Origin of the sequence: Vibrio sp. B172a (assembly GCF_030248355.1) — a bacterium.
Taxonomy (GTDB): domain Bacteria; phylum Pseudomonadota; class Gammaproteobacteria; order Enterobacterales; family Vibrionaceae; genus Vibrio; species Vibrio owensii.
Window position 1 is genome coordinate 115,343 of sequence record NZ_JAHGAC010000003.1, and the last position, 115,343, is coordinate 230,685.

Here is a 115,343-nt window from a genome sequence, read left to right on the forward strand (position 1 = left end):
TACGAAGCAGACGTGAACCCAGCAGTAGAAACAGAATTCACTCAAATCTAATCGTTTCTAACGGAATTAAAAAAGGCGCTCAATGAGCGCCTTTTTTGTGTCTTGAATCTCTGTGTTGAATAAGGAGCGCTACATAAGCTGTTCTGCAACGCCGCTTAAAGTGATTAACTCAGAATAATCAGAATAGTACCAGCTAGGGTCATCAAGATATTAGCAATTGCGTACGTACCTGCGTAGCCAAGTGCTGGAATCGTCGACTTCGCGTATTCGTTCACTACGTCCATAGCTGGTGCACATGTACGAGCACCGATGATGGCACCAAAGAGTAGTGCACGGTTCATCTTAAGCACGTAAGCGCCAACTAGGTACGCAAGAACGACAGGCACAACGCTGACGATAAACGCCAAACCGATGATCTGCGGGCCCACTTGAGTTAAGTGTTCGAACATCTTGCCACCGGCGCTTAAGCCGATGCCGACCATAAAGAACATCAAACCTAAGTCTTTGACCATGTTCAATGCCCCTTGCGGTACATAACCGAAAGTAGGGTGGTTCGCTCGTAGGAAGCCCAATGTGATGCCTGAAAGCAATAGGCCAACGGCGTTGCCTAGGCTGAACGACACCTGACCAAACGTCATTGTCACCAAACCAAACATAATGCCTAGAATAAAGAAGCTACAGAACGCAAGTAAGTCTGCCATTTGGCTGTGGATCGAGATGAAACCGATTTTTTCAGCAAGACCATGAACACGGCTTTTCTCACCACTTACTTGGAGCACGTCACCTTTGGCTAGAACGATGTCTAAATCCATAGGCATTTCAATTTGAGCGCGCACTACGCGGTTCAAGAAACAGCCGAATTCAGATAGGTTCAAATCAGACAAGCGCTTACCTGCAATCGCATCACTTTTAACCACGATCTCTTCTTCGACAATTCGAAGGTCAAGTAGGTTGCGATCGAATACTTCTTTACCGTTCCGGAAACTCGGGTCAAGACGTGCGTGGCTGTCTGGGAAGCCTACTAGTGCGATTTCGTCACCTTCTTGCAGGATAGCGTCACCATCTGGGTGGGCAAGAATACCGTTACGACGAATACGTTCGATGTAACAACCTGTCTGGCGATAAATGCCCAATTCTCGAAGGTTTTTACCATCTGTCCAATCAATCAGCTCAGGACCAACGCGGTATGCACGGATGATTGGCAAGTAAACCTTACGTTGACTAGAGTTGCCTAGGCCACGTTCTTGCGCAATTTGCTGAGCTGAATCCGATAGGTTCTGTTTTTGCAGTTTTGGCAGCAGTTTGGCGAACATAATCATACTGATCAAACCCACCAGATAAGCCATCGCATAACCAACCGATAGATTTTCTAATACTAAAGAGAAATCCATATTACGTGGAATGGTTGCAAGGCCAGAGTTGAGCGCATCTTGTGCACCTACCAGAACAGGCGTCGCAGTAAGGGCACCTGCCATCATACCGGCAGACAAACCAAAATCGAGGCCCATATAGTGGCTGCAGAAATAGGTGAGACCTACCGCAGAAACGAGTACGGTCATACTCAAAATAAAGTAATGCTTACCGTCTCGGAAAAATATGCCGAAGAAGTTTGGGCCCGCTTCAATACCCACACAGTAGATAAACAGCATAAAGCCGATGGTTAGTGCTTCTGCATTAAAAGAAAAGCCAAGATGGCCCATTACGAGAGACGTAATGAGAACGCCAATGGAATTACCTAACTGCAGCTTTCCAAAGCGAATTTTACCAATGGCAAGACCAATTGCTAATACGACGAAGATTAGAAGAATGGGGTTTTGTTCAAGAAGGTGTACGACGTCTATGTTCACAGCGTGGCTCGGTAAGGTGTGTGCCAAATAAAAATTAAGAATTTCGAATTGTAACTAAATATAGCAAAAAGATAAGTGAAATTTTTTAGGTTTTACTATTACTTGACGTAGGGGAGTAACAATTTGAATACATAATAAAAAAGCCGCTAATAGCGGCTTTTAAAAAATCAGTTATTCGAATTACTCGTCGAATAGACCTAGGTGCTCTTTTGCGTAAGCTTCAAAGTCATCACAACCACCGATGTGCGTTTGGTCGATGAAGATTTGAGGAACAGTTTCTACTGGCTTACCAACTGTTTTCTCTAGGTCAGCTTTAGAAATACCTTCAGCATGGATGTCTACGTAACGGTAGTTGAAGTCATCACGTTTTGCTTTAAGTGTCTCTGCGTGCTCTTTTGCGCGAACACAGAATGGGCAAGCTGGGCGACCAAAGATAACTACGAACATAATCTTATTTCTCCTAAAATCTATTCTTGTTGAAAGCACAACTAGACGTCATGTTGGTACATGCTTTCGTTTGTTGGGATAACTATGCCCGATCCAGATACGGAAATAAAGCAGCATTTACCTCTTGGCTCGATAGGTGAAATCTATCGTATAAAAACTAAACACGCACTAAGCTTAAAGCCAAGAAAAGTCACTTTTGGGGATGATTCTTAACCGCAAAATCGCGGCGGTTAAGTATGTGAAGTGACGCATAAAAACACACTTTTTGAAGGGTTAATGGCGGCAAGGTGCACTCGGTCAACTTTTTTTTGCTGAAAGCATAGCACTCTAGTGTGAGTTGTTGTTTGGGGAGGAAGTGTATGTTTCAGTTTATGACTGCGACACGGATTATCTTCGGCGAGGGAGCGCTCCAATCTTCGCTGTCTGTAATCAATCAATTTGGCTATAGCGTTTTACTGGTCACTGGTAAAGATACGCAACGAGCCACACCTATCATTAATTATCTAAAAGCGCAGAACATGCGTTATCAACACGTCGCCATCAATGGTGAACCCAATATCACCATGGTGGAAGAAACAGCCGTGCTTGGGCGCAAGTTTCAACCAGACATGGTCATTGCGATTGGCGGGGGCAGTGTCATTGATATGGGCAAAGCACTTGCCGCGATCATTCCCAACCAAGGTGATGTCTATGATTACGTCGAAGTGGTTGGGCGAAACGTACCTTTAAAAACCAAACCGATTCATTTTATTGCGATTCCTACAACGGCAAGTACTGGCTCTGAGGTAACCAGGAACGCCGTACTTAAATCCGGGCAAGATCAGGTGAAGGTCAGTTTAAGAAGTCCGGAAATGCTCGCTGATGTGGCGATAGTCGATCCAACCTTAACCTATGGCACTGACCAATATACTTCTGGTCGCGGAGCAATGGATGCTTTCACGCATTTGATGGAAGCATACGTATGTGGTGACCCAAACCCTCTCACCGATATGGTGTGTGAAGAAGGACTACGTCGATTAAGTCGTTCGGTCATTGCGGGCTGTAAACAGGATAATCATAAGGCCAGAGCAGACCTTTCTTTTGCGGCACTTTTAGGCGGGATGGCCATCACCAACGCTAAACTTGGTGCGGCGCACGGATTAGCCTCTGCACTAGGTGGCAAGCTCGATGCCCCACACAGTGTTATTACTGCGCGTTTGGCTCCTCATGTTATGCAAGAAAACATCAATGCCGCAAAAAGAGCAGGGCGCAGTGATGTGATAAGCCGTTACAAGCGACTGGCCCAACTCGTCACGGAAAGAACCAATGCCAACGAGCATGATGGCGTACTTTGGGTGAGAATGGTGCTGGATAAGCTTGAGTTACCTCAGCTTGGTAAATTTGGTGTGTGTCAGACGTCGTTTGAGCAAGTCGCCGATGATGCACTAAAGTCAGTTGCCATCAAAGGTAATCCATTACCGCTTACGCAAGATCGTTTGGTGTACATTCTTCGCCAAGTTTGTGATTGCAGTGATGCCTGCATGGGCGAGAGTGAAGGTAGCCAACATGTCAGCTCAGTAGAGGTGTTGGAGTCACGCTCAGATCTTTCGGATGTGAATCAGTAGAAATACGATCAACCAGATGCGAAAAGGGGAGCTATTTAGCTCCCCTTTCTATTTCTTATTACTGACTAAGTCGATTCGTTAGTATTGACTTAGCTTGTCGTAGCGGCTGTCTTTCAGCGCGTCTTTTACTCGCTTCAAGTTCTCACGGAAACCAGTACCACGGCGTAGCGTAAAGCCTGTTGCTAACACATCGATGACCGTCATTTGAACCACACGACTTGCCATTGGCATGTATACGTCTGTGTCTTCAGGTACATCTAGCGTGATAGCCAGTGAACTTGCTTTCTCAAGCGGTGAGTCTTTTGCTGTGATGGCAATAACCGTCGCGCCGTTTTCACGAGCAAGGTTTGCAATCTCAACTTGGCTCTTAGTGCGACCAGTATGAGAAATCAGAACGATAACGTCATTGTCACTACAGTTGATGCAGCTCATGCGTTGCATCACGATATCTTCGAAACAAGTAATTGGAATATTGAAGCGAATAAACTTGTTTTGAGCGTCACGTGCAACAGCAGAAGAAGCACCTAGACCGAAGAATGAGATGCGCTTAGCTTGAGTCAGAAGATCAACCGCACGGTTAACTTGCATCGAATCAAGACTGTTTTTCGCTACGTCCAAACACGCCATTGTCGATTCGAAAATCTTGTGCGTGTATGCATCTGGACCATCGTCTTCTTCGACATTACGGTTTACGTAAGGCGTACCATTGGCAAGGCTTTGCGCAAGGTGAAGTTTAAAATCTGGGAAACCTTTAGTATCCAGACGACGACAGAAACGGTTAACAGTAGGCTCACTCACGTCAGCCATTTTAGCTAACGTTGCAATGCTTGAATGAATTGCAGTTTGTGGAGACGCCATAATTACTTCCGCAACTTTGCGCTCTGACTTACTGAAATTCTCCAGGTTTTTTTGAATTTTTTCTAATGTATTCATAGTGTTCACGAGGGTATAGAGAACAACTCGCTGGCTCTGTTAACGAATGGAAACCCAAGGGGCTTCTCGGTCTAGAGGGGCGTTAACGAAAACCACCAGCGCCATAAATTCAGTATAAACCCGATCCTTTATCTGGCTAAAACAAATACCGTTACTATTTCGTGAGAATTTGACAAGCCTCAAACAAAATGTTGTAAAAACTACAGAATTGAAGGTGGGATCGTTGGTTTGTTGCTCTAGTGGCACAATAATGATGTCTGAGTTACACCAAAAAGAAAGAAATTTTCACTTTGATGTAACTCACATTGGCGCCTAAGAATTGAGAATGTCGTCGACAGTTTCTTCAATCTTAGCCATCAAGCTCGGTGCTTGCTGAGCAATTTCTCTTTGCTCACTCAAAACCGCGCTCAAAATATCATTGGTGGTTAATGGGTTAGCAAGAACTACGCGGAATACAATGGTGTTCATGCGTTGCCATTGGTCTGGATTCAGTCGAGTACGAGAGACAAACGACTTACCAGTTTCACGCTGACGTTTCTGAATAAACTGAGTGAGCTGGTTGATTAACTCATTAAGTTTTTCTTTCTGAACGCCTTGTGCTTTATCTAACGCCGCGCGCATTTTGGTTGGCAGGTAACGGTAGGTTAACAAACAAAGCTCAGGCTCAGACACCAATTCGAAGTCTTCTTGTTGGTTAATCAGATCAGCGAAGTAACGTGCTTTCTCAATACTTTGGTCGATCAGAAGCTCGTAACCTGGGCGACTGATGATGTGCATTGCTGCGTAAACCAACATTGCCATACCAGAACGAGAACCCTCAAGCGTATGACTGCCTAAGTCTTTAGAACCTTTACGCAAGATGTACTGTGCATGATGCTCGATAGACTTCATCGCATCTGGATCTTTAAACAGAACCATGCCTGCGCCCATCGGAATGTAAAGCTGTTTGTGAGCATCGATCGTGACAGAGTCGGCAAGTTCAACGCCACCAAGTAGATGACGATGGTTGTTCGACATCAGTGTCGCGCCGCCCCAAGCCGCATCCACGTGGAAGTGGCAGTTGTGCTCAGCACATACTTCTGCAATTTGAGGTAGTGGGTCAACGCTGCCAGTCTCTGTCGTACCAGCAACACCAACCACAGCGATAGGCTTGATGTTTTGTGATTCGAGCTCGGCGATTTTTGCTTTTAGGTCGTCAACAATGATGCGGTTGTTCGCGTCTGTTTTGACGGCAACTAGGCCCTCTTGACCAAGGCCAAGAACGTCTGCTGCTTTCTTAAGAGAGTAGTGACCTCGTTCAGAAACCAAAATTGCTAAGCCTTCATAGCCATAATGCTTCATGGCTTTGAACAGACCTTCTTTTTCTACACCTTTGAATGCGCCATCAGCCTTCAGTGCTTTATTGCGAGCAACCCAAAGCGCAGTGATGTTAGCGATGGTGCCGCCGGAGCAAAATGCACCCAGAGAGTGTTTCGCGCTGTGCATCCATTTACGGTAGAACTTATCGTCCTGACCGTAGATAAGGCGATGCAACATACCAAGAACTTGACGCTCAAGCGGTGTGAAAGCTTTTGATGTTTCGATTTTCACCAAGTTTTGGTTCAAGGCAATCATGATCTTCGACAGCGGCATTAAGAAATACGGCAGGGCAGAAGTCATGTGACCAATAAAGCTTGGTGCAGAGGTGTGAACCGAGTGAGATACCAAGGTATCTAGCAGGTGCTCGGTATGGTCTGACACGAACTCAGGTTGCTCAGGAATCTGAGCAGAAGAAAAGTCTTTCTCAATTTCACGTAAAGGCTTTTCTTCTGCCACGATGTGTTCACGAAGAAATTGATTCAAGTTCTGCGAAAGACTTTCATCAATTTTAGTCAACGTTGAATCTGGACCTTCAGGGATAGTGAAGATCTTTAACAAGCTCTCGAAGCTAACGTCAGCGGTTTTTTGTTCCTTAACCATAGCAAAGAATCTTTGTAGTTATTTTGGTAATGCGAGCGGCACAATCTAAACCAAAACGGGCGCAAAGTCCCGTTTTAATTATTGAAACCCATATTGCTGAAATGAAATTCAAGGGTGGGATTTATTCACATTTCTGCTTCTCAATCTTAGCAATTGATTGATTATACTTGTTAAGCGCAGAATCGATCTGTTTTGGATGGCTCAATAAGTCAGCAAATGCAGAGCGTAGGTCGTAGTTCTTTGGATGGTTTGCAGATTGACGATCGCTGAAGGTTTTCTTCGCCGCTTCGCCCAGGGCATCGCTGCGTGTCGCCAGTTGCTTCACATCGTGTTGTTCTAGCTTCAACCACGCTTCAACCGGTTGCTCTGTTGCTACTCGGCTTGGATCGTTTTCTAGAAAATAATGTACTGCTTCACGGTTGAGTTCGAAGTGGTGTTTACGGCCTTCTAAGAACCATTGGCTAACTTCTTTTAAGTCAGGGTATTGAGTCACAGTTAGGTCTACGAGGTCTTGATACCACTGTAGGGAAGCATCAATGTAGCCATCGTATTTAGTTGCAAGACATTGCTGATCAGCAGCAAAAGTAAAAGTTGAGCTTGTAGCGAGGAGCGCCGCAACGACAAAGCGTTTCATTATTATTCCTTTTGGTTGTATTCCCTTTGTAACCCCAATAGACATATGCCTTGCCTGTCACTGATTACCGATCCAAGAGTTAAAAATTAAAGGGCTCGATAACAAAGCGGTGAACCAGAAAATTCTCTTCGAATTGAGCATTTTGAGGTTACTTGGGTATTTGAATTTTTGCCGTATTGTAATGGATGTTAATGAATATTCCTGAGATCTAGCTAGCAAGAGACACAAAGAAAAGCATCATAACTGGCACTAATAAGCTCAAGATAAAGCCACTAACAATGGCAACAGGCACACATCGAACACCGCCCGTGGTTTGAATGACAGGCAGCGTAAAGTCCATCGCCGTCGCACCAGCATAGCCAATTGCTGTAGATGGATAACTGCGAATAAGCAGTGGAATGGCAATCAAAGCGACCAATTCACGCATCAGCTCAATTAAAAAAGAAGCGCCGCCAAAGATTGGGCCAAAGGCGTCACCCATCAAAATGCCAGCCAGTGAGTACCAACCAAAACCGGAAGACATTGCCAAAGCTTGATAAAGAGGAAGATCCAAAATCATTGCAGCAATTACGCCGCCAAGCATACACGTTGTAATGATCACTGTCGCAATCGCCATACCTTGCTTGTTGAGTAGAATTTGTCTGAGCGTCAAACCACTATTACGCAGTTGAATGCCGATAAAGAAAAGCAAAAGGAATAAAATCCACTCGCTTGCAGTGTCTACCCAAGACAAGCCAATAGGAAGAATCAAGCCAGCGATTAGACCACCACCCACAACAACGACAAGCTTGATTGACTCTAAGGCCATTGACGAAAGGGGGAGCTTCTTTTGATTCTGATCGGTTTGCAAAGGAAGTAGCTTATCGACCAAAGGTAAAGCGAGTAGGTTGCAGGCTCCCAAGCATACAAAGAAGGTGCCCGCGTATAGAAGGATGGTTTGTAGATTGCTACCTAAATTATCCAGCGCAGCCAAACTCAAGCCCATCAGGGAAAGAATGACGTAAATAAGGTATGACGTCGATTTATTGATCTTCTCCAATACTGACGCGCGAGAAACTGGAATTAAATAACCCACCACGAGTGGGGCGAAGATAAATAGCATCCCTGAGAACATAAAGCCCAATGATTCCTTTCTGGATAAAGAACAACAGAGCCACGAATCAACGTATCAGAATACTATCTGACTCTTATCGTGGCTTGGTTTGAAGCTAGTAAGATTAAAGACCGCTTGCGCTGAGTACTTCTTTAATTTCACTTTGGAAGTCAGTATCACTCATATTACTGAGATCGTACAAGACTTCTGCACCTGTTAAATTAAATTCTACTTCGTGATCTTCAATGCGTTCATCTTGATTGCGAAACATTAATAGATGGTTTGCGATACGAGCAATATCTAAATAGCTTACTTCAGGGCGAGCAGATTCGAACTTCTCATTCGAGGAGACTTCACGGAAATCATTATCAAAGCCCCATTTTTCTAGCACTAATTTACTCGTAGCAGAACAGCGGGTTTGGAATATTTGTAGCGCGATGTCGGCATCAAGGTAATTGCCGCGATCGAGATAGAGGTGGTATTCATTGATTAGGCAGAATAAGCCAATGTCGGCTAACAAGCCAACCAGCAGTGCCTTTTCTTGCTCCAGATGCCCATAGGTCGCCGGCTCATGCTTACGAAACTCTTGAACCACTAACACCATGGTTGCGCCAAGCTCACGTGAAACAGCCGCACTTTTCACCAAGATGCTATTACACTCTTTGGTCAGGTTTACAGAGTGCTTCAACTGTTCAATCGCTTGTGCGGTGACGATATCCCTCACTCGCAGAATCCCAAGGCGTGAAACTGCCGTCGTTAGGTCATTGCATGTAATGTTGCGACGATTAAAGATGACAGAGTTTGCCACGCGAACAACAACTGCAGCCAAACCTGGATCTTCCAGCAAGGCATTTGCTACATCTGCAATGGTCGTGTGTTCTTCAGTGCAAAGTTGTTGGATCTTGAGGACGACATCTGGGATGGGAGGAAGGGAAATTTTACCAGTAGAAATCGATTGTTCTACCAGCTGAGCGAACTCAGATTCGAGTGCCTTTATGAGCTTATCTTTATTATTAGGTAGCCAAAAAAATGATAAATGTTCCATTATGACGCTGTGCTTGAGAGCTTTCGTACAGTGTACCCTCACAGTATGTTAGTTATCAATTAAATACCTAATTCGCTCTCGCAATTGCCGTATTAATCACCATGATGCTTATTTTTTGGCACTTACTGCGTCAAAAAAACATCGGATGAAGATAAGTAACTGTGAAACTAATCACGTATGTTGAATTTGTAGTTTGGCATCTGTGACATAGATCCTAACTTATTTTTCAACGTTAAGTATGATTAAGACAGTTGGTGAGCGCAATTCACAAAAATATCGCCAACATAAAGACAATTTTTAATCGCTATAAGCTGCTGTTCAATCTGGTGACATCGCTAATCGGGGTAATTTATTCCAATTAAAGAGGTCAATGGACATGACAGACCAAGCTTTTTTTAACTATGTAAGCAATTTTAGTGAGTACCAAAAACGTTCAATGTTTGGTGGTATTGGTTTATTCAGCAATGACGCAATGTTCGCGTTGGTAAGTAACGACTGTTGTTATTTACGCGGCGGAAATGGGTTGGATGATGAGTTTACTCAACTAAACTGCGAAAAATATAAGCACGTCAAAAAACAAACGACGGCAACCGTAAACTATTACGACGTAACAGATCTGTTTGATTCAAGCTTTGATGGACTTGACGAACTGTTACAAAAATCAATTGAATGTTCTATTAAGGAACGCAAATACCAAAAGTCTTCCGCCAGTAGACGTTTGCGTGATCTGCCAAATATGCAGTTGACGCTCGAACGCATGGTAAAGAAAGCCGGCATTGATGATGTCGACACATTTTTAGAACTTGGACCGGTAGAAGTATTCAACAAAGTCAGAGTTGCTTACGGCAGTGACGTTGACGTGAAACTTCTATGGAAATTTGCTGGTGCGATCGATGGTATCCACTGGAAATTGATCCAAGAGCCACGCAAAAAGCAATTGCTAGCGATGTGCGAGTAAGGCGCTTTAGTTTCACGATGATTGACTCGTTTAGGATGAAGTTAGCGAGTCATAAAAGGTGAGTGTTGAAAGCGACAAAAGGAAGTTGATGCTTTTAGCCACTTCATTCGAGTTAGTCATTGCTACAAATCAGTTATTAGAAAAGAAAAACCGAGGCAGATGCCTCGGTTTTTTTATTTGTGCTTCTAGGGCTGTTCAATCAAGGGATTGATTAGAACTTGAAGCGAGTCGTGAACATCACTTGGTCACCGTAGAAGTCGTTGATGCGCGCTTCTGCACCTAGAGAGAATAGCTCTGTAGAGTGGAAACGAGCGTAAACAGAACCAATCCAATCGTCATCGTTGTCGATAGATACGTAGCCTGCTTTACCACCCACTTCTAGTTGTGGACCAAGCCATTGGCGTACACCAAGGTTCAGTTCCATACCAACGTCTGTGCTGCTAGAGTTTGATGGTTGTACAACACGCATTAGCATTGCACCTGTTAGGTCAGCCCAGTTGTTTAGTGGAGAGTGGAAGCCAAAACCCGCTGCTGAATCGAAATCGCCATCGAATTCAGAATCGATACGAGCAATTACGTGTGCATTTGGGTGGATTGATTTGCTGAAACCAGCACCGAATGTTACTGGGCTTGCACCAATGCGAGCTTCCATGTAGTCGTAGCTAAAGTTGCTCATTGTTGCTGGAGCGTTGTAGTCGTTCGCAGCTAGAGCTTGGCTAGATGCCAGCAAAAGGGCAGCGGCTAATAGTGTTTTACGCATAACTAACGATAAACCTTGTCTTATAGTTCCATGGATCCAAGTAACCACTTGAACCGTAATCTGATTTGTTCGACATCATAATAAAAACCAAGGGCGACGACCAACAAAAAAGTGTCGATGTTTTGTCAAATGAGTCAATTGTGCCAAGTTAACAGCAAAAAACGCGCCATGTTGGGGTTACGCGGCGCGTTTTTGTGTTTAAAAGATTATTCGCCGAAGCTCGCTCGTCTATCTGCCATGGCGTTAAGAATTGCTTCTGCGTCTAAAATAGAAGTCCAGGATAGAAGGTTATCATCGTTTTCTATCATAAAAGCAGTCAGTTGCGAGACGATAGCTTCTCTTAATTCTTCACCTTTCCAAGGTTTAGCAATGTAGTAATCAAGACTTGCGTGGTTAACTGCTTCTACCGTGTCTTCAAGCTCTGCTTGTCCAGTAAGGAGTACTTTTCGAGCGGATTTAGTGTCACCATTTTGACTGAGCTCGATTAAGAAGCTGATGCCTGTCTGCTCTGGCATGATGTGGTCACACAGAATTAAGGCGAGCTGAATGCCATCTTCCGCCATTTCTTCAATCACTTGTTTGGCTTCCGTTACGGATTCCGCGCCTTCGACCACAAAGTTATCTTCAAATGGGATCAAATCCTGAAGGACACTATCCAAGACTTCTCTTTCATCATCCACACATAAAATCAGATATTTAGTCATGCTTCATCTCCTTCTTGAGTGATAGGTAACCAGACGGTCATACAAGTGAAATGGTTGAGCTCAGATTCCACTTCTATCCAGCCTTTATGGCCCGCCATGATTTGTTGGCAGATAGAAAGTCCGATTCCTAAACCGAAATTACCTTCTTTCTTCGTTGTAAAGTTGAGTTCAAAAATGGCTTTTTGTTGTGATTCTGGAATGCCGCATCCGTTGTCTTTGAATGAGATGACGGCATAAGTTTGACTGCCTTTCTCGACCAATCTCGACTGAATCACCAATTCCCCTTTGTCTGGGAAAGCATCAATCGCGTTGGAAATAAGATTGGTCCACACTTGTTGCAGCGCAATCGGCTGGCAAAGGGTGTTTGGTAGCTCAGCATAGTCGGTCGTGACCTTGTGCATTTTGAGTTTGTTTTCAAAGATCACCAACGTATCTTCTATGCCTTCATGCAGGTCTGCAAAATGCAAACTCTCATCATCAGAGCGGGCGTATCCCTTCAAGCTTTTCACCATATCAGCAATCCGAGCGGCGCACACATTTATCGAACGCAGAGAAGCACCAACTTGGTGATACTGCTCTAGGGTTCCCAAGGCGTGCAAGGATTCGGTTTTTTGACGGTTGAGCTGCGCTATCAAGGTTTGGTCAGATTCGAGCCCGAGATTAACGACTTTCTTAGCGAGCGCTCTGTCGGGTAGGTCGGTGCTTAGTTGTTTCACTCGTTCCCGTAGCTCGGACGTAGAAGCGGGTTTGACGCGTTGGGCTTTCGTCAGTAAGGCAACGCCTTTTTCTTGAATGTCATGGCTAGGGAGTTCTGTGAGCAGATTCTCCAGTGTATGCGTCAGATTTTCCACCCCGCGGAGAATGGCTGCGATAGGGTTGTTTAACTCATGGGCAACGCCGGCGACAAGTTGCCCAAGCATCGCCATTTTCTCTCTCTCAATAAGTTGCTGGTGGGCAGATTCTAGAGACTCCAGAGTTTTTTGTAGCTGTAACTTGGTGTTGATGCTGCGTTGCAATCGTCGGTTGAAATGACGGAGGAGCAGGTTAGTAAAGAGCGGTAATAAGTTTGAATCGCTCTGCATTACTTTGCGGAAAACTTTTCTATCCAGCTTGATCACTTCGGTTTTGGTGAGTGTTAAGGCTGTCGAGAAGGAACTTTCTCCAGTAACAAACGACATGCCGCCGACAATGTTACCTTTCGAATGTCGGACCACTTCGCGCTGCATACCAAGCTCATCGCGTTTGTAGAGTGCTACTTCACCACTGGTAATAAACCACAAGAAACTGTTTGGCTCGCCTTCTACCGTGAGCAAGTGTTCTGGTGAGTAGGTGCGACAAGCCTTGGTATCGTCATTTTGTTCAAAGAAATGTTGCAGAGCACTGATGACTTGCTCTGCCAGTTCTCCGTCGGAAAGGGCGTGATAGTCGTTTAGGAAACCAGCTTGATAATTACTCATCTGACTTTCGATGTGTGCACGAAGCAACTTGTGCTGATCGAGAATTTGGCTGTAGCTGAGTAAGTCTTCTCTGTCGTAACGCAGAATAAATTGGGTGAGCTCTTTCTGTGCTGTATTGAAAAGAACCTTGTCAGGGAGTGGCTTAGTTAAGCAATGGTCGAGTCTACCTTCGTTAACGGCGGTTAAAATGGCTTCAATATCCGAAGAGCAACTGATCAGTATTTTGCGCGCTTGTTCAGTATGAGGCTTGCGATCCAAGCCAATGAGGAAATCGACGCCGTTAAAATGTGCGTGATGACTGGCAATAACGAGTGCCACTTTTTGCTCTCTTTCTTCGAGATATTCGAGAGCGCTCTGTGCTTCTTCTATCGATTCCACAGAGAGAATATCAAACTTACTTGAGAAGGCTGACAACTCCAATCGAAACTGTTCGGCACTGATTGGATTGTTGTCGAGGCACAATACAGCGTAACGGTTCACAGCGGTTTGAGCTCCGGTTAAAACTTGGCACTAACAACATATCAATTAAATGTAAGAATGGGTGGGAGCTGGGTATTATTCTCGATTAATGAACTAAAATAACCATCAATAGTCTGATATATCTCAATGTTTTATCCGCTTTGGGTTTGGGTTAGACTGAGCACAAATACTCAATAAGTGACGTTATGGAAAATCTAAAAAAAATCGGTGCCATTGGTGGCGCTATTTCTCTTGCGCTATGTTGGCCGCTAGCGGTTGGTCAGATTGGTCAAACTATCATTGAAGATGGCATCGCCAACATGAACGATGAAATGGTCAAAGCTGAAATCGTGGAATATGACCGCGGTTACCTGTCTTCAGTTGTTCTGACACGTTACACCGTTGTCGACCCAGAAATCAAAGCGCAGCTTGAGCGCGATGGTCTTCCGACGGCATTTGATGTAACCAGTGACGTGACTCATGGTTTAACAAGCCTAAGTGCTGACTCTAAATTGGTGGATGCGGACTTCTTGCCGCTGACGATGCACAGCAAAACCCAGTTGAATGGCAACACCGATTTTACGTTGGACCTTGCTAGCTGGAATTACCAGAATGATGCTCAAGGTATGCACCTTTCTTCAAGCCCTGCTCAAGTGAAAGGTAATGTAACGGTACTGGGTGATTTGAACTACCAAGTGTCGATTCCTTCGGTACAAATTGATTTCGAAAATGGCGAAGAGATTCACCTAACAGAGCTAAAAGGTGAAGGTAAAGGTAAGCAAGCAAAAGGTTACTGGCTAGGTGAGCAGTCTTTCTCACTACAAAAGCTAGATATCGTTGATGCGCAACTTGCTCCTATGTTCCTGATTGAGAACGCAAGCTACAGCGGCAATACCTCTCTGAACGAAGCGGGCGATAAGCTGAGCACGAAACTTGTGTTAGATGCGAAGCAAATGCGTTTAACTGATGGCACAGACGTTGATAACTTTAAGTTGGATTTTGCTATTGGCGATGTAGACAGCAAATCCTTTGATGAAATCATGTCAATTTACCAAAGCTCGCCAATGCTGGATGAGCAAGAAGTTCAAAAACTATTGCCACATATTGATACGTTGTTTAGCAAAGGCTTCAGCCTATCTGTGAATGAGTTGTCTTTGGCATTTGGTGAAGGCAAGTTCCGCAACGAATGGCAATTGTCTGTGCCTCAAGGTACTGACCACATCACTCAAGACCCAATGAAGTTGATGACGGCGACAAATGGTTCTCTAAACACTTACTTCTCGGATGAACTCGTGGATCTTTACCCATTCATTCAAGAAAGTGTGGATGAGCTGATGGTGATGGAGCTTATCCAGAAAAAAGACAAAGGTTATGAACTAAAAGCGCAAATTTCTGATGGGAAATTGAAGTTCGAAAACGGACAAGAGTTTCCTTTAATCGCACTGCTTATGCCAGCCTTGATGCAATAGAGAAGTTTACAAAGTAAGTTTTTAGCTTTTTCAGTTTAAAAAGAGGTCGTAAGACCTCTTTTGTTGTTTTTATCCCTGCAAAAACGTGATATTAATTTCGTAATCTTTACTTAGCAGGAGCAATGAGCATCATGGAACAAAATACGGACAACGTATTTAACTTCAGTGCAGGGCCAGCAGGTCTGCCAAAAGCAGTCATGCAGCAAGCACAAAAGGAGCTAATCAACTGGCAAGGTCTTGGTACTTCAGTGATGGAAATCAGTCACCGAAGCAAAGAGTTCATCAAGGTTGCAGAAGAAGCAGAGCAAGACCTTCGTGATCTTCTGAACATCCCAGACAACTACAAAGTACTGTTTTGCCAAGGTGGTGCTCGTGCTCAATTTGCCGCTGTTCCACTTAACCTTTTAGGCGATGCGGAAACTGCGACTTATATTGATGGCGGTTACTGGGCAGAAAGCGCAGTAGCAGAAGCGAAAAAGTACTGTGAACCAGACGTCTTCAATGCAAAGACTGTCATCGACGGCAAAGCAGCTGTATTGCCAGCGGCAGAATGGAAAATTTCTCCTGACGCGGCTTACGTGCATTTCTGCCCGAACGAAACCATTGATGGTATCGAAATCAACGATATGCCAGTGACGGACAAACCAATCGTTGCTGATATGTCTTCAACCATTCTTTCTCGTGAAATCGATGTCTCGAAATACGGCGTGATTTACGCGGGTGCGCAGAAGAATATCGGTCCTTCAGGTATCGCTATTGCGATCGTTCGTGATGATCTGCTTGGTCTAGCGAAAGAAGTACTACCAAGCATTTTGGATTACAAAGTGTTGGCAGAGAAAGAGTCAATGTTCAACACGCCGCCGACGTTTGCTTGGTACCTGTCTGGCCTCGTATTCAAGTGGCTGAAAGCGCAAGGCGGCGTAAAAGTGATTGAACAGGTAAACCGTGACAAAGCTGCACTGCTTTACGATTACATTGACCAATCAGACTTCTACCGCAATGGTGTGCATTCTGCGAACCGTTCTCTAATGAACGTACCATTCCAACTTGCTAAGCCTGAGCTAGACGGAACGTTCTTAGAATTAGCAGACGCGAAAGGTCTGAAAGCGCTAAAAGGTCACCGCGCGGTTGGCGGTATGCGTGCTTCTATCTACAACGCAATGCCACTAGAAGGTGTACAGGCCCTTGTCGACTTTATGCGAGAGTTCGAGCAAGAATACGCTTAATCGCGACCTGTGATACAATCCTTCAAAGCGTCGCATTAGCGGCGCTTTTTACTTTCTGCAGAATCGCTATTTTCTAATGGAAGCACACGCACATTTCCAAATGGCGATTTTGAACAACCATCCGCTGTTCGCTATCTTTGTAACATCATCAATTTTCGAGAAATCTAGTGAGAAACCTCTGTCTGACATTTCTGCTTTGCTTATCTTCCTTTGCAAATGCACAAGAGATCCAAGTGTGGAGCGGTATTGAGTACTCTACCGTTGCTGAGATCCAAGAGCGTTTTGAGGCAGAGACGGGCAACAAGCTAGCGATTCGTGAGTTTGACGTAAACAACATTCGCTCAGAGCTGTTATTAGCGAAGCAGACAGGGATTACGGTACCTGATGTGATTTGGGTGCCTTCAGATTTTCTAGGGCTACACGATTATTTCGATTTGGCTAAAATCCCTTCTAGCTGGATTGATGAAAAGAGTATTGAGCCAAAAGCGCTAGAGCTGGTCTCGGTTGACGGAGCCATTTATGGTGTGCCTCTTGGATTGGGCAATCACCTTGTGTTGTACGTGAACACAAAGCTAACCAAAGATCTTGAACCGACGTGGGAAGAGTTGCTTGAAGAAGCTGAGCAGGGAAGAACGACGCTCGCGATGCAATATCCGAATATGTATTTTTTGATGTCGTTTGTCCCAATGTTTTCTGACCATCGCTCGAAACCGGTCACAGACATTGACGTTGGTGCTTTAGCTGCTGCGCTGAAGTTCTATGGTGAGCTTCCTGTCGTGGGCGTTTTAAAAGGCGAGTACGGCCAAGATCAGGCACGACAGCAGTTTATCGATGGTGAAGTGGCGTACTTAATTGATGGTGACTGGGCGTTAGGGGAGCTTAAACAACACTTTTCAAAAGAGCTGAAAATCAGCGGCTTGCCGACTTACAACAACCATCACATGCATTCGTTAAGTGGTGGCAAAGTGCTGGCGTTTAATGCTGAAGCAATGGCAAACCCAGACAAGCGCCAAGCCATGCGAACCCTAGCGACGATTGTACAGAAACCTGAATTCATCGAAGACGTTATCATCAACCAGAATCTGATTTCGACCAACCGCTCAATCAATCGTAAATGGTATGACGCAGACAGCACTTACTACAGCGATCTCTATACTCAGTTGAACCCAGCTTATGTTATGCCGAGTACTGTCGAAATGGCGGTGACATGGGAAGCGTTGATTCGTGGCTACAAACGCTTCCGTGCAGGCATGCCTGCTGAATCCGCAGCAGAGTTTGTGGTGGATTTCATCCAAAAACACTCTCAGCATATCCATAAACGTAGGAAGTCATCATGATAAGTTTACGTAACATCCTAACTTTGATTGTGGTGCTAGGCTCTTTGCTTCCTGCTTATTGGGTCGGGACTAGTATGATCGAAAAACACCAAGAAGATCTGCTGGTGGAGAAAGAGATCAAGCTTGTTAATACCAATCAAGGTATCAAGAAAACAGTGACGGAAGATCTGACGTTCGTCGCGAACTTAACACGTTGGTACTCCAAAGACCGTTTGTTGGTTCAAGGCATGGATAACGTGCTGTATTCAAGCATCATCTGGCAGATGATCGAAACGTTTGAAGAATTGGCCGTTAACGTCAGTACCACTTACATCATCGACAAAAACTGGCAGCCAATGTACGAAAGCAATGGCTCCGTTTACCATTTAGAAACCAGCAAACTGCTTAACAAAATACGCGCCGCTAGTGATGTTTATAAGCAGGGTAAAATGTTCCACACCACCTACTTTGATGAAGGGTTAGTTTTGGATGGGGGACAAAGTGGTATTGCTTTCGTTAGTCCGCTTTTGCCGTATACGCTGTTGCCTGGATCAGAGTACGAGCCGCAAGGTTATTTGGTGGTGCTGGTTTCGTATCAAGATTTGATTCGTATCTCTCAACCTTTTCTCTATGCGCAAGAGAGCGTGAACTTCCACTACGGTGACATCAACAAGTTAAAGACGGATAACTCTCGCCATGTGAGTGAGATAGAGGTGAACAACAGTAACTTTGTAGAGCCGCTTGAAGTCACTATGGTGCACACTGTCTCTGATGCTGTGCGTAACCAAGACCTTATGCGCTCGAAGCAACAGCTACTCAATATTATCATCGCGACGCTCATCGTGACTCTGTGCTTTGCGATTGTGGCAAGCCGTTGGTTGACTCAACCTATCAGGAAGATGGAGCGGGTGGTACGTAGCTTTAAAAACAACAAGCGTCCGGATCTTCAACCCAAGCAGTTCCAGTTTAAAGAGTTTAGGCAATTGATGAGATTGCTCGACTCGTTGTGGCTTCAATTGACCAACCACATGGATGAATTGGAGATAAGAAACCAAGCACTGCGAAAGGCAAATCTGCAAGTCCAAGAAACCAACGCACAGTTAGCGAATTTTAACCAAGAGCTAGAGCATCGCGTTGATGAACAAACAGCAGAGTTACGTGCGAACTTGACCCGAGAAGAGGCGCACCAAGCTAAATTGATGACCTTGATTAACTTCACCACCAGCCATGCAGGTGTGGGGTATCACGCGATTCCGGAAGTGATTAATTCAGGTTTGATCAAGCTATTCCCTGATTCAGACATGCGCTTTAGCTTTGAGAAACCGGATTGTGAACGCGTCAAAACGATGCGCTCATCAACGGGTTCTGAGTTGGGTTACTTCGACTACGGCACTTATTCGATGAACGAAGAGGAAGGCATCCTTCTAGAGCTATTCAAGAAGCAGCTCTACTCTTGGCTTGAATTGGAAGAGTTCGCTCGTCGAGATAAATTATCCAAAAGCTTTAACCGAAAAGCGTTTGATGAAGACTATGAGTATGCGCGCCAGTCTGTTGCTCAGGGGCGTTGGCGTAGGATGTCGATTCTTATCATTGATATTAACGGATTGAAGACGTTGAATGATACCTACGGGCACGATCGTGGTGATCTGTTGATTGCCAAATCCACTCAACTGATTAAGACGGTACTTCAAGGTAAGCACACCCTGTATCGAATTGGTGGCGATGAGTTTGCGGTGATTGCACAAGATATGAATGCCGCAGCATTAGATGAATTGATTTCGGCTTTGGAAGCATCTCAGCAAGACAAATGGATAGAGCTATCAGGGCAAAACCGTCACCCAGTTCAGTTCTCTGTTGGCGGTGCATCGAGTGAGTCAGTGGCGCTGGAAAATCTGTTCTCCATCGCAGATGAGGCCATGTACGAGAAAAAACGCGCCTTCTATCAAAAGTAAACCGCTATTGGAGTAGGGCATAGAGAGCCGAGCCTATTAATCTAGCGTTACTCGCCTGAATACAAAAAGCCCTTGCTGTTTCTGTTGCAAGGGCTTTTTATTTGAGTATTGTAATGCAGTCATTGTTGTGTCTGAGCCACAGTTATTGCTTTGAGGGCTCGTACATCAGATGGCTCTACTTTAAATGCAGGGTTAGCGGCTTTGAGACTGCGATAGATTCAATCGGTGAAGCGTCATCAAGTGGGTAAGAAATGCTAGAGCTAATAATGCCAGCATTGTAAAGGCAGTACACAAGATCCAATTTGATGTTGTTCTGCTCTAATTCCACACCCGTAAATACCGAACCGCAATCCGAGATCTCGGTAAGGTTCACCGCCTTTTGCAACGATATTTTTAGTAGACGATCTTCTGCGTCGTAGCTAAACGCTCTTACTGCAAAGTCATCAATGTCGATAATGGACTGATTTTCCTCATCAGTATCAAGAAAAATTGGATTTACTTTGTCCCTGTATCGGATTGAGAGCGTTCCGTGCAAATCAAATGGGTAGCGAATCTTTTTCATGCGTTTCACCTGTGAATAAACGTATAGCACTTTAACGTTTCATCTTAACGACTATGAAGCTTGATAAGATAGCATTTACAAATTGATACATACCCCTATTGCTAAGTATGGTGATATTCAATGAGTTGCTTTTTCTTTTTGTACGATACGCTGTCGATTGAGAAGTGATACTTAATGAGTTTTCAACGCGGATATGCACGGATTAAATGCTCTAACTTAATCAATCCTAAGCATATTATAAAAAGCTAAACTGTTATCTGCCTACGTAATGCAGCAAATAGGATTTAGAATGGAAACCAATAAGTCAGAGCGTTCAGTTTTTGGTTCAAGTTTCAGGCTCAAGTTTCTAGCTAGAGTTTCTCAGTAACACGCTCTGGATACATTACCGTTGAACTCGTTGATGGCCGTATGCGTGATGTAAGGTCGAAGACTAAATGCGGGTGACGTGGATAATAAAAAGGCCAATCACAACAGGTTAGGAGGGAGAGTCTGCTGTTATTGACCTTTTGATGAACAGTATCGTTCAAGCACAGAGCGGGGCAGCTGAATGCCGAAACTTTCGTTCTTTGTCGCTAATTAACAAATGCAGTCAGGGTGCTCCGTACAGGTGTCACACTGGCGGTGAGTGCAAACGCCGCAACAAGTGAGCAAGTAGAGAAACTCGGGCTGCGTGAACAGTTCACTGGTTTCAATATACATGATTGCTCTGGTGTAACGCTTAGACCCGACTTTAATCGCACCAACTGGGTTTTCACCTTCGTAAGCGGCGACACTAAAGCCCATTTTGAGCATAACATCGACAGAACTCTTGAGGGTGACACTCGCGTAATAGTGATGAATATGCGCATTTTGAGCCAAAAAGGTAAATTCAGTGTGTAACTGCCTTCGGAAAACACGTTCATTCTTCGAGTGTTGACTGATGGCGTAGTAAGAATATACCCCTTTATCTTTCAGCGGTTTGGTGAGTCTTAGGTCAATGACATCGATCGGTAAGCGGTTCTTCTTCACTCGATCAATTTCATTCTCTAACGTTGGCTCGGTAAAAAACATGCCAATGTTATGTCCTACTAACTCTCCTCGAGAAAGATACTTGTAAGCAATTGCGCGACCATCCTTTTGGTATTCCACCAAATCGATAGTAGCCAAGTTGTGCTTAATGTTGAGCGACTTCAATTGATTGTGGAAGTTGTTCAAACTGTGAATGAACTCTTGTTCATTACTTTGGCTGAGCTCTTCCTCTTCAATATTATTGTGCTCTACCGGACACGGAGTATTGTAATCAATCCCCGAGATGATCGACATCGCGTCCTGGTAGCGTTGCTTCAACGACAGTTCAAATTGCTCAACTTCATCCTTTAAAGATGAGTCTAATCCCAAACTGCACAGATAAGGCAGCAAGTTGTTTTCAAACGCTCGTAGGACTCTTACTCGACGGCTTAAGCTTGGTTGAGTAATGCCCCGTTCCCATCGACTGAAAGTGACACAGTCTATATTAGCTAAATCACCACCTAATAGATTTAACCTTATCGATGCTTGCTCCTGAGTTAACCCTAATGTGGTTCTTATTGCTTTTAGATAACTCCCGAACACTTTACTTTCCCCCATAGGTTTAAAACATGTCCATAGCTAATTCTTATTTTTCGTTTAAGTTATGTGCATGACATTCCTCTGCCAAATATGTCAATTGTTGGAAATGTTATTCCATTTACTTACGACCCTTTAAAATTGACTTGGCTTATAGGAGGTTGAAAATGCATTAATATTTATGTTGTGTTTGATCATAAATATCATGCAAATCATATTGTGTTTGTTATTAAATTGAGAAGGCATTGTGCTTATTAAGTCGGTTGAAGATGCCTAGTGATGGCCAATACTGTCCTAAAATAGATGAAAATAGCCTTGTAATTACAGTCTTTTTTAGTACTTGGTCACGTAGGTTGATGAAATTTATACAATTATACGTTCGGTAAATCATTTTTTACTGTTATCTTAAAAATGAGAAAGGTTCACGGGAAAGAACATATTTCATATGAGTATATTAGATATAAATATAAGGTCCTTTCTTCACTGAATTTATTATTTATCGATTAGTGCCAATGCACTAATAGGCGCCGTAAGTGAATTTGCGGCGCTTAATATATTTCAGGAAAGCCTTATTTAGCGTTTTGCAGTATTTGCTTGGTGTTGATGGAGTAGATATATCATTGAAGGCTGTGCAAGAAGTACGGCTGTATCCACTTTGAGTAAGCATTTCCGGTAAGACGTTTTGCCTATGGTCACTGACCCCGCCTTGTCTGGCGTGTCATAAGCGACTTTCTCAGCCCCCAAGCTCACTAAATAATCGGTAAACTGATTATCGAACGCGTAATAGTACAACTCGGTGATATTGGAACGTCCTGCCAAGTAATCCACCAACGTCGGATGAAGCATCATAAAGACTTGTTCGCTAGCGGCATATCGGCTCAAGCAACATAGTGCCATGCCTCGGTTTTCTGAGTAAGCGCGAGCTTGGCTGAACGGCAAGGTTTGGCTTGGGTTATGAAAATGTGCGTCCAAATCTTCAATCCGGAAAAGGAACGAAATCGAGTGCCCGCGCACTTTGTTCGTCTCACTGTCTTTGTAGACTTTGGCGATTAACTTATCGTCATTGTGCATCGCCACATAATCGAGGTCGAACATCCCTGGGTAATGCGCGTCTGAATTGAGAAAGAAGTTTTTTAAGCGAGCCAGATCGGCATCAACATGCTCAGTGAAAAGCGTCTCTTCAATGATCTCAACTTCTTTACTCGGTTTTAGTTCTTCGTATCCCGATGTTAGGAGCATTGCTCGTTGTGAGTGAAAGCGGTCGTACAAGATATCATCGAGCATGGTGCCATTTTCTGGAGACGGAATGGACAACAAAAATGGCTTTAAGTCCAATGCGAGTTCACGAAGTACTCGGATCGCTTTAACCGCGTTTGGTGATGTCGTGTTTCTTTCCCATCGACTGATCGTTACAGAGTCGATAGAGGCAAACTCTGGGTTTGCGAGGTTGAGCTTTGTGGCAAGTTCCCTTTGCGTCAAGTTGAGCTGATTTCTCAACTGTTTTAAATAGTCTCCAAACATACACTTACCTTGTTTTTATTATGGAAAGGAAGCCAAAACTAATTGGCTTCTTACACTAGGGTAGTTGATTATTGAGGATATTGTTTTTTGAGAAGGAGAAGCAACTCAGGGCGTGTCAGCCAAATCGCACTGTCGAGTTTAAGTAAACAGCGCATGTACTTTTCTGCACCGATTTTGACGATGCCTTGTTCGCTCGGTGCGTCGAAAGCCACTTTTTCGGCGCCGATCCCAATCATGTAGTCTGCCGTGAGTTTATCGATGGCATAGTAGTAAAGGTCTTGAACATTCGCGTGAGTCGCGAGGTAGTCAATACCGGTTTGATGGTCAATCCAAAAGGTAGGCTCATCAGAGCAAAAATGGGTTAACGTACAGATTGCCATCTTTTTGTTGCTTGAATAGGCTTTGGTCTTTTTTATCGGGATCTTAAGAAACGGCGAACAATAATAGTCTTCTAAATCGTCGGCATGGAAGAAGAAAGACAGCGAGTGCCCCAGCAATCGTCCAGATAGCTTATCGAGATACTTCTTGCCGTAAATCTTATGATCTTGCTGATATTGGTACAGGTCGACGTCAAACAAGGTGTCGTGCTCAATGCCAATTCCACTCAAGAAGTTCTTTAAACCCGCTTCGTATTTTTCCCCTCTGAACTCAAACAGTGGTGCCTCAAGCACATTACATGCTTCAACCTCTTGGTTTGATTGATACGAAGTATTCATCAAGACATCTTTTGGAGAATGGTAACGCTCTTTCAGATAATGATTAATCTGAGTCTTGTCCTCATCAATCTCGATGGAGAGAAGGTAGGGCCTTAGATCGTTGGTAAGGGTTCTGAGTACTTTAACCGCTTTAACCGGATTCGGTGCGGTAGTATTGCGTTCCCAACGACTGACCGTTACAGAGTCGATAGAGGCGAATTCTGGGTCTGCTAAGTTAAGTTTTACCGCAAGTTCCTTTTGCGTAAGATTTCCCTCGATCCTAAGCTGTTTCAGGTAATCCCCGAACATACATTGCCCTCATAATAACTTGAATCGTGTTTCTTACACGTGCCTACATTAATTGTAGAAACTATTTTTATGCTAGGCAGTGTCGCCTTCAATCATGTCAATAATATGTCTGGATTTGGTTATATCCTGTTCATCTATATAAGAAAGAGGTGACACTTATTAATAATTATTCGCGTTTTAGCAGTTCAATGATTTCTGGTCTGGATAACCAGATAGCGCTATCAACTCGGTATAAACAGCGTTTAAAAGATTGATTGCCAATTTTTACAATGCCGTTTTCATCGGGTGTATCAAAAGCAATTTTCTCTGCATCTAAGCTATTCATATAATTGACTGACCAGTGGTCAACAGCATAAAAGTACATATCATGAATGTTGGCATGTGAGGCAACGTATTTCGCACCAAATGCACTGTTTTGCCAAAATACAGATTCGATTGATGAATAACGAGAGATGGTACAAACCGCCATGGCTCGGCTCGTGGAGTAAGGGCGAGCTTGCTGCAATGGCACTGGATAAAATGGCGATGAGAAATACTGATGTAATTCGTTAGCATCAAATAAAAACGAGATACTATGACCCAGAATTTCTTTACTTTCTTCATCCGTGTATTTGCGAGCGACCATTTTGTTGTCGAGCTGATATTGGTACAAATCGATATCGAATAGCGCTTTGTTATCGAGCGACAAACTATTGAAAAAGTGTTTTAGGCTAGTTAGGTAATCATCCTGATCGCTTTCTAACAGCTGACTTTCCGTAATCGCATTGCATTTCGATTGTGTGTCATAAGAGCTGCTCATTAATGTTGCCCAAGGCGACTTAAATCGATATTCAACAATCTCTTCGAATATGCCTTTTCCTGACTCAGATGGCAGCGTAATGAGAAAGGGCATTAAGTCGGTGGTGAGTACTCTCAGGATCCTGATGGCTTTTACCGTCGTTGGAGCCGTCGTTCCTCTTTCCCAGCGGCTAATCGTTACTGGGTCAATCGAGGCGAAATCTGTGCTCGCGAGGTTCAGTTTGGTCGCGAGTTCTTTTTGTGTTAGTCCAATCTCTTCCCTGAGTTGTTTTAAGTATTCCCCGAACATCAATTTCCTCGCATTTTTTGTTCTGTAATAGGTTATTGATTGCTCTGTCATTATAGGAGTCGCATAGCAAAGCTCAAGCAAACCCATTTTTCGATGCCTACTATTGTGTATTACGTTCCCTTAATCTTTATATTAGAGATCTATTGTTAACGGTAAGACCCATGAAAAATTCAACGAGGGAGGATGAATGTAAAACGGTCTTTGCGGATATTCGTAAAGGCGCTTTCTATCCCATCTTTCAACCAATCTATGGATTGCAGCACGGCCACAAAATTGGTGCTGAAGTGCTAACGCGATGGAATACGCCAAGATGTATCGAAAAATCTTTCCGTTGTATCGAGGAAGAAGGGTACGCCAATTTTTTTACTAAACGATTATTCAAAAAGCTTTCAACGTGTTTGGATGAGCTTCCTGAATCGATTGGTTTCATTTCGGTAAATATTCCACCTTCTTACCTTTCTAGTCTGTCTTTTTTTGCCGATGTGTTGCCCCTATTGAACGCGTGTAAGCGTATGGGAAGCACGTTATGGCTTGAACTGACCGAGCAGACGCAGTACCCAACAGAGGTGTGCGATAAGTTGATGTTTAAGATCAACCTACAGTTGTGCCAAAACTTGGGAGTGAAAATTGCGCTGGACGATTTTGGTCGAGACAATCATAAAAATGAATCCATCATTCGGTATGTATCGCCAGATGTAGTGAAGCTCGATCGAAGCTTACTCAGAAGGCAAGGCATTCAATATGAGAAGTTCTGGCAACGTTTGGCGTCTTGGAAGCACCAATACAAATTTGATTTGGTTGCCGAAGGGATTGAAACATCCGATGAACTGAATTTCATGCAAAGTTTGGATGTGAGTTATGCGCAGGGTTATTACCTGCACAGACCAAGTATGGTTTCGGATTTATGCCCAAAACTCTCTAAGCCTAGCTCAAACCATGGCTCATCGGCGATGTGGGCATAAAATTTAACGGTTCCCTGCTTGCTGATTTAACCAACCAATGAAAAGTGCCAACTTGCGTGAGTGCTTTTCATTGGCGGTGACCACATAGTATTTCTGTTTACAGCGAAGTGCTCTCGCAGAAAAAGGCGTAATAAGTGCGCCGGATTTCAATAAGCTTTCGACAAGAGAAAGTCGGCCAATGGCAACGCCGGCGTTATGCATTGCCGCTGTAACCGCAAGATCGGAACGATCAAACGAGATGCTCGGGATCCCTTCGATGTCGTTGAGCCCATTTTCACTCGCCCAGAGCGCCCATTCATCATGATGCGAGTTGTAGTCCCATGCTTGTTTGTCATGCAATAATGTGGCGCTCACAAGTTTATCTGGGGCATCAATGAGTCCCAGTTCTTCTGCGTACTCTTTGGTGCAAACTGGAACAATACTTTCTTCCATCAGTTCTTGGTGCCACAGTTTTTCTGGCATCTGCTCATCGAAATAAATGGCGGCATCAATGCCATAGCCTTGGAAATTCACGTTCTCATTACCCGTTAGTATGTTTAGCTCAATCGACGGAAATTGCTGTTTAAACGAGTAAATACGCGGAACCAACCAGCTTTGTGCAAAGGAAGGGCGGGAGTAGATGGTCAGTTCGCCTGAGACATCACCACACTTCACTTCCATTACTTCTTGGTTTAACTCATTCAACGTTCGGTTAAGGGCTAGATATATCCGTTCGCCTTCTTCGGTCAGGGTTATCTTTCGATGTGACCTTACAAACAGCTTGATGCCAAGTTCTTCTTCCAGTTTGTTGATGCGATGTGAGATGGCGCTAGGGGTCATGGAAAGCTCTTCCGCAGCAAGGGAAAAAGAGCAGTGTCTCGCTGCTACTTCAAAGGTGTGTAACTTAGAAAGCTGAAAACTATTGATGCGCTGATGCTTACCGAAAATGGTGTCGTTGGTGTACATGGCTAATGAATGATTTGCTGCTGTTGATTGGATAATAGGGCTTTTGTGTGTTGTATGTTGAGCTAAAAAGACTTCTTGTCCGCAAAATTCCAACTTAATCACGTTTTTGTTTTAATCTGGTTCATGTGAAAGTGATTTTTGATCGTTTGTCATCTTTGGCAAGAGTTTGGTTAAATAACGATTAAAGACAGTAACTTGCAACTAGGAACCAATGACAACCTACAATGCACACGCACTTGCTACCGAGTTTCCTCTGGTTAAGCGATTGATTGATTTGGAAGAGGTGGTTTGGTTCAACCCAAATATCACCACACTTAAAGAAGGTCTGCCGTACGTTGGCTTAGATGCTGCCAACATCAAAGACGCGAGCGAGCGACTAAAACGCTTTGCTCCTTACTTAATGAAAGCTTTCCCTGAAACGGCGGCCTCTAATGGAATCATTGAATCAAGCGTGGTCGGCATCGACAAGATGAAGTCGTGTTTGGAAGCGCAATACGATACTCAAATTCTTGGGCGTTTGATGCTTAAAAAAGACAGCCATTTGCCTATTTCAGGTTCTATCAAGGCGCGTGGCGGTATTTATGAAGTGTTGACACATGCAGAGAAGTTGGCGATTGAAGCTGGGCTTCTGAGTGAAAGTGATGATTACAGCAAATTGGCAAGTGAAGAGCTTCGTCAGTTCTTTCAGCAATACAGCATTGCCGTAGGTTCAACCGGAAATCTGGGCATGTCTATCGGCATCATGAGTGCAAAACTCGGTTTTTCTGTGTCGGTTCATATGTCGGCAGATGCGAGAGAGTGGAAGAAAAACAAACTGCGTTCTCACGGCGTGAATGTAGTGGAATATGAGCAAGACTACGGTGTTGCTGTTGAACAAGGGCGCAAAGAAGCGGAAAAAGATCCAACTTGCTTCTTCATTGATGATGAAAACTCTCAAACCTTGTTCTTAGGTTATTCCGTTGCAGGTGAACGCTTAAAGCAACAGTTTGATGAGATGGGCATTGTCGTTGATTCGAACCACCCTCTGTTTGTTTACCTACCTTGCGGGGTGGGCGGTGGTCCTGGTGGTGTGGCGTTCGGCTTGAAGATGGCTTTTGGTGACCATGTTCATTGTATCTTCGCGGAGCCGACACACTCTCCGTGTATGCTGCTTGGCGTGCACACTGGTTTGCATGATGACATCGCGGTTCAAGATCTTGGTATCGACAATATCACTGCAGCTGACGGTTTAGCGGTAGGTCGTGCGTCTGGTTTTGTTGGCCGAGCGATGGAGAGACTGCTTGATGGTTACTACACCATCACGGATGAGCGCATGTATCACCATTTAGGTGAGCTAAGTGAGCTGGAAGATATTCGTTTAGAACCATCAGCGTTAGCGGGCATGATTGGTGCGGTGCATGTTTCTAACGATAAAGCTTACCAAGCGCGAATGCAGTTTACTGAAGAGAAATTAAACAACGCGACTCACTTAATTTGGGCGACCGGTGGCGGCATGGTACCGGAAGAGGAAATGTCGGCTTATCTGGCCAAGTCAGGTCGTTAACGAATTTTGCACTTGTTATGGGAACAGCGAGAGCAAAAGAAAAGGGCTCATCAATGGATGAGCCCTTTGTCTATTTGAATCCCAGTATTACAGAGATTGTAACAGCTGGTGGTAACGACCTTTTTCTGCTAGCAGTGCTTGGTGGCTACCTTGTTCGATGATTTCGCCTTGTTCCATCAAACAGATGTTGTCCATGCTTTCCAACTCAATCAAACGGTGAGTAATGAATACGACCGTTTTATTGGTGAAGTGTTGCTTGAACAGTTCCATCACTGTTTGCTCAGTACGCTTGTCTAGACCTTCAGTTGGTTCATCAAGCAGCAGAATAGGAGCGTCACGCAATAGAGCGCGAGCAATGCCGATACGACGTTTCTCACCACCAGACAGTTGACGACCGCCATCACCTAGCCAAGCATCCAGTCCTGGTTCGTCTAACAGATTCGCCAAGTCTACTTTAGTCAGAATATCAGCCAGTTGTTCATCCGTTGCTTCTGGAGCCGCAAGCAATAGGTTGTCACGCAGTGTGCCATTAAGCACATCCACACGTTGGCTAACTACTGTGATTGCAGCGCGCAGATCGGATTCGCTCCAATCTTGCAGAGGCGCACCACCAATGCTCACTTGACCTTGGTTTACATCCCAGTAGCGACAAAGCAATTGAATAAGCGTCGATTTACCTGAACCGGTTTGACCAACAATCGCCGTTTTTGAGCCCAGTGGCAGTGACAGTGACAGGTCTTTCAGCACTTTTTGCTGACCGTCAGGGTAGGTGAAATCAACCTTGTCGAACTCAATATTCAATGGTTTATCACCTTCACGCTTCGATGTTTCAGGGAAGACAACGTCTGGCTCCGCTAAGGTGATTTCGTTCAATCGACGTGCGGACGTCAATGTTTGACCGAGGTATTGGAAAGCACCAGCAATTGGCATCAGAATTTCAAAGCTTGCCATGGTTGCAAATGCGAACAGTGCAATCCAAGGATCTGGTGTACGACCGCCAACACCATCCGCAGCAAACCAAAGCATTGCAACAAGGGTTAAACCGTTAGCGAGCATCAACAAGCCAGATGCCATACCAGTGAGGTTTGCGTTAACAAACTGGTTGGATAGCAGCTGTTTTTGCTTTTCTAGAATCACGTTACGGTAACGCTCTTCTGCACCAAACAGGCTCAGTTCACTGTAACCTTGTAGCCAGTCCAGTGTTGCTACGCGCAGTTGTGCTTTGTTTTGAGTCAGGTGTTCGCCGTTATGTTTGCCCAGTTTGTAGAACAATACCGGCCACACCAACAGCATTACCGTCAGGATACCGCCAAGCAGTAGCGCAAGGTGCCAGTCAAAGAAGGCAAGTACTGCAGTTAGCGATAAGATACCGAAGATGCCAACAATCACAGGGCTGACAAGACGCAAGTACACGTGATCCATCGCGTCTACGTCTGCCACTAGACGGTTGAGTAGATCCGCATCACGCAGAGTCGAAACGCGACCAGGGATCAGTGGTGCAAGCTTCTTGAAGAAGAAGATACGTAGATCCGTCAGTAGTTTGAATGTTGCATTGTGGCTAACTACACGCTCGCCCCAACGGCCCGCAGTTCGTGCCATCGCAGCGCCACGAACGCCAGCGCCCGGAAGCATGTAGTTGAAGGTTTCACGAGCAATAGTCAAACCCGCTACCGCCGCCGCAGAGATAAACCAACCGGATAAGGTGAGTAGGCCAATAGAAGCGGCGAGCGTTAGAAACGCCAGAAGCATGCCGAGTGACAAACCAAACCAGTGCTTTTTATACAGTTTTAGATAAGGGAGTAAATCACGCATCTAAGTTCCCCTTGTCTGATTCACGTTGAGCTAGGTTGGCAGCCAACATTTCTTTAAATAAACCATCTTGCGATGCCAACGTTGCGTAATCGCCACGTTGAACGATTTGACCCTCTTGCATAACCAGAATTTGGGAGACATTCTGCAGTGGCGCCAATTGGTGAGTGATCATCAAGTTAGTGGTGGATTCGGTGTATTTACCGATGCCTTCCATAACTAATTTTTCGCTTCGAGCATCCAAACTTGCGGTTGGTTCATCAAGTAGCCAAAAACGGCCGTTTTGTAACATCGCACGAGCAAGAGCAAGACGTTGTGCCTGACCAACAGACAAACCGCCAGAGCGATCCGAGATTTGGTAATCCAGGCCGTGCATTTCAACAAATTCTGCAGCGTGGGAGTCACTCAGTACAGAGTGGACTTGCTGGTCTTGAATATCCTGCTTACCTAGGGTGACGTTGTCACGAATGCTGCCGTGCAAAAGCATTGGGTTTTGACCAATCCAGCTGATGGTTTCGCGCCATGTCGCCAAATCCAACTCGGAAAGTTCACAGCCGTTAATCTTTAAGCTGCCTTTGTATGGCATAAAACCAAGGATGGTATTTACTAAGCTGGTTTTACCTGCACCACTTGGGCCAACCAGTGCGGTGCTTTGGTTCGCTTCTAGCGAGAAGGATAGGGGACCAGCAAGTTGTTTACCTTCAGGGCTGAAGATAACAAGGTCTTGAGCTTCGATATGAATCGCAGCGTTTTGTTCTACAGCCTTGTTACCGTCTTTTACTTGGTCTACATCTAGCTCTAGAAATTCAACAATGCTTTCTGCTGCGCCGACTGCTTGTTGCTTCGCATGGTAGAAGGTACCAAGGTCACGCAATGGCTGATAGAACTCAGGCGCAAGGATCAGAATAAATAGACCAGCAAACAGCGTTACACCTGCGCCGTAGTAACCGAAGTTGAGCTCTCCGATATAGCTAAAGCCAAAGTAAACTGCCGTAATCGCAATTGAGATAGAGGTGAAGAACTCAAGAACCGCTGAAGATAGGAATGCAATCTTCAATACATCCATTGTGCGAGTACGGAAAACTTCAGATGCACCTTTTAATGTCTCGGTTTCTGATTGAGTACGGTCGAACAAACGGATGGTTGTCATTGCTTGCAAACGGTCATAGAAGTGACCAGATAAACGTTGCAGCGCTTTGAAGTTCTTACGGTTTGCGTCAGCGGCTTTCATACCCACCAATGCCATAAACATTGGAACCAATGGTGCAGTAATCAGGAAAATTAAACCGGCTGCCCAGTTAATTGGGAAAACCACCACTAGGATGATGAAAGGCACCAAAACAGACAACGACATTTGTGGAAGGTAGCGCGAGAAGAAGTCTTGCATGTCTTCTACTTGCTCTAGGATCAACGTTGCCCAGCTACCTGCTGGCTTGCCTTTGATATAAGCAGGACCAAGTTGGTGAACTTTATCGAGAATCAGTTGGCGGATGTAAACGCGGATCTGTTCGCCGCAACGATATCCAGCGATTTCGCGTCCCCAAGTACAAGCTGCGCGACCGATAACGGTGACACCAAGTCCGACGAAGTACCAAACGAGTTCGGATTTGTCGACTTGTTCAATAATGAGTTGGTGGAGAATGGAGGCGAGCAGGGCTGCTTGAGCCAATAAAAACACGCTTGATAGTACGCCTAGGCCTATCGCAACCATCAGCCAGCGCTTGGCCAACTTACTCTGTTGCTTAAGCCACTTATTCAAGCTGCTTTGCTTTTTCTTATCCATCGTGAAGGCTTAATGATAATTGTTTTAATGAGGCGGTAGTATACAAAAGAAAACCCAGCGGGAATACCGCTGGGCTTTAAGGATATGACACAAATGTGAAAAGTTATTTGTCAGTAAGTGCGTCTAAGAAGCGTTCTGCATCTAAAGCTGCCATACAGCCAGTACCTGCAGAGGTGATTGCTTGACGGTAGTTATGATCCATCACGTCGCCTGCTGCAAACACACCTTCGATGCTGGTTTGCGTTGCGTTACCTTCAAGGCCGGATTGAACGAGGATGTAACCATCTTTCATATCGACTTGGCCTTCGAAGATTTGCGTGTTTGGTTGGTGACCGATTGCGATGAATGCACCCATTACATCGATATCTTCAGTTGCACCGCTGTTCACGTCTTTAATGCGAACACCCGTTACACCCATGTCGTCGCCTAGCACTTCATCGAGTGTACGGTCAGTGTGAAGAACGATATTACCGCTTTCAACTTTATCCATCAGGCGTTTTACAAGGATCTTCTCAGCGCGGAATGAATCGCGGCGGTGGATCAGGTGCACTTCTGATGCAATGTTTGATAGGTAAAGTGCTTCTTCTACAGCAGTGTTACCACCGCCCACAACCGCCACTTTCTGATTACGGTAGAAGAAACCATCACAAGTTGCACAAGCTGAAACGCCGCGACCTTTAAATGCTTCTTCAGATTCAAGACCTAGGTATTTCGCTGATGCGCCAGTAGAGATGATCAACGCATCACAAGTGTACTCACCAGAGTCACCTTTCAGACGGAATGGACGTTGAGACAGATCCACTTCGTTGATGTGATCGAACACGATTTCTGTTTCGAATCGTTCTGCGTGCTCTTTCATGCGTTCCATCAAACCTGGGCCAGTAAGACCTTCTGCATCACCAGGCCAGTTTTCTACTTCAGTTGTGGTCGTTAGCTGACCACCTTGCTGCATTCCCGTTACTAGCACAGGGTTTAAGTTAGCACGCGCTGCGTATACTGCTGCGGTGTAACCTGCTGGGCCAGAACCAAGAATTAATAATTTACAGTGTTTTACGTCGCTCATTATGGCTCCATAGAGGGCTGAACATTTCTCCCGATTGTATGGAAATTCTTAGTGCTTTAAAAGCATAAACGAAAGGAGCGGATCGAATTATTGGTTATAGGTTAGAACTTGCTGATGTTTATGGAGAGGCGTTCCAGACTAGAATAAAATTCTGTTTATAGTGGAGAGTTCTAGTTTCAAATACTGCGCAAGCTCCGTTCTGAATGTTTAAACTGCTGTTAATGTTAATTGTAGTGCTAAGTGTCGTTTTTTCTTTTTTGTTGAAGCTATCAACGTCAAATTCTGGTAATTGCAGAATATTTGCGTATCCTAAGATGTAAATTAAATGTTAATTCAAACAAGCTAAATGTGCCTCATTAAAGGAGCCAATGATGTTACATTCACGAGAGAACACCCTACATTTAACTCAGCTCAGCATGGCAGCGATTGAGCAACTTTCTCCTTCCTTCGAAGGCCTACCTCGTACGGAACACGCCGACGGCCAATATCGTCTTCGTCGTTACTCTGTTGTTGGATTTGAAAACGGTCAGGTGGTCGATTTAAACAAGAACAGCTTTGTACAATCTTCTGATATCAACCGTTTCCAAGGTGATGTGATTCGCCAGTTTGAGCCGATTGAAAAAGGGATTCTTTCCAGCGAAGGTTTCCGTGAAATGTGTGAGTTGTTCGTTAACGCAAACCACTTACCTGACGGTCAGGAAATCGAGATCCATCAAATTCGAATTACCGCGATTTACGATGAAACCCAAGTTGCACCGGAAGGGGTACACCAAGATGGTTTTGACCATATCGCGCTAGTAGGCGTAGGGCGTCACAACATCATGGGTGGCGACATCATGCTTTACAGCAGCCACAATCAAGCGCCTTTTTTCCGCAAAGTATTGGAAAATGGCGAAGTGGCAATGCTGGCAGACAGCAAACTGTGGCACAACGCGGTGCCAATTCGCTCAGTGATTAATGACCAAGAAGGTCATATGGATGTATTTGTACTGACAGCGACGGACAAACGAAATGAACTTCAATCTTAATCAGATCCGAGAACAATTTCCCGCACTGGCGCAATACCACAATGACCGCCCAGTGACCTTTTTTGATGGACCCGGTGGTTCACAAGTGCCGCAGTCGGTACTAGACAGCATGGTGAGCTACCTTGGACGATTCAATTCGAACCTTGGTGGGCACTATTTCTCAAGCCAAGCGACGGTTGATGTAATGCAATCGGCTCGCGAATCGGCACAAGCTCTGCTAAACGCACCGTCCTCTGGCAATATCGTGTTTGGCGCGAATATGACTTCGCTGACATTCCAGCTAAGTCGCGCTATTAGTCGAGATTGGAAAGAGGGCGATGAGATCATTGTTTCAGCCCTAGACCATTACTCTAACGTGTCGAGTTGGCAACAAGCAGCAGAAGATAAAGGCGCGGTGGTTCACCAAGTCAGAGTTAATGAAGAAGATTGCACGCTGGATCTTGCGCATCTTCAGAGCTTGTTGAATGAGAAAACGCGTTTAGTGGCGGTGACTTACGCATCGAACACCACCGGCTCGATTGTTGATATGCACCAAGTGGTCAAAATGGCACACAGTATCGGCGCTCAAGTTTATGTGGATGCCGTGCATTATGCGCCACACCATCTAGTCGATGTGCAAGCATTAGGGTGTGATTTCTTGGCATGTTCTGCGTACAAGTTTTTTGGACCACATGTAGGAATTGCCTACGTAGCAGACCAGTGGTTACACAGTGTTAAGCCCTACAAAGTTGAACCTGCGACCAACATTGGACCGGGGCGCTTTGAAACCGGAACACAGAGCTTTGAAGGCTTGGCAGGCGTCACAGCTGCGGTTGAATACCTAGCCCAGTTTGGTGATGAAGATGCATCACTTCGTCAGCGTTTAGAGCAAAGCTATGCGTTGTACAGCCAACATGAGCAGCAATTGAGCGAGCATTTCTTGCAGCGTTTAGGGGCGCTGGATGGCGTGAACTTGTTTGGTATTAACAATGAAAGCAACCAACTGAGAACGCCAACTTTCGCGCTGACTTTTGATAAATACGCTCCAGAGTTCATCGCGAAGACGTTGGGTGAGCACAATATCTGCGTTTGGAACGGGCACTTCTATGCACTAGGACTCGTTCGCCAGTTAGGCTTAGAGGAGTCGGGCGGCGTGGTGCGCATCGGTTGTATGCACTACAACACGACGGCAGAAATCGATATGTTGTTTGATGTGTTAGAAAACATCCTCGACGCCTAAGAATCGAAGACGCCACAAACTAAAAGCTCGAGCCAAGTGCTCGAGCTTTTTCGTTTCTTTCGTTCAATTAACCGAGAACTTATTCGCTCACTTCAACTTCATAAGAGGTGAACTTACGCACGTTGATTACGCCAGTATCAAAGATCAGGTATTGGCCTTTAATGCCTTGCAATGTACCCGTTACAACTGGGTTTTTATCGAAGTTGTGTGAGGTGATTTTAGTCGGATGCTGCTGAACTGGGTAGCTTAGAGAAGTGATGTTTTCGCTTAACACTTCAATTGCGTCATCACCATACTGCTGTTTAATCTCAGCGATTTTGTCTTCTACTAATGGCAGCAGTTCTGCAAAGCGATCTTGCAGTTCAATTGGGTCACCATCGCCTTTCAGCAGCGTTCGCCAGTTTGTCTTATCAGCAATGTGTTTCGCTAATTCGATTTCAATCAAGCCAGAGATATGACGAGTCTTTACTTTGAAGATAGGCAGACCTTGTGTCGCACCTTGGTCAATCCAACGGGTTGGAATTTGGGTATGACGCGTGATGCCCACTTTCAAACTTGACGTGTTAGATAGGTAAACGAAGTGGTCCACCATGCAGTTCTCTTCACCCCATTGCGGCTCGCGACAGGTGCCTTGTTCGTAGTGACAAGTTTCTGGCTTCATGATGCACATGTCGCAACTCGCCAACTTCTTCATACATACAAAGCAGTGGCCTTGAGAGTAGCTTTTCTTGGTTTTCTTACCGCAAGAACAACAGTAGATGTTGCCAGTGTGAGTTAGGGTGAGGGTTTTACCAAGAAATGGGCTCAAATCCACTTCTTCGTCACCCACAGGCAGACGGTAGCTTACTGCACCATCCAGAGAAGCACGCATTTTATTTAGTGTGCCTGTAGCAATTATTGACATGACATTACTCATTATTGTGTTTTTGCACAGTATATACCGAAGCGGTCTCGATATGCAGAGGTAAGCAAACAAGTCTGTGGTTTTGTGTTCTCTTTGGTGCCTTTTTAATCAAGGTGATGTTGATTGACGTGAGATGCTTCGCACAAATGCTCAAGTGAGAAAAATCCTACATACCTGAAGCAAGATCACGCTTCTTAAATGAGTAATATGTATCGAGAGTGAGAATGTGAGTCAAAAATCACTTTTTAACTTGATAAATAACTTTATTTGAAATGTGAAATAACTTTCAGTACATTTGTTTAATATAAACAGAACGATAGTCAGTAACTAGGTTAGTCACGATGAAGTGGATACACAGATTAATTTTTGCATTGTCGATATGCACCATCAGTTTAGTGGCGTTATACAGTTTGCTTGGTGATACCCGTAAGCTAGAAGTCACGCCGGATCAATTTAATATTCATGTCACAAGCGATGCCATTGCTGGTGGTCTGAGTGAATCTGATATTACTTATCAAAACCACAGTTTGGTTCTCAACTGTGACCTAAAAGAAAGTAAGTACGCGTGGCCTTATTGCGGTATCTCCGTTTACACCGATGTGAAGCAAGCGACTAAAGGTTTGGATCTTTCCAGTTACCATACCGTTCGTCTTAAAATTCGTTATGAAACGGCGGGAGAGGGGCAAAGCCCAAGCAAAAACTTGCGCTTGTACCTGCGTAACTTCAATTCGGCCTATTCAGATCCGAATGACGAATACACCATCAAATACAATGGCATGCAGTTTTCTCCTTCAGACTTTAGCGAAGTTATCGAGATCCCAATTGAGAATCTTCAGGTGATGACGTGGTGGTTGAATGACAACGACGTTGCAATTGAACACTCTGCGCCTGAGTTTGCCAATATTACTCGTATTGATTTGGCTACCGGAGCGGGTGCGGCACTCGGTAAACATAAGATCGTTATCGACAAGATAGAGTTTGAAGGTGCGTATGTTCAGCAATCCACACTATTGTTCGCGTTGTTGTTCTCTTGGATGGCACTCGGCTTGGCTTTCTCGCTGCATGAAATGCGCAAAAACAAAATCGCGTATAACAAAGCACGCAAGCGTCATCGCCATTTGGAAAAAGTGAACAGTACGCTGCGTGCTCAAAATTATGAATTTGCAGAACTGGCACATCGTGATGCGTTAACTGGAGCAATGAACCGACATGCGGTACAAAACTGGTTGGAGCAACAGGCTCGACAAGTTCGTTGGGGGCACGATTCCTTCTCTATCCTTTACATGGACTTGGATAAATTCAAACGAGTAAACGACAAGTATGGTCATCAGATGGGTGACGATATTCTGCGGGAGTTTGTCATGGTGATCGCTAGCTCTATCCAACCAGATGATCGTTTGGTTCGCTGGGGTGGGGAAGAGTTCGTCGTGTTCTGCCCAAATACCGATATTGAGCAAGCCGTGAAGAAAGCCGAAGTCGTGCGCCAGAACGTTGAAAAACACCTCTGGGTTCATGGTGAATCACTAACGTGCAGTATTGGTGTCGCCCAAATGCAAAATGAACGAGTCTCTGAGACGATGGCTCGTGCAGATGAAGTCTTGTATTTGGCTAAGCGCAATGGTCGAAACCGAATAGAAGTGAATTACGGCATGCAAAAGAAGTCGGATATTGCTTCTTAACTAAGACTTCATAACTAAGGTTTCACAACTTAAGCTTCATAACTCAAGCTTCCTAAGTGCCGCGCTCACCATTGGCGTGGAAAAGAAAAAAGGTGGCCGACCGACCACCAAAAGGGAAACTGCTGAACATGACTAGGGGGTAGTAGTTAGGTATTCAATTTGATTACCGAGAACAGCAGTTGTAGTGCTAGTTTTGATAAGAGAGCTGCGTTTGGGCGCAGCTCTTTTTTTATTTGAGCAATGTTTACCAGAACAACCAAGCGAATAGAGTTAGTGCGCCAATACATGCAACGTTCAGCACCATACCAATTCGCATCATCTCTTTCTGTTTGATATGACCCGTTGCAAATACAATCGCGTTAGGTGGGGTTGCTACTGGCAGCATGAAGGCACAAGATGCAGCTACAGCAATCAGTGCTGATAGAATGACTGGCGATAGACCAAGCGCTTCTGCAATGGTGGCAAATACTGGCACCAATAACGCCGCACTTGCTGTGTTACTTGCAAATTCGGTTAGGAAAACAACGAACGCAACCACAGATAGAATCGTAAGTAGGACACCAGCTTGCTCAAGGAAACCAGCTAGACCGTTAGCCAAGAATACACTTGTACCTGTTGCTTTTAGTACGTTACTTAGACAGATACCGCCACCAAACAGGATCAAAACACCCCAGTCAGTTGTCTTTTCAATGTCTTTCCACTCTACTGCGCGAGATGCGCCAAGTAATAGAATCGCACCAATTGCAACGAGGGTATCGAACTTAGCAAAACCGCCAAGCATCGCGTTGATTGGTTTGCTGAAAATCCAGAATGTCACTGTTAATAGGAAAATCGCTAAGGTGATCTTCTTGCCGTTTGTCCACTCAACTGGCTGGTGGTCAAGTTCGAACGTGTGGCTTAAATCTGGCTTTGTCATGGTGTAAAGCACCAAGATCGCGATAGGCATCAGAATCAAAGAAATTGGTAAACCCAGCTCCATCCACTCTGTAAAGTTCAAACCGACTTCTGCAGCTGCGATAGCATTCGGTGGACTACCTACTAGCGTTGCGATACCGCCAATCGACGCACTGTAAGCAATACCAAGTAATACAAACAGGTAAGTGCTGTGACTCTTCTTCGCGTCTAGCTTGCTCATAACGCCTAGAACCAATGGCAACATCATTGCTGTCGTTGCGGTGTTTGAGATCCACATTGATAGACCTGCGCTCACACCAAACAACATGAAGACTGCGACAGACATTTTACCACGCGCAATGAGCAATACTTTGTCGGCAATCGCTTGGTCAAGCTTTTGCTTATGCAGCGCTGCAGCCAACGCGAAACCACCCAAGAACAAGAAAATGATCGAGTTAGAGAAGTTGTTTAGTGCTGCTTGGGTATTGAATACGCCCAAGAATACCGCGAGTAGCGGGATTAACAGGGCAGTGATGCTTACGTGAATGGCTTCCGTTAACCAAAGTACGGCAACGAAAATCAAAATACATAAGCCGGTTACGACTTGAGGCTCAAAGGGTAGGGTGTTGAACAAAATAGCGAACAGCAGGACATTAGACGTCAATATCATGCTGTTGCGTGTGAAGAACCAATTCTTCAGTGTCACAGCGAGTGCGGTCATGGGTTGTGCTCCTTTTGCATTGCCTTAGTGTTGGTTTTTTATGGCAAAGTAACTGACTTGTAGTTATTTATTGATTAAATGTTACTTCGGATGCAAAAGGGTGTTTTGCCTGAATCGACGGCAGAATAAGAAAGTGTGAGGTTGGGAATTGGAAATGGGTAGAAAGCTACCCATTTACTTTTAATGAATTGTTATCGGTGTGTAATGCGGAGCGAGAATGTTGAAAGCAACAACACTTTGGTCGACTTAATGAACCGGAATGTTACGTTCGTTTTCGATGATTTCTTGCTTTTCTTCCACTGTATCTTCGACCGCAACGATTGGCTCTTGAGGACCAAGGAAGCGCGGTTGCGTATTCATGATGTACAAGTCCAAAAACGCTTTCACACGAGCCATAAGTTCACGTGTTCGCATGTTGATCTTCTGCTTACTTGCCGTTGGTCCAGCTACGGCCAAACACTGCGCATCAATATTGTAAGCGTCAGCAATAAACAGCGCGCGTTCACAATGGAATCGTTGAGTGACAATCAAGAAGCGTTCAGAGGCGAATATCTTTTTAGCGCGAACGATGGAATCCAGAGTTCGGAATCCCGCATAGTCCAGATGAATCACTTCTTCTGGCACTCCTGCTTTTAGTAGATCACGTTTCATCGTCCACGGTTCATTGTAAGAGCGATGTGCGTTGTCCCCACTCAACAAAAACTGCTTCACTTTTCCTTGTTTGTACAGTTCGATAGCGGCGTTGATTCTGTGGGTGTAGTAAGTATTGAGGATCTTCCCAATGTATTTACTGGTGCCGAGAACGACTGCGACTTCATGCTTAGGCACTTGCTCGTAGTCGGTAAAGATTTCTTCTTGTGCTTGTAGCACGACCCAACGGTCAATAGCAATAATTGTGACGAAAAGACCGAGTAAAGAGATCGACAAAACCAAAGCCAGACGCTTCCATGAGAACTTGAGCTTCCACTTTGACTTTATGCGAGAAAACAGCAAAACGTTCGATGTCCTTATTTCAATGTGTATCCCTCATCATATCTGATAGAAATGAAAAGAGAGAAGCCCATTTATGCCAAAATATGGTTAGGATGAGAAAAAAGAGCATAAAAAACAAAAGCCCTCGGAGTGCGAGGGCTAATAATTATACAAAACGTCTTAAAGCTTAGAATGCTGTGCGTTTGTAACGACGGTAAACTGGTTGCCAGAATGCTTGGTCAATTGCATCATTTAGCGCTTCATCAGTGATTTCTAGCGCGACACCTTGCTCAATCGCCTTCTTCGCAACAGCGAATGCAATCTTCTTCGATACCAAATGAATTTCTTCTAGTGGTGGAAGCAGAGCACCGTTACCGTTGATCGCTAATGGTGAGCATGTTGCCAATGCGCGGCTTGATTCCATCAACATTTCGTCCGTTACGCGCTTCGCGTTTACTGCAAGTACACCTAAACCAATACCAGGGAAGATGTAGCTGTTGTTACATTGCGCGATAGGGTAAGTGTTGCCTTCATGAACCACTGGCTCAAATGGGCTACCTGTCGCGACTAGCGCTTCACCGTTTGTCCAACGAATGATGTCATTTGGCGTTGCTTCTACGCGGCTTGTCGGGTTCGAAAGCGGGAATACAATCGGACGCGCGCAGTGCTTGTGCATCTCTTTGATCACTTCTTCACTGAAGAGACCAGGGGCACCAGATACACCAATCAGTACGGTTGGCTTCGCATTGTGCATCACATCAAGAAGTGAGAAGCCATTTCCTTCATTTTCCCACTTCTTCGTGTTGTCGAACTTCTGAACCAAGCGCTGTTGGAAATCAAGAAGGTTAGGCATGCCTTCTTGCAACAGACCCCAACGGTCAACCATGTAAACTTGCGAACGTGCTTTCTTATCAGAGATTCCTTCCGATACCATTTGCGCGATGATCGCTTCTGCAATACCACAACCAGCAGAACCAGCACCCAAGAAAGTAATGCGCTGATCAGACAGTTTAGTGCCTGCCGCTTTACATGCTGCCAGTAGAGAACCTACTGTAACCGCCGCCGTACCTTGAATGTCATCGTTGAAACAACAGATGCGATCTTTGTAGCGCTCTAGAAGTGGCATTGCGTTTTTCTGTGCAAAGTCTTCGAACTGGATCAGGGCATCAGGCCAACGGCGTTGTACTGCTTGGATAAACTCTTCAACAAACGCATCGTAATCAGGACCAGTGATACGAGGGTGACGCCAACCCATGTACATTGGGTCTGCAAGACGTTGCGGGTTGTTAGTACCCACATCAAGTACGATTGGCAGTGTGTAAGCTGGGCTGATACCGCCACACGCTGTGTACAGAGAAAGCTTACCGATTGGAATACCCATGCCGCCGATACCTTGGTCACCCAAGCCCAAGATACGTTCGCCATCAGTGACTACGATAACTTTAACGTTGTGGTTTGCTGCGTTGTTTAGCAGGTCATCGATACGGTCACGGTTCGGGTAAGAGATGAACAGACCACGACCACGACGATAGATGTTTGAGAAGTTCTCACACGCTGCACCAACGGTTGGTGTGTAGATGATCGGCATCATCTCAGAAATATGGTTTTGAACTAGGCGGTAGAATAGCGTTTCGTTCGTGTCTTGGATGTTGCGCAGGTAAATGTGCTTGTCCATGTCACTTTCAAAGCTTTTGTACTGTTGGTACGCACGCTCTACTTGCTCTTGGATGGTTTCAGTTGTCTCTGGTAGAAGACCTTCCAAGTTGAATGAACTACGTTCTTCTCCGGAGAACGCACTGCCCTTGTTCAAAAGAGGGGTCGCTAAAAGAGCCGGACCCGCATATGGGATATAGAGTGGGCGCTTGTCGTTGTTCATTGGGTGCCTTAAATGTAGGGTTGAAGGATGCGTGCAAAATTCTAACGGGTTCACTATTTAGTTGTAAACATTCGTTGATGCACATCAACGTAATGTCGCAAAAAAATCCAATTCCCGACGAAAATATCGTCACTGAAACAATAATACTGTCATTAAATGGCCAGAAACGATTCCTAAAGCAGGAATTTCTCACTCAGGTATAATGCCTCGCAATCCATTATCACGTTCTTATCTTTTATGTCTCAATTACCTATCGATAGCTTACAAGCGGAATTTGACCAACTCGTGAATCACCATCATTTGGTGGTTGAGGCCGAAACCGGCTCAGGTAAATCCACGCGATTGCCACTTTGGGCAGCAAATCACGGTCGAGTATTGGTGATTGAGCCACGCCGAATCGCTTGTACCTCGTTAGCTGAATTTCTTGCCGAGCAATCTGGTCAACCTTTAGGTAAACAGATTGGCTACGCGATCAAGCTTCACGCTCACTATGATGAAAAGACTAAAGTCGTGTTCGTGACGCCCGGTGTTGCGCTGCGTTGGTTCGCGGAAGACAAACTGGCTAGCTTCGATATCGTGATGGTGGACGAATTTCATGAACGCCGCTGGGACATTGATCTCCTTACCGCGATTTTAAAGCAAGAAAAACAGCACCGTCTGATTGTCACGTCAGCCACTTTAGAAGGTGAAAAGCTGGCGAACTATTTGGATGCCAAGCGCCTGCGATCAGAAGGTCGTTGTTTCCCTGTCACCGTGACTCATCGCTCAATGGACAGTCGTTACTTGCCGAACAAGAAAGGGTGTGAGAATGATGTTGTGCGCACGGTAAAAGAAGCACTCGAAGATGAAGAGGGCGATATTCTCGTTTTCTTACCGGGTCGAAAAGAGATCACTCAATGTGCACAAATGCTGCAAAGTATTGATGATGTGATGGTCGTGAAACTGCATGCATCGGTGAGTGATGAAGAGCGCCATCGTGCGTTAACGGTACAAAAGCAACGTAAAGTGGTGTTGGCAACCAACGTCGCAGAAACCTCTCTGACCATTCCAAACATCCGCGTGGTCATCGATAGTGGTTTGGAACGCAGAACCGTGCAACGAAATGGACGGACAGCCCTGACGTTAACCAACATTTCCAAAGCCAGCGCGGCGCAGCGAATGGGTCGAGCAGGCCGTGTTGCTGAAGGGGCGTGTATTCGCTTGTTTGGTGAGCATGCACCGTTGGAACTGGTGACGCCGCCTGAATTGCATCGTGAAGAACTGGTAGAACCAATGCTCGCTGCGGCTTGTTGTGGATATAGACTTTCCGAACTTACCTTCCTCGATTCTGTACCTGAAAAGTCACTTAACTCAGCACTCCAAACCCTGCAGGGGATGGCAGCGATAGACGAGCAAGGTGACATCACCGAGCACGGTAAAAAAGTTTACCCTCTACCAATTGATGCCTTGTTTGCAGACTTAGTGACTCGCATCCAAACCAAATCAGAAAGAGAAGCAATGATCGATTTAGCGGCAGCGCTTTCTGTGCCCGCTCAGTTGTACCAATTGCAAGGCGGTGAGTCTGCCGAAGCATTAGCTCAAGAAGAACCATTTGGCTGCGATGCCTCGCTGATGATTCGTTTGGTGCGAGGGGAGCAGCTTCCTGGCGTTAATGTTGACGCAAGCGTGCTTGAGGAAGCGCAAGGTTTAGCAAAGCAAATGCGAGAAGTGTTTGAATTGCCGGATCTTGAAGTCGCATCGCGATACAAACGCGATGAATTGACCAAAGCCATTGCCACGTTACATCCAGAGCTTGTATTTGTGCGCCGAGAACGACGTCGTGACGCGCTAGGCAATGGTTTGATGGAAATGATGGTTGGGCGTAATAGCCGCTTTCCGGAAAAAAGTGAAGCAGCTGTGGTGCTAGATAGCCACAGCGTACCCGGACGAGGTGTAAAACAGACGCTCAATCTTGCCTCCGTAATGCTACCTGTATCCCTCAATCTGCTGCGCGAATTAGAGCTTGGTGAGTGGCAACAAGGCGAAACCAATTATGAGGAAGAAGCCCCTCGCGCGACCATGCATTTGATCTATGCAGGACGAACCATTTGTACGGAATATCAAGCGCTTGAAGGCGAAGTTGCCGTCCAATCTATCGTTGAGATGATTGAAGACGAAACGCTATTACCGGGTTTTGCTTCATTGAGAAAACAACAAATTCAGCATTGGAAGATCTATAACGCGCTTGGGTTAAATCCTGAGCCTATCGATAACACGGAACTCGACGGTTTGTCTTTCACTACTTGGTTGGTCGAGCAACTGGAAACGCTTGGCGTAGAAAGTGTGGAAGATATTGAGCTGTTTGAAGCTGAAGACATCCCATTCGAAGGCATTCCAGACTGGGAATATCAAGACTTTGCTGAGCAGTTCCCTTTAAAGTTGATCTTGGCGGAACTGAAACTCGATGTGGAATACTTTGTGTCTCGCAAACTGGTTCATGTCATTTACACCGAAGGCAGCCGAAAAGGTGACCCGAAACGTTGGGAGTTACCTCGCTGGGCTGGTTGGAAAGTGCAGTACAAAAAAGCCAGTCGTGTGCTTGATGTAAAATAAGGATATTTATAAGCCGGAACGATAATTGCTTCAATCCGTTTCCCTTGCAGTTTATGACCTGATTATTAGGTGATAAGGAATGAATTTGCCGCTCCGGTTGAGCGGCGTGAAGGAAAACGATGAAGTATAAAGCGATTCCACTATTGCTATGTCCGGTACTAGCGTACGGCAAAAGCATCACACACATCTCAACATACGAAGACAACTACGTTCTGGGTACCTATACCACAGACATCAATCAAGACGCCTACAACGAACTCGGTTCAGATATGGACTCACTTCAGCAGTTTGAAGTGAAGTTTCAAATCTCGGCTTCTATCCCATTCTACCGATTCAGTTCCGGTACGGCTTTAATGGGGTCTTACACGCAAAAGTCTCTCTGGCAACTTGCTAACTCTGACATTTCTTCTCCGTTCAGAGAGACCAATTACAAACCTCAAGTGTTTCTTGCACATCAATCAAACATGCTGTTATTCAACCACTTAGAAGTGGGGTACAAGCATGAGTCAAATGGCCAATCAAGTAAGCTATCTCGCAGTTGGGATCGCCTGTATATCGCGGCAGAGCGTTTTTCTGGTCCTGTTGAATACGGTGCGCACGCTTGGTGGGTGGTCACCACCGAAAATGATGACATGGAAAACTATTATGCACCCTATGAATTGTGGGCAAAGGTCTACACTGGTGCTGGTGTGTTTAATACCCGAGGCTTCTATAACTTTGCCGATGATAAAGGTGGCGTAGAATTGGGGTACACCTTGTACTTCAATGACATCTTAGGTTTGTATGTTCAGGGCTACCATGGCTATGGTGAAACCTTGATTGATTACGACCATTCACAAACGCGTGTTGGGCTTGGGATCAGGTTGGTTAACTTATAACGCCGATCTGCTTGTATCCCTTGTTGCCCCTTAGTTTTAGTTTGGCGTTTAAAATATTAATCAATTGGATGCTTATATATGGCGAAGCTGTACATCATTTGTTACAAAGCTGGTTTTAATATTTCCTTTTGAGGTTAAATTAGGGCATAAAAGACCATTGTTTTATATCCTATTGCTATATCAAAATAATTGAACGATATTTTGTATATCTCATTTCAGAGTGTCGAGGCATAGGATGGAGCAACAAGGAAAGACATGCATTGAATTCGACTACACAAGCTTCCTAGGGGCAACGGGAAGTAAGAAGTGGACCTTCTTGGAGGCATTCGCCACCATCGCTCCCATTTTTGGCCTGATGTGGAAACAGAACATCGCGGAGTTAAGCCAACCAGAGGATCGCCTTTGGGATGCTGCCTTAAAATCGATGTCTTCTCGTCAGAGCGATGAATCCAATCTAGTGATGTTGGTGAAGCTAGCAAAACACGAAGGGATCCATGAATTACGTGTAGTTATGCCTTATTCGTTAGACTCAAAACAAATAGAGTACATTGAATCTCGAAGTAAACTAAAAGTAGAAACTGCAGAGCAAGATGTGCTTAATTTGAAGCTCTAACACCCAAGGAACATTTCCCCCAAACACAAAAGCGACCTGCAACGGTCGCTTTTTTTATGTTTGTTCTATTGATTCTATAAATTAGTTTTCAATTTGTTGGAACTGTGATGAATATAGAGTATTTACACTTAAGGTAACAAAAAATTAACATCAAGAAATGCAATTGTCATAACTAGCTTCTAACTTAATGTTTTTTAGAGTAATTAGCCAAACGACCCCAATGCCTAAATTGGCTCGTTACTCAGCGCAGGAAAACGCGCATCGATAAAAACACAATAACAAAGGAAGTTACTATGTCATTGTCTCGCAGAGACTTTATAAAAGTCGTCTCTTCAGGAGCCGTTGCTACCACGCTGACCGCTTGTGGGAGTGAGGATAACAATACCGTTAATGCTGCCTCATTCGAGCATGGCGTCGCCAGTGGTGACCCAACTCAAACTCAAGTGATAATCTGGACACGCGTGACTACGCAGGCGAGTTATGTCGATGTCTCTTGGCAGGTGTCTGCAACGGAAGATTTTTCTAGCATCGAGCAAAGTGGCACTTTTACCACAGATACCAGTCACGATTTTACGGTTAAGGTCGATGTGCAAAACCTTAATCCAAGCTCCCAGTACTACTACCGATTCATGGTGGGAGAGAATACGAGCATCGTTGGTATGACACAGACCTTACCGGAAGGCAGCGTGAGCAAAGCATCTATGGCAGTCGTGTCTTGCGCAAATTATCCGGCGGGGTATTTCAACGTATACAAAGAGATTCTTGTTCAGCATCAAAAGGAAGCGTTCGATGTGGTTTTGCATCTCGGTGATTACATTTATGAATACGGCGCTGGTGGTTATGCGAGCGAAGATGCAGCTGCGCTAGGTCGTGAGCCGAGCAAAGGCACAGAGTGTATTAGTTTAGATGATTATCGAAAGCGCTATGCTCAATATCGCCAAGATGAAGACCTGCAAGCTCTACATGCGGCGCTACCAATGATCGCGGTTTGGGATGACCACGAGTTAGCTAATGATGCATGGAAAGAGGGAGCGGAAAACCATCAAGACAATGAAGGCAGCTTTAATGACAGACGCGCCGCGGCAGCAGCAGCTTGGACTGAATGGCTCCCTGTGCGAGAAAACACCTTCTCAAACATGCTGATTTATCGTCAGTTTGCCTTTGGTGACTTAATCAATCTAATGATGCTCGACACTCGATTGGTAGGCCGCGACCAGCCTTTGGATTATTTCTCCCTAACCGAACCAACAATGGAAGCAATTGGTAGCCTAGTCGCTCAGTCACGAAGTACTGAAAGAGAACTGCTTGGCACAGAGCAATTAGCTTGGTTGATGAATGCGTTTAATAGCCAAAATGCAAAGTGGAATGTGCTTGGACAGCAAGTGCTGATGTCACGTATGGAGCTTCCGAGTTCGGTCATGTTGGCGATGTTCCAGCTCTTTACCGCAAGCGATGATCAGAAGGTGGACGCATTATTGGCAGTGAACAATGCAATCGCAGGTTATCTTGCCGATCCAAGTTCGGACATGATTAAGCTGCCGTATAACCTCGATGCTTGGGATGGTTATTACGTCGAACGTGAGCGCGTTTATGAAATTGCTAAAGCGAGCTCTGGCAACTTTGTGTGTTTGGCGGGCGATACACATAATGCATGGACTAGTGAGTTGAAGGATGTGTCGAACAATCCTATTGGCGTTGAGTTCGCGACAAGTTCGGTCAGTTCGCCGGGCTTGGAAGAATATTTAGCGTTGGAGCCGGTTGCGATTGCTCAGATGGAATACTCATTACCGAACTTGGTGTCTGAACTGCAATGGACGGACATTAAGCAACGCGGTTTCATGCGCGTGACCTTTACGCCAGAGAAAGCACAATCAACGTGGTACATGCTTTCCAGCATTAAAGACAAAAACTATCAAGTGACAACCAAGTCGGCATCCACAACGGATGGTCTGACGCTCGATATCGAGTAGGGCAGCTAACGATTACGTTCTAAACGACCGTGCTTGAAATAAGAAAGTCCGCACGTGGCGGACTTTCTTGTTGGTTAATCTAGTAATTCAGCATAGAAGCTGGCTTTAGTCGATTAGACCGTATTCTTTGCTCAAGATTTCGATGATCTCTGCTTTTGGATTATCGCTCAACTTGATTGGTTGCCCTGTAATTTTTTCTGCAATGCCGATATACGTGCGAGAGATATCCATCAAAGACTCCACTGGCAGGTCGTTATCACGAGCAAGGGCTTCACGCTCTGGCATGCGTTCTTTGTTAAGCAGAATATCAGGATCAGGGAAGTGGTTTAGCAAGAACTGACGGAAACCTTCTTTCGAGTTCTCAACGATGTTACCTGCTTGGTATTCTTTCGTATCCCAAATACGTGACGAATCAGGCGTACCGACTTCATCCATGTAAATTAGCTTTTCGTTACCGGCAGCGTCGTGCACGTAACCAAATTCAAACTTAGTATCTACGAACGTTTGGTCAACGGCTTCAAGCGCATTGCTGATCACGTTAAAGCCTTCTTTCAATAGCTTTTCGTACTGTGCAATGTCTTCTGCACTTGAGAAGTTGAAAGCTTCATAGTTATCCACGATGTTTTGGCGAGTGATGTTCACGTCATCCGCCTCAGGAACGCCTGGAATACCTTTCAAGATACCTTTGGTTGAAGGTGTCATTAGCAATTCAGGTAGCGCTTTATCTTTCTCAAGACCTTCTGGAAGTTGAATGCCACAGAATTCACGCTCGCCATTTGCGTAGGCACGCCACATAGAACCGGTGATGTACTTACGGCAGATTGCTTCAATCTTAACGGGCTTCGCTTTTTGTACGATCCAAACGAATGGGTGAGGGATGTCCAAGATATGACTATCAGCAAGGCCGTTGTCTTTGAACAATTTGAACCAGTGGTTAGAGATCGCGTTGAGTGCAGCGCCTTTACCCGGAACGCCTTTGAGTCCACCTTCGCCGTGCCAGATACAATCGAATGCAGAGATACGGTCACTGATCACCATGATGGCCAGCGGGGCATCAGGAGCGACATCATATCCTTTTTCTTTGATCAGTCGTGCGCTGTCTTCTTCAGTTAACCAGTAAACAGAGCGAACTTTTCCGCTGTGAACAGGCTTGTGGGTGCGAATTGGCAGGTCGTCATTGACGGCAAGTACTTGATTAGCAAGGCTCATTGCGACATTCCTATCATCTTAATCAAACGTCATAAAGAGAAGATATCCAGCGAAAAGAACACGCTGAATAAATCGAATGAGGGCATCATACCAGAACTATTTTAACTCGCCAGAGAAAAAGCAAACGTTTGCCTTAATTTGTTAAAGCACAAAAAAAGCCCCCTTAAAAGGAGGCGAGATGCAGGATGGATAACGTCGATCTTGTTAGTGGTACTTGTTCACTCTGCCTTCGACGAAAAAGACTTCACACTGATAACGTTGAGCAATATCGCGAAGCATTGATTGATTCATTAGGGCAATCTTGTTCGATGCGACGACAGCGCTAGCGTTACCAGACTGAATAGCTTTAATCACGATTTCCACTTCAGAAAGCTGTTGAGACGGCTTCATCTGAATGATGTTTTGACAGCGAATGTTGGAAGCAGCAAGTTGCTCAAAATCAGGACGAGGGCACTCAGCGGTAAACAGAATCCATTGCTGTTGTTGAGACAATACTGCCAACTTAGAAAGAAGTTGGTCAGACACATCCATAGGTTGTGTTGCTTGTGCCAATACGTTGTAGCGAGAGTATGTATGAGATTGAGTTTGTAACTGCATCTTACTGTTCCTTTATACATGCTGTATGTGTATACAGTAGTTTGTTTTTGATACCTGATCAACCGATTTTTATGAATGGAGTTGAAAAACTTTCCCGTACTTATGACTTGGTTTTTGTCTAAGTTATTGAAATTAAAATGTAAAGTTTGGATTTTGATATGTTTGATAAACATGGTGAAATGTGAAGTTACCTGCATTCCGGAGCTGTATATACCGGTGATTACTACTGTATATACAGTAATTTCGGCTTAGCTATACAGTGGCTTTAACCGGTTTATACAGTGCTTTTTCGTGATGGCACACAGTAGTGTTAGTGCTTTTGAGGGAGAAGAAAGGAAGAGAAAAAAGAAAGGCAGAGGCTGAACGTTCAAGAAAGCGCTTTGCTTTTACAGACAACGATAAAAAGCAGGCTGCGAATACGCAGCCTGAAAATACAAGGATCGATGTTTAATAATGGTTAGAATTCGGTTTTTGCACGCGCGATTTCTGTTTCAAATTGGCCGATGTTGCCAGCTCTTACAAGCTGAACCATAGTTTGAAACATGGTGCGAATTTGTTCGATGTTACCTGAATTGGCACGGGAGCATAAACTGCCAAGGTCGGAGTTTGCTAATCGCAATAATCGACTTTTGTTAGGGCCAGAGACTTTTCTTTTAATTGTATTTTTCAAAACCATCAACTCGCCAGTTGCAACGGCTTCAGGAGGCTGGCTAGCAATAATTGCTTCCGCTTCATCTGTGTACATATGGTCACCTGTTTTTTGTTTGAGCGACAAAACTATACTCCAGATGTATCGTAGGTTTGACCCGCTGACAGGGAAAACCATCGACATCACTATGAAATAAGTGACACTGTTTTTAATAGGTCAATTAATAGCCGATTTGAGAGTGTGAGAACCACCAGAGGACTAGAGAATGTGATTGCGGAGTGTTTTGGTTGTGGGGGCTTCACGTTTTAATGAAGGATCAAAAAAGCGCCTTGTGATAAGGCGCCCTTGAAAATCAGTTCCGTTGATTTGTTCTATTTAGCTTGCTCGTTGTTCCAAACGCTCGCGCATTTGCAATTCGCCTTGGTTGAATAGGCGGACATCGATTTTCGCGATGTCGTAGCAAGAGCTGCATGAACGATGGTATTTACCATCTACGTAATCATGACGAGTTACAAAGCTAGGTTTTTTACACCAGTCACAGGTGCCTTCTTCAGTGAACATTGATTTTCTCCCCACCTACATAAATTTGAGTCGCTAGGTGTTATTTTTCGCCCAGCATTATGGCATATAAAAGATGGTCAAGTTAAATGTCTGTTAATTTGTTTGAGAGGGAGATCGATTGCGAGCCTTTATTTTCTAGGATGAAAAGCTCGCGAGATAAAGGTGTGTGGCTAAGTTTTACTCTTTTGTAACATTTTGTGAAATGGTTTTAAACGCCTGATTTAAACGCTTCATCTCTTCTTCACTTCCCCTGGAATCAGGATGGTAGAGTTTAGATAATTGTCTGTAGCGCAACTTCACTGCTTTACTGTCTGGAATAGTTTGCGGGGTATAGCCAAACATTGCACAAGCGACGAGAAGTTTTTGGTTCTCAGATTGACCTTTTATCTTCTTGAACTCTTTAAATACTTTTTCGAGTTGGCGCTTAAGTTGTTTATTGGCGAACTGAAGTTCTTTCACTTGTGTCTCTAATTGCAGAGAGCGGGGCACTTCATTTGCTGCAGTGGCTTTGGCCTTTTGTGTGTGCCTGCGGTAACCGAATGCTCCGCCACCAAGAAGTAGAGCAAAGCCTAGAGCGCCAGAGGCATACCAAACGCTGGAGTTTTCAGCTTTCTTCGCTTGTTGAATTTCAATGGTCTCTTTCTGTTCTTCGTCTGTAGCTTGCTTATCCAACTCTACAATCTCAGAAACTTGTTTGGCCCTGAGTTGATTGAAGCGATCTTCCAAAAACTGGTTATAGGCTTCTTCTGCCTGAGGGTTCTTAAGTGCAGACAATTGATACCAAGCTTCGACAAGATCAGAGTTCGATACTTCCGCTTGATGGTGTTGGACAAAGTCGGCCAACAAAAAGCCACGGTCGGTAGGATCGTTTAACGCAACAGAAGTGAACCAATAAATCGCTTGGGTGAAATCCGTGTTGCCAGTTAAACCACGAGCGTAATCTTCTGCTAATTGTTTTTGAGCAGGTAAGTAACCTTGATGTGCCGCTTGTTCCAGCCAATAACGTGCGTCAGTCGGTGATTCTGGATTGGGTTTCAATGCCAGTTGCTGCGCAAGGTCGAATTGGGCTTCAGGTTGTGTCGGGTTCTGAGAAGCAAATGCAGTGCTTGTAAGGCAGGCACTTAAAGCAAAGGTGAGGGCAGTGGTTCTGAAAGACATTGGGTATGTCAGGTCTAGCGAACGACGCTAGACCTGCTCCGGTAATAATTGTTATTACCGATATGGTGCAACCAAATTACTTCAGTGGCAAGATCTGGATTTCAACACGACGGTTGCAAGCACGACCTTCAGAAGTTTGGTTTGAGCAAATTGGGTTACGCTCACCGTAGCCACGTGCGATAGCGCGACCTGGTGCAACGTTTTGTGATACTAGGTATTGACGTACTGACTCAGCACGACGCTCTGATAGCGTTTGGTTGTAAGAATCGCTACCTGTGCTGTCTGTGTAACCATCGATCACAAGGCTTGTGTCTGGGTATTCAACTAGGATACGAGCCACACCACGTAGTGTGTTGTGGATGCTTGCGTCTAGTTGGTAAGAGCTTGAAGAGAAGCCAATGCCGTTTTCCATGCGAAGAAGCAGTTGGTTTTCGCCAACACGTTCAACTTGTACGCCAGAGTTTAATAGAGCACGACGCAGTTCCGCTTCTTGTTGGTCGAAGTAGTAACCAACACCAGCGCCTGTAGCACCACCAGCTGCTGCACCAATCAATGCGTGTTTACGACGTTCTTTAGCGTCGTCACCAGTCGCAAGACCAATTGCTGCACCCGCAATCGCACCGATAAGCGCACCTTGCGTAGTTGAGTTAGTTTCGTATTCACCTGTAGTTGCGTTTTGGCGTTGTGTTGCTTGACAGCCAGTAAGAGCCAGCACTAGCGCAAGTGCAATAGACATCTTTTTCAAGGGAAAATCTCCGTATAAGCCGAGGCGCAAGTGCGCCTCATAATGGGATGTGAATTATGGAATAGAAGGTATAGATATTTGTTATGCGAACGTCAGATTGATAGAAGCTTTGTAAGCTTTTTCTTATAGTTGGCGATGTTGTAATCAGTTCCAGAGTTATTTAGAAGGGTTATCCAACATTTTTCTCGCCTGCTCTCCGCCAACACCTCGGTTGACGGAAACTTTGCGGCCTTTTTTCAAGCCAACTTCATAATCTGCAGTGATGTTCTTCATCGCTTCCTTGAGCTGTTTCTTGAACGTCTCGCGGTCGATGTTCTTAAATTCTTTATCAATGTAGTTATTGATTTTGTTTGCGGATTCTTCGTCTGGTGAGATCACAGGTAGCTTTTCGAGCGCGCCCTCTACCCAACCAGAAACAAACGAGTTAACACGACGCGTTACTTCCATTGAAGAAGTGCCTGAACCCGCGAAACTATTGCGGAACTGTCCGGTGCTCTCGTTCATCTCACGATAGATAATATCAAAGGCAAAAGCCGCAAAAATCGCGCGGTCTGCTTCACCGATAAACTCTACTCGTTTAAGCCCTTTATGGTTCAAAAGAACCGCCTCAACACCGAACTTAGTATTGATGCCGCGAATCACGCGCAATATCGTCGAGCTAATGCTTGCTGGCAAGAGGTGTGAAGACTGAGTCTTACCCATCTTGATAAACTCAATATCGTCCTTATCCAAGCCATATTTCAGCATGAGACGATGCGCCATCTTGATAGCGTTCGCCGCTTCATTAACGTTGGCGGAGTTGCCCAGTTCTAAACACTTGGCGATTTTTTTCAGAGCTTTTTGTTTATCCATCGACGACCAGTACCGGGAACTGAAAATTTAGGAAGTCGGATATATTACCTTTTTTGATGGAAAAACGGAATAACGATGGAGAGGGAAAACTGTGCTGCAAAAAGAAAGCCCCTTATGGAAAGAGGCTTTGAGAAAGGTCGTTGTTTGACAATATTACAGACCAAGTTGGTCTAGCAGATCGTCCGCATCACTTTTTGAGCTTGCTGATTCTGCTGCTTTTTTGTCAGCCATACTTTTGCGAGTGGCTTCTAAAATATCGTCCGGGCTTTCATCTTCAGCCACTTCAAACTCTTCAAGTTGGATAAACTCGGTCTTGTCCATCGCAAGTTCTAGGTAGAAGATATTATTGTTCTCTGTAGAGAAGGTGACTCGGCGCGCTTGAGGACGGTCTAGATTGGTATCAACTTGCAGGATCACCTGTTTGTTGAGCGAAAGCATTTTTGGTTGGTTCTGCGTGATGTTGGTCTGAAGCTCTTTACGAATCTTATTCGTGAAGTCGCCAACCAATTGGTTCATAAGCTCACCAAGCACATCGCCCACTTCATCTGAAGTGTGTGAGATCGCTAACTCTTCCTCAGGCATGCCCATATTACGCATGTAGTTGGTGTAAATCTCTAAGGCCGCTTTTGCTGTAAAGTTAATCACAACAAGGCCAGTGAAGCCCCCATCAAACAATACAAAACAACCAAAATCCGGCTTGAGGCTGGTTTTGTTGATCTTTTGCACCATTGCAGAGTAGTTAACTTGAGAAGAGGTTGCTGAAGTAAGTACGCCAGAAACCGACTGGCAAAGTTTTAGAAGGATATCTTCAGTGGTTACAACTTTATTTTTTTTCATCCTGAAAGCTCATATTGAAAGGCTATTTCTTTTTCAATGTAAGGCATCAAGCGTTATAAAATAAAGCATAAGTTTAATTCTTGTATTGAGATTCTGATTTGAACGCCTTTTTAAATGTTGTAAAGTGACGTAATTCAAAGAAAACAACCTCATTCATACCTCTAACTCGCCAGTGGTTTTGGTCGTTGATGGTGAGAATGATTAAAAATTAGATAACCCGCAGCTGATTGGATCAGCGCAGTAGGGGCAGGAAGCAAATGTTACCAAGATTACACTCGCAAACGGATGTCGATCCTCTTGTTCTTAGTTTTCTCACAGAGCTTGAGCACTCTGGGTTCACTGGCGATATCGAAAGCCAATACTCTAGCCGTCTCGCGGTAGCCACCGACAACAGTGTTTACCAGCAACTTCCTCAGGCTGTTGTTCATCCCAAAACCACCCACGACGTTTCCCTCATCGGTAAACTCAGCAACAAAGAAAAATACGAGCGTATTACCTTTTCTCCTCGTGGTGGCGGTACAGGTACGAACGGTCAATCTTTAACGAAGGGCATCGTGGTTGATTTGTCTCGCCACATGAACCAAGTTCTAGAAGTGAATGAAGAAGAAGGCTGGGTTCGTGTTCAGACGGGTGTGGTTAAAGACCAACTGAATGATGCTGTTCGTCCGTATGGTTATTTCTTTTCGCCAGACTTATCGACCAGCAACCGTGCCACGATTGGTGGGATGATCAACACCGATGCGTCCGGCCAAGGCTCGCTTAAGTACGGCAAAACCTCTGACCACGTTCTTTCTCTTCAAGCGGTTTTTGCTGATGGTTCGATTTTGGAATCCGACCTTTCTCATGGCTTGCCAAACGAGGGGGAGTTTGCCGATACGGCAATGCGTGTGACGGAGTCGGTATGCCGTGACAAGCGCCAGCAAATTAACGATAAGTTTCCACCGTTAAACCGCTTCTTAACTGGCTATGACCTTAAAAACGCATTTGATGAAGAGGCAGACAGCTTCGATATCACTCGTGTTTTGTGCGGCGCTGAGGGCTCATTGGCGTTTATCACCGAAGCGAAGCTCAACCTAACCCGCATTCCTAAAGCGCGTACTCTGGTTAACGTTAAATACAACAGTTTTGATTCGGCTCTGCGCAACGCGCCATTTATGGTGGAAGCAAAAGCGTTGTCCGTTGAGACAGTGGATTCAAAAGTTCTGAACTTGGCGAAGCAAGACATTGTTTGGCACACCGTCAGTGACTTGATTACCGACGTACCTGATAAAGAGATGCTTGGCATCAACATGGTCGAGTACGCAGGTCAGGATGAAGAGGAAGTGGCTTCTCAAGTCGCGTTCCTAACGGCTAAGCTCGATAGCATGCTAGAAACGGAAGAAGCGGGCATCATTGGCTACCAAGTCTGCAGTGATGTGGCGAGTATTGGCCGTATCTACAACATGCGTAAAAAAGCCGTGGGGCTATTGGGTGCTGCGAAAGGGCGGGCGAAACCAGTCGCTTTTGCTGAGGACACTTGTGTTCCGCCAGAAAACTTAGCGGACTTTATCGTTGAGTTTCGCGAGTTGCTAGACGCAAAATCACTTAACTACGGCATGTTTGGCCACGTAGATGCAGGTGTTCTCCATGTTCGACCTGCATTGGATCTGTGCGATCCTCACCAAGAAGCCTTGATGCATGAAATCTCGGATGAAGTGGTTAAATTGGTGGCAAAATACGGCGGTTTAATGTGGGGTGAGCACGGTAAAGGGTTCCGCTCTGAATACGGTCCAGAGTTTTTTGGTGAAGAACTCTTTTCTGAATTGCGCCGCGTGAAAGCCGCTTTTGACCCACACAATAAAATGAACCCAGGTAAAATCTGTACGCCGCTGAATAGCGATGCAGAGCTTGTGAAAGTGACCGACACCAAACGCGGTTACTTCGATCGTCAGATTGACGTACAGGTACGTGATAGCTTCAAGCAAGCGATGGAGTGTAACGGTAACGGCTTGTGCTTTAACTACGACACAAGCTCGCCTATGTGTCCTTCAATGAAAGTCACTGCAGACCGCCGTCATTCGCCGAAAGGGCGTGCAGGTTTAGTTCGTGAGTGGTTACGACAATTGACTGAGCAGGGCATTGATATTCTCGACTTAGAGAAGCAGACGCTGGAAAGCAAAACGTCCATCAAAACCATGATCGACCGTGTGCGTCATTCGATTAATCGTCGTCATGAGTATGACTTCTCCCACGAAGTGTATGAAGCGATGAATGGTTGTTTGGCGTGTAAAGCGTGTGCGAGTCAGTGTCCGATTAAAGTGGATGTACCTAGTTTCCGCTCTCGCTTCCTCAATATTTATCACTCTCGTTACCAACGCCCGGCAAAAGATTACTTGGTGTCGAACATTGAATCCATGCTGCCATTAATGGCCAAAGCGCCAAGTGTCGTGAATGGTGTGCTCAAGCAATCTTGGGTACAAAGTCTAACGGCTTCGACGGTGGGTTATGTTGATGCTCCGTTATTGTCTGTACCGACTTTGAAAGAGCGAGTAGAGACGTTAACCACGGCTTACGACCTACAAGCACTAAGTGGCTTATCAAGTGAAGACAAACAAAAGCATGTGCTGATTGTTCAAGACCCTTTCACTAGTTACTACGATGCAGAGGTGGTGGAAGATTTCATCAAACTGGTTAAGAAGTTGGGTATGAACCCGGTTCTTCTGCCATTTAAGCCAAACGGCAAAGCACAGCACATCAAAGGTTTCTTACGTCAGTTTAAGAACACCGCGCAAGATACCGCGAAGTTCTTGGAGATGGTCGCGGACTTAGATATCCCATTGGTGGGAGTCGATCCTGCGTTGGTACTGTGTTACCGCGACGAGTATGCTGAAGTGCTGGGTAGCAAGCGTGGTCAGTTTGATGTGCTTACTGCCCATGAGTGGCTTCACCCAAGACTGGGCGAGTTCGATGCTCTTGAGTCTAAAGAGCAAGCACCTTGGTATCTGTTCGCTCATTGTACTGAGAAAACCAAATTACCAAATGCAGAGAAAGAGTGGGGGGCTATCTTCGCCCACTTCGGTGCGATTCTGAACACCGTGCCTGTAGGCTGCTGTGGCATGGCGGGGACCTTTGGCCATGAAGTAGATAAGCTCTCGATGTCGCGTGACATTTATGATCTGAGCTGGAAGCCAAACTTGGACAAACTTGATAACGAGCGTTGCTTGATTACGGGGTACTCCTGCCGAAGCCAAGTCAAACGCTTTGAAGGGGTAAAACCTAAGCACCCAGTTCAAGCTTTGCTAACCTTGATATAATGCTTTACGAAAGCCCAGTCTAACTGGGCTTTTTATCATTTAAGAACCGTTACTGACGATGACAACGTTTTATTCTCATAAGGATATGAAGATTGAAAAAGCTTGAGCTTAAAGTGCCACCTGTCGTTCTATTTTTGTTGATGGTATTGCTGATGTACTGGCTGAAAGACGTCGTGCCAGAAATGAAAATTACCGTACCGTTTGTTGAGTTTGTTACTGCTGGGCTTGTTTTGATTGCTGGGTTTGTGGGCATTGCCGGTGTTTACGAGTTTCGTAAAGCCAAGACGACCGTAAACCCCGTGAAACCAGAAACGGCTTCGCTGGTGGTCGATACAGGCGTATTCGCTTACACACGCAATCCAATGTATGTAGCGCTTTTGCTTGTCATTATCGCTATTGGTCTGTGGTGGCAACATCTCAGTGTTATTTTGTGCGCTGTATTGTTTGTCGCGTACATGAATCGCTACCAAATTAAGCCAGAAGAACGCGCTTTGGAAAGACTATTCGGTGAAGATTACCTAGATTATAAGAACCAAGTACGTCGCTGGATTTAATGAGTAAACAAACCGCAGATAAAAAGAAAGCCCAGCATATTTGCTGGGCTTTCTATTGAATTTCTTTTTTGGAAAGGAGCGGCAGGGCTTGTCTGCTGGAGCATAGCTTCCGAAGACTAAGCTGCCTTAGCGAACTTTGCTAAGAAGGCATCCTTACGCTCGTTAAAGCGTTGTACTAAATCGTCAACTGCATCTTGGTCGTATGGTTTAAGGCCACTTGCCACCATACGTTTGATGCCTTTACCAACGACTTCACCGTCTTGTTTGAATGCAAAGTTTAACGTTACAACACCACGCTTGCCTTCCACATCAAACGTTGCGCCTGTGAAATCGACTTCTGGGTGAGTCAGGTCTAAACGACAGAACTCAACTTCCATGCTTTCGTAAATCACCAGTGGACGTTGGCAGTTGATCATCATCTGTTTCTCTTCCATTAGAGGAACCATGATGTGAGGGAAGTTCATGCCAGAGAATTGAACGTAGTTAGTCACCACGTGCTCAATGAATGCTGGATCTTGGTTTGTTTCGCCTTCACGAGACATGTGTAGGTATTCTTTACCTGCCTCATCGACCACGGCGCTTTCTTTTTCACACTTATTTTCGATGTGAAGTGCAACGCCATCATTCACCATTCCAGAGAAATCGAAACGCATCTTTTGGCTTACGCCTTCTTTGCTCAGCAATACTGCAAAAAGCAGATCGCCTGGAACGCAAAAGCGCTTGTTGTCTTCATCGTGAATAGGGTTGTAATCACCAGCTACGCGTTTTGCGAAGTGACTTGCTTGTTCACGAGTGAACTGAAATTGGTGATTAGTGTTTGAAAAATAAGGTGTTAGAAACATAATTTTTACGTAGTAACCAAAACTGTCAGGGATTATATGCGAATATCTGCGTAGCAATGGTCCATCCAGTGAAAACTTCACTGTATCTTAACAATGAAACGATAACGCAGCGGAATAAAGCACCAAAAAGAGCGCTTTTGTTATGCATTATTCAGTATGGCCATAAATCCGCGATTTACCATATTATTGAGGGACTTGATGCGTATAAATACAATAAAGGCTCCAAGAAGGAGCCTTTAGGGTCATTAGCACAATAGATTAATGCACGCTTGGCAGTAAGCTTTCTGGCATCAATGCGTTATGCAGAGCAAGCTTGAGTAGTGCATTGGCTTGCTCGATATCTGGCGCGAAGTAGCGGTCTTTATCGTAGAACGATACTTTCTCGCGCAGCATTTGTTTGGCAATTTCGATACGCTCAGAAGATTTGTTTGGCGCTCGAAAATCCAACCCTTGCGCGGCAGATAAGTATTCAACCGCCAAAATACCACGCGTATTCTCTCCCATTTCTTTCAAACGACGAGCCGCAAACGTGGCCATTGAGACGTGATCTTCTTGGTTTGCAGATGTAGGCAAGCTATCGACAGAAGCAGGGTGAGCCAGTGTTTTGTTTTCACTCGCAAGCGCTGCTGACGTCACCTGAGCAATCATAAAGCCCGAGTTTACGCCGCCATTGTCGACCAAGAATGGAGGAAGCTTAGATAGAGCACTATCAATAAGCAGTGCCATGCGACGCTCCGACAAACTACCAATCTCTGCAATCGCAAGTGCAAGGTTATCCGCCGCCATAGCAACTGGCTCAGCATGGAAGTTTCCGCCAGAGATAATGTCGTTGTCTTCTGCAAACACAAGCGGGTTATCCGATACCGAGTTCGCTTCTACTTGTAGAATGTCTGCCGCATTGCGAATTTGCTGTAAACAAGCACCCATAACTTGAGGCTGACAGCGCAGGGAGTAAGGGTCTTGAACCTTTTCACAGTTGGTATGGGATTCACCAATCTCACTGGTCGCTTCTAATAGGTGTCGATACGCTAACGCCGCATCCATTTGGCTGCGATGGCCACGAACTCGGTGGATACGAGGGTCGAACGGACGACGGCTGCCTAGTGCTGCTTCTACCGACATCGCGCCACAAACTGTCGCAGATGAGAATAGGTCCTCGGCAATGAACAAACCTTCGAGTGCAAACGCCGTTGATGCTTGAGTACCGTTAAGCAGTGCAAGACCTTCTTTCGGTGCCAGTGTGATTGGCTCTAGACCAGCAATTTGCAGCGCTTCTAAGCCAGAAATGACTTTACCATTGTGACGCGCTTGGCCTTCACCAAGAAGTACCGTACTCATGTGGGCTAGCGGTGCTAAGTCACCCGACGCGCCGACGGAGCCCTTTTGAGGCACGCATGGATATACTTGTGCGTTCACAAGGTCAATCAGCATGTTGATGACTTTCAAGCGCAAGCCTGAGAAGCCACGTGCAAGGCTGTTGATTTTTAGCACCATCATCAAACGAACGGTTTCATCAGACATGAATTTACCGATGCCCGCAGCGTGTGAAAGTACAATACTGCGTTGCAGCGTTTCTAGATCTTCCGGCGCAATACGAGTGTTTGCGAGTAGACCGAAACCCGTATTGATGCCATAAACGGTGCGATCTTCTGCAATCACTCGGTCGACAACTTGAGTGCTTTCCTCAATAGCCGGAATCGCTTCTGGATCGAGAGTAAGGTTGACAGGCGAACGGCTCACCTGACGCAGTTCGTTTAAGCTAATATGGCCTGGCTTTAGCGTTAAATTGAGCATGTCTTTCATCCTTACTTCAGCTTTTTCAGTTCTTCATTGAGCATTGGCAAATCCAGCTTTTGCTCAGCTGCACATTGTTTTGCGATGTCATATCCCGCATCGGCATGACGCATAACCCCCGTCGCTGGGTCATTGTGAAGAACACGAGCAATACGCTCAGACGCTTCATCACTACCGTCACAACAAATCACCATACCTGAGTGTTGAGAGAAGCCCATACCAACGCCGCCACCATGGTGAAGTGATACCCAAGTTGCGCCGCCTGCGGTGTTCAATAGGGCATTAAGTAATGGCCAATCTGATACGGCATCAGAGCCATCCATCATACCTTCGGTTTCACGGTTCGGGCTGGCTACCGAACCAGAGTCTAAGTGATCACGACCAATCACAACCGGTGCTTTCAGTTCACCATTTTTCACCATTTCATTAAAGGCTTGGCCAAGGCGTTCACGGTCTTTCAGACCCACCCAACAGATACGTGCAGGCAGACCTTGGAACTGAATGCGTTCACGTGCCATGTCTAGCCAGTTGTGTAGGTGAGGGTTATCTGGGATCAGCTCTTTTACTTTCTGATCGGTTTTGTAGATATCCTCTGGGTCACCAGACAATGCTGCCCAACGGAATGGACCAATACCTTCACAGAATAAAGGACGAATATAAGCCGGCACGAAACCTGGGAAATCAAACGCGTTTTCGACGCCTTCTTCTAACGCCATTTGGCGGATGTTGTTGCCGTAATCCAGTGTCGCAGCGCCGCGGTTTTGCAGCTCCAGCATAGCTTTAACTTGCACAGCCATGGATTGTTTTGCCGCTTTCACTACACCGGCTTCGTCTTGCAAGCGCATTTCTGCCGCATGAGACATGCTCCAACCTTGTGGTAAGTAGCCGTTCAATGGATCGTGTGCAGAGGTTTGGTCTGTTACTACATCTGGTGTGATGTTACGTTCCACAAGCTCAGGGAAGATGTCTGCAGCGTTACCTAGTAGACCGACAGAAATAGGCGTGTCGGACTCTTTGATCATCGCTAGCGCTTCATCCAGCGATGTAGCTTTCTTGTCGACGTAGCCTGTGCGCAGACGGTAATCGATACGTGACTCGTCACACTCAACAGCAATCATTGAGAACCCCGCCATTGTACCAGCTAGAGGCTGAGCTCCGCCCATACCACCAAGGCCGCCAGTTAAAATCCAACGACCTTTTGCGTTGCCGTTAAAGTGCTTTTTAGCTACCGAGACAAAGGTTTCGTAAGTGCCTTGAACAATGCCTTGTGAGCCGATGTAAATCCAACTACCTGCAGTCATTTGTCCGTACATCATCAGGCCTTCTTTATCGAGCTCATTGAAGTGCTCCCAATTAGCCCAATGTGGTACTAGGTTAGAGTTCGCAATCAGAACGCGTGGTGCATTTTTATGAGTCGGGAAAACGCCCACAGGTTTGCCTGATTGAACGAGAAGAGTTTGGTCATCGTCGAGTCTTTCTAACACTTCAACAATCTTATCGAAGCATTCCCAATTTCGTGCTGCTCGGCCAATACCACCGTATACAACGAGCGAGTGAGGGTGCTCGGCTACGTCTGGATCGAGGTTGTTCATCAGCATACGAAGTGGGGCTTCCGTCAGCCAAGATTTGGCGCGCAGGTCGGTACCGCGTGGAGCACGAATTGTTCTGCTGGTATCAAGTCGTGGATCTTGTCCTTGGCGCTGTGTCATTTTAAGACTCCTTTAGTTTCACGTGTACACCAAGTCTGTGCTTGGCTATTTAATCGTTATTGGATTTGGTTATTTAGGCTTGTGGTTTTTCTCTGCCATGGCATTGGCGATGTCCCAACAAAGGCGGGCTGCCAATCGAGCGGTTTGGCTATCGACGTCATAAGTGGGGTTGTACTCGGCAATGTCTGCAAGCATGAGCTTGTTTTTGTAATGTAGGATTCGGTCGAGAAACGGCGAAATGATGTCGTAGCTGACCCCTCTTGCTGCTGGAGCGCTTACACCCGGAGCCGTTGCCGCAGGGAATACGTCCAAATCAATCGTTAGATAGAGATAATCGCAGTCATCGATAAAGTGCTGTAGCTGCGTTAAATGGTAGCTGTGGTTCATGTAGCAAAGCTGTTTGTCTTCCACATACCAAACGTTGAGTTCGTCCGCTTTCTGGAATAGTGCTTTAGTATTGCTGCTGCGACTGACACCGATGCAAGCGTAATGAAACTTCCAATCATTGTGTTGGCAGAAGTGATAGATTTGATTAAATGGTGTCCCTGAGCTCGGTTTTACATCTGCCAGCGAACTTTCAAAAGCGCGTAGGTCAAAATGTGCGTCGAAGTTGATTATGCCAATCTTCGGCTGCTTTTCTGGGTGATGAGTTTTGAAGTATTCGGCCAACCCAGAAAATGACGCCCATGCGATCTCGTGTCCGCCTCCTAATACCACGACAGGTGAATGGGGGAGCGCTTGAGCAACCGTGGCTGCGCATTGCGATTGGCTGCTCTCTAGTAAGTCGTCTTCGCAAACGACGGTGCCGAGATCGTAAAGTGGTGCATCTTGGTGCCAAGCGAGATTGGCTAGGGCACGACGGATCAAATCCGGTGACTTTTTCGCACCAATACGGCCTTTATTTCTGGCAACACCTGCATCGGTCGCAAAGCCAAGGATTGAGACGCCCTCGCTTCTGCTCGGTAACTCTTCGACAGAAATATTTTTAATCACGTGGTGAACGCGCTTACCCAGTTCTCCATCTTCTGCATCGTGGCGACCTTGCCAATGAAATGGAGCGGTATTTGGATCTGATTGAGCCATGTTACAGTCCTCCGTGAGAGACATATTCACCATTGACTATACGACCTACTAGACGTTTCGCGCCGACTTGGTAACTGAGGTCTGCTGGGTGTTCGATATCCCAGATTGAGAAGTCAGCGTCATAACCGACTTCAATCACGCCACGAGATTCCCCATAACCCAGTGCTTTTGTTGCGTTTTGAGTGACGCCACGCAGTGCTTCTTGAGGTGTTAAACGGAACAGAGTGCAAGCCATGTTCATCATCAGGGTTAAATCTGCGAACGGTGACGTGCCAGGGTTGATATCCGTCGCTATCGCCATTGGCACCTTGTGTGTTCTGAGTAAATCGATAGGTGGTAATTGGGTTTCACGTAAGAAGTAAAATGCACCAGGGAGCAAAGTTGCCACGGTAGAAGAGTTGGCAAGGGCACGTACGCCAATCTCATCGAGATATTCAATATGATCGGCAGAAAGGCCATTGTATTTTGCCGTTAGCGTAGTGCCACCTAAATCAGAAAGCTGTTCCGTATGCCCTTTGACATGCAAACCGTGTTTTTTTGCTGCTTCAAAGACACGCTCGGTTTGCGCTAAGTTAAAACCTATCGATTCACAAAACACATCTACGCTGGTGGCGAGCTTTTCTTCTGCCACGAGGGGAATAATGTCATCACAAATGTGTTGGATATAATCGTCAGCACGGTCTTTAAATTCTGGTGGAAGTGCATGAGCGGCGAGTAGGGTTGTGGTGATTTTGACTTTGCGCTCTTGCTCTAAGGCTTTGGCTGTTCGCAGCATCTTGATTTCATCATCTAGCGTGAGACCGTAACCAGACTTAACTTCGATAGAAGTAACGCCACTGGCAAGTAACCCATCTAAACGTGGCAGAGCGAGCTCGATAAGTTGTTCTTCACTGGCAGCACGAGTGGCATGAACGGTAGAGAGAATACCGCCGCCTTGCTTGGCGATTTCTTCATAAGGCACACCATTGAGGCGCATTTCAAACTCGTTGGCTCGATTTCCGGCGTACACAAGATGAGTGTGGCAATCAATCAAACCTGGCAACAAAAGCTTGCTTTGAAGATCAATGGTTTGTTCGTAGTGGTCCGGATTCAGAATGGATTCAGTTTCTGCACTGTCTTCGCCTTTTGCTGCGGTGCTGAGTGCAACAATTTTTCCTGACCGAATGCCGACGCGAGCAAGGGGAGAAGGTAGGTAACCTTGTTCTCCTTCTTGCATAGTGACGAGGCGTGCATTTTCAATCAGCAAATCCATTCTGATGTTTCCTTCTGATTTGTATCTTTAAATGTATATACAAATAAATAGGAGAAAAAAGCATCACTGACAAGGCTAATGTTGCTGAAATGTGATCAAAACGAAGAAGTAACGCCTAGTTTATAGCAGGATCTTAGAGCTTAATTTGTACTTGTTGCCCGGATGATAAAGGAGAGCTGTGCTGACCAGTTTATCTTGACTCCATGTACGGCGATTAAGCAGCAAACACGGCTCGTTGGCTTGCATTTTTAGGTCTTGTTTTACGCGAGCGTCGGGGATAATCGCTTCGACAGTATGTTCGATGGCACTGAGTGGACAGTTGCCCGACAAGTACTGGTTTGGCGTCATACAAGTGAAATCTTGTTGCAAGTAGTTGGGCGCATATTGGCTGTTGACCCAACGCAACTCTAGTTGGATAGGAGTGTGATCTTCAAAATGGATAATTTCACTGTAAAACACCGTGGTGCCAAGCATGACGCCAAGTTTGGTTGCAATACTGTCATCGGCTTTGATGGAGATTTGTTGCAACACTTCACTGTGATGCTCTCGTCCACGGTTGCTGATTTCATCGGCAATGTTGCGAATGTCTAAAAGTGGAGATTCAGACTTTTCTGCCGGATCGCAAACAAAGGTACCGAGGCGTGGTCGGCGTTGAAGTTTGCCTTCATTCACTAAGTCTCGGATCGCTTTGTTGACGGTCATACGGCTCACACCAAACTGTTCCGTCAATTCGATTTCTGTTGCGATACGATGACCAACCATCCACTCACCCGAATCAATTTTATCGAGGATAAATCGTTTGATTTGCATATAGAGTGGTGCAGACATAAAGGTTTCCTTTTAATTGACTATACAAATAGTGCGTAATCTATAGACAAATTGCAAACAGACATACGTATTTTGTGCAGTGATAAAAGGAATTAGTCCGCATTCTTGTCGTCTATTGCTTGCAGGAGTTTCATCAGTTGTGTAAACAGAGACTTATCAGAATAAAGAAAACAGACAGTCACAAAGGAATCGCATGTTTAAAAAACTAAAAGCGTCACTCGGTATCGGCTCAGCAAAAGTAGATACGATTTTAGATGAGATGAGTGTGTATCAAGGCGCGACTTTGCGTGGTCACGTTCAAATTAAAGGCGGTGATGTTGAGCAACAAATCGATGCCATTACCATTAAATTGAACACAGAAATGAAGGTGGAAGAAGACGATAGCGTTAGCTACCAAACTTTCACCATTGATCAATTGAAAGCGGTTGAGCCGTTTGTCATTCAACCGAATGAAGAAAAACAAGTACCTTTTGAACTCAAACTGCACGATGAAACGCCCATCACAGCCGTTAACGCACATAAAAACCAGTGTCATGTTTGGGTAGAGACCACACTGGACATCGGCTTTGCGATAGACCCTCGCGATCGTGATTACATTGAGGTTAAACCTTTGCCTGTTGCTGCTCGTGTGATTCAAGCGATAGAGCAAGCCGGTTTTACGATGGTAAAAGCAGATGTTGAAAAAGGCTTCTTGCGTGGGAATACCTTCTCTTCACGTTCGGGTATTTACCAAGAATTAGAATTCCGCAATAACGGCTTCGTTTCTACGAAAGAGATAGAGCTTTCCTTTATCTTAGATGGTGGGACTATCCACTGTTTAGCAGAGATTGACCGCTCGTTTAGTATGTCGGGTGACCAATACCGTTCGTTCTCGTTACCGATTGGGGCTTCTGATTCACAAGTTGCGGCAGCCATTGCGCCAACATTGAATCTGTAATATTTCTAGCTCTCATTATCTGGAGCGAACAAGTACCGATATCCAAATGTAAAGGCGATATCGGTACTGTTATCCATATTCCTCGCATTCTCAATCGCCATGACCTCGATAGCAGAGCTCTCCATTAAATAGCGATATCCGATCACGAACTCATTCGATGCGTCGGCAAACTCGCTAGGCCCTTCTGTCGAACCTTGATACCAATGGTATTCAAGTATGAAGTGGTGATTGTTTTTTAGTGCATAGCGATAACCGCCAGCAAAGGCGGCGGTGTTATGTCGATAGGGGAAATCAGCGAGTGCTTTATCACTGTTTCTAAAGGTCATTCCGGCCATCGAATAGAATACATTGGCTGCATTGAATCGATAGGTGTAGTTGATTTGTACCCCTTGCTCAAAACTGTTGCCTTTGAAAGAGCCATGAGCAACATCGTTATAGTAGAGACTTCCACCAACAGACAAACCATGATGTTCATTTTGTACTATTTGGTATTGGATATACGTTGAGAGATTGTTTGCTAGCGTTTCACCTTCAAAATCCTCGATTAAAATGTCGTAGTCAGGCATCGACATATAAAAGCGGTTCTTGTCGACTTCATCACGTCCATTTTGTCCAATACCAAATAGGTCGTGAAAGCTTTCGGTCAATCCATCTAAATGGTTATCCGCAGCAAAGACCCAACGATAGTTCAGTTCCCATTGCCACTTTTCATTGATTTGCCACTTACCGCCTAACTCGAGTTGGTTGTGGTAATAGTCGAGTGAATAGTCGCTGGTATGCGCCCAGACACTCGCAATTGTGCCCGAACCATACGCTTCAACATAACCTGAGGGGAGGGCATATCCGGAGCGAAGTATGTTCGTGTGGCTGACAACTTGCACTGGAGATTGAGCATAGGAACGCAGTGGGCCATACAAATCTGAAGCGCAGATTGCCGGCGCAGTTAGGAGAATGGTGCAACTCATGAGCGTAGGTTGCCATCTTAAATCCATCATGATGAGAGCCTAAAGTGAGATTACTCAATAGATTAACTATAGTCTTATCATGTTTTGAATGCCGTTCAATTGTATTAATTCCTCATTCCGTACTTATCGATGAATTTGCTGTGATGAAGTTTCAATGACATTTTGAAATCGCACTTTGCATTCTAAATGTGAGCTATGTACAATCCTTGTTCCGATGAAGGTCCGGTATTCGTGTTACTGAGCGACCGTCATCGACTCTCGAAATATCTTCTAATTTGAATAACATGTGTTGCTTGGTGTGCAACACCACTGTAAAGGACATAGCATGCCTATTATTACTCTTCCTGACGGCAGTCAGCGTCAATTTGACAACCCAGTTTCTACTATGGAAGTTGCGCAATCGATCGGTCCTGGTCTTGCAAAAGCAACTATCGCTGGTCGTGTAAACGGTAACCGCGTTGATGCGTGCGATCTAATTGAAGAAGACGCAAGCCTTGAGATCATCACAGTAAAAGATGAAGTCGACGGTCTAGAAATCGTTCGTCACTCATGTGCTCACCTTCTTGGTCACGCTCTTAAGCAGCTTTACCCACAAGCTAAAATGGCGATTGGTCCAACCATCGACAATGGCTTCTACTACGACATCGACTTAGATGAGTCTCTAACGCAAGAAGATCTTGAAAAGATTGAAAAGCGTATGAAAGAGCTAGCGAAAACCAAGTACGAAGTTGTTAAGAAAAAAGTGAGCTGGCAGGAAGCACGTGATACGTTCGAATCACGTGGCGAACCATACAAAGTGGAAATCCTAGACGAAAACGTATCTCGTGATGATCGTCCAGGTCTTTACCACCATGAAGAATACATCGACATGTGTCGTGGTCCTCACGTTCCTAACATGAGCTTCTGCCAACATTTCACTCTATTGAATGTTGCGGGTGCTTACTGGCGTGGTAACAGCGACAACAAAATGCTTCAACGTATCTACGGTACTGCTTTCCACGATAAGAAAGCACTGAAAGCGCACCTAACTCGCTTGGAAGAAGCGGCGAAGCGTGACCACCGTAAGATCGGTAAGCAACTAGACCTATTCCACATGCAGCAAGAAGCACCTGGTATGGTGTTCTGGCATCACAATGGTTGGTCTGTTTTCCGTGATCTGGAAGTATTCATCCGCTCTAAGCTAGATGAGTACGGTTACCAAGAAGTAAAAGGTCCGCTAATGATGGACCGTGTTCTTTGGGAACGCTCTGGTCACTGGGACAAATACGCAGATGCAATGTTCACGACTTCTTCTGAAAACCGTGAATATGCAATCAAGCCAATGAACTGTCCAGGTCACGTACAGATCTTTAACCAAGGTCTTAAATCGTACCGCGACCTACCGTTACGCATGGCTGAGTTTGGCTCATGTCACCGTAACGAACCATCTGGTGCACTACACGGTATCATGCGTGTACGTGGCTTTACTCAGGATGACGCTCACATTTTCTGTACTGAGAGCCAAATTCAAGAAGAAGTAACAAACTGTATCAAGATGGTGTACGATACGTACCAAACATTTGGTTTCGACAATATCGTGGTGAAGCTGTCTACTCGTCCAGAAAAACGTGTAGGTTCAGATGAAATCTGGGATCAATCTGAAGAAGCATTGAAACAATCTCTTGAATCGATGGAAATCCCATACGAGATTCAAGAAGGTGAGGGTGCATTCTACGGTCCTAAGATCGAATTCACACTATACGACTGTCTAGATCGTGCGTGGCAGTGTGGTACTGTTCAGCTAGACTTCAACCTACCAGGTCGTCTAGGTGCAACTTATGTAGGTGAAAACAATGAACGTCTTGTACCGGTAATGATTCACCGTGCAATTCTAGGTTCACTAGAGCGTTTCATTGGTATCCTTATCGAAGAATATGCTGGTTTCTTCCCAACTTGGTTGGCTCCAGAACAGGCAATTCTTATGAACATTACTGATAAACAATCAGAATATGTTCAAGAAGTAGTACAAAAACTACAAAAAAGTGGAATTAGAGCTAAAGCGGACTTGAGAAATGAGAAGATTGGCTTTAAAATCCGCGAACACACTTTGAAGCGTGTACCGTATATGCTTGTAGTCGGTGACCAAGAGATGGAAGCAGGCGAAATCGCAGTACGTACTCGTAAAGGTAAAGATCTCGGTAAATTTAAAGTGGATGATTTTATCGCATACATCCAAGACGAGATCTCTAGCCGTAAGCTCAATCTGGAGGAATAAGCTATTAAAGGCGGAAGACGCGGCCAACAGCCGGTAAAACAAAACCCACACCGTATGAACGGTGAAATTCGTGGCGTTCGTGAAGTTCGACTAACTGGCGCTGACGGTGAATCAGTTGGTGTTGTATCGATTCAAGAAGCGATCGCAGCTGCTGAAGAAGCAGGCATGGATCTTGTGGAAATCAGTCCTAACGCTGAGCCGCCAGTCTGTCGTGTTATGGACTACGGCAAATTCCTCTTTGAAAAGAGCAAATCTGCTAAAGAGCAGAAGAAAAAGCAAAAACAGGTTCAGATTAAGGAAGTAAAATTCCGTCCTGGAACTGATATTGGAGACTATCAGGTAAAACTACGCAACCTGACGCGTTTCCTTGAAGAAGGCAACAAAGTGAAGGTAACAATTCGCTTCCGTGGCCGAGAAATGGCACACCAAGACATCGGTGTTGACGTTCTTCATCGCTTGAAAGAAGACACTGTAGACTTTGCTGTAGTGGAATCTTTCCCAAGTAAGATCGAAGGTCGTCAGATGATCATGGTTCTTGCCCCTAAAAAGAAGTAATTAGCGGCTCATCAAGTAATTAAGACCTAGCCGTTTCCCTTTTAAAGGTAAACGGCTGGGTTTTGTTCGCCCTAATTACGTTGTTTATTAAACCTACTCAATGCGGAGTTATTCATCATGCCTAAGATGAAAACCAACAAAGGTGCTGCTAAGCGTTTTAAGAAAACTGCTGGTGGTATTAAGTACAAGCACGCTACAAAACGTCACATTCTGACTAAGCGTACTACTAAGAACAAGCGTCAGCTACGTCCAAATGCAATTCTTCCACGTTGTGAAGTTGCTGCAGTTGTTCGTATGTTGCCATACGCTTAATTCTTTTTAGTTATCAATCGTTTAGTTTAGGAGAAGCATAATGCCTCGCGTAAAACGTGGTGTACAAGCTCGTGCACGTCATAAGAAAGTTCTAAAACAAGCTAAAGGTTACTACGGTGCACGTTCACGTGTTTACCGCGTAGCTTTCCAAGCAGTTACTAAAGCTGGTCAATACGCTTACCGTGACCGTCGCGCTAAGAAACGTCAATTCCGTCAACTATGGATTGCACGTATCAACGCAGCATCTCGTCAAAATGGTCTATCTTACAGCCGTTTCATCAACGGTCTTAAGAAAGCATCTATCGAGATCGACCGTAAGATCCTAGCGGACATCGCAGTATTCGACAAAGCAGCATTTGCTGTTCTAGTTGAAAAAGCGAAAGCTGCTCTTTAATTAGCAGTTTAGGATTAAGAGAAGGAGAGCATTAGCTCTCCTTTTTTATTGTTTTCTGTTTCTTCTACCATAAACTCTCCCGTTTCTCGTTTCTCGTTTCTCGTTTCTCGTTTCTCGTTTCCCGCTCATATCCCAACTCTGACCAAATAAGTTGCTCTAATGGTAGGATTTGTTATTTTGCCTCCTCTCATTAAGTCATGGATAAGGAGCATCTGTGTTACCGAGCTATTGGGAATCAAAGCGTTTAATCTTTTCTACTTTTGATACAACACAGGCTGAGCTAGCCAAATCTCTATTCGATTCTAATCATCAAAAAGTGGTTTATGACCATACTTTTCGTGATTGGCCAATTGCAGAATATCAAGCGCTGATTTCAAAGAGTTCTCTACCAAAAAATCCCGATGACCTCGAAGCTTTTTACCTCAGAAAAATATCGACACAGGAGGGGGAGCCGATAGGTTATATCCAACTCGAACTGAATTTTCCGTACAAAGGGTGTTTATGGATCCCTATGTTGTGTCTTATTCCTGACTATCAATGTAGAGGTTTAGGAAAGGAAATCGTCGATAGTGTATTGGACGTTGCTCTTGAGTATGCGTCTTTCAATAAAACCATGCTAAACGTGTACGTTGAGAATACTGACGCTTTTCGCTTTTGGTATAAGCAAGGCTTCAATCACATAGAGCAATTTGATGATACTGAGCATGAGTTAGGGCGCGAGTACCATTGCATTGTCCTAAGTAAAGGTATATCGCGTTAAATCATTCTGTTATCTACTTATGGTAGGGTTTATTAGGATTACAAACAAAAGGATTAGAAATGGATATTCGACAACTACAAGCGCATATAAAAGAGTTTGATCACGACCCGGAACAGAAACAGCATTATTTCCTCAAACTGATTGAAGAAGTGGGTGAGTTGTCTGAATCGATTAGGAAAGACGCCACTGGACAACCGACAGAGGACACAATTAAAGGAACAATCGCGGAAGAACTCTACGACGTACTCTATTATGTTTGTGCATTAGCCAATGTTTATGAAATAGATTTAGAACAAACGCACGAAGTAAAAGAGATACTGAACAAACGAAAATACAACCGCTAGGGAAGGGGAAACTACATGGTTCAACGAATCAGTTACGAATTTTTGCCGCAAATTTCTGGTCCTTATGTTCATGCGACAAGACATTGTGAGACCTTGTATGTGTCAGGGCTGACAGCGATGGGGTCACCAAGTCAAAGTGAAAGCCTAATCGAGCAAACAAAAACGGTTCTGTCTTACTTGTCGCAGATACTCATTGAAGAACAAAGAGAGAAACGCGATCTCGTCAAGCTGACGATATTTGTAACCGACATGAACCAATTGCCAGAGATCCGGTCGGTATTATTCGACTTCTATGAGGGGTATTTACCTGCTTGTTCATTAGTCGAGGTGAGCCGTTTGATTCACCCCGACTTATCTATTGAGATTGAGGCAGTCATCTCATCTGAAGCATTGTAGAGAGGCTTTAATGAAAATAAACCGCTTGGATCACCTTGTACTGACCGTTAAAGACATTCAAACCACACTGGATTTCTATACACAGGTTCTCGGTATGGAAAGTGTTACTTTTGGTGAAGGGCGTGTTGCTTTGGTATACGGGCGACAGAAAATCAACCTTCATCAGCTAGGCAATGAATTTGAACCTAAGGCGAGTCAGGTGGTCTCTGGGAGTGCCGACTTGTGTTTTGTATGTGATACGCCAATTGCAAAAGTGCTCTCCCATTTAGACTCCCATTCTATCGAGGTTATTGATGGCCCCGTTCAACGGACAGGTGCAATTGGTAACATCCTATCGGTTTACATTAGAGACCCAGATGGTAACTTAATTGAGTTATCTAACTATCTTACTGAGGTATAACATGATTTATTCAACAACCGAGACGATTCCTGGACGAGAGATTGCAGAGATAAAAGGTGTTGTGACGGGAAATGTGGTTCAGTCAAAGCACATTGGGCGTGATTTCATGGCTGGCTTAAAAAGCATTGTTGGTGGTGAGATTCGTGGCTACACCGAAATGATGACGGAAGCCCGAAATATTGCTATTCAACGAATGGTAGAGGATGCCGCGAACCTAGGAGCAGATGCTGTTGTCGGTATTCGTTTCACCACCAGTTCGATCGTTGATGGCTCTTCAGAGATTCTTGCATTTGGCACTGCAGTAAAGCTTGTCTAAGAGCGACTGGCCAAGACGATGTGTTGCTAACTCATGATCAATAGAATGGGGTAGTAAGTTCCGACTCGATTATCCATTTCAAGTGAAACGCAGAATCTCGATAGTGATGTTCTGCGTTTGCATTTCTGACGCCTACCTAATGTTCCTACATACTCACCTTATTGATCCTGATCGTAGCGTTCGCAAAAAATAATAGATAGAGATTTAGCATATGCAATTTGAGTAATTATGCATTTTGGAGTGCATGTTTTGTAGGGTAAATATTCTAAGTTTTTGTGATGTCTTAAGTCGGAAATACTCTGAGAAAACGCTCAAGTTAGTAGTTAATGCGACGAATAGCATGTTGATTAACATGTTTATAATCTATTTTGATAACAACTTATAATGAAACCGAATGCATTTTAAGTGCCAGTATTAACATCATAAATGTGAATGAAAGTATATTAATTCAAAGTTTTCTTATAAAAATATGAACTTATGCCTTGCGAAGTGATTCTAAATTGTTACAAATACTATACAGCTGTAACATTGCCATAAGGAATTGTAGATGAGAGAACTCACTCCCGAGTACTTGTTAGCCGCATTACGACAAGCGATAAAAACTAAAGGGCTAACATATCGAGAGTTATCTGAGAAAATGGGCATGCCGTTGTCCACTTTTAAACGTCATTTAACTAGTACTAACCTTGCTTTAGATAAGCTACTCGAGTATTGCCGCGCGGTTGACTGCACCCTCGATGAGTTGCAGAAGTTGGCAAATCAACTTCAAGCTGAGGATCAAGATTACTTTAGCCACACGCAAGACGAAGTCTTTTTCCAATTTCCTCATCTTTACGATTTTTATCGAGAATTACGGATGCTTCGTGGGAAAGACGGCTATACCATCCTAATGAAAAAGTATGACCTCTCGAAACAAAGTATGTCGGACTATTTAGGCGCGCTAGAATTACTTGATCTGGTTTATGTTGATGAAGAAAACAACATTACGCTGCATGGTCCGCTTTACTACAGCTATGCTGAAAATTCGAAGCTTAACGACAAGTACACAGAGATCATCAAGGATCAAACGACCACGCACGAGAAGTGTGTTCGAGTCGCTTTGTCTCGCATGAAAATCACAGAAGAACAACTGCTTATCTTGGAAGAACAGGTCGCGAATACTGTGCTTGATTTTCATTCAAAAAATGTAGTGGCAGAGAACTTTAACGTATCCGATTTTACCAATGTCCTTTTGATTGCAGGCCCTCATCAGCCCGTTACTTTTTCAGATGGTATCGTTCAAACAGAGACAAACTTTATTGATGATATTCGTTATGCGATAGCATCCGCAGGGGATAAGCCGAGTCTCTCGATATAATCTCTAGTTATTTTTAGTGATTTATAAATTCATTCTTGAAATGTTTATTTGTTGAACTATTATGACGAAGTGTCAATTATGACGATTCGTCAGAAATGTGATGTCGTTTCTGCAAACCATATTCGTGTTACACTTCATTTGGGTTACACAGGGATACGGAACAGGGAAATATGTTTAACTTTGGCTGCAAGAAAAATGACAAACAAGAAGGGTGTCGTGTGGTTTCTGGTTTGACTAAGAAACAACAAGCGATCGCCGATCGTGAGGTGGAGTTGATCCAACTTGCAAAGTCATTGGTTCAAGAGCAGGGGTTTGCGAATCTCACCATGGATAAGCTGACCGCCGCAAGCCCTTACTCAAAAGGGACAATCTACAACCATTTCTGCAGCAAAGAAGATGTGATTCTCGCGCTTTGTATCCATTCTCTAAAAAGTGAGGCGGTGTTTTTTGAACGCACGGCCAACTTTGATGGCAATACTCGTGAGAAGATCATTGCAATGCATGTGGGCTACCGAATCTACGCTCGCATGGAGCCTGTCTTATCGACTTGCGCAATTGTTGCTAAAACCCCTTGGGTGATTGAGAAAGCCTCTCCGGCCCGCCTAAATGAATTGAATAAGCTTGAAGAGGAAGTGATTTCTGGTGCGGATGCATTAGTGAACCATGCGGTAGAAGTTGGAGATTTAAAATTCTCACCCGCAGTAGGCTCTGATGCCATTGTATTCGCAAACTGGTCTATTGCTTTTGGTTCTAATGCGCTTGCGCAAAATGCGTCAAATAGTCGATGCATACAGCGCTTGCAAGACCCTTTCTCAGTGCTCCATAACGCCAATATGTTACTTGACGGTTTGGGTTGGTTACCGCTCTCAACTGAGTGGGATTACCGCAAAACCTGGCGTCGAGTAGAGCAGGAATTATTCAGTGAAGAACTTGCTTATCTTGACTCAGTCAATCGTTAAGTAAGCAACAAGCCAATCAAATTAGCGGATTGGCTTTTTAATCACACTATTTGACGGATCGTCAATAACGATGATTTTTACACCAATACCTCTAATTAAATCGGTGTAGAGATCGCGTTAGAAACGTATCTGGAATTAGAGAACAGCTAATGCTGCTTTTTTAACTCCGTTTTATGACGAAACGTCACAAAGGGAGAGTGTGATGAAACACCACCAAGCTCAACAAGCTTCCTCTGCTCAATGGGGGAAGATTCCAACCAAGTACAGTATATGGGTACTACTGGCCACAGTATTACTCGTTGTAATCGCGACAATAGGAGGAAAGAACCTTTATTTTCGTGGTGATTATAATATCTTCTTTGATGGTACCAATAAGCAGTTATTGGCGTTCGATGAAATTCAAACCACTTTTGCTAAAACAGACAATCTCGCCATTGTTGTTGCACCAGCCAGCAACGACGTCTTCACTCCGGAAATCCTCCAACTTATACAAAGCCTCACCGTCGATTCGTGGCAAGTGCCTTATTCCAGTCGTGTTGACTCTATCGCCAACTACCAACATACCGAAGCGTTTGAAGACGATCTTCTCGTCGAGGATTTGTTGTATGAAGACTATGAACTAACCCCTGAACGCATCGCTAAAGTCAAAAGCATTGCATTGTCAGAACCTGTATTGAAAAGCGCTTTGATTTCAGAACAAGGGGACGTAACGGTTGTGAACATTACTGTTCAGCTGCCAGAATTAGACAAGACGGCCGAAGTGCAAGAGGTGATGTCTCATATCAGCGCAATGCTAGAGCGTTACCAAGAGAAGTACCCAAATGTTGAGTTTCATAAAGCAGGCATTATCGCCATGAACTATGCGTTTATGACGGCAGCGCAAGAAGACAGTTCGACGCTGGTGCCAACCATGCTGTTAGTGATTTTGGTGTTTTTGACCATTATGTTGCGCTCATTCTTGAGTGTCGTCGCCACCTTGATCGTTATCATCGGCTCAGTCATGGCAACAATGGGACTTTCGGGATGGGCTGGCATGTTCTTGAGCACCGCAACGGTCAACGTGCCAACACTGGTGATGACACTTGCCGTTGCGGATTGTGTGCATGTCATCACCACCATGCGTCATTCGATGCAAAATGGCTTTAGCAAAGTGCATTCTATCGAGAGAAGTATTTCACTTAACTTCATGCCAATTCTGATCACTTCAGTGACCACAGCAATCGGCTTTTTGATGATGAATATGTCCGATTCTCCGGTATTGAGAGACTTCGGCAACTTGTCAGCATTAGGCGTAATGATTGCATGCTTCCTTTCTGTCACGCTTCTTCCTGCCTTGCTGAAGTTCCTTCCTATCAATGTTAAGCAAACGCCTTCGAACGGCAAGTCTGACTTTATGGATAAACTGGGCGACTTTGTTGTTACACATCGCAAAGCGTTACTGCCAGCATCTGTTTTGGTTATTGCAGTCAGCGCGAGTTTGATTCCTTTGAATCGCGTCAATGATGAATCCGTGAAGTACTTCGATAACCGCAGTGATTTTCGCCAAGCTGCCGATTTTATGGAAGCGCGCATCAGTGGCATGACTAACATCAGTATTGCGATTAAAACTAACGAATCACAAGGGATTGCAGACCCGGTATTTCTCAATGCTATTGGTGGGTTTACGGATTGGCTGCGAGTTCAGCCAGAAACTGACCATGTTGCGACGCTAGCGGATGTGTATAAACGTCTCAATAAGAACATGCATGGCGACGATGAAAGTTACTACGCGTTACCACAAAATCGCGAACTGGCTGCGCAATATCTGTTGCTTTATGAGATGTCCTTGCCGTATGGACTCGACCTAAACAACCAAATCAATGTTGATAAATCGTCAATTAAAATGGTTCTCACCGTCGATAACTTAGGCAGTGTTGAATTGGTTGATCTTGAGAATCGTATCTATGCGTGGTTTGCTGACAATGCCCCTCAATATGAAGTAGTTGCTTCGAGTCCTTCTTTGATGTTCGCTCACATTGGTGAGACCAACATGGCGAGTATGCTCTCTACTTTACCTATTACATTAGTGCTCATTTCCGCGCTGCTTATCTTTGCGCTTCGCTCTCTTAAGCTGGGCTTGATCAGCTTGGTGCCAAACATCGCACCGGCCGTGATTGGCTTTGGTCTCTGGGCGCTTATCTCTGGTGAAATCAACCTCGGATTATCTGTTGTTGTCACATTGACGCTCGGGATTGTTGTCGATGATGCCGTTCACTTCCTTTCTAAATACCAGCGTGCTCGAAAAGAAGGCCAAACCGCCGAACAGGCAGTGCGTTACGCCTTCCATACTGTTGGGCGCGCGCTCTGGATTACCACTGTTGTGTTGGTGGCAGGCTTTTCGGTGTTGGCCATGTCGAGCTTCCGTTTGAATGCTGATATGGGCCAACTCAGCGCGATTGTCATCTTTATCGCTTTAGTAGTGGATTTCTTATTCTTACCGACTTTGTTGATGCTGTTTGATAAGGCCGCTTACTCACAAAACACAGGGACGAAAAAAACATCTTCAGAATCTGAGAAAAACGTTACGGCGACACCGTTGTAATCGAGAAACGAACTTCAGGAATTAAGACAAGGAACACATGATGAAACTAGTTAAAACACCATTCAAAGTCGCCGCGTTATCGGTTTCACTTTTGCTTTCGCCTTTTACATGGGCAGATGAGGCAAAAGGATTAGAGATTGCACAGGAGCGCAAAGCTCGTGATGAAGGTTGGGGGGATTCGGTGGCAACCATGCAAATGATCCTTCGCAATGCACAAGGGGAGAGCAGTACGCGTTTGATGCGCTTGAAATCACTTGAGATTGCCGATGATGGTGACAAAGGGTTGACCATTTTTGATGAGCCTCGTGATGTAAAAGGCACAGCATTCCTGAATCACTCCCATACTGTTGGTGCAGATGATCAATGGCTCTACCTACCGGCTCTTAAGCGTGTAAAACGTATTGCTTCGCGCAATAAATCCGGTCCTTTTATGGGCAGTGAGTTTGCTTATGAAGACCTGAGCTCATTCGAGATCGAAAAATACCGTTTCAATTACCTAAAAGATGAAACGGTGAATGACCAAGAGACGTTTGTGTTAGAGCAAATCCCGACAGATAAAAACTCCGGTTACACCAAGCAGGTGGTTTGGCTAGATCAAGCACATTATCGTCCTCTGAAAGTAGAGTTTTATGACCGCAAAGGTGCGTTGTTGAAAACACTTTTATTCTCCGACTACAAACAATATCTGAATCAATACTGGCGCGCTCACACCATGGCGATGACGAATCACCAAACGGGCAAAAGTACGGAGCTGACGACCAGCGAATTGACGTTCCAGACTGGTTTGAAAGACAACGATTTCAACAAAAACGTCCTTAAGCGCGTTAAGTAGGGAGGTTGAATGACTAGGGCAATCGCTGCAAGCCGAACCTTGGCTGGCATTACGGCCATGCTGTGTTCTTCGCCTTTACTTGGCGTTGAACTAGCGGGGCAGGTCAATATCGAGCATCGCCAGTTTTTCTCTGACGGTGCTCAGGGGCAAGACAAAGGGCAGACATCACTCGTGTTGCAACCCGAGCTTTATTGGGATCTGCAAGACGGTGATGCGAGTTTCACTTTCACTCCTTTTTATCGCTGGGATAGCATGGATGATGAGCGCACCCATGGTGATATTCGAGAAGCTTTATATTTAACCTATTGGGATGATTACGAACTCCGAGTCGGCATTAGTAAGGTGTTTTGGGGCGTCACGGAGTCTGCGCACTTGGTTGATGTTGTAAACCAAATTGATGCGATAGAAGCGGTTGATGGAGAGGATAAGCTCGGCCAACCTATGGTTCATTTTACTTCTATCAAAGATTGGGGGACGGTGGATGCGATGTTATTGCCCTATTTTCGTGAGCGAACATTTGCAGGTAAAGATGGACGTTTGAGGATTGATCCTGTTGTCTCTGATGATGCGCTGTATGAATCTAGCCGAGAAGAAAAGCAAGTGGATGTCGCTTTTCGGTACGCGCAAATGTTCGGCGATTGGGATGTAGGTTTAAGCTATGTCTATGGAACAAACCGTGACCCGTATTTTCGGTTTGATCAAGGAGAGTTAAAACCTTACTACGCCCTAATGAGCCATGTTGGGCTGGATGTTCAAGGCACCGTAGGTGATTGGTTATGGAAGCTAGAGAGTGTCTACCGCGATAGCTTCGACAATCATGTCGGCGTCGTGACAGGTTTTGAATACACGATAGTTGGGGCTTTTGATACGGTATGGGACGTAGGCATTATTGGTGAGTATCTCTATGATAGCCGTGGTAACAATGCGCAAAATATCGGTCAAAATGATGTCTTTGCAGGCATTCGTTTAGCACTCAATGATGAAGACGGCACAGAAATTCTTACGGGTATAACGCAAGATCTCGACAACTCCGATGTGTACAACGCAAAACTTGAGGCTTCCAGCCGCATTTCAAATCATTTCAAGTGGCAAATCGATGCTTGGTTGTTTAAAAATGACACGCCAACGGACCTGCTTTATTTCGCACGGGACGACGACTTTATCGAACTCTCTATCCAGTATTATTTTTAAATTGGTAGATAAACTAATCGAAAAGTTGGAGGCAAGTAGATCCACGTCATTATTTTGACTGACTGCTAAAGCGTTAAGGAAGATTTGTCGATACTATTCCTTATGTTTTTTGTGGTATTGATAGTTGTATATAAGCAACTATCAATACTCACTGGTTTTACTCAGGAGTAGTAGCGTTGAATTCATTTCGTTGGGACACATATTTCGAAACTGGAATCGAACAAGTTGATGAGCAACACCAGTATTTAGTCGGCTTCATCAATAAGTACGGCGAACTTTTGGCGCAAAACAGCATCTCCCTGACCGATATTCAAGTCGCATTGTTTGATCTTTCTCGTTACGCAGAGTTCCACTTCAAAGAAGAAGAGAACTTGATGCGCGAAGTGGGGATCTATCCTGAGCACCTACAGAAGCATATCCAAGTCCATCGCGCGTTCATGAGCGATATCATCAGCATGCAAAGCTTCATCAATCAAGAAAATAAGCGTGCGGCCGAACAGTTGCTGGATTTCCTTATTCATTGGCTGGCCTACCACATTCTTGGCATCGATCAGAATATGTCCAAACAAGTGGCGGCGATTCAATCCGGCATGTCTCCAAAAGCAGCGTATGAAGAGCAAGAAAAACAAGCTAATGCCTCAACAGAGCCGCTGCTTGAGGCGCTAAATGCGCTATTTTCACAAGTCTCCGAGCGAAATCGAGAGCTACTCAAGCTGAACCTAGTTCTAGAGGAAAAGGTGGACGAAAGGACGAAGCAGTTATCGAATGCAAATAAACAGCTAGAAGCCTTGTCCTTAACCGACTCATTAACTCAGTTACCGAACCGTAGAAGCGCGATAAAAACGCTTAAGAAACTTTGGAAGGATGAGGACGCTAAAGACCTACCTTTGGTTTGTATCATGATTGATGCGGATTACTTCAAACAAGTAAATGATACCTGCGGCCATGAAGCAGGGGATTTAGTTCTAACTGAACTCGCGCAAGCATTGAAGCACTACTTTCGAAGTGACGACATTGTGTGTCGTTTGGGTGGCGATGAGTTTTTCGTAATTTGCCCAGATACCGGATTAGAGGGTGGTTTGCATGTGGCAGAGGCGGTGAGAAAGCAGGTCTCCCATATGCTTGTTCCTACTTCATTCGAACCTTGGCGAGGGAGCATCAGTGTTGGTGTCGCAGAGCGTCGAGACAATATGGAAACCTACACGGATTTGATTCGAGTTGCAGATGAGGGCGTTTACTTGGCAAAACAGAACGGTAAAAACCGAGTTCAAACCGTACAAAAACTCACGCCTTTAAACTAGATTACTTCTCATGTTAGATCGCCAAAGAAAGCGAGCTTCTTTTCTCGCTTGATAAGAACAATACCAGTGACTTTCTTTGGCCTCTTATGCAAAAACAACTTCGATAAAATGGGCGTTATTCCTAGACAACGCTGCTTTTTTTTCGTTTTTGTGTTCTTTTTATTCAATAACCTCTTCTTTTCATAATTCAATTTGGCTTTGGTGGCGGGTTTGGCTACTATGTACAGCTATCAAAAAACCAATCACTCCCTTATGGATACTACCAATAGGTAGATGAGGAAACGATGCAACATCTAGAAGAGATCATTGCTAACGCGAGCGCAGCAATTGAAGCTGCAGAATCGCTAGTCGTACTTGATGAAGTGCGTGTTCAGTATCTAGGTAAAAAAGGTGAGCTAACTGCTCAACTTCAAAGCCTAGGTAAACTACCACCAGAAGAGCGCCGTGAAGCTGGTCAAGAGATCAACAAAGCGAAAGGCGTAGTTCAGCAAGCTATCGCAGCTCGTAAAGATGCACTACAACGTGCAGAGCTAGAAGCGAAGCTAGCAGCAGAAACGATCGACGTGACACTACCAGGTCGTCGTATCGAGAACGGTGGTCTACACCCAGTTACTCGTACTGTTGAGCGTATTGAGAAGTTCTTTGGCGAACTTGGCTTTAACACAGAGTCTGGTCCAGAAATCGAAGATGCATTTCACAACTTTGATGCACTAAACATCGCAGCTGATCACCCAGCGCGTACTGACCACGATACTTTCTTCTTCAACCCAGATTTGATGCTTCGTACTCACACGTCAGGCGTACAGATCCGTACGATGGAAAATGGTAAACCACCATTCCGTTTCATCGCACCAGGCCGTGTATACCGTAACGACTACGACCAAACGCACACGCCAATGTTCCACCAAGTGGAAGGCATGTTGGTTGATGAGAACGTGAACTTCGCACAGCTGAAAGGCATCCTGCACGATTTCCTATGTAACTTCTTTGAAGAAGAAGTGGAAGTACGTTTCCGCCCATCTTACTTCCCATTCACTGAGCCTTCAGCAGAAGTTGACGTGAAAGGCAAAAACGGTAAATGGCTAGAAGTACTAGGCTGCGGTATGGTTCACCCGAACGTACTACGCAGCGTAGGCATCGACCCTGAAAAATACTCTGGTTTCGCATTCGGTATGGGTGTTGAGCGTCTAACAATGCTTCGTTACGGCGTAAACGACCTACGTGCGTTCTTCGAGAACGATCTTCGTTTCCTAAAACAGTTCAAGTAATCCAGGGGATAAATCACTATGAAATTCAGCGAATCATGGCTTCGTGAGTGGGTTAGTCCTTCGATTACCACTGACGAACTAACTCACCAAATTACAATGGCGGGTCTAGAAGTTGATGACGTGCTACCTGTAGCAGGTTCGTTCAACGGCGTTAAAGTTGGTCACGTTGTTGAATGTGGTCAACACCCAGATGCAGACAAACTGCGCGTAACGAAAGTTGACGTGGGTGAAGAAGAGCTTTTAGACATCGTTTGTGGCGCACACAACTGTCGCCAAGGTCTGAAAGTAGCAGTAGCAACAGTTGGTGCTGTTCTTCCAGGCGATTTCAAAATCAAAAAAGCGAAACTACGTGGCCAACCATCTCACGGCATGCTTTGTTCATTCACTGAACTAGGTATCGACGTTGAGTCAGACGGCATCATGGAACTAGCAGAAGACGCAGTAATCGGTACCGATTTCCGTGAATTCCTAGGTCTAGACGACGTAACAGTAGACGTAGACCTAACAGCAAACCGCGCTGACTGTTTCAGCATTCGTGGTCTAGCTCGTGAAGTTGGCGTACTAAACCGCGCTGACGTGACTGAGCCATCAGTAGAAGCAGTAGCGGCTTCAATCGAAGACAAAGTGTCTATCGAAGTGAAAGCGCCAGCTGCGTGTCCACGTTACCTAGGTCGCGTTGTTAAGAACGTAAACGTTCAAGCTGAAACGCCACTATGGATGCAAGAGAAACTGCGTCGTTGTGGTATTCGCTCGATCGACCCTGTAGTAGACATCACTAACTACGTTCTTCTAGAGCAAGGTCAACCAATGCACGCATTCGATCTAGCGAAGATCGAAGGTGGCATCGTAGTTCGTATGGCTGAGCAAGGTGAGAAGCTAACACTTCTTGACGGCAGCGAAGCAGAACTAAACGCAGATACACTAGTAGTTGCTGACCACAACAAAGCACTTGCAATCGCAGGTATCTTTGGTGGTGAAGAGTCTGGTGTAACAACTGAGACTAAAGACGTTCTACTAGAGTGTGCATTCTTTGCACCTGACCACATCCGTGGTCGCGCACGTAGCTACGGTCTTCACACTGATTCTTCAATGCGTTTCGAGCGTGGTGTGGATTACGCACTACAAGTGAGCGCAATGGAGCGTGCAACTCAGCTGCTAGTTGAAATCTGTGGTGGTGAAGTAGCACCTGTTGTTGCAGTAGAGTCTGAAGCAGACCTACCTAAGCCAAATAAAGTTGCTCTACGTCGTACTAAGCTAGACAACCTACTAGGTCACCACATCGCTGATGCTGACGTAGTAGAAATCCTAGAGCGCCTAGGTCTGACTGTAGAAGCTTCAGAAGAAGGTTGGATGGCTGTAGCGCCAACATGGCGTTTCGATATCGCTATCGAGCAAGACCTGATTGAAGAAGTTGGCCGTATCTACGGTTACGACAACATTCCTAACCAACACCCAGCAGCAGCACTTAAGATGCACAACCACGTTGAAGCGGATCTTCCACTGAAACGCGTTCGTGATCTTCTTGTTGACCGTGGTTACCACGAAGCAATCACATACAGCTTCGTTGAGCCTGAGCAACAAAAGCTAGTTGTACCTGGTGTTGAGCCTCTAGTGCTCCCAAACCCAATTTCTGCAGACATGTCAGCAATGCGTCTTGGTCTTATCCAAGGTCTGCTGAACACGGTTGTTCACAACCAGAAGCGTCAACAGCCACGCGTTCGTCTATTCGAATACGGCCTACGTTTCATCCCATGTGAATCTGCAGAAAACGGCATGCGTCAAGAGCCTATGCTTGCAGGTGTTATTGCTGGTACTCGCGGTGAAGAGCACTGGGATATCGAAACTAACACTGTTGATTTCTTCGACCTTAAGGGCGATCTAGAAGCGATTCTAGAGCTATCTGCAAACGAAAAAGCGTACTCTTTCGCTGCACTGTCACCTGAAAGCAAAAAAGCTAACCCAGCACTTCACCCAGGTCAATCAGCGGCAATCATCGTAGACGGCAAAGAAGTGGGCGTGATCGGTACCGTTCACCCTGAGCTTGAGCGTAAGTTCGGTCTAAACGGTCGTACTATCGTATTCGAAATCGAATGGTCTGCAATCAACAGCAAAGTGATCCCAGAGGCGGTAGCACTTTCTAAATTCCCTTCAAACCGTCGTGATATCGCGGTAGTAGTGGATGAAGCTGTTGCATCTGGTGACATCGTTAACGCTTGTCTAGAGCAAGGTGGCGAGTTCCTTAAAGATGCGAAACTGTTCGACGTTTACGTAGGTAAAGGCGTTGAAGAAGGTAAGAAGAGCCTAGCAATCGCTCTGACTCTACAGTCACTTGAGCGTACGCTTGAAGATGCAGATATCGCTGGTGCGGTTGACGCTATCGTTGCTCACGTTTCTGAGAAGTTTGGTGCGTCTCTACGTGACTAATCTCGCGTAACGTATCTTCTTAAGAAATGAAAACCCTGCCAGTTTGGCAGGGTTTTTTGTATTTTGGGAATAGGGAATAGGGAATAGGGAATAGGGAATAGGGAATAGCTAGAGCCAAATTGTCTCCACTTTTATCCTCTCACCTTCAAAACAAATCTTATTCACACCAATTCTTTCACTTCGGTTGTATTCGTCAATACTGTGGTCAAAGCCATAAGCGGTCGCGGGTGCCATATGTTGAGTCACACCTTGCTGCGATATAGTCAGTGCATCATGTCCATGTCCGCAAATTACATCTTGAACTCGATGCTTTGCCAAAAGCGCAAGTAAGCTTGCATCGTTCTCCAAGCAAATCGCTTTCATCCAGTCTGAGCCAACAGGAATAATGGGATGGTGGACAACGACAATCGGGTTAGCGGCATGGCGAAGCTGTTTAGTTAAGACTGCTAAACCAAGGTTATCAACTCGGCCAGAACCTAAAGGGTGTCGCTTATCCAATGGCTTTGCACTTGAGTTCAAAAATATAACCTCTCGTCCATGGAGCTTGGCTTTATCGACAATGGCGATACAACTTCCACGCAGTTCTTGTTTCATCAGTTCATGGTCATCATGATTACCAGCGATGGCGAAGATACGCTTATCTCGGATGTGTTGCTCTATGAAGTTGACTAGACTGAGGTAAGAACCAGGTTGAGGGTTGCAACACAGATCACCAGTGAGAAAAAGAGTATCGCAGGATGAATCATTTTGAGCACACAACAGCGCTTTGCGCAGGTTTTCAAAGCTAGATGGATCGCTTAAGTGACAATCGCTGATCTGGAAAATCGACTTCATGGAATTTCGCAATGTAACGTTTGGTTGAATGGTTTCAGTGTAACACTTAACCTCTTGGTTTTAATAGTAAAACTCTACGTTGCTTATTACCGCTTTGTAAGAAAGGTAGATCTAAATCTTCCACTGGTTAATTGGATTTTTAGGGAACGTTCTCAATCTTGAAGAACAGCGGAGCAGCTAACGAGATAAGCCATAAATTAAAAGATGCTTTAGAGCGTTAGGTTGCTCACGGTTTTTGTTGTCTATGATCCGCTGTTATCTATGAATTCGTTATTCGATATGTTATTTTTGCAAACGTTCCCAATTTGAGTTTTAGGTTAAAGTAAATGTCGTTAGCACCATACATTGCCGTTTGTGGGGGAGTTGAAAACATCTCTCGCGTTTTGATTCCTGATTCAGACCTTATTTTTGAAGTGCGTGAACACACGCTAATTCAAGACTCTGAGCTGATTGAGCAACTACAAGAAGTTCAGGGAAAAATGCAAGTGAGATTTGTGCGCTCAGATTCTGTCAGTGCGGAAGCATTACTTCAGCTAGGAGAGACGATCGCCAAAGAACAAGCGAAGCGTTTTGAATCACTTCAAGAGCCTGTTGAATGTGAGCACCGTCCGTTATGGCATATAACGCCACCACGAGGTTTGCTTAACGACCCAAATGGTTTTGTGTTCCACAATGGCCAATACCACATGTTTTACCAATGGTATCCGTATGGGTGCGAACACAAAGATAAGCATTGGGCACATTTAACCAGTACTGACTTGATCAACTGGGAATGGCAACCCGTTGCGCTCACGCCTTCAGATTGGTTCGATAGTCATGGTGTATTTTCTGGTCATGCACTTAGCCAAGAAAACGAGTTGATGTTGTTCTACACAGGCAATACACGAATTGGACCGCAACGAGATCGTCATACAACCCAGTGCTTAGCGACTTCAACTGACGGTGTGAACTTCGTTAAGCATGGTCCGGTAATTGGTGAACTACCTCCTGGTGTAACACCACACATCCGTGATCCTAAGGTGATTCGTCACGATAACCAGTGGCTAATGCTATTGGGTGCGCAGACGGAAGAGCTAAAAGGGCGCTTAGCGATTTACAAATCTGATGACTTGTATCAATGGACGTTTGATGGTTTGTATGGCGATGAGTTTGGTGACTTCGGATATATGTGGGAATGTCCGGACATGTTCAATTTGTCTGAGCAGAGCTTTGTTGTAATTGGCCCGCAAGGCATTCCTTCGTTTTCTGAGCACAACTCAATTCCTCACCACAATGGCATCGTGAAGGCAAAGTGGAATGAAAAAGATGGCCTTCAACTGAGCGAATTCCAGCATCTCGATTTTGGTTTTGATTTTTACGCGCCACAAACCATGCTTACGCCAGATGGCCGCCGTGTTATGTGTGGCTGGATGGGATTACCGGATGAAATCGATCAACCAAGCTCAGACAATGGCTGGGTACATCAACTGACGACAATGCGTGAAATGAGCTTCCGTGATGGTAAGCTGTATCAATATCCAATTCATGAGCTTGAATCGCTAATTGAATCCACAAACGAATTTGTGTTGAATTCCGATGGTCTGGATATCGGAGCGAAGTCTTTCGATTTAACTATCACGTTGGAGTGGGGAGACGAGTTATGCCTCTTCGAAAATACAACGCAAAAGCTGACGATAAAAGCGGATGACGTTGAGCGTCGATTGATCTTAGATCGTTCTAAAACATTGAATCGAGCACAAGATACGGTTCGCGAGTTGCCTCTAGAGTCTGGCAAGATTGAACTGCGTATCTTAGCGGATACTTCTTCTGTTGAAGTGTTTGTTAACGGTGGTGAAGCGGCGATGACGTCGCGTGTGTTTACTGATGTCGATGCGACACGTTTGTCTTTACAAGGCGGAGAGCGAAAAGCAACTCTGCATTATTTGAAAGCGGCAACAGCGCCTTTCCAAAACGTTTAATTCTAAAAACGACAAATTAAAAAAATCCCCGCAATTGCGGGGATTTCTATTTTATTACCTGAGCTTCAAGCTATGGAAATGTTGTTTTAGATGTAAGCCAACAAAGCATCTTGAGTTGGTAATGCTGTCATCGCGCCTTTTTGCGTTGTCGCTAGAGCACCACAACCATTTGCCCAGTTAACTGCTGAATGGATCGCTTCTTTGCTCGCCCACTCATTTTGTTGAGCTAAACGAGCCAGCAAACCACCCACAAATGCGTCGCCAGCGCCTGTTGTATCTACAGGCTTGACGGCTTGGCCTGCAATCAGCTCTTGTTCACCTTCGAATACAACCAACGCGCCTTTTGCACCTTGGGTGATAAGGACAAGCGTGTTGTTGAATGCTCTAATAGCTTCAAGACCCGCTTCGAGGGAGTCCGTGTCGGTCAAGAACAGCAGCTCATCGTCAGAGAACTTCACCACGTCAGCCAGCTCAATTGCTTGGCGAACCACAGGTTTTAACTCTTCTGGGTTAGCCCAAACTTCTTCACGTAGGTTTGGATCAAAGCTGACGAAGCCACCGGCTGCTTTAATATCTTGCATCGCTTTTAGTGTGCTGCTGCGACTCGGTTCGTTTGCAAGTGCGATTGAACACACATGTAGCCATTCACCTTGAACAAATGCAGGGATGTCAGCAGGGATTAGGAATTGGTCCGCACTTGGTTTCACCATAAAAGTAAAACTGCGTTCACCTGAGTCATCTAGATCTACAATCACGGTTGATGTGCGCTGTGCTTCATCCAACAGCATGTAATCTGTGTTGACTTGTTCTTGTGCCAGTGTTGCTTTCATAAAACGACCCAAAGGATCTTGACCAACGCGGCCAAAGAAAGCACTGTTACCGCCTAATCGAGAGATTGCGACTGCAACGTTGGCTGGCGCGCCACCAGGGCATTTCAAATACGTGCTGTCTGTATCTGGAATCAAATCAACAACGGCATCGCCAGTCACCCAAATCTTACTCATAACTACTACCTAAAATAGAATCTAATCACTAACTACATTTTTGCTAAATCGTTTTAGCTAATCAATGTTTATTTGAACCAAAAAGGTCAAAATGACGTTAATTGTGATCTTAACCATGATCTAGAGTGTTTGCCCAAGCGCAAAGTGGGGGATTGTGATGGCTTTCATAATTAACCTGAGTATCATTGGCGGGATAATAAAAAAGCCCAAGCTTAAAATAACCACGGAATGACCAGGTGAAGAACAAAAAATTAAAGCTAGCGGACATTGCAGAACTGGCCGGAGTGTCTAAATCCACAGTCAGCTTTGTCTTAAATGGACACGCCAAGAAACACCGAATCAATGAAGACACCGTAAAACGTGTCCAAGCAGTCGTCGCGGAACACAATTACGCACCAAGCCTTTATGCACGCGCTTTAAAAGCGAAAAAGACATATACCCTTGGCTTGGTTATTCCTGATTTGGCTAACATGGGTTTTGCTACAACCGCTAAGCAACTCGAGAAGCTCGCTCGAAGCAGCGGTTATCAGTTGTTGATCGCCTCTTCTGAAGATGAACCTGAGCAAGAACAAGAAGCAGTAAAGAGCCTATTAGAAAGACAAGTTGATTTACTGATGGTCGCAACGTCTATGTCTGACGATAGCTTTTATCAAGAAGTCAGACAGTCTACGCCTGTAATCTTGTTTGACCGTGTTATTGAGCAGCAGCAGATGACGACAATCAAAACCGATGCTCACAACGCCGCTAAGCAAGTCGTGGAGAAGTTGGGTAAGGAAGCAAAAGAGTGCGCTTACTTTGGCGGTCAGTTAGAGCTGTCCCCAAGTAAAGACCGTTTTGCCGGTTACCAAGCAGGGTTGGAGCAAGCCGGAGTGAAATTTGAAGCGACATTGGTCAAACATAAGGATTACCAACCCGAGTCAGGCTATCAAATGATGCAGGAAACCTATCAAGAGTTAGGTCGCCTTCCAGAACGCTTGTTCGTTGCTTCTTACTCTATCCTAGAAGGGGTTTTGCGTTTTCTTTCAGAGCAGCAACTGTTAAATGAAGAGATGAAAATTGCGACGTTCGACAACTACGCTATTCTGGATTGCTTACCAATTAAGATAGATTCGATTGAGCAGGATTGTGATTTGATTGCGCAAAGCTTATATGAAGCTGGCAAAGCACTGCTAACCGATCCAAAACACACCCCGCAGCAAGTGGTGCTTCCTGCGAAGATCCACTATCGCTAGGGCTGATTTGCTCAAGAGAGTGAAAGGGTAAACAACAGCAGTAGCGGTAACGTGATTATGCTGAAGAAATTACCAAACAACACCATTGAAGCGACTGTCATTGGCTCAATGTTCAGTCGCTCTGCAAACAAATAGTTCATGACGGCTGGTGGCAGCATAGTGAACAACACCATCATTTGCAGTTGCATCGTCGGCAGTGGGATCAACCAATAGATTAATGCAAATGCGATCGCACCAGTCCCAAGCGATTGCACTGTACACATAAGACCTACCTTTAAACCTCCTAATCTCAGGTTCAACATCTGGGCACCCAATGAAAGTAACATCACTGGTACCGCCGCTTGTCCGAGTAATGCGGTCGCCTCATACAACGGGTTCCAAATACCGATTCCAGAAAGATTAATGAACAAAGCGAGTGAAGCAGATAAGAAAATCGGCATCTTAATGATCTGTTTGAAGGGATTGCCGCTACTGAGCAGCATTACGCCCAAACTGATGTGTAAACAGGCTGAGACAACGAACAACAGCACTGCCGAGGGTAAAGCGAGTTCACCGAATGTATACGTGAACAGCGGGATCGCTAAGTTGCCGCTATTTCGGAACATGTGTGGTGGTGCCCATGCTTTAAATGAAAGACCGGTCAGTCTCGTAATTGGTAGCATCACAATGCCGGGAACGATGACAGCAATAACAGCAGCAACTAAAAGAGGGGCTTGGTCCATGTCGAGAGGCATGCTTACCAGCGATGAAAAGACGAGTGCTGGCGTGAACACATCCATATTAATGCGATTGATGGGGCGAAAATCTGGTCTGATGTAGCGGCCAACGAGATAGCCAACAAAAACCAAAGCGAATACAGGGAAGAGAATGCTGACGACTTGGTGAAACATGTTGGCTCGCTAGTAAGAGGGCGGTATGTGAAAACAGTATCAATGTTTCCATTTGCCGTCATGGAGTAACACGCAGAATTTTGTCTTCGTTCAAGCTTTCGTTTTTCAATTCACCTAGCAGAATAGGTAAAAAAGTATGCTGAATGTGACTGGTCAGATCTATTTTTGAAGTGACTCAAACTACTGAAAAACAGAGAAGTTTTGTGTCAATTGTTTGTAAAATAGCCAGTATCTGACATTTTTATTAAATAGTGATTAATGTTGTTTTAAGGTTTTAAACCAGTAATTTAAACTGGATATTTTTCTCGATAGAGAGGGAATTAAAGTAAAATCTGGAAATGATGGTAGGTAAAGTACCGCAGTGGTAAAACATTCGGTATATTAGCAAAGAAAAAAGTTGGCGAAAATCATAAGCTTGGCATACACTTCCTGATGTAACCCCGATATGTTGTTGAATTGGTAGGGTAAAACTGCTCTGGCGCTACACTAGGTAGCATTGTTTAACATAGCTTTGAGGAAAGTTTTATGGCGCTCACAAAAGCCGAACTTGCAGAAAACCTGTTTGATAAATTGGGATTTAGTAAACGGGACGCCAAGGAAACGGTGGAAGTGTTCTTTGAAGAAATTCGTAAGGCACTAGAAAGTGGCGAACAGGTAAAACTGTCAGGTTTTGGTAACTTTGACCTTCGTGACAAAAACGAACGACCTGGTCGTAACCCGAAAACTGGTGAAGATATTCCTATTACTGCTCGACGTGTCGTTACGTTCCGCCCGGGTCAGAAGTTGAAAGCTCGCGTAGAGAACCTAAAGGCAGACCAGTAAGCCATGTAACATGGAATGAGACCACGCTTTGTCGTGGTCTTTTTGTCTGTACGCTTCGTTACTTACTAAAGAACAAATAAAAAACCACCGCAATTGCGGTGGTTTTTCAGTATTGAGGAAATCAGTTTCTAAAAGACGGCTTGTTTACGCCGCTTCTAGGTGTGTCGTCAGGTACGGATGCCAAGCTTCTTGATACAAGTTTTTCGATTGAGTGCGCATATTGCGAATCGAAGCTGTCTCGATATCATTTAAGTTTCGCCCTTCTACTAGAGCCTGACGCTCCAGCTTCTGAATTTGTTCGTACAAATCATGCTCCGGGCCATTCTTAACATCAGCAATGGCTTTAAGGTGCAGTTGAACTTCAGCAATCAAATTCGTTTTAGGAAGACGAACCAACAGGTTCAAGTCGCGGTAGCCAGAAGCCGTTGGTTTCTTAAAGCGGTTTTTCACTTTAACGATGGTAGTTTCACGCTCTAACGCTTCGTACACAGAGACAAGGCTTGCAACGTCATCCGCGACGATAGTTGCTCGTGCTAAGTCTGTAATTCGCTCTACTTGACCATCCAATTCGTGAGCAATTTTTTCTTCGGCACGATGTTGAGATTTAACGCCTGCGAAGTAAGGTTGGGCGTCAGTAAGAAGGGCAGTACTTTTACAGATGGTTTCTAACTCGAACTGCGCTTGGTGAGCTTTGCTGTAAAGTACGTCGAAATCTGAATAAGGTTGAGTTGGTTTGGAGTCGATTGACTGAATGCCATACAAACCACTAAGGCTATGCTTAAACAATTTTGAGCAAACTTCGTTTTGGCTAGCAGAACGGTTTTGTTGCTCGTTGCTCGGGACATTTGGAAGTGCGGCGAACGCCGGCGCACGGCTTAGTACTAAAAGCATCAATGCTGTAGTACGTAAAAATAAGCTCATTCACTCTCCTTAACTTGCTTGCACTTAGAAAATGGGTAACGAAAAGGTCACTAAGATTCGCAAATCAGGTACTACCTAGTTAATGGGGGCTCTACGATAGATTCCAAGGCTGTTTTTTAGCCTTATGGTGGAATCGTGTTCTAGATCACCATTTTGCTTTCCTTTATTCTGACAACCAGAAAAAGGAAGGGTTCATTCTTGAACGATAGCCATACTACCATTGCAGTATTAACCAAAGATGAACGACATAGACAAATTTGAAAAAATCATTAGTCTTACCCCACAAAAGCGAAGCGCAAAGCTCGAATCCACAATCAGCCGACAAGTAGAAGTAAAATGAGAGATCAAGAATTTTGGCACAGTAAATGGGCGAGTAACCAAATTGGTTTCCACCTAGATGATGTGAATCCACTGTTACCTGCATTCTGGCAGCATACCAATCCTAAACGTGAAGATACCGTGTTAGTTCCTCTGTGCGGAAAGACAGAAGATTTGGTATGGCTTGCGACGAAGCATGATGAAGTGCAAGGTGTCGAACTCAGCCTTATCGCCGTGCGTGCGTTTTTTGCTGAACACTTCTACACGCCGACTGTCACATCACTAAACGGCATGCATGAGTTGTATCAGTTCGATGAGTTGTCGATTTACACTGGCGACTTCTTTACTGCGCCTGTTTCTAAAGCCGATATCATTTACGACCGTGCTGCGCTTGTGGCTTTGCCGCAAGAAATGCGAGAAGAATACGTAGCTCGTCTTAAGCAACTGTTGAACCCTGGCGGACGTATTTTACTTGTGACTCTTAACTACCCACAGGATGAGATGTCAGGCCCTCCATTTAGCGTGCCAGTCGAAGAGATTGAACAGCTGTTTGCTGGTTATAAGGTGACTTGTTTGAATGTCGACCAAGCCGACGAAAACCATCCCAAAATTGCTAAGAAAGGTCTAAGCCGCTTCTCTGAAGAAGTCTACTTAATAGAGAGCGAATAAAGGACTTTGCGAACCCACAGAAAGAAAAAGCGCAGCCAATTGAGCTGCGCTTTTGTCTATCTTTAGCTGATTAATGAAATCAGTAAACGATCTGCACTCTAGATGCGTTATTCACTGCATCTTCAATCGAATCTTCAATAGTCTTACGACGCGTTAAAACAACGCCTAAGCGACGACGACCGTCGATTTCAGGTTTGCCAAACAAACGTACTTGAGTTTGTGGCTGAGCCAATGCCTTGGCAACATTGTCAAAACGGATATCAGTTGATGTACCTTGGCCTAAAATAACCGCTGATGCTGATGGTCCATACTGAACTATGTTGTTGATCGGCATGCCAGTGAACGCTCGAACATGCAGTGCGAACTCAGACATTTCTTGAGAAATCATGGTTACCATGCCAGTATCGTGTGGGCGAGGGGACACTTCGTTAAAAATAACCTTATCGCCTTTAACGAACAGCTCTACACCAAAGATACCGTAGCCACCCAGTGCATTAACGACTTTCTCTGCCGTGTATTCAGCCGCTTTGATAGCGTTGTCTGACATTGCTTGTGGCTGCCATGATTCACGGTAATCACCATCTTCTTGACGATGCCCGATCGGAGCACAAAAGTGCACTCCATCAGCTGCGCGCACGGTTAGCAGTGTGATTTCGTAATCGAAGTCAATAAAGCCTTCAACAATCACACGCCCAGCACCTGTGCGACCACCTTCTTGTGCGTAATCCCAAGCCGTTTGAACATCTTCTTCTGATTTAATAACGCTTTGCCCTTTACCAGAAGAGCTCATCACTGGCTTAACAACACACGGGATACCAACGTGTTCTACTGCTGCTTTGAAGTCCTCAAAGCTGTCAGCAAACTGATAAGGGGAAGTGTTTAGGGCCAACTCTTCAGCAGCAAGGCGACGAATGCCTTCACGGTTCATTGTCAGCTTAGTTGCTTTCGCTGTAGGAACAACGTTCAAGCCTTTCTCTTCTAACTCAACCAATTTATCGGTCGCGATAGCTTCAATTTCAGGAACCACGTAAGCAGGTTGCTCTTTATTGATGATCTCTTCCAGCGCCTGTCCATCAAGCATGTCGATGACGTAGCTACGATGCGCTACTTGCATCGCTGGAGCATCGGCATAACGGTCGCAAGCGATCACTTCCAAACCAAGACGTTGGCATTCAATTGCCACTTCTTTACCAAGCTCGCCAGAGCCCAAAAGTAATACACGGGTAGCATGAGTGCTAGTAGCAGTACCGAACATAGTGTTCCCTTACAAAATAAAGTGATGAAACCGAATTTGCAGGGGATCATACTGATTTTTTGTAATGATGCAAACGTTTGCGTCATCGCTTGGCTTCTTCGTTTGTAATAATTAATATGCAATCAATCACAATAAATGATTATTCTCATTGAGAATATATTTCATATTGATAGATTTCTTCGCTTCTATAAAAAGGAGTCTAATATAATGAAATATATAAGAATAATCGGTTGTGCTATTGCAGTGATGCTTTTGTCTGGGTGTGTATCTCAAAAGGCGATGGATATCCCTTCAGACTTTTGGCAAACGGGTGGCGACAAAAATATCGCCGTTGCGTTTGTTCAGCCTCCAGAGATGGATGCGCACAGGAAAGGTGGTGAAGGTCTGCTGGATATGGCCATCAATGAAATGGTGACAGATAGTGTTGAATCTCATATCCAGTCACTGAAACACGATAAGTTTGAATTGGGTAAATCCAAGGTCGCGACACTTATCAAGAGCCGAGGAAGTCGCAGTGTGATTCTTCCAGAATACTATGAAGCGACCGATGAACATAAACTGCCGAAAGAAGAACGTAAAAAGGGCTACTTTGACTACGATGTTTCTGCAGTAAAAGAACAGTATCAAGCGACCCACTTATTGGTAATTCAAACCATGGCTGCCGGAACGTTGCGTGATTACTATGGTTTTATTCCACTTACATCGCCACGTGGTTATGTAAATGCTGAAGTGACATTGGTTGATCTCAGCAATAACAAGATTGTCATGGAACACCAGATTCTTGAAGAGGTAATGCTACCGGAAGATGTTGATTGGGATGACCCTGACAACCAATATCCAGAGATTACAAAGGTGATCAACCTAGCATTAGAAAGAGCCGCGAATCGATTAACTGAATTCCTATAATAAAAAAGAGCCCGACGGGCTCTTTTTTATTTGTATTGAAGCTTATGAATTAAACGTTCACAAAACTCACTGGAATATCAGGGTTTAGCGCTTCTAGCGTTGATTGAGTGTCGGCTAGGTGGCTGATCTTGCCTTGCGAGTTCTCAACCAGAGCTGCAGCTTTGATGTCTTCAAACTGCTCACCAGCCATCAGGATTTGAATCAGTGCAACCTGAAGCGGTGGAAGGCTAGGGTTGAACGCCGCGTTTTCTGCGTAAGCGCCTTGGAATACGCGACCACTGTTCATCTCTAGAGCAATACCGCTCAAGTTGTTAGTGTAAGGCGCGTGGCTGATGTTCATTGCGCTGACCGCTTTTTGGATCAGAGCGTCATCTTCATCACACACAAACTCGTGTTTTACATCTGCCATTAAACCAGATTCGATGCCTAAGTCTGCAGGACCAAAAGCTTCTGGAAGGTAGTGGTGTAGTGACTTTTCTTCGCGTTCTGGCAATTGGATCTTAAGTTCTTTTGCCGTAGTGAGCTCATTCATGAACTGACGACAGTGACCACAAGGGCTGTAGTTGATGGTGATGTCTTTCACACCATGTTCGCCTTTCATCCAAGCGTGGCTGATCGCACACTGCTCAGCATGAACGGTTTGACCCAGTTGAACGCCGAAAAACTCCATGTTCGCACCAAAGTAAAGGCGACCAGATAGACCGCGAACAATCGCACCGACATAGAATTCAGAAATTGGAGCGTAAGAAAACGCTGCGGCAAAAGGAAGTAGAGCAACACGAAGCTCTTTGTCTGAAAGGTTGGTAGCGTTCAGCAGCTCATCAAACTGTTGCTCAGAAATAGTGGCATCAAAATCGTCAGCGAGAACGATAGGAGCAAGATGTGTTGAAAGTGCTTCAGGAGCGCTTGCTAGCGCCTGTTCAATGCGACTTTTCATGTTGAATCCTTGTTATTGCATGGACAGTTATTCTATGTGAAAGATGGAAATGTTCTGTGCTTTAGATCACGTTAATGTGTGTAATGATAATTTACGTTACATAATTAGAGTGAGCTCACACATGTATTCGATTTCACGACGATTTAACGTTATCTCTGTCCCACTAATAACTATATCAACGTATATTCATACTGCGAATTTTCTGGATGAGATTATGACCTGCTCATTTTATCGGGAAGCAAAGTAGAGCAGGTCATTGAGGTCTTTATTGGTATAACCAAACAGCCAAAGCAAAGAAGCTTGGCGCAAGAATAGAAGTGATGATGCCACACAGTACCAAAGCTAGAGATGAGAAAGCCGCATCACCAGGCTGTTTTTCAGCACATGTTGCTGTCCCAAGTGCGTGAGAGACAGTACCCATTGTCAGGCCGCGAGCGATAGGGTGCTTAATGCCGATAAGGTTGAAGATTGGGTAAGCCAAAATCGCCCCGAATAACCCAACGATTAGCACTAAAATAGCCGCAACGGCAGCTTCTCCACCTAAGTGGCTAGAGATTTCCATCGCGATAGGGGTAGTTACCGATTTGCCCACTAAGCTTGCAATCAGGCTGATGTCTGCTTTGAACGCAACGGCGATCAGTGTCGCTGTTAGCATCGACATCACGCTGCCCAAAGAGCAAGCCAGTGCGATAATGCGCCAATTGGCTTTGATTTGAGGTAGTTGCTCATAGAGCGGATACGCTAGCGCAACAACAGCGGGTTGAAGCAAGAAGCTAATATACTCGTTGTCGGCGTAGTAGGTTTCAAACGGCACTTTTAAAAAGGTGAGTAGAGGGATCAATACTGCGATGCTGATTAAAAGCGGGTTCGCGATTGGGTTGTTAACCTTAATTGCGATTTGACGAGCGGCAAGGAAAACCACAATAGTGACAAGTAACCACATATTAGTGTTTCTCCTTCAGCAAGTAATCTAAGAACCACGCTAAGCTGACCAATACGATCAGTGAACCGCCTACTGCACTCGCAATAATTGGCAGCGCATTAGCCAACAACATATCAAAGTGCTGCATCAAACCAACACTGATTGGGACGAACAATAAGATCATGTAGCGAATGAAAAGCGTCGCGCCAGGCTTAACCCATTCGACTTTGACAAAGCCAAGGGTCATAGAGAAAAACAGCACAAGCATGCCGATGACACTTCCAGGAACAGAAACGCCAGTGAATTTTTGAATAGTGTTGCCGATGCCAAGTGCTCCCATGATGAGTGCGAGGGAAATGAGCAAATGGACCAGCTGTAATAATCGATCTTTAATCATTTTGATAGCATATAAAACAACAAGCACACCCGAAGGTGCGCTTGAACAAGGTAAGAAATTAGGAGGCTAAGCTCTCTACATAACGATAGACGGATTTTAGTATCGCTATCTTCTTTTCGTCACTTTCATGTTCGTGAACTAAGTTTTCTAAATTCAGCATGTACTCTTCAATTTGGCTTTCGAAAACTTCACGACAGTGTTGTGCCCAACGTCTTTGTTCTTGTTCATCCAGTGTGCCTGCGTAGTGACGGGCACGGTAACGGAATAGCAACGGCTTGATGCGTTTGTCATCAAACTCAATGTCCAGCGCAGCAAGGTTATTTGGATCTGTTTCACGAATGATGTCCATCGCTGCGCGATCTGCTGGTGAAAAGAAGCCATCGTACAGTTGCGTATCCACATCATCGCTCTTTTCGAATTCACGCTCAATAGAGAATAGACTAATTAGCTTCTCACGGATTTCTGGGTGTTGACGCAGCAGCGCTAGATTACTCAAACATTTCTGACGGTCGATTCCAATTACTTCTGCGTTTTCTGCCGTTAACGTTTTAGCTGGAGCAAGAATAGGGCACTTGTTCAGATGTACGAGCTTTACGGGTACAGGCAGTAAGTCACCTAGCTCTTCACGTTTGGTGTACAAACGCTCTTTTAACTCTTCTGCTGAAAGCTCAAGGATAGGCTGAGGATCTTTGGCTAAATCAATCGTGATGACGGCGTTATTGTTGGTTGGATGCCAAGCCACTGGCACAATCCAGCTTGTGTATTGGCACTCACGTCCCATCATGCCTGACACGTGCATCAATGGCGTCATGTTTACAATATCGACTAATTCGTTCAGCTTGCGCTTGTTACGCATCGAGTAAAAGTAATCAAACAGCTTTGGTTGCGCGGCTTTGACTTTCTTCGCCATCTCAATAGTAGCAATGACATCTGCCATCGCATCGTGAGCATTGCTGTGTTCAATGCCGTTAGCCACGGATAAATGCTCAAGCTTGAAACTCGTAAAGCCTTCATCATTCTCTGGCCATTCCACGCCCTCAGGACGAAGGGCATGACACGCTCGCATCACATCGAGCAAATCCCAGCGCGAGTTACCGTTTTGCCAGCTCCACGCATACGGGTCGATAAAGTTGCGGTAACAAGTATAACGAGTGACTTCATCATCGAAACGGATGCTGTTGTAACCAAGGCTCGTTGTGTTTGGTTTAGAAAGCTCAGCGTGGATCTTGGCGATAAACTCAGGTTCAGGTAGGCCTTCTTGCATGGCTTTTTGTGGCGTAATACCAGTGATCAAAGCAGCTTCTGGCGAAGGGAGATAATCAGCAGGTGGGCGACAGTACATGACCAAAGGTTCACCAATGATATTGAAGTTTTCATCAGTGCGAACGCCTGCGAACTGGCTTGGACGATCTTTGGCTGGACTTGTTCCCCAAGTCTCGTAATCAAAAAAGAAAAAAGTGGGCTGATTATCTTGGTGCATTCTGCTTACCGTTTACGGAACCGATTGAGGGTATTAGACCATTCAACGCCTTGACTCGCAACGAAAGATGCAAGGTGATGTTGTGAAAATGGAAAAGCCGAAGGCGAACCGTCGGCTTAATATTTGGGAATTGACTAATGCTTAGACTATTGAGGTGTTGTATCACCCAAAATCTAAGGTTAATAGCAAGCGAGGTTCACTCGATTCAATGTTCGGAGACCGGTGTACCAGACCTCTGTTTTCATTGCCGCTCCAACGTTCACCTTTCAGAAGTCCAACATCACCCACAGACAAATGTTGAATGTCGCTCTCTTTCGTGTACAAACCTGATTCCGAGTCTGGGAGTCCATTGCTACCGTGCCCCAGTTTGGCGCGATTGACGCCATCGTTGGCTAGCCACTGTGTCGCAGTACCATGATATGTGGTTACCAATCGGCAAGGTACTTGGTCAACGTGAAAGCGGGGACACATTGCACTATTGAGCGTTGCGAGGCGTAATCCTGCATCTTTTAGTTCAAACAGATAGCAGAACATATCAACCAACTCAGCAATATTTCTTAGTAGCACTTCTGGCGCTTTTCCGTCAGTTGCGAATTGCAACGTTTCTAAGGTGTTTTCCGGGGAGACACTCAACGACTTACCAAAGTTGGGGTTTGACGTCACAAACGCTTTGCTTGCATCAATAAGCTGTTGATCAAATTGACGCTGCCAAATCGCGATATTGATGTCTTCCTGATATATGTCTGCCAACACCGTCGGTTCTTTCCGTGCACTGAAACATGCTGTTTTGTGCGTGTTTCCCAAGGCTTCAGTTGTAATGGACTCGGTTAAAGTTGAAGTCATGATATAACCTCCGATGTTATTCGTATGCAGCTTCAGTTTGTTGAAATGTTATATCATAACAACTGTTGTTAACAAACCCATTTGCCGCAAATGTTATTTAGACTCTGGTAAGTCTTTGAAAGAGATTGGGGAGATTCGTCATGCTTTATTTTAGCGAGCCTGAAAAGCAAAAAAGCCGATGGGAAAACCATCGGCTCGTGTAAGAAATGATTATTGAGTAGCGACTACGCTTTTTGTTCTTCCAACGCAGTTTCGCTATTGGTCGACTTTAGCACTCGGCTAGTAATCGTTCCGGCTGTCATCGCGCCAGACACATTAAGTGCAGTTCGTGCCATATCGATCAATGGTTCGATAGAAATAAGCAACGCAGCAATTGTCACAGGCAAGCCCATTGCAGGAAGTACAATCAATGCTGCAAAAGTTGCGCCGCCACCAACACCGGCAATACCGAAAGAGCTAATTGTAATGATGGCAATCAATGACAAAATGAAGTTGATGTCTAGAGGATCAATACCCATGGTTGGCGCTACCATTACCGCCAGCATTGCTGGGTAAATACCTGCACAGCCGTTCTGACCGATAGTGGCACCGAAAGACGCGGACAAGTTCGCAATCGCTGGTGGCACATTTAACTTGGTGATTTGTGCTTCAACGTTAAGTGGGATCGTTGCTGCTGAGCTGCGTGACGTAAATGCAAATGTCAGTACAGGCCAGATCTTCTTAAAGTACTCTGCTGGGCTAACACCAACGAAAGACACTAGCAGTCCGTGTACAAGGAACATAAGTAAAATAGCAACGTACGATGCCACGATGAAGCCTAACAGATTAAGGATGTCACCAGCACTTGAAGTGGCAACGACTTTTGCCATCAGCGCAGCGATACCGTAAGGCGTTAATGCCATGATCATCTTAACTAAACGCATCACGATCGATTGAGCTGCCTCAACGAAAGTGCGAATAGGAGATTCTAGCTCTTCTTTTTCTGCCATCACTTTACGCGCAGCGATACCTACTAACACACCAAAGATAACTACAGCAATGATCGATGTAGAGCGAGCACCTGTGAGGTCAGCAAATGGGTTGGTTGGAATAAAGCTGACTAGCATCTGAGGAATCGTTAGGTCGCTTACTGAGCCTACACGGCTTTCTAGTACCGCAATACGAGCTGTTTCACGCGCACCTTCTGTGAGGCCTTCTGCAGAAAGACCAAACGTTGTGGTAACCAGAATACCAATCATGGCAGCGATAGCGGTCGTAACGAGAAGAACAGAAATCGTAAGGCCAGAAATCTTACCCAGAGAGCCGCCTTTTTCCAGCTTAACAACCGCTGAAATCATAGAGACAAGTACCAATGGCATAATGACCATCTTCAACAGGCCAACGTAACCACTACCAACGATACCAACCCACTCAAGCGTTTGAGCAATCACATCGCTGCCTTCGCCATGAATCAGTTGTAAAGCAAGACCGAAAAGTGAACCAGTCACAAGACCAATTAACACAAGACGAGATAACGTGTTCTTTTTTTGTTGTTGGTTAAAAAGAAAGAATAATATGGCGATAAACACCGCCAGAGAGGCAACCACTGCGAAATTCATAATCTGACCTTATTAATCAGCGCCAAATGCTGACTGTTTTTTATACGGGGCTATATACTGGTAACGTAAGATACCGATCGGGATATAACTTTAAAAATGAAAAACAGGTATTAGATAGATCGAAAATGAATATAAAAGTGAGACGAATATCTCGTGCAATAACGTTTTAGCACGAGATTTATCCGATTTTACTTAGTCATAATGCTTGATGAGGTCCATCATCTCTCTTCTATGCAAATAGACGATTGGGTCTTGTTGATAGCTGAAAACTTGGTAAATCATCGCTTTGGCTACGTCTTGAGCTTGAATAGGCACAAAATTAGCCAGTTTTCCCAGCATAAGCGGACGAATTACTTTAGAAAGAGTCTGAACAACCTTCTCATCTGTACGAGGATTTTCTCGTTGCCCGACCAGAGGCCCCGGTCTTGCGAACACCACTTCTTCAAAGCCCATCTTTTCAATATTTTTTTCCATGTGGCCCTTGCAAGCAAGATAGTGGGATGATGAAGAAGCTTTCGCTCCCAAACTCGATACGACTGCAAGGCGTTTTACGCCAATCAACTTCATTTGCTGAGCCACTTTACACACTAACTCGACATCGATTTTCCTTAAACCGTCTTTGCTGCCGGCTTGCTTCAATGTCGTACCAAGACAAATAAAACCAACACGAGGGGTCGGTTGTTGTTCGTCCCAGTCGTGAATGGTGAGTTCAGCATCGAGAAGTGGGATGATTTTATTATCAGGATCGGCAATGTCAGTGAGGGCTCGTCGAGAAAGGGAATACAGAGTTTCGATGCTAGGCTGCGAGATCAGTTGATGGATGACTTCTCTACCAACCAGCCCTGTTGCGCCAGCGATAATGACACATGCATTTGAATCGTTACTCATTGTATTCTTCCTCATAGAGAACAGTTGCTTAGGCTATTGTAGCTTAATTGTTCAGCCAAGCATTAGGCATGCTATCAATGTTTGACGCACGACCCATTTGATTGCTCTTCAAACGAGGCAAATAAAAAGACCCGCGGGACAAACGGGTCTTTTTTCTTAGGAGAATGATAAGGGTATGGATCGCCGAGATTGGCGTGGTGGGTTTGGCTTGCCTCTCTTAGCGGGGCGACGACTTTGATTGGCAAACATAATTTCTCGCTTTTTGTGTTAGGGACGATTTCTTTAAAGCATCACACGTGCCAACTTTCAAAATACAGGCGATGAGGAAATCAGCTCTCGTTTCATTTACGCCTAATCTTTGTTAGACGTGCTATTGTATAGTTTTTATTTATCAATGCTTTAAGTTGTTTGGTTAGACTGATATTGACCATCAGGCGTTATCAATTAGAGCGCTGAAAAATAAATGACTGAGACTGAGTTGGTTTAAGTTGAATGCTTTCTTTAGTGGAACAAGCTTGTTGAAATAACATTTTTATCAATATGACTGTCGAATTGACAAAAAGCGCTGTCAAAAAGAGAAAATCAGATGAAATTGCACGGGAGAGGGGTACACTTGTTCTCTCAATTTGTCGGGAGTCTTATCTCTCTCGCGGTTTTCTAAGACCAAGGACGTCGTATGAACATAGATCTCAGTACGCTTGCGCCAACGCAGGTGTACCATTTGATGACTCAAACTGTCATTCCTCGCCCAATCGCTTGGGTGCTCACAGACTCAGGTGAGCAAAACTTCAACTTAGCGCCATTTTCCTACTTTACTGCGGTTTCTAGCCGTCCACCTTTATTGATGATTTCTGTGGGAAAAAAGCCCAATGGTGACATTAAAGACACCACGCGAAATGCATTAGAAACCGGTAAGTTGGTTATCCATATTGCACCCAGCGAGCTCGCGGATAAAGTCACTTTATCTTCTGCCACATTAGAACATGGGGAATCTGAACTGGAGACGACTCAACTTGAGACGGTTGATTTCCAAGGTTTCGAATTACCACGCTTAGAGGGCGCGCCAATTGCATTCGGCTGTAAGTTGCATGAAGTGATAGAGATGGGGGAGACACCGCAAAGTTTAATCTTTGCAGAGATTGAACACATTTATGTCGATGAGCGGGTCATATCCATAGAAGGTGACCGTTTAAAAGTTGATGCCTTAGCTGTAGACCCATTAGCTCGGTTAGGCGGTAATGAATACGCCACGTTAGAAAAAACTTTTTCTGTCGCTCGTCCAAAATAAAGAATAAGGAATCATCATCATGGATCGCTCTTTTGCCTCAGAAATTCAAGCTCGCATTGATAACAAAACCAAACCATTAGGCGCTCTTGGTTTGCTCGAAAAAGTGGCGCTAGAACTGGCGTTAATTCAAAGCCAAGATAAGCTTCAATCGGTTGAAACAATAGAAATTCGCAAACCAACCATGTTGGTATTCGCTGGTGATCATGGTATCGCGGAAGAAGGGGTGAGCATTGCACCAAGTGCCGTGACTCAACAAATGGTGGCGAATTTTCTCGCTGGTGGCGCTGCTATTAACTGTTTCTGCGATCTCAACCAAATTGACTTTAAGGTCATTGATTGTGGCATGTTGTCACCGATCGATACCTTAGTTCCTGACTTTAAACATCATCCCAACTTGATTGAGAAACGTCTGGGAAATGGCACGGCAAACTTTGCCAAACAAACTGCGATGTCGTTAGAGCAAGTTGCATTGGGTTTGGAATATGGTGCCCAAGTCGCGCAACAGGCGATTCTTAATGGCTCGAACTTGTTGATGTTTGGTGAGATGGGGATTGGCAATACCAGTTCGGCATCGGCATTGTTAACTGCGCTGAGTCCATTGGAAGTCGACCATTGCGTTGGCTATGGCACGGGCATTACCCAAGAGCAACTCAACCGCAAGATCAAGCTAGTCGCGCAAGGTGTGAATCGCTGTCGTGATCTAGATACCAAAGGCGCGTTGGCTCAAGTCGGTGGGTTCGAAATTGTGCAAATGGTTGGCGCATTCTTAGAAGCGAAACGCAACAAAACGCCAGTCTTGGTCGATGGATTTATCGTATCTGTAGCCGCTTATGTCGCGACTCTATTAGATGAAGAGACGCGAGATTACATGCTGTTTGCTCATAATTCAGAAGAGAATGGGCACAAGTTTGTGCTGGAATGTTTGCAAGCTGAGCCTCTCTTGGATCTTGGCTTGCGTTTAGGTGAAGGAACCGGAGCAGCGCTTGCTTTGCCACTCGTAAAAGCCGCGGCTCAGTTTTACAACAACATGGCGAGCTTTGAGAGTGCGGGAGTGACGGTTTAGTGTCTGCTTCTGATAATACACTCCATTCAGAGACACGTTCTTTGCGCTATCAGAGTGAGCTTTTCTTGCTCGCAGTAAGCTTTTTTAGTCGCATACCAGTGCCTTCTGATTTACCTTACAGTGAAACGCGCATGAACCAAGCGGGGCGATACTTTGCTTTGGTCGGTGTGTTGCTAGGGCTACTGTGCGCAACTGTGTTTTCACTGGCAAGTTTATTGTTCCCAAACTCAGTTGCCATCGTGTTAACTATGGCATTTAGCCTGCTGCTTACCGGCGCATTTCATGAGGACGGTTTAACGGATATGGCGGATGGCATTGGCGGTGGCATGACGTTAGATCGCCGCTTAACCATCATGAAAGACAGCCGCATCGGGACATACGGCGCGGCAACGCTAATGATGGCGCTGCTGGCGAAGTTTGTATTTTGGAGCGAGTTAGCCAATGAACCTCAATTTTGGCTGATGATCGTTGTGGCGTACACCGTGAGCCGAGCGCTGGCTGCTACTCTCATATATGACATGCCTTATGTTAGTGACGCTGACACCTCGAAAAGCAAACCGTTAGCGAATAAACAATCGAGCTTAGAGGTCGCGATATTGCTCTTAACTGGTGGGGTTGTAGCATTGTTACTGGGCGTGTCTCAGGCAGCTGTGATTGTGTTGGTATTGGCACTGTTTCGTGTGGGCTTTAAACGCTGGCTGACCAAACGTATCGGCGGATTTACTGGCGATTGCCTTGGTGCCGCGCAGCAGCTTTCAGAATTGCTTGTTTATCTCATTCTTATCGCATTTAGTCACTCATTATGACGCAACTTATTCTAGGTGGTGCGCGCTCAGGAAAATCGAGCTTAGCAGAGAGCAGGGCGCAACAATGGGCACAAAATAAAAACGGAACGCTTCACTATGTAGCGACGGCATTGCCTTTTGATGATGAAATGAAGCAACGCATTGCTCACCATAAACAGCAGCGAGGTGCTGGGTGGATAGAACATGAATGTCCGCTTAACTTGTCTGAGCTCATTTGTGAGTTTTCGTCTCAAGACGTCGTATTAGTTGACTGCCTTACGCTTTGGCTCAACAACTGGATCTTTGAACTCGGTGATGACTGCTGTAATGAGCGGTTAGAGGAGCAAATTGAGTTGTTGGTGAATGCGGCAGCACAATCTGACGCGACGCTGATTTTTGTCTCTAACGAAGTCGGTATGGGCATTGTGCCGCTCGGCGCCGTCAGTCGTTATTTTGTTGATAATGCGGGACGGATGAATCAAAAACTGGCGACCGTATGTGAGCAAGTCACGTTTGTCGCTGCGGGCTTGCCACTTGAGCTCAAACCACAGGAAGGGAAGAGATGAAAACGCTGAATATCTATTTACTGCGACACGGGAAAGTGAACGCAGCCCCAGGTTTACACGGACAAGCCGATTTAAAAGTCGATGATGCAGAGCAACGCAAAATTGCTCAAGCCTGGCAACAAACGGGTCGAGAAGTAGAAGGGATCATCAGCTCTCCCTTGTCACGTTGTAACGATCTTGCTGAGATACTTGCGGAGCAGCAACTTTTGCCTTTAAGTGTGGAACCACAACTTCAAGAGTTGGATTTTGGTGATTTCGACGGCATCCCATTTGACATGCTCTCTGAGCACTGGAACAAGCTTGATGCGTTTTGGAAAGCACCGGCACAACACACCTTACCGAATGCTGAGAGCTTGGATGATTTCTCTCATCGTGTAACTTGTGCTTGGTCTCAAATCATTAATGATATCAATGACAACTTGCTAATTGTCACGCATGGTGGCGTAATTAGAATGATTCTTGCCCATGTATTGGGTGTAGATTGGCGCAATCCGCGATGGTATTCGACATTAGCGATAGGAAATGCGTCAGTAACACATATAACAATTACCATCGATGATCAGATTTACGCCTCAGTTCGTTCGATAGGCGTACCACTATTTGAAAATTAGTCACGGAAGTAGCCAACGCTTGGATCTCTACCGAGTTTAAGAGAGAAAAGGGCTGGCTCGATTACATCAAAAGGAACCATAAATGACCGCTCCTAGCTGGGATTTATCCATCGTTTATAACGATCTCGCTGACCCACGAATTCAAGATGACATTGCCCTTGTAGAGCAATGCATTGACCTACTCAATAAACAGTCTGCCGATTGTAACTCTGTTGAAGTGATGCAAAACGCAATCTTAACCAGCGAGGCGGCAAGCCGTTTGGCTGGCACGATTGCTAACTTCGCAAACTGTTACGCGTCAGTGGATGCGACAAATGCAGAGGCGAAGGCACTGCTGGGGCGTATGACGCGTATTTTCTCTGAGCTTTCTCAAGCTTACAGTGCCTTTGAGCTTAAATTGACTCACGCTGATGAAGAGTTCATTACTCGCGTTTTGGATCATGAAAATCCAGACATCAGTGGTCAGGCGTTTTCAATCCTGAACTCACGCAAACTGGCTGATACACGCTTAAGCACCGAAGAAGAAAAGCTATTAGCGGCAATGAGCGTGGATGGAAAATCTGCGTGGGGTAAGTTATACAACAACCTCACGGGTTCTTTGAAAGTGAAGCTTGACTACGCTGATGGTGAAAGTGAAGAGCTTGGCTTCTCGCAAGCGGCAAGCATTCTTTATGGCTCTGAATTTGATCGCCAAGAAGCTGCGTGGCGTGGCGTTCAAAAAGCGATGGCAACACATCAAGAGTCTTTTGCCTCTATCCTTAACGCGCTTTCAGGTTGGCGCTTAACAGAGAACAAAAAGCGTTCTACCAAACGTGATGTTCATTTCCTTGATCCAAGCTTGCATGGCAGCCGAATCAAAGCGGAAACGTTGGATGCCATGATGAAAGTCGCTAAAGACAGCCGTGAGATTGGTCAAAAAGCCGGTTTGTTAATGGCGAAGGTCCACGGTTTGGATGAGATGAAGCCATGGAATCATCTTGCAGCGATGCCTGCTTTGAGTGGCGAAGCGAAAGTTTATCCATTCGATGAAGCAATCGACGTCATTTGTGAAGCGTTCGAAACCGTGAATCCAGACATGTCCGAGTTTGTCCGCATGATGGTACAAAACGGCTGGATTGATGCCGCGCCTAATGCCAACAAACGCCTTGGCGCATACTGTACTAAGCTGCCGGCGACGCGCACGCCGCTCGTATTTATGACGTGGAGTGGTAGCCGCTCAGACCTGATGACGCTTGCTCATGAGCTTGGTCACGCATTCCACAACTGGGTGATTCGTGATTTGCCGCTTTGCCAAACATACTACCCGATGACGTTGGCAGAAACTGCTTCAATTTTCGCTGAAAACATCGTTCGCGATCATCTGATTTCAAAAGCAGAAAGTGTGGATGATAAGCTCGAAATGTTGTGGGAAGAGCTCTCTTCGGCGTTGGCGCTGATGATCAATATTCCCGTTCGTTACGAATTCGAAAAAGCCTTCTACGAGCGTCGCCAAGAGGGCGAACTGACAGCAGATGACTTCTGTGAGCTGATGTCAGAAACGTGGAAAGATTGGTATGGCGATGTGATGAGCGAAGCTGACCCTTATTTCTGGGCGAGCAAACTGCACTTCTCCATTTCTGGGGTGAGCTTCTACAACTACCCATATCTGTTCGGCTTCTTGTTCAGTAAAGGTATCTACGCTCAACGTGAAGCTAAAGGGGAGCGTTTCTACGACGATTACGTAGATCTATTACGTGACACTGGCAACATGATGGCTGAAGAAGTTGTAGATAAGCATCTTTCAATGGATCTGACGCAACCGGAATTCTGGCAGCAGAGTGTAGAGCTAGTTCGTGACAAAGTAGACGAATTTGAACGTTTACTCGCACAACGTGGTGAATAAACGCTAAAAGTTGATCAAATCATAATGATCTTCTTTAGGGCTGTGGTAAAGTTCACAGCCCTAACACTTTGTAATTGTTTAAAAAATAAACGCCTCAATGCTTGATTTGAGTGCATGGCGCGAAAAGGTATGGGATTTTAAATAAATTTGGCGGCTTCTACTCATAAGTGGGATCGCAACAACAAAAATCCTTTGTACAATTTATTAACATACCCGCCGTGCTATTAAGGAGTAACGCATGACGAAGTCTCTCTTTCGCCAATCGTTTTTAACTGACACGTTAGATGTTCATATTGATGTCGCGCCAGCGGAGCAGGTGCTGTCTAATGGTGTAAAACTTAAACTCTATCAGCGTGGTGTGCTAGAAGTGATTCCTGACGAATACACTCAGGAAACCAAGAACGTCATCATCTCTTGTGGTGTCCACGGGGATGAAACCGCACCGATGGAGCTGGTGGATTCAATTATCAAAGACATCGAATCTGGCTTCCAGAAAGTCGAGGCTCGATGCTTATTCATTATCGCTCACCCAGAATCGACTCTGGCGCACACGCGATTTTTAGAAGAAAACCTTAACCGACTGTTTGATGAGAAAGAGCACGAGCCGACCAAAGAGCTTGCGATTGCTGATACTCTCAAATTGTTAGTGAGAGATTTCTATCAAGATACGGCAGCGGAAACACGCTGGCACTTAGATTTGCACTGTGCGATCCGTGATTCAAAGCACTACACCTTTGCGGTGAGTCCGAAAACGCGTCATCCCGTTCGTAGCAAAGCTTTGATTGATTTCCTCGATAGTGCACATATTGAAGCGGTGCTGCTTTCTAACTCGCCAACCAGTACATTCAGCTGGTTCAGTGCAGAAAACTATGGCGCTCAAGCTTTGACGATGGAACTGGGTCGTGTGGCTCGCATTGGTGAAAACGACTTAGATAAACTGACAGCATTCGATTTGTCACTGCGTAACCTAATTGCAGAGGCGAAAGCGGAGCACTTGTCTAAGCCATGTATCAAGTACCGTGTTAGTCGTACGATTGTGCGCTTGCACGAAGATTTCGATTTCATGTTTGATGACAACGTCGAGAACTTCACCTCATTCGTTCACGGCGAAGTGTTTGGTCACGATGGTGACAAACCATTGATGGCGAAGAACGATAACGAAGCCGTTGTTTTCCCAAACCGCCACGTCGCGATCGGTCAACGCGCAGCATTAATGGTGTGTGAAGTGAAAACGCGCTACGAAGATGGCGAGTTAGTCTACGATTAATGCCATATCGCTTTAATTTCGGCGAATAAAGCGTAAGAACACATTTGCAATTTACCGAGGCTTAACTGTAAGGTTAAGCCTCGTTTGTATTTATCGGCTACTATGGATTTTCAACAACTTATCCTGAACAAGGAACGACGCTGGCAACGCAATCTTTTGATCATGTCAGTGATTCTCGTGCTGCTCTCTGCTATCCACTTGATGGTCGGAGAGGTATTCCTTTCTCCTTTTCAGTCTCTCTCTGCATTTGAACAAAAACTCTTGTTGGATTTACGCCTGCCACGTTTGGTTTCTGCCGCCATTATCGGGGCAGCATTGGCGGTCTCTGGTGCTACCTTACAAGTTCTACTCGGGAACGTATTAGCCGAACCCGGCGTTCTCGGGATCTCCGGTGGCGCGAGCTTGGCAATGGTGCTCGTCATGTTTGCCTTGCCAGTTTTACCGTCTCCAATGATCTTTATGTTGGCTGCCATTGCCGGTTCGATGTTGTTTACTGTTATTTTGGTTGGTATCGCAAGAGCAATGCATCTTACTACCGCAAGGTTGCTGCTCGTCGGTGTAGCACTGGGTATTCTGTCGAGCGCGATTGTGACGTGGGCATTCTACTTTAGCGATGACTTAAGCCTACGTCAGTTAATGTACTGGCTAATGGGGAGCATTGGTGGGGCAAGTTGGTATCAGCACACCGTTACTTTGGTCATGCTACCTGTGCTGATTTGGCTCTGCTGCAAGGGCAAACCACTTGATAAGTTGATGCTAGGGGAAATCCATGCCACTCAACTAGGTATTGATGTTCATCAGATGCGCTGGAAGCTCATTTTGGCAATTTCCATTCTCGTTGGTGGCTCCGTTGCATTGGGGGGGATCATTAGCTTTGTGGGCTTAGTCGTACCGCATCTACTTCGATTGGCGTTTGGTACAGAAAACCGTTACCTGTTGCCTCTTTCTGCGATATCTGGCGCAGCCTTATTGGTGTTTGCGGATATCGGCGCGCGTTTGTTGCTTGATTCCGCTGAGCTGCCGTTGGGAGTGATGACCACTTCTATCGGCGCACCTATCTTCATTTGGATGCTGGTGAAAAGTCATGATGCACGTTAAGCACATCGCAGTGGGAAGTCGACTGCTACCGCTCTCCTTTGAATGTAAGCCGGGTGAGGTTGTCCATGTCGTGGGTCCAAACGGCTCCGGGAAAAGCACATTACTTGGTGCGATATCTGGCACCTTAACTCAGCGTGAAGGCGTGAGTGGGGAAGTGTTAGTCGACAATCAAGACTTGTTAGCAATGCCACTTTCAGAACAAGCGCATATTCGTGGGTACCTGTGTCAGCAATCAAGGCCCGCATTCAATGTTGATGTCTTTCAATACTTAGCACTTTCATTGCCAACTGGTGCCAATATCAGCGACGCGAAAGTACGAGATGCCGTTAATATTGTTATTGAGCTAGTACAATTGCAAGACAAGCTTCATCGAAGTATTCAGACATTATCCGGCGGTGAATGGCAACGTGTCCGTCTAGCCGGGGTGTGTTTGCAAGTGTGGCGCACAATTAACCCTTACTCTCAGCTATTGATTTTGGATGAACCCGCAGCGCCGCTGGATATTGCCCAAGAAGGAATGCTATATCAGCTCATTAATGCCGTTGCTGCGCAAGGCATCGGGGTGTTTGTCGCAAACCACGATCTGAACCGAACGCTTAAGCACGCTGATAAAGTCTTGCTGCTCAATAACGGCGTATTGCATTCTTCCGGTAACGCCGATGAAGTGCTATCAGAAGAAGGATTAGCTGAGGTGTTCCAAACTCAAGTTAAGAAGGTCTTAGTAGAAGAAAGGCCGTATTTAATTTTTGATTAGTATCTTAAAGAAATACAGAGCATCCAGATGCCAAGCGTTTATTTGTTGAAAGACTAAAACAGAGGCATCTGATGTGGATGGGATTTCTTGATATCTAATGGGTTATCGTCACTCTGAAAGTACTCCACCCAAACTTTATTACTTCTCGGAAACTCTCGTCGGAGGGCTTTCTTAACGTGTTTACGCGTACTGACCAAATCTCCTGTCATCGTTTGATTGTGATACCCCGTTTCAACAACTTGGAACTGGCTATCTGTTAGACAGTAAATCAGAAAGCCGCGATCTCTTTTGTAAGTCTTAAACTCTACCGCTTCTTTAGGCTGCAATTCTTTGAGCTGTTTTTCGACTAACGGCAACACCTGAGATATATGAATCATAGGTAATCCACGATATGGTAATTAAGGCTAGGTTATCAGAGAGGTAGAACTCAGAAATATCAATAAATACTGAACAGGTGTTTAGTTTTAGCATAACAATGCAGTTGGGGATGCAACGTGTCGATTCAATTTGGATGTATTCTCGACAGTCATTCAATAAAGCTCAGAATAAAAAAGCGCCCACAATATCGAGTATTGTGGGCGCTGAATTTTATCTGTAGTGCCTAATCGACGACTTACTGTGTAAGTGGCTTAAGGTCTGCAGGGCGGTAGTAAACCGACTTTAGAACCTTGCCTTTACGTACCGTTTTGCCTTCAGATACAAAATCTTCTGCGCATTTCGCAATGATGTATTCGCCTTTTTGAACCGCCATCAGCTTGATGCCTTGTTCAGCGTAGAACGCTTCTGTTTCTGCGTATTCTTGTTCGTTGCGACACACTTTGCTCATGTTGCTTGAGTGCACTTCGTCCCAGCAAGGAATAAAGTCGATACCACGGTTCACCGCTACGTTAAGCAGTAGATCGATCAGGTAGCTGATCGCTAGGTTATCTTCAACTTTGCTGTCACCAAGGTGTACTAGACGACCCATTAGAACGTAAACGCTGTCAATGATTGCGTCTGCTTGCTCGGTTTTGCAATCCGCTTCCGCTAGTTCAGTAAGCTCTTCGATCGCAAGAGAAGTGTGTAGCGTATCTGCTTGTGCGTCTAGGCTTGCAACATCCGCCACTGGTAGGTCGAAAGTGCTACGGAACTCGGTGATGTCACGGTATAGGTGATCAAAAATCTCTTGGGTTAGCTTTGACAGTTGCATTCTAATGTCCATTGAATCGATTGAAGTCGCAATCATATCAAACCGAACTTTAATCCCCAAGCGATCCCATTCTAACTGGTTAGAAATCTGTCTCTTGGGGGAGTGAGCTTTAGCGGAATAGGTAAGGGAAGAGCTTCTTACGTTCTTCCTCTGAAAGCGCTGAGACACGTGCAATATTGTTATCTGGAATGGACTCTGGATCAGGGTAGTGCTTAAGTACCTTTTCCATGCTCTCTTCACGGATCAAATGAAACACTGGGTATGGAGAGCGATTCGTCAGGTTTTCATCATCTTCTGGTTCTGCACCGCCAAAGCAGTAATCAGGATGGAAGGTGGCAACTTGGAAAATGCCTTCCCAATCTTGCTGTTTGATCAAGCCTTCAAC

The 115,343-nt window shown here is 45.1% G+C and carries 103 protein-coding genes (2 of these 103 running past the window's edge); 50 read left to right on the top strand and 53 right to left on the bottom strand.

Annotated elements, in window-relative coordinates; translation table 11 throughout:
- Window positions 1–51 carry the 3' portion of an enoyl-ACP reductase FabV gene (gene fabV / locus KIT90_RS04120; protein ID WP_285375489.1) on the top strand. It extends 1,152 nt beyond the left edge of the window, so only the last 51 of its 1,203 coding nucleotides appear in the window; its start codon lies off the left edge, out of view; the stop codon is at window positions 49–51.
- A gap of 113 nt (window positions 52–164) precedes the next feature.
- On the opposite strand, the gene KIT90_RS04125 is transcribed toward fabV, so the two are convergent.
- Window positions 165–1,847, bottom strand: a complete 1,683-nt coding sequence (locus KIT90_RS04125) for an aspartate:alanine antiporter (protein WP_005442250.1) — start codon at window positions 1,845–1,847, stop codon at window positions 165–167.
- Between the two features lie 180 nt (window positions 1,848–2,027).
- Window positions 2,028–2,294, bottom strand: coding sequence for a GrxA family glutaredoxin (locus tag KIT90_RS04130; protein WP_005428550.1), 267 nt, complete (start codon window positions 2,292–2,294; stop codon window positions 2,028–2,030).
- A gap of 359 nt (window positions 2,295–2,653) precedes the next feature.
- Here KIT90_RS04130 and KIT90_RS04135 point away from each other — a divergent pair, with 359 nt between their 5' ends.
- Entirely contained in the window at window positions 2,654–3,898 is a 1,245-nt protein-coding gene (locus tag KIT90_RS04135) for an iron-containing alcohol dehydrogenase (RefSeq protein WP_005442249.1), read from the top strand.
- A gap of 78 nt (window positions 3,899–3,976) precedes the next feature.
- On the opposite strand, the gene KIT90_RS04140 is transcribed toward KIT90_RS04135, so the two are convergent.
- The 5 genes from KIT90_RS04140 to KIT90_RS04160 form a co-directional block, all read right to left on the bottom strand.
- Entirely contained in the window at window positions 3,977–4,831 is an 855-nt protein-coding gene (locus KIT90_RS04140; protein ID WP_005442248.1) for a MurR/RpiR family transcriptional regulator, read from the bottom strand.
- Between the two features lie 312 nt (window positions 4,832–5,143).
- Window positions 5,144–6,790, bottom strand: coding sequence for a pyridoxal-dependent aspartate 1-decarboxylase PanP (panP, locus tag KIT90_RS04145; protein ID WP_171370190.1), 1,647 nt, complete (start codon window positions 6,788–6,790; stop codon window positions 5,144–5,146).
- A 121-nt stretch (window positions 6,791–6,911) separates the two neighbouring features.
- Window positions 6,912–7,424: a hypothetical protein gene (locus KIT90_RS04150; protein ID WP_122067734.1), complete on the bottom strand. Its 513-nt coding sequence runs from the start codon at window positions 7,422–7,424 to the stop codon at window positions 6,912–6,914.
- A 208-nt stretch (window positions 7,425–7,632) separates the two neighbouring features.
- A complete protein-coding gene (locus tag KIT90_RS04155) occupies window positions 7,633–8,538 on the bottom strand; it encodes a lysine exporter LysO family protein (RefSeq protein WP_180825468.1) in 906 nt (301 codons plus the stop codon).
- A gap of 103 nt (window positions 8,539–8,641) precedes the next feature.
- Window positions 8,642–9,562, bottom strand: coding sequence for an HDOD domain-containing protein (locus tag KIT90_RS04160; RefSeq protein WP_009705833.1), 921 nt, complete (start codon window positions 9,560–9,562; stop codon window positions 8,642–8,644).
- A 370-nt stretch (window positions 9,563–9,932) separates the two neighbouring features.
- Here KIT90_RS04160 and KIT90_RS04165 point away from each other — a divergent pair, with 370 nt between their 5' ends.
- Window positions 9,933–10,520 (top strand): TfoX/Sxy family DNA transformation protein, encoded by a 588-nt coding sequence (locus KIT90_RS04165; RefSeq protein ID WP_009705834.1) that lies wholly within the window; start codon window positions 9,933–9,935, stop codon window positions 10,518–10,520.
- 211 nt (window positions 10,521–10,731) lie between these two features.
- Here KIT90_RS04165 and KIT90_RS04170 read toward each other — a convergent pair whose 3' ends face one another.
- From KIT90_RS04170 to KIT90_RS04180, 3 genes are all read right to left on the bottom strand, one after another.
- Window positions 10,732–11,280 (bottom strand): hypothetical protein, encoded by a 549-nt coding sequence (locus tag KIT90_RS04170; RefSeq protein WP_005442235.1) that lies wholly within the window; start codon window positions 11,278–11,280, stop codon window positions 10,732–10,734.
- Window positions 11,281–11,486: 206 nt separating this feature from the next.
- Window positions 11,487–11,984, bottom strand: a complete 498-nt coding sequence (locus tag KIT90_RS04175) for a response regulator (RefSeq protein ID WP_285375504.1) — start codon at window positions 11,982–11,984, stop codon at window positions 11,487–11,489.
- A complete protein-coding gene (locus KIT90_RS04180) occupies window positions 11,981–13,921 on the bottom strand; it encodes an ATP-binding protein (RefSeq protein WP_285375507.1) in 1,941 nt (646 codons plus the stop codon). Before KIT90_RS04180 ends, KIT90_RS04175 begins: the two co-directional genes overlap by 4 nt.
- 185 nt (window positions 13,922–14,106) lie before the next feature.
- Here KIT90_RS04180 and KIT90_RS04185 point away from each other — a divergent pair, with 185 nt between their 5' ends.
- From KIT90_RS04185 to KIT90_RS04200, 4 genes are all read left to right on the top strand, one after another.
- Window positions 14,107–15,369 (top strand): DUF945 family protein, encoded by a 1,263-nt coding sequence (locus KIT90_RS04185; protein WP_285375509.1) that lies wholly within the window; start codon window positions 14,107–14,109, stop codon window positions 15,367–15,369.
- 131 nt (window positions 15,370–15,500) lie between these two features.
- Window positions 15,501–16,595 carry a 3-phosphoserine/phosphohydroxythreonine transaminase gene (gene serC, locus KIT90_RS04190; RefSeq protein WP_285375512.1) on the top strand — a complete coding sequence of 365 codons (1,095 nt, stop codon included), beginning with the start codon at window positions 15,501–15,503 and terminating at the stop codon, window positions 16,593–16,595.
- A gap of 233 nt (window positions 16,596–16,828) precedes the next feature.
- On the top strand, window positions 16,829–17,932 hold the full coding sequence (locus tag KIT90_RS04195; protein ID WP_009705839.1) for an extracellular solute-binding protein: 1,104 nt from the start codon (window positions 16,829–16,831) through the stop codon (window positions 17,930–17,932).
- On the top strand, window positions 17,929–19,863 hold the full coding sequence (locus KIT90_RS04200; RefSeq protein WP_285375516.1) for a diguanylate cyclase domain-containing protein: 1,935 nt from the start codon (window positions 17,929–17,931) through the stop codon (window positions 19,861–19,863). Before KIT90_RS04195 ends, KIT90_RS04200 begins: the two co-directional genes overlap by 4 nt.
- Before the next feature lie 175 nt (window positions 19,864–20,038).
- Here KIT90_RS04200 and KIT90_RS04205 read toward each other — a convergent pair whose 3' ends face one another.
- The 5 genes from KIT90_RS04205 to KIT90_RS04225 all read right to left on the bottom strand — a co-directional run bounded on the left by KIT90_RS04205 (window position 20,039) and on the right by KIT90_RS04225 (window position 25,621).
- On the bottom strand, window positions 20,039–20,425 hold the full coding sequence (locus tag KIT90_RS04205) for a hypothetical protein (protein ID WP_009705841.1): 387 nt from the start codon (window positions 20,423–20,425) through the stop codon (window positions 20,039–20,041).
- Window positions 20,426–21,001: 576 nt separating this feature from the next.
- On the bottom strand, window positions 21,002–22,015 hold the full coding sequence (locus KIT90_RS04210; protein WP_027726588.1) for a helix-turn-helix domain-containing protein: 1,014 nt from the start codon (window positions 22,013–22,015) through the stop codon (window positions 21,002–21,004).
- Between the two features lie 567 nt (window positions 22,016–22,582).
- The gene (locus KIT90_RS04215; protein WP_020194885.1) at window positions 22,583–23,530 is read right to left on the bottom strand and encodes a helix-turn-helix domain-containing protein; all 948 of its coding nucleotides are present in this window, start codon (window positions 23,528–23,530) and stop codon (window positions 22,583–22,585) included.
- Window positions 23,531–23,598: 68 nt separating this feature from the next.
- Entirely contained in the window at window positions 23,599–24,534 is a 936-nt protein-coding gene (locus tag KIT90_RS04220) for a helix-turn-helix transcriptional regulator (protein ID WP_285375521.1), read from the bottom strand.
- 166 nt (window positions 24,535–24,700) lie between these two features.
- A complete protein-coding gene (locus KIT90_RS04225) occupies window positions 24,701–25,621 on the bottom strand; it encodes a helix-turn-helix domain-containing protein (protein WP_041055410.1) in 921 nt (306 codons plus the stop codon).
- Window positions 25,622–25,782: 161 nt separating this feature from the next.
- Here KIT90_RS04225 and KIT90_RS04230 point away from each other — a divergent pair, with 161 nt between their 5' ends.
- Window positions 25,783–26,583: an EAL domain-containing protein gene (locus KIT90_RS04230; protein WP_009705846.1), complete on the top strand. Its 801-nt coding sequence runs from the start codon at window positions 25,783–25,785 to the stop codon at window positions 26,581–26,583.
- A gap of 3 nt (window positions 26,584–26,586) precedes the next feature.
- On the opposite strand, the gene dsdC is transcribed toward KIT90_RS04230, so the two are convergent.
- The gene (gene dsdC / locus KIT90_RS04235) at window positions 26,587–27,528 is read right to left on the bottom strand and encodes a DNA-binding transcriptional regulator DsdC (protein ID WP_033006957.1); all 942 of its coding nucleotides are present in this window, start codon (window positions 27,526–27,528) and stop codon (window positions 26,587–26,589) included.
- Between the two features lie 211 nt (window positions 27,529–27,739).
- On the opposite strand from dsdC, the gene KIT90_RS04240 reads away from it, so the two are divergent.
- Window positions 27,740–29,071: a D-serine ammonia-lyase gene (locus tag KIT90_RS04240; protein ID WP_285375525.1), complete on the top strand. Its 1,332-nt coding sequence runs from the start codon at window positions 27,740–27,742 to the stop codon at window positions 29,069–29,071.
- 87 nt (window positions 29,072–29,158) lie between these two features.
- On the opposite strand, the gene cydC is transcribed toward KIT90_RS04240, so the two are convergent.
- From cydC to trxB, 3 genes are all read right to left on the bottom strand, one after another.
- Entirely contained in the window at window positions 29,159–30,883 is a 1,725-nt protein-coding gene (gene cydC / locus KIT90_RS04245; RefSeq protein ID WP_285375527.1) for a cysteine/glutathione ABC transporter ATP-binding protein/permease CydC, read from the bottom strand.
- A complete protein-coding gene (cydD, locus tag KIT90_RS04250) occupies window positions 30,876–32,663 on the bottom strand; it encodes a cysteine/glutathione ABC transporter permease/ATP-binding protein CydD (protein WP_020194878.1) in 1,788 nt (595 codons plus the stop codon). The genes cydC and cydD overlap by 8 nt, the downstream gene beginning before the upstream one ends.
- A gap of 103 nt (window positions 32,664–32,766) precedes the next feature.
- On the bottom strand, window positions 32,767–33,726 hold the full coding sequence (gene trxB / locus KIT90_RS04255; RefSeq protein ID WP_009705851.1) for a thioredoxin-disulfide reductase: 960 nt from the start codon (window positions 33,724–33,726) through the stop codon (window positions 32,767–32,769).
- 371 nt (window positions 33,727–34,097) lie between these two features.
- Between trxB and KIT90_RS04260 the strand changes: the two genes are divergently transcribed.
- A complete protein-coding gene (locus KIT90_RS04260) occupies window positions 34,098–34,754 on the top strand; it encodes a 2OG-Fe dioxygenase family protein (RefSeq protein ID WP_009705852.1) in 657 nt (218 codons plus the stop codon).
- Entirely contained in the window at window positions 34,738–35,973 is a 1,236-nt protein-coding gene (locus KIT90_RS04265) for a cysteine desulfurase-like protein (RefSeq protein WP_285375533.1), read from the top strand. Before KIT90_RS04260 ends, KIT90_RS04265 begins: the two co-directional genes overlap by 17 nt.
- 79 nt (window positions 35,974–36,052) lie before the next feature.
- Here KIT90_RS04265 and KIT90_RS04270 read toward each other — a convergent pair whose 3' ends face one another.
- The gene (locus KIT90_RS04270) at window positions 36,053–36,877 is read right to left on the bottom strand and encodes a DUF2797 domain-containing protein (protein ID WP_009705854.1); all 825 of its coding nucleotides are present in this window, start codon (window positions 36,875–36,877) and stop codon (window positions 36,053–36,055) included.
- A gap of 341 nt (window positions 36,878–37,218) precedes the next feature.
- Between KIT90_RS04270 and KIT90_RS04275 the strand changes: the two genes are divergently transcribed.
- Window positions 37,219–38,556, top strand: coding sequence for a GGDEF domain-containing protein (locus tag KIT90_RS04275; protein WP_005443285.1), 1,338 nt, complete (start codon window positions 37,219–37,221; stop codon window positions 38,554–38,556).
- A 244-nt stretch (window positions 38,557–38,800) separates the two neighbouring features.
- Here KIT90_RS04275 and KIT90_RS04280 read toward each other — a convergent pair whose 3' ends face one another.
- The 3 genes from KIT90_RS04280 to KIT90_RS04290 all read right to left on the bottom strand — a co-directional run bounded on the left by KIT90_RS04280 (window position 38,801) and on the right by KIT90_RS04290 (window position 43,019).
- Window positions 38,801–40,171: a DASS family sodium-coupled anion symporter gene (locus KIT90_RS04280; protein WP_005443284.1), complete on the bottom strand. Its 1,371-nt coding sequence runs from the start codon at window positions 40,169–40,171 to the stop codon at window positions 38,801–38,803.
- Window positions 40,172–40,417: 246 nt separating this feature from the next.
- The gene (locus KIT90_RS04285; protein WP_005443283.1) at window positions 40,418–41,164 is read right to left on the bottom strand and encodes a vancomycin high temperature exclusion protein; all 747 of its coding nucleotides are present in this window, start codon (window positions 41,162–41,164) and stop codon (window positions 40,418–40,420) included.
- 166 nt (window positions 41,165–41,330) lie between these two features.
- Window positions 41,331–43,019, bottom strand: coding sequence for an NAD-dependent malic enzyme (locus KIT90_RS04290; RefSeq protein ID WP_009705856.1), 1,689 nt, complete (start codon window positions 43,017–43,019; stop codon window positions 41,331–41,333).
- 237 nt (window positions 43,020–43,256) lie between these two features.
- Between KIT90_RS04290 and KIT90_RS04295 the strand changes: the two genes are divergently transcribed.
- The 4 genes from KIT90_RS04295 (at window position 43,257) to KIT90_RS04310 (ending at window position 49,072) form a co-directional block, all read left to right on the top strand.
- Window positions 43,257–45,611 (top strand): helicase-related protein, encoded by a 2,355-nt coding sequence (locus KIT90_RS04295; protein ID WP_285375540.1) that lies wholly within the window; start codon window positions 43,257–43,259, stop codon window positions 45,609–45,611.
- A gap of 119 nt (window positions 45,612–45,730) precedes the next feature.
- A complete protein-coding gene (locus KIT90_RS04300) occupies window positions 45,731–46,489 on the top strand; it encodes a phospholipase A (RefSeq protein ID WP_005443280.1) in 759 nt (252 codons plus the stop codon).
- A 235-nt stretch (window positions 46,490–46,724) separates the two neighbouring features.
- On the top strand, window positions 46,725–47,102 hold the full coding sequence (locus KIT90_RS04305; RefSeq protein ID WP_005443279.1) for a hypothetical protein: 378 nt from the start codon (window positions 46,725–46,727) through the stop codon (window positions 47,100–47,102).
- 293 nt (window positions 47,103–47,395) lie between these two features.
- Window positions 47,396–49,072, top strand: coding sequence for an alkaline phosphatase (locus KIT90_RS04310; RefSeq protein ID WP_285375550.1), 1,677 nt, complete (start codon window positions 47,396–47,398; stop codon window positions 49,070–49,072).
- A gap of 105 nt (window positions 49,073–49,177) precedes the next feature.
- On the opposite strand, the gene KIT90_RS04315 is transcribed toward KIT90_RS04310, so the two are convergent.
- The 8 genes from KIT90_RS04315 to KIT90_RS04350 all read right to left on the bottom strand — a co-directional run bounded on the left by KIT90_RS04315 (window position 49,178) and on the right by KIT90_RS04350 (window position 55,680).
- The gene (locus KIT90_RS04315) at window positions 49,178–50,281 is read right to left on the bottom strand and encodes a phosphoribosylaminoimidazolesuccinocarboxamide synthase (protein ID WP_078607375.1); all 1,104 of its coding nucleotides are present in this window, start codon (window positions 50,279–50,281) and stop codon (window positions 49,178–49,180) included.
- Window positions 50,282–50,485: 204 nt separating this feature from the next.
- On the bottom strand, window positions 50,486–50,878 hold the full coding sequence (locus tag KIT90_RS04320) for a SulA-like leucine-rich domain-containing protein (RefSeq protein WP_005443276.1): 393 nt from the start codon (window positions 50,876–50,878) through the stop codon (window positions 50,486–50,488).
- Between the two features lie 457 nt (window positions 50,879–51,335).
- The gene (locus tag KIT90_RS04325; protein ID WP_039841096.1) at window positions 51,336–51,623 is read right to left on the bottom strand and encodes a hypothetical protein; all 288 of its coding nucleotides are present in this window, start codon (window positions 51,621–51,623) and stop codon (window positions 51,336–51,338) included.
- Window positions 51,624–51,902: 279 nt separating this feature from the next.
- Window positions 51,903–52,088, bottom strand: coding sequence for a hypothetical protein (locus KIT90_RS04330; RefSeq protein ID WP_009705862.1), 186 nt, complete (start codon window positions 52,086–52,088; stop codon window positions 51,903–51,905).
- A 177-nt stretch (window positions 52,089–52,265) separates the two neighbouring features.
- On the bottom strand, window positions 52,266–53,246 hold the full coding sequence (locus KIT90_RS04335) for a J domain-containing protein (RefSeq protein ID WP_285375552.1): 981 nt from the start codon (window positions 53,244–53,246) through the stop codon (window positions 52,266–52,268).
- Between the two features lie 76 nt (window positions 53,247–53,322).
- A complete protein-coding gene (locus KIT90_RS04340) occupies window positions 53,323–53,982 on the bottom strand; it encodes an OmpA family protein (protein WP_005443271.1) in 660 nt (219 codons plus the stop codon).
- Window positions 53,983–54,147: 165 nt separating this feature from the next.
- On the bottom strand, window positions 54,148–54,843 hold the full coding sequence (locus KIT90_RS04345; RefSeq protein WP_005443269.1) for a DUF2786 domain-containing protein: 696 nt from the start codon (window positions 54,841–54,843) through the stop codon (window positions 54,148–54,150).
- 153 nt (window positions 54,844–54,996) lie between these two features.
- Window positions 54,997–55,680 (bottom strand): DUF3334 family protein, encoded by a 684-nt coding sequence (locus KIT90_RS04350; protein ID WP_009705865.1) that lies wholly within the window; start codon window positions 55,678–55,680, stop codon window positions 54,997–54,999.
- Between the two features lie 257 nt (window positions 55,681–55,937).
- Here KIT90_RS04350 and KIT90_RS04355 point away from each other — a divergent pair, with 257 nt between their 5' ends.
- Both KIT90_RS04355 and KIT90_RS04360 read left to right on the top strand, forming a co-directional pair.
- On the top strand, window positions 55,938–58,973 hold the full coding sequence (locus KIT90_RS04355) for an FAD-binding and (Fe-S)-binding domain-containing protein (protein ID WP_285375554.1): 3,036 nt from the start codon (window positions 55,938–55,940) through the stop codon (window positions 58,971–58,973).
- Window positions 58,974–59,065: 92 nt separating this feature from the next.
- Window positions 59,066–59,527 carry an isoprenylcysteine carboxylmethyltransferase family protein gene (locus tag KIT90_RS04360; protein ID WP_285375557.1) on the top strand — a complete coding sequence of 154 codons (462 nt, stop codon included), beginning with the start codon at window positions 59,066–59,068 and terminating at the stop codon, window positions 59,525–59,527.
- Between the two features lie 116 nt (window positions 59,528–59,643).
- On the opposite strand, the gene KIT90_RS04365 is transcribed toward KIT90_RS04360, so the two are convergent.
- The 6 genes from KIT90_RS04365 to hutC all read right to left on the bottom strand — a co-directional run bounded on the left by KIT90_RS04365 (window position 59,644) and on the right by hutC (window position 67,035).
- Window positions 59,644–60,369 carry a DUF3581 domain-containing protein gene (locus tag KIT90_RS04365; protein WP_009705868.1) on the bottom strand — a complete coding sequence of 242 codons (726 nt, stop codon included), beginning with the start codon at window positions 60,367–60,369 and terminating at the stop codon, window positions 59,644–59,646.
- Window positions 60,370–60,627: 258 nt separating this feature from the next.
- Window positions 60,628–62,163: a histidine ammonia-lyase gene (gene hutH, locus KIT90_RS04370; RefSeq protein ID WP_033006955.1), complete on the bottom strand. Its 1,536-nt coding sequence runs from the start codon at window positions 62,161–62,163 to the stop codon at window positions 60,628–60,630.
- A gap of 11 nt (window positions 62,164–62,174) precedes the next feature.
- A complete protein-coding gene (gene hutU / locus KIT90_RS04375) occupies window positions 62,175–63,872 on the bottom strand; it encodes a urocanate hydratase (protein ID WP_285375558.1) in 1,698 nt (565 codons plus the stop codon).
- Between the two features lie 69 nt (window positions 63,873–63,941).
- Window positions 63,942–64,955, bottom strand: a complete 1,014-nt coding sequence (gene hutG / locus KIT90_RS04380) for a formimidoylglutamase (RefSeq protein ID WP_285375560.1) — start codon at window positions 64,953–64,955, stop codon at window positions 63,942–63,944.
- Between the two features lies 1 nt (window position 64,956).
- Window positions 64,957–66,207 (bottom strand): imidazolonepropionase, encoded by a 1,251-nt coding sequence (hutI, locus tag KIT90_RS04385; protein WP_285375561.1) that lies wholly within the window; start codon window positions 66,205–66,207, stop codon window positions 64,957–64,959.
- Window positions 66,208–66,327: 120 nt separating this feature from the next.
- A complete protein-coding gene (gene hutC, locus KIT90_RS04390) occupies window positions 66,328–67,035 on the bottom strand; it encodes a histidine utilization repressor (protein WP_038868653.1) in 708 nt (235 codons plus the stop codon).
- 193 nt (window positions 67,036–67,228) lie between these two features.
- Between hutC and KIT90_RS04395 the strand changes: the two genes are divergently transcribed.
- Entirely contained in the window at window positions 67,229–67,972 is a 744-nt protein-coding gene (locus KIT90_RS04395) for a sporulation protein (protein ID WP_005443164.1), read from the top strand.
- Window positions 67,973–67,977: 5 nt separating this feature from the next.
- On the opposite strand, the gene KIT90_RS04400 is transcribed toward KIT90_RS04395, so the two are convergent.
- Window positions 67,978–68,967, bottom strand: a complete 990-nt coding sequence (locus tag KIT90_RS04400) for a DUF3187 family protein (protein ID WP_285375562.1) — start codon at window positions 68,965–68,967, stop codon at window positions 67,978–67,980.
- Between the two features lie 295 nt (window positions 68,968–69,262).
- On the opposite strand from KIT90_RS04400, the gene thrS reads away from it, so the two are divergent.
- The 17 genes from thrS (at window position 69,263) to pheT (ending at window position 86,581) form a co-directional block, all read left to right on the top strand.
- A complete protein-coding gene (gene thrS, locus KIT90_RS04405) occupies window positions 69,263–71,191 on the top strand; it encodes a threonine--tRNA ligase (RefSeq protein ID WP_009705874.1) in 1,929 nt (642 codons plus the stop codon).
- A gap of 3 nt (window positions 71,192–71,194) precedes the next feature.
- Complete coding sequence (gene infC / locus KIT90_RS04410; RefSeq protein WP_074050532.1) at window positions 71,195–71,746, top strand: translation initiation factor IF-3; 552 nt, start codon at window positions 71,195–71,197, stop codon at window positions 71,744–71,746.
- 117 nt (window positions 71,747–71,863) lie between these two features.
- Complete coding sequence (gene rpmI / locus KIT90_RS04415; RefSeq protein WP_009705876.1) at window positions 71,864–72,058, top strand: 50S ribosomal protein L35; 195 nt, start codon at window positions 71,864–71,866, stop codon at window positions 72,056–72,058.
- 40 nt (window positions 72,059–72,098) lie between these two features.
- Window positions 72,099–72,452, top strand: a complete 354-nt coding sequence (gene rplT / locus KIT90_RS04420; protein ID WP_004727974.1) for a 50S ribosomal protein L20 — start codon at window positions 72,099–72,101, stop codon at window positions 72,450–72,452.
- Window positions 72,453–72,666: 214 nt separating this feature from the next.
- On the top strand, window positions 72,667–73,212 hold the full coding sequence (locus tag KIT90_RS04425) for a GNAT family N-acetyltransferase (RefSeq protein WP_078607359.1): 546 nt from the start codon (window positions 72,667–72,669) through the stop codon (window positions 73,210–73,212).
- 59 nt (window positions 73,213–73,271) lie between these two features.
- A complete protein-coding gene (locus KIT90_RS04430) occupies window positions 73,272–73,556 on the top strand; it encodes a MazG nucleotide pyrophosphohydrolase domain-containing protein (RefSeq protein ID WP_045412369.1) in 285 nt (94 codons plus the stop codon).
- Window positions 73,557–73,571: 15 nt separating this feature from the next.
- On the top strand, window positions 73,572–73,952 hold the full coding sequence (locus KIT90_RS04435; RefSeq protein ID WP_199461465.1) for a RidA family protein: 381 nt from the start codon (window positions 73,572–73,574) through the stop codon (window positions 73,950–73,952).
- 10 nt (window positions 73,953–73,962) lie between these two features.
- Window positions 73,963–74,352, top strand: a complete 390-nt coding sequence (locus tag KIT90_RS04440; protein ID WP_285375565.1) for a VOC family protein — start codon at window positions 73,963–73,965, stop codon at window positions 74,350–74,352.
- A gap of 1 nt (window position 74,353) precedes the next feature.
- Complete coding sequence (locus KIT90_RS04445) at window positions 74,354–74,668, top strand: heavy metal-binding domain-containing protein (protein ID WP_005443150.1); 315 nt, start codon at window positions 74,354–74,356, stop codon at window positions 74,666–74,668.
- Between the two features lie 547 nt (window positions 74,669–75,215).
- Entirely contained in the window at window positions 75,216–76,025 is an 810-nt protein-coding gene (locus KIT90_RS04450) for a helix-turn-helix transcriptional regulator (protein ID WP_009705881.1), read from the top strand.
- Between the two features lie 170 nt (window positions 76,026–76,195).
- Window positions 76,196–76,984: a TetR/AcrR family transcriptional regulator gene (locus tag KIT90_RS04455; RefSeq protein WP_009705882.1), complete on the top strand. Its 789-nt coding sequence runs from the start codon at window positions 76,196–76,198 to the stop codon at window positions 76,982–76,984.
- Window positions 76,985–77,186: 202 nt separating this feature from the next.
- Window positions 77,187–79,565: an RND family transporter gene (locus KIT90_RS04460; RefSeq protein WP_285375569.1), complete on the top strand. Its 2,379-nt coding sequence runs from the start codon at window positions 77,187–77,189 to the stop codon at window positions 79,563–79,565.
- 40 nt (window positions 79,566–79,605) lie between these two features.
- Window positions 79,606–80,397 (top strand): outer membrane lipoprotein-sorting protein, encoded by a 792-nt coding sequence (locus KIT90_RS04465; RefSeq protein WP_033006078.1) that lies wholly within the window; start codon window positions 79,606–79,608, stop codon window positions 80,395–80,397.
- A 9-nt stretch (window positions 80,398–80,406) separates the two neighbouring features.
- Window positions 80,407–81,588, top strand: a complete 1,182-nt coding sequence (locus KIT90_RS04470) for a hypothetical protein (protein WP_285375571.1) — start codon at window positions 80,407–80,409, stop codon at window positions 81,586–81,588.
- 176 nt (window positions 81,589–81,764) lie between these two features.
- On the top strand, window positions 81,765–82,889 hold the full coding sequence (locus tag KIT90_RS04475) for a GGDEF domain-containing protein (protein ID WP_285375572.1): 1,125 nt from the start codon (window positions 81,765–81,767) through the stop codon (window positions 82,887–82,889).
- A 284-nt stretch (window positions 82,890–83,173) separates the two neighbouring features.
- Window positions 83,174–84,157, top strand: a complete 984-nt coding sequence (pheS, locus tag KIT90_RS04480; RefSeq protein WP_005439802.1) for a phenylalanine--tRNA ligase subunit alpha — start codon at window positions 83,174–83,176, stop codon at window positions 84,155–84,157.
- 18 nt (window positions 84,158–84,175) lie between these two features.
- On the top strand, window positions 84,176–86,581 hold the full coding sequence (pheT, locus tag KIT90_RS04485) for a phenylalanine--tRNA ligase subunit beta (RefSeq protein WP_005439803.1): 2,406 nt from the start codon (window positions 84,176–84,178) through the stop codon (window positions 86,579–86,581).
- Between the two features lie 108 nt (window positions 86,582–86,689).
- On the opposite strand, the gene KIT90_RS04490 is transcribed toward pheT, so the two are convergent.
- Window positions 86,690–87,415, bottom strand: a complete 726-nt coding sequence (locus KIT90_RS04490; protein ID WP_285375573.1) for a metallophosphoesterase — start codon at window positions 87,413–87,415, stop codon at window positions 86,690–86,692.
- 326 nt (window positions 87,416–87,741) lie between these two features.
- Here KIT90_RS04490 and KIT90_RS04495 point away from each other — a divergent pair, with 326 nt between their 5' ends.
- A complete protein-coding gene (locus KIT90_RS04495) occupies window positions 87,742–89,373 on the top strand; it encodes a glycoside hydrolase family 32 protein (protein WP_285375575.1) in 1,632 nt (543 codons plus the stop codon).
- An 86-nt stretch (window positions 89,374–89,459) separates the two neighbouring features.
- On the opposite strand, the gene KIT90_RS04500 is transcribed toward KIT90_RS04495, so the two are convergent.
- On the bottom strand, window positions 89,460–90,377 hold the full coding sequence (locus KIT90_RS04500) for an aminoimidazole riboside kinase (RefSeq protein WP_285375576.1): 918 nt from the start codon (window positions 90,375–90,377) through the stop codon (window positions 89,460–89,462).
- Window positions 90,378–90,613: 236 nt separating this feature from the next.
- Here KIT90_RS04500 and KIT90_RS04505 point away from each other — a divergent pair, with 236 nt between their 5' ends.
- Entirely contained in the window at window positions 90,614–91,609 is a 996-nt protein-coding gene (locus KIT90_RS04505; RefSeq protein WP_038895788.1) for a LacI family DNA-binding transcriptional regulator, read from the top strand.
- Window positions 91,610–91,620: 11 nt separating this feature from the next.
- On the opposite strand, the gene KIT90_RS04510 is transcribed toward KIT90_RS04505, so the two are convergent.
- A complete protein-coding gene (locus KIT90_RS04510; RefSeq protein WP_045478508.1) occupies window positions 91,621–92,499 on the bottom strand; it encodes an AEC family transporter in 879 nt (292 codons plus the stop codon).
- A 525-nt stretch (window positions 92,500–93,024) separates the two neighbouring features.
- Here KIT90_RS04510 and ihfA point away from each other — a divergent pair.
- Window positions 93,025–93,321, top strand: a complete 297-nt coding sequence (ihfA, locus tag KIT90_RS04515; protein WP_005427969.1) for an integration host factor subunit alpha — start codon at window positions 93,025–93,027, stop codon at window positions 93,319–93,321.
- Between the two features lie 144 nt (window positions 93,322–93,465).
- Here the strand turns inward: ihfA and KIT90_RS04520 are convergent, their stop codons facing one another.
- Complete coding sequence (locus KIT90_RS04520; protein WP_041055522.1) at window positions 93,466–94,242, bottom strand: RelA/SpoT domain-containing protein; 777 nt, start codon at window positions 94,240–94,242, stop codon at window positions 93,466–93,468.
- 336 nt (window positions 94,243–94,578) lie between these two features.
- Here KIT90_RS04520 and KIT90_RS04525 point away from each other — a divergent pair, with 336 nt between their 5' ends.
- The gene (locus KIT90_RS04525; protein WP_285375579.1) at window positions 94,579–95,229 is read left to right on the top strand and encodes a thiopurine S-methyltransferase; all 651 of its coding nucleotides are present in this window, start codon (window positions 94,579–94,581) and stop codon (window positions 95,227–95,229) included.
- Window positions 95,230–95,308: 79 nt separating this feature from the next.
- Here KIT90_RS04525 and purT read toward each other — a convergent pair whose 3' ends face one another.
- Window positions 95,309–96,484 carry a formate-dependent phosphoribosylglycinamide formyltransferase gene (gene purT, locus KIT90_RS04530; protein ID WP_102389231.1) on the bottom strand — a complete coding sequence of 392 codons (1,176 nt, stop codon included), beginning with the start codon at window positions 96,482–96,484 and terminating at the stop codon, window positions 95,309–95,311.
- A 207-nt stretch (window positions 96,485–96,691) separates the two neighbouring features.
- Between purT and KIT90_RS04535 the strand changes: the two genes are divergently transcribed.
- Window positions 96,692–97,390: a hypothetical protein gene (locus KIT90_RS04535; RefSeq protein ID WP_009705895.1), complete on the top strand. Its 699-nt coding sequence runs from the start codon at window positions 96,692–96,694 to the stop codon at window positions 97,388–97,390.
- A 49-nt stretch (window positions 97,391–97,439) separates the two neighbouring features.
- Here KIT90_RS04535 and cdd read toward each other — a convergent pair whose 3' ends face one another.
- The 7 genes from cdd to KIT90_RS04570 all read right to left on the bottom strand — a co-directional run bounded on the left by cdd (window position 97,440) and on the right by KIT90_RS04570 (window position 104,455).
- A complete protein-coding gene (cdd, locus tag KIT90_RS04540; protein WP_005439818.1) occupies window positions 97,440–98,327 on the bottom strand; it encodes a cytidine deaminase in 888 nt (295 codons plus the stop codon).
- A 265-nt stretch (window positions 98,328–98,592) separates the two neighbouring features.
- Entirely contained in the window at window positions 98,593–99,270 is a 678-nt protein-coding gene (locus tag KIT90_RS04545) for an LrgB family protein (protein WP_009705896.1), read from the bottom strand.
- 1 nt (window position 99,271) lies between these two features.
- On the bottom strand, window positions 99,272–99,646 hold the full coding sequence (locus KIT90_RS04550) for a CidA/LrgA family protein (protein ID WP_005439820.1): 375 nt from the start codon (window positions 99,644–99,646) through the stop codon (window positions 99,272–99,274).
- A 58-nt stretch (window positions 99,647–99,704) separates the two neighbouring features.
- A complete protein-coding gene (gene sbcB, locus KIT90_RS04555; protein ID WP_020194844.1) occupies window positions 99,705–101,126 on the bottom strand; it encodes an exodeoxyribonuclease I in 1,422 nt (473 codons plus the stop codon).
- A gap of 162 nt (window positions 101,127–101,288) precedes the next feature.
- Window positions 101,289–101,969, bottom strand: a complete 681-nt coding sequence (locus KIT90_RS04560; protein ID WP_285375583.1) for a DUF1826 domain-containing protein — start codon at window positions 101,967–101,969, stop codon at window positions 101,289–101,291.
- 224 nt (window positions 101,970–102,193) lie between these two features.
- Window positions 102,194–103,567, bottom strand: coding sequence for an L-cystine transporter (locus KIT90_RS04565; RefSeq protein ID WP_020194842.1), 1,374 nt, complete (start codon window positions 103,565–103,567; stop codon window positions 102,194–102,196).
- A gap of 192 nt (window positions 103,568–103,759) precedes the next feature.
- Window positions 103,760–104,455: an NAD(P)H-binding protein gene (locus KIT90_RS04570; RefSeq protein ID WP_122067697.1), complete on the bottom strand. Its 696-nt coding sequence runs from the start codon at window positions 104,453–104,455 to the stop codon at window positions 103,760–103,762.
- 676 nt (window positions 104,456–105,131) lie between these two features.
- Here KIT90_RS04570 and KIT90_RS04575 point away from each other — a divergent pair.
- The 9 genes from KIT90_RS04575 to btuD all read left to right on the top strand — a co-directional run bounded on the left by KIT90_RS04575 (window position 105,132) and on the right by btuD (window position 113,769).
- Window positions 105,132–105,743 carry a flavin reductase family protein gene (locus KIT90_RS04575; protein WP_122067696.1) on the top strand — a complete coding sequence of 204 codons (612 nt, stop codon included), beginning with the start codon at window positions 105,132–105,134 and terminating at the stop codon, window positions 105,741–105,743.
- A gap of 19 nt (window positions 105,744–105,762) precedes the next feature.
- On the top strand, window positions 105,763–106,806 hold the full coding sequence (gene cobT / locus KIT90_RS04580) for a nicotinate-nucleotide--dimethylbenzimidazole phosphoribosyltransferase (RefSeq protein WP_285375585.1): 1,044 nt from the start codon (window positions 105,763–105,765) through the stop codon (window positions 106,804–106,806).
- Window positions 106,806–107,612 carry an adenosylcobinamide-GDP ribazoletransferase gene (locus tag KIT90_RS04585; protein WP_285375586.1) on the top strand — a complete coding sequence of 269 codons (807 nt, stop codon included), beginning with the start codon at window positions 106,806–106,808 and terminating at the stop codon, window positions 107,610–107,612. Before cobT ends, KIT90_RS04585 begins: the two co-directional genes overlap by 1 nt.
- The gene (gene cobU, locus KIT90_RS04590; RefSeq protein ID WP_285375587.1) at window positions 107,609–108,157 is read left to right on the top strand and encodes a bifunctional adenosylcobinamide kinase/adenosylcobinamide-phosphate guanylyltransferase; all 549 of its coding nucleotides are present in this window, start codon (window positions 107,609–107,611) and stop codon (window positions 108,155–108,157) included. Before KIT90_RS04585 ends, cobU begins: the two co-directional genes overlap by 4 nt.
- Window positions 108,154–108,768: an alpha-ribazole phosphatase gene (gene cobC, locus KIT90_RS04595; RefSeq protein ID WP_285375588.1), complete on the top strand. Its 615-nt coding sequence runs from the start codon at window positions 108,154–108,156 to the stop codon at window positions 108,766–108,768. Before cobU ends, cobC begins: the two co-directional genes overlap by 4 nt.
- A gap of 82 nt (window positions 108,769–108,850) precedes the next feature.
- Window positions 108,851–110,650, top strand: coding sequence for a M3 family oligoendopeptidase (locus tag KIT90_RS04600; RefSeq protein WP_017190315.1), 1,800 nt, complete (start codon window positions 108,851–108,853; stop codon window positions 110,648–110,650).
- 238 nt (window positions 110,651–110,888) lie between these two features.
- Entirely contained in the window at window positions 110,889–111,917 is a 1,029-nt protein-coding gene (locus tag KIT90_RS04605) for a succinylglutamate desuccinylase (protein ID WP_005439838.1), read from the top strand.
- Window positions 111,918–112,019: 102 nt separating this feature from the next.
- On the top strand, window positions 112,020–113,015 hold the full coding sequence (btuC, locus tag KIT90_RS04610) for a vitamin B12 ABC transporter permease BtuC (protein WP_009697375.1): 996 nt from the start codon (window positions 112,020–112,022) through the stop codon (window positions 113,013–113,015).
- A complete protein-coding gene (btuD, locus tag KIT90_RS04615) occupies window positions 113,002–113,769 on the top strand; it encodes a vitamin B12 ABC transporter ATP-binding protein BtuD (RefSeq protein ID WP_285375589.1) in 768 nt (255 codons plus the stop codon). The genes btuC and btuD overlap by 14 nt, the downstream gene beginning before the upstream one ends.
- A 53-nt stretch (window positions 113,770–113,822) precedes the next feature.
- On the opposite strand, the gene KIT90_RS04620 is transcribed toward btuD, so the two are convergent.
- The 3 genes from KIT90_RS04620 to KIT90_RS04630 form a co-directional block, all read right to left on the bottom strand.
- Window positions 113,823–114,146 (bottom strand): hypothetical protein, encoded by a 324-nt coding sequence (locus tag KIT90_RS04620; RefSeq protein WP_285375592.1) that lies wholly within the window; start codon window positions 114,144–114,146, stop codon window positions 113,823–113,825.
- 236 nt (window positions 114,147–114,382) lie between these two features.
- A complete protein-coding gene (locus KIT90_RS04625) occupies window positions 114,383–114,958 on the bottom strand; it encodes a nucleoside triphosphate pyrophosphohydrolase family protein (RefSeq protein ID WP_005445519.1) in 576 nt (191 codons plus the stop codon).
- A gap of 109 nt (window positions 114,959–115,067) precedes the next feature.
- Window positions 115,068–115,343: the 3' portion of a DUF1415 domain-containing protein gene (locus KIT90_RS04630; RefSeq protein WP_285375593.1), read on the bottom strand. Its footprint extends 306 nt past the window's final position; the window shows 276 of its 582 coding nt (coding positions 307–582); its start codon lies off the right edge, out of view; the stop codon is at window positions 115,068–115,070.

Coding starts and splice junctions, on each gene's coding strand:
- KIT90_RS04460 (WP_285375569.1), top strand. CDS start 77,187: ATGAAACACCACCAAGCTCAACAAGCTTCCTCTGCTCAATGGGGGAAG.
- KIT90_RS04175 (WP_285375504.1), bottom strand. CDS start 11,984: ATGACTAAATATCTGATTTTATGTGTGGATGATGAAAGAGAAGTCTTG.
- KIT90_RS04345 (WP_005443269.1), bottom strand. CDS start 54,843: ATGGATAAACAAAAAGCTCTGAAAAAAATCGCCAAGTGTTTAGAACTG.
- KIT90_RS04620 (WP_285375592.1), bottom strand. CDS start 114,146: ATGATTCATATATCTCAGGTGTTGCCGTTAGTCGAAAAACAGCTCAAA.
- KIT90_RS04265 (WP_285375533.1), top strand. CDS start 34,738: ATGAACTTCAATCTTAATCAGATCCGAGAACAATTTCCCGCACTGGCG.
- KIT90_RS04545 (WP_009705896.1), bottom strand. CDS start 99,270: ATGTGGTTACTTGTCACTATTGTGGTTTTCCTTGCCGCTCGTCAAATC.
- KIT90_RS04565 (WP_020194842.1), bottom strand. CDS start 103,567: ATGAATTTCGCAGTGGTTGCCTCTCTGGCGGTGTTTATCGCCATATTA.
- KIT90_RS04290 (WP_009705856.1), bottom strand. CDS start 43,019: ATGAACAACGACAAGCGCCCACTCTATATCCCATATGCGGGTCCGGCT.
- KIT90_RS04185 (WP_285375509.1), top strand. CDS start 14,107: ATGGAAAATCTAAAAAAAATCGGTGCCATTGGTGGCGCTATTTCTCTT.
- KIT90_RS04170 (WP_005442235.1), bottom strand. CDS start 11,280: ATGCGTAAAACACTATTAGCCGCTGCCCTTTTGCTGGCATCTAGCCAA.
- cydC (WP_285375527.1), bottom strand. CDS start 30,883: ATGCGTGATTTACTCCCTTATCTAAAACTGTATAAAAAGCACTGGTTT.
- KIT90_RS04160 (WP_009705833.1), bottom strand. CDS start 9,562: ATGGAACATTTATCATTTTTTTGGCTACCTAATAATAAAGATAAGCTC.
- KIT90_RS04200 (WP_285375516.1), top strand. CDS start 17,929: ATGATAAGTTTACGTAACATCCTAACTTTGATTGTGGTGCTAGGCTCT.
- KIT90_RS04335 (WP_285375552.1), bottom strand. CDS start 53,246: ATGTCTTTCAGAACCACTGCCCTCACCTTTGCTTTAAGTGCCTGCCTT.
- cydD (WP_020194878.1), bottom strand. CDS start 32,663: ATGGATAAGAAAAAGCAAAGCAGCTTGAATAAGTGGCTTAAGCAACAG.
- KIT90_RS04450 (WP_009705881.1), top strand. CDS start 75,216: ATGAGAGAACTCACTCCCGAGTACTTGTTAGCCGCATTACGACAAGCG.
- KIT90_RS04455 (WP_009705882.1), top strand. CDS start 76,196: ATGTTTAACTTTGGCTGCAAGAAAAATGACAAACAAGAAGGGTGTCGT.
- KIT90_RS04550 (WP_005439820.1), bottom strand. CDS start 99,646: ATGATTAAAGATCGATTATTACAGCTGGTCCATTTGCTCATTTCCCTC.
- cobU (WP_285375587.1), top strand. CDS start 107,609: ATGACGCAACTTATTCTAGGTGGTGCGCGCTCAGGAAAATCGAGCTTA.
- KIT90_RS04325 (WP_039841096.1), bottom strand. CDS start 51,623: ATGTACACAGATGAAGCGGAAGCAATTATTGCTAGCCAGCCTCCTGAA.
- serC (WP_285375512.1), top strand. CDS start 15,501: ATGGAACAAAATACGGACAACGTATTTAACTTCAGTGCAGGGCCAGCA.
- purT (WP_102389231.1), bottom strand. CDS start 96,484: ATGTTCGGTACTGCTACTAGCACTCATGCTACCCGTGTATTACTTTTG.
- KIT90_RS04355 (WP_285375554.1), top strand. CDS start 55,938: ATGTTACCAAGATTACACTCGCAAACGGATGTCGATCCTCTTGTTCTT.
- KIT90_RS04465 (WP_033006078.1), top strand. CDS start 79,606: ATGAAACTAGTTAAAACACCATTCAAAGTCGCCGCGTTATCGGTTTCA.
- KIT90_RS04305 (WP_005443279.1), top strand. CDS start 46,725: ATGGAGCAACAAGGAAAGACATGCATTGAATTCGACTACACAAGCTTC.
- KIT90_RS04350 (WP_009705865.1), bottom strand. CDS start 55,680: ATGAAAAAAAATAAAGTTGTAACCACTGAAGATATCCTTCTAAAACTT.
- cobT (WP_285375585.1), top strand. CDS start 105,763: ATGGATCGCTCTTTTGCCTCAGAAATTCAAGCTCGCATTGATAACAAA.
- KIT90_RS04230 (WP_009705846.1), top strand. CDS start 25,783: ATGAAAAATTCAACGAGGGAGGATGAATGTAAAACGGTCTTTGCGGAT.
- KIT90_RS04500 (WP_285375576.1), bottom strand. CDS start 90,377: ATGAGTAAGATTTGGGTGACTGGCGATGCCGTTGTTGATTTGATTCCA.
- KIT90_RS04155 (WP_180825468.1), bottom strand. CDS start 8,538: ATGTTCTCAGGGATGCTATTTATCTTCGCCCCACTCGTGGTGGGTTAT.
- KIT90_RS04495 (WP_285375575.1), top strand. CDS start 87,742: ATGTCGTTAGCACCATACATTGCCGTTTGTGGGGGAGTTGAAAACATC.
- KIT90_RS04240 (WP_285375525.1), top strand. CDS start 27,740: ATGACAACCTACAATGCACACGCACTTGCTACCGAGTTTCCTCTGGTT.
- btuC (WP_009697375.1), top strand. CDS start 112,020: ATGGATTTTCAACAACTTATCCTGAACAAGGAACGACGCTGGCAACGC.
- hutU (WP_285375558.1), bottom strand. CDS start 63,872: ATGACACAGCGCCAAGGACAAGATCCACGACTTGATACCAGCAGAACA.
- KIT90_RS04270 (WP_009705854.1), bottom strand. CDS start 36,877: ATGTCAATAATTGCTACAGGCACACTAAATAAAATGCGTGCTTCTCTG.
- pheT (WP_005439803.1), top strand. CDS start 84,176: ATGAAATTCAGCGAATCATGGCTTCGTGAGTGGGTTAGTCCTTCGATT.
- KIT90_RS04365 (WP_009705868.1), bottom strand. CDS start 60,369: ATGTTTCTAACACCTTATTTTTCAAACACTAATCACCAATTTCAGTTC.
- KIT90_RS04205 (WP_009705841.1), bottom strand. CDS start 20,425: ATGAAAAAGATTCGCTACCCATTTGATTTGCACGGAACGCTCTCAATC.
- KIT90_RS04140 (WP_005442248.1), bottom strand. CDS start 4,831: ATGAATACATTAGAAAAAATTCAAAAAAACCTGGAGAATTTCAGTAAG.
- KIT90_RS04625 (WP_005445519.1), bottom strand. CDS start 114,958: ATGCAACTGTCAAAGCTAACCCAAGAGATTTTTGATCACCTATACCGT.
- thrS (WP_009705874.1), top strand. CDS start 69,263: ATGCCTATTATTACTCTTCCTGACGGCAGTCAGCGTCAATTTGACAAC.
- sbcB (WP_020194844.1), bottom strand. CDS start 101,126: ATGCACCAAGATAATCAGCCCACTTTTTTCTTTTTTGATTACGAGACT.
- KIT90_RS04310 (WP_285375550.1), top strand. CDS start 47,396: ATGTCATTGTCTCGCAGAGACTTTATAAAAGTCGTCTCTTCAGGAGCC.
- KIT90_RS04440 (WP_285375565.1), top strand. CDS start 73,963: ATGAAAATAAACCGCTTGGATCACCTTGTACTGACCGTTAAAGACATT.
- KIT90_RS04150 (WP_122067734.1), bottom strand. CDS start 7,424: ATGAAACGCTTTGTCGTTGCGGCGCTCCTCGCTACAAGCTCAACTTTT.
- KIT90_RS04220 (WP_285375521.1), bottom strand. CDS start 24,534: ATGTTCGGGGATTACCTGAAACAGCTTAGGATCGAGGGAAATCTTACG.
- hutH (WP_033006955.1), bottom strand. CDS start 62,163: ATGCTCAATTTAACGCTAAAGCCAGGCCATATTAGCTTAAACGAACTG.
- KIT90_RS04165 (WP_009705834.1), top strand. CDS start 9,933: ATGGACATGACAGACCAAGCTTTTTTTAACTATGTAAGCAATTTTAGT.
- KIT90_RS04340 (WP_005443271.1), bottom strand. CDS start 53,982: ATGTCTATTGCACTTGCGCTAGTGCTGGCTCTTACTGGCTGTCAAGCA.
- rpmI (WP_009705876.1), top strand. CDS start 71,864: ATGCCTAAGATGAAAACCAACAAAGGTGCTGCTAAGCGTTTTAAGAAA.
- KIT90_RS04575 (WP_122067696.1), top strand. CDS start 105,132: ATGAACATAGATCTCAGTACGCTTGCGCCAACGCAGGTGTACCATTTG.
- KIT90_RS04260 (WP_009705852.1), top strand. CDS start 34,098: ATGTTACATTCACGAGAGAACACCCTACATTTAACTCAGCTCAGCATG.
- KIT90_RS04320 (WP_005443276.1), bottom strand. CDS start 50,878: ATGCAGTTACAAACTCAATCTCATACATACTCTCGCTACAACGTATTG.
- KIT90_RS04315 (WP_078607375.1), bottom strand. CDS start 50,281: ATGAGCCTTGCTAATCAAGTACTTGCCGTCAATGACGACCTGCCAATT.
- KIT90_RS04295 (WP_285375540.1), top strand. CDS start 43,257: ATGTCTCAATTACCTATCGATAGCTTACAAGCGGAATTTGACCAACTC.
- KIT90_RS04535 (WP_009705895.1), top strand. CDS start 96,692: ATGAAATATATAAGAATAATCGGTTGTGCTATTGCAGTGATGCTTTTG.
- KIT90_RS04470 (WP_285375571.1), top strand. CDS start 80,407: ATGACTAGGGCAATCGCTGCAAGCCGAACCTTGGCTGGCATTACGGCC.
- KIT90_RS04215 (WP_020194885.1), bottom strand. CDS start 23,530: ATGTTTGGAGACTATTTAAAACAGTTGAGAAATCAGCTCAACTTGACG.
- KIT90_RS04130 (WP_005428550.1), bottom strand. CDS start 2,294: ATGTTCGTAGTTATCTTTGGTCGCCCAGCTTGCCCATTCTGTGTTCGC.
- cobC (WP_285375588.1), top strand. CDS start 108,154: ATGAAAACGCTGAATATCTATTTACTGCGACACGGGAAAGTGAACGCA.
- KIT90_RS04520 (WP_041055522.1), bottom strand. CDS start 94,242: ATGAGCTTATTTTTACGTACTACAGCATTGATGCTTTTAGTACTAAGC.
- ihfA (WP_005427969.1), top strand. CDS start 93,025: ATGGCGCTCACAAAAGCCGAACTTGCAGAAAACCTGTTTGATAAATTG.
- KIT90_RS04525 (WP_285375579.1), top strand. CDS start 94,579: ATGAGAGATCAAGAATTTTGGCACAGTAAATGGGCGAGTAACCAAATT.
- cdd (WP_005439818.1), bottom strand. CDS start 98,327: ATGAAAAGTCGCATTGAACAGGCGCTAGCAAGCGCTCCTGAAGCACTT.
- KIT90_RS04570 (WP_122067697.1), bottom strand. CDS start 104,455: ATGAGTAACGATTCAAATGCATGTGTCATTATCGCTGGCGCAACAGGG.
- KIT90_RS04330 (WP_009705862.1), bottom strand. CDS start 52,088: ATGTTCACTGAAGAAGGCACCTGTGACTGGTGTAAAAAACCTAGCTTT.
- KIT90_RS04280 (WP_005443284.1), bottom strand. CDS start 40,171: ATGACCGCACTCGCTGTGACACTGAAGAATTGGTTCTTCACACGCAAC.
- hutC (WP_038868653.1), bottom strand. CDS start 67,035: ATGTCTGCACCACTCTATATGCAAATCAAACGATTTATCCTCGATAAA.
- KIT90_RS04225 (WP_041055410.1), bottom strand. CDS start 25,621: ATGTTCGGGGAATACTTAAAACAACTCAGGGAAGAGATTGGACTAACA.
- KIT90_RS04275 (WP_005443285.1), top strand. CDS start 37,219: ATGAAGTGGATACACAGATTAATTTTTGCATTGTCGATATGCACCATC.
- pheS (WP_005439802.1), top strand. CDS start 83,174: ATGCAACATCTAGAAGAGATCATTGCTAACGCGAGCGCAGCAATTGAA.
- KIT90_RS04605 (WP_005439838.1), top strand. CDS start 110,889: ATGACGAAGTCTCTCTTTCGCCAATCGTTTTTAACTGACACGTTAGAT.
- KIT90_RS04395 (WP_005443164.1), top strand. CDS start 67,229: ATGTTTAAAAAACTAAAAGCGTCACTCGGTATCGGCTCAGCAAAAGTA.
- btuD (WP_285375589.1), top strand. CDS start 113,002: ATGATGCACGTTAAGCACATCGCAGTGGGAAGTCGACTGCTACCGCTC.
- KIT90_RS04600 (WP_017190315.1), top strand. CDS start 108,851: ATGACCGCTCCTAGCTGGGATTTATCCATCGTTTATAACGATCTCGCT.
- panP (WP_171370190.1), bottom strand. CDS start 6,790: ATGGTTAAGGAACAAAAAACCGCTGACGTTAGCTTCGAGAGCTTGTTA.
- rplT (WP_004727974.1), top strand. CDS start 72,099: ATGCCTCGCGTAAAACGTGGTGTACAAGCTCGTGCACGTCATAAGAAA.
- KIT90_RS04445 (WP_005443150.1), top strand. CDS start 74,354: ATGATTTATTCAACAACCGAGACGATTCCTGGACGAGAGATTGCAGAG.
- KIT90_RS04510 (WP_045478508.1), bottom strand. CDS start 92,499: ATGTTTCACCAAGTCGTCAGCATTCTCTTCCCTGTATTCGCTTTGGTT.
- KIT90_RS04430 (WP_045412369.1), top strand. CDS start 73,272: ATGGATATTCGACAACTACAAGCGCATATAAAAGAGTTTGATCACGAC.
- KIT90_RS04400 (WP_285375562.1), bottom strand. CDS start 68,967: ATGATGGATTTAAGATGGCAACCTACGCTCATGAGTTGCACCATTCTC.
- KIT90_RS04560 (WP_285375583.1), bottom strand. CDS start 101,969: ATGACTTCAACTTTAACCGAGTCCATTACAACTGAAGCCTTGGGAAAC.
- trxB (WP_009705851.1), bottom strand. CDS start 33,726: ATGAGCGACGTAAAACACTGTAAATTATTAATTCTTGGTTCTGGCCCA.
- dsdC (WP_033006957.1), bottom strand. CDS start 27,528: ATGTACACCAACGACACCATTTTCGGTAAGCATCAGCGCATCAATAGT.
- hutI (WP_285375561.1), bottom strand. CDS start 66,207: ATGGATTTGCTGATTGAAAATGCACGCCTCGTCACTATGCAAGAAGGA.
- KIT90_RS04135 (WP_005442249.1), top strand. CDS start 2,654: ATGTTTCAGTTTATGACTGCGACACGGATTATCTTCGGCGAGGGAGCG.
- hutG (WP_285375560.1), bottom strand. CDS start 64,955: ATGGCTCAATCAGATCCAAATACCGCTCCATTTCATTGGCAAGGTCGC.
- KIT90_RS04490 (WP_285375573.1), bottom strand. CDS start 87,415: ATGAAGTCGATTTTCCAGATCAGCGATTGTCACTTAAGCGATCCATCT.
- KIT90_RS04435 (WP_199461465.1), top strand. CDS start 73,572: ATGGTTCAACGAATCAGTTACGAATTTTTGCCGCAAATTTCTGGTCCT.
- KIT90_RS04300 (WP_005443280.1), top strand. CDS start 45,731: ATGAAGTATAAAGCGATTCCACTATTGCTATGTCCGGTACTAGCGTAC.